This window comes from Methylophilus sp. (genome assembly GCF_008015755.1).
Classification (GTDB): Bacteria; Pseudomonadota; Gammaproteobacteria; order Burkholderiales; family Methylophilaceae; genus Methylophilus.
Map to the genome: position 1 here is coordinate 1 of NZ_SSGF01000030.1, position 114,454 is coordinate 114,454.

109 protein-coding genes, 2 tRNA genes and 1 riboswitch (1 of these 112 cut by a window edge) are annotated in these 114,454 nt (G+C 51.4%); of the genes, 67 read left to right on the plus strand and 44 right to left on the minus strand.

All coding sequences use genetic code 11. The features are described 5' to 3' along the window. The first annotated feature begins 34 nt into the window (after nucleotides 1-34). On the plus strand, nucleotides 35-2,578 hold the full coding sequence (gene glnE / locus E6Q52_RS10990) for a bifunctional [glutamate--ammonia ligase]-adenylyl-L-tyrosine phosphorylase/[glutamate--ammonia-ligase] adenylyltransferase (protein ID WP_292822239.1): 2,544 nt from the start codon (nucleotides 35-37) through the stop codon (nucleotides 2,576-2,578). A 7-nt stretch (nucleotides 2,579-2,585) separates the two neighbouring features. On the opposite strand, the gene E6Q52_RS10995 is transcribed toward glnE, so the two are convergent. The 3 genes from E6Q52_RS10995 to dhaL form a co-directional block, all read right to left on the minus strand. Beyond that, complete coding sequence (locus tag E6Q52_RS10995; protein ID WP_292821969.1) at nucleotides 2,586-4,538, minus strand: diguanylate cyclase; 1,953 nt, start codon at nucleotides 4,536-4,538, stop codon at nucleotides 2,586-2,588. Between the two features lie 374 nt (nucleotides 4,539-4,912). Further along, on the minus strand, nucleotides 4,913-5,911 hold the full coding sequence (gene dhaK, locus E6Q52_RS11000; RefSeq protein WP_292821971.1) for a dihydroxyacetone kinase subunit DhaK: 999 nt from the start codon (nucleotides 5,909-5,911) through the stop codon (nucleotides 4,913-4,915). A gap of 87 nt (nucleotides 5,912-5,998) precedes the next feature. Beyond that, on the minus strand, nucleotides 5,999-6,643 hold the full coding sequence (gene dhaL / locus E6Q52_RS11005) for a dihydroxyacetone kinase subunit DhaL (protein ID WP_292821973.1): 645 nt from the start codon (nucleotides 6,641-6,643) through the stop codon (nucleotides 5,999-6,001). A gap of 122 nt (nucleotides 6,644-6,765) precedes the next feature. Here dhaL and E6Q52_RS11010 point away from each other — a divergent pair. From E6Q52_RS11010 to rnhB, 16 genes are all read left to right on the plus strand, one after another. Further along, a tRNA-Arg gene (locus E6Q52_RS11010) sits at nucleotides 6,766-6,841 on the plus strand. Nucleotides 6,842-7,009: 168 nt separating this feature from the next. Further along, nucleotides 7,010-7,753 carry a 30S ribosomal protein S2 gene (gene rpsB / locus E6Q52_RS11015; protein ID WP_292821975.1) on the plus strand — a complete coding sequence of 248 codons (744 nt, stop codon included), beginning with the start codon at nucleotides 7,010-7,012 and terminating at the stop codon, nucleotides 7,751-7,753. Nucleotides 7,754-7,910: 157 nt separating this feature from the next. Beyond that, nucleotides 7,911-8,786, plus strand: a complete 876-nt coding sequence (gene tsf, locus E6Q52_RS11020) for a translation elongation factor Ts (RefSeq protein WP_292821977.1) — start codon at nucleotides 7,911-7,913, stop codon at nucleotides 8,784-8,786. A gap of 134 nt (nucleotides 8,787-8,920) precedes the next feature. Further along, nucleotides 8,921-9,637: a UMP kinase gene (pyrH, locus tag E6Q52_RS11025; RefSeq protein WP_292821978.1), complete on the plus strand. Its 717-nt coding sequence runs from the start codon at nucleotides 8,921-8,923 to the stop codon at nucleotides 9,635-9,637. Between the two features lie 29 nt (nucleotides 9,638-9,666). Next, nucleotides 9,667-10,224, plus strand: coding sequence for a ribosome recycling factor (gene frr / locus E6Q52_RS11030; RefSeq protein ID WP_292821980.1), 558 nt, complete (start codon nucleotides 9,667-9,669; stop codon nucleotides 10,222-10,224). 25 nt (nucleotides 10,225-10,249) lie between these two features. Continuing rightward, nucleotides 10,250-11,014: a polyprenyl diphosphate synthase gene (gene uppS, locus E6Q52_RS11035; protein WP_292821982.1), complete on the plus strand. Its 765-nt coding sequence runs from the start codon at nucleotides 10,250-10,252 to the stop codon at nucleotides 11,012-11,014. A gap of 3 nt (nucleotides 11,015-11,017) precedes the next feature. Next, nucleotides 11,018-11,845, plus strand: a complete 828-nt coding sequence (locus E6Q52_RS11040; protein ID WP_292821984.1) for a phosphatidate cytidylyltransferase — start codon at nucleotides 11,018-11,020, stop codon at nucleotides 11,843-11,845. A gap of 9 nt (nucleotides 11,846-11,854) precedes the next feature. Next, nucleotides 11,855-13,063: a 1-deoxy-D-xylulose-5-phosphate reductoisomerase gene (gene ispC / locus E6Q52_RS11045; protein WP_292821986.1), complete on the plus strand. Its 1,209-nt coding sequence runs from the start codon at nucleotides 11,855-11,857 to the stop codon at nucleotides 13,061-13,063. After that, nucleotides 13,060-14,421: an RIP metalloprotease RseP gene (gene rseP, locus E6Q52_RS11050; protein ID WP_292821988.1), complete on the plus strand. Its 1,362-nt coding sequence runs from the start codon at nucleotides 13,060-13,062 to the stop codon at nucleotides 14,419-14,421. Before ispC ends, rseP begins: the two co-directional genes overlap by 4 nt. Before the next feature lie 62 nt (nucleotides 14,422-14,483). Beyond that, nucleotides 14,484-16,754, plus strand: a complete 2,271-nt coding sequence (gene bamA, locus E6Q52_RS11055) for an outer membrane protein assembly factor BamA (RefSeq protein WP_292821990.1) — start codon at nucleotides 14,484-14,486, stop codon at nucleotides 16,752-16,754. Nucleotides 16,755-16,806: 52 nt separating this feature from the next. Further along, a complete protein-coding gene (locus E6Q52_RS11060) occupies nucleotides 16,807-17,304 on the plus strand; it encodes an OmpH family outer membrane protein (RefSeq protein WP_292821992.1) in 498 nt (165 codons plus the stop codon). Nucleotides 17,305-17,348: 44 nt separating this feature from the next. Next, nucleotides 17,349-18,407: a UDP-3-O-(3-hydroxymyristoyl)glucosamine N-acyltransferase gene (lpxD, locus tag E6Q52_RS11065; RefSeq protein WP_292821994.1), complete on the plus strand. Its 1,059-nt coding sequence runs from the start codon at nucleotides 17,349-17,351 to the stop codon at nucleotides 18,405-18,407. 8 nt (nucleotides 18,408-18,415) lie between these two features. Then, entirely contained in the window at nucleotides 18,416-18,880 is a 465-nt protein-coding gene (fabZ, locus tag E6Q52_RS11070; RefSeq protein ID WP_029148602.1) for a 3-hydroxyacyl-ACP dehydratase FabZ, read from the plus strand. A gap of 43 nt (nucleotides 18,881-18,923) precedes the next feature. Continuing rightward, nucleotides 18,924-19,703: an acyl-ACP--UDP-N-acetylglucosamine O-acyltransferase gene (gene lpxA / locus E6Q52_RS11075; RefSeq protein ID WP_292821998.1), complete on the plus strand. Its 780-nt coding sequence runs from the start codon at nucleotides 18,924-18,926 to the stop codon at nucleotides 19,701-19,703. A 12-nt stretch (nucleotides 19,704-19,715) separates the two neighbouring features. After that, complete coding sequence (lpxB, locus tag E6Q52_RS11080) at nucleotides 19,716-20,879, plus strand: lipid-A-disaccharide synthase (RefSeq protein ID WP_292822000.1); 1,164 nt, start codon at nucleotides 19,716-19,718, stop codon at nucleotides 20,877-20,879. 5 nt (nucleotides 20,880-20,884) lie between these two features. Next, complete coding sequence (gene rnhB / locus E6Q52_RS11085) at nucleotides 20,885-21,466, plus strand: ribonuclease HII (protein WP_292822002.1); 582 nt, start codon at nucleotides 20,885-20,887, stop codon at nucleotides 21,464-21,466. A 75-nt stretch (nucleotides 21,467-21,541) separates the two neighbouring features. Here the strand turns inward: rnhB and fdxA are convergent, their stop codons facing one another. The 7 genes from fdxA to E6Q52_RS11120 all read right to left on the minus strand — a co-directional run bounded on the left by fdxA (nucleotide 21,542) and on the right by E6Q52_RS11120 (nucleotide 28,129). Next, nucleotides 21,542-21,865: a ferredoxin FdxA gene (gene fdxA / locus E6Q52_RS11090; protein WP_292822004.1), complete on the minus strand. Its 324-nt coding sequence runs from the start codon at nucleotides 21,863-21,865 to the stop codon at nucleotides 21,542-21,544. An 86-nt stretch (nucleotides 21,866-21,951) separates the two neighbouring features. Beyond that, a complete protein-coding gene (gene cysN, locus E6Q52_RS11095) occupies nucleotides 21,952-23,226 on the minus strand; it encodes a sulfate adenylyltransferase subunit CysN (RefSeq protein ID WP_292822006.1) in 1,275 nt (424 codons plus the stop codon). Between the two features lies 1 nt (nucleotide 23,227). Continuing rightward, complete coding sequence (gene cysD, locus E6Q52_RS11100; protein ID WP_292822008.1) at nucleotides 23,228-24,157, minus strand: sulfate adenylyltransferase subunit CysD; 930 nt, start codon at nucleotides 24,155-24,157, stop codon at nucleotides 23,228-23,230. Between the two features lie 123 nt (nucleotides 24,158-24,280). Further along, nucleotides 24,281-25,039, minus strand: coding sequence for a phosphoadenylyl-sulfate reductase (locus E6Q52_RS11105; protein WP_292822010.1), 759 nt, complete (start codon nucleotides 25,037-25,039; stop codon nucleotides 24,281-24,283). Beyond that, nucleotides 25,036-25,653: a DUF934 domain-containing protein gene (locus E6Q52_RS11110; RefSeq protein ID WP_292822012.1), complete on the minus strand. Its 618-nt coding sequence runs from the start codon at nucleotides 25,651-25,653 to the stop codon at nucleotides 25,036-25,038. The genes E6Q52_RS11105 and E6Q52_RS11110 overlap by 4 nt, the downstream gene beginning before the upstream one ends. Continuing rightward, the gene (locus E6Q52_RS11115; protein ID WP_292822014.1) at nucleotides 25,653-27,317 is read right to left on the minus strand and encodes a nitrite/sulfite reductase; all 1,665 of its coding nucleotides are present in this window, start codon (nucleotides 27,315-27,317) and stop codon (nucleotides 25,653-25,655) included. The genes E6Q52_RS11110 and E6Q52_RS11115 overlap by 1 nt, the downstream gene beginning before the upstream one ends. 41 nt (nucleotides 27,318-27,358) lie before the next feature. Then, entirely contained in the window at nucleotides 27,359-28,129 is a 771-nt protein-coding gene (locus E6Q52_RS11120) for a sulfite exporter TauE/SafE family protein (protein WP_292822016.1), read from the minus strand. A gap of 109 nt (nucleotides 28,130-28,238) precedes the next feature. On the opposite strand from E6Q52_RS11120, the gene E6Q52_RS11125 reads away from it, so the two are divergent. The 6 genes from E6Q52_RS11125 to E6Q52_RS11150 all read left to right on the plus strand — a co-directional run bounded on the left by E6Q52_RS11125 (nucleotide 28,239) and on the right by E6Q52_RS11150 (nucleotide 34,793). Continuing rightward, entirely contained in the window at nucleotides 28,239-29,165 is a 927-nt protein-coding gene (locus E6Q52_RS11125) for a CysB family HTH-type transcriptional regulator (protein ID WP_292822018.1), read from the plus strand. A gap of 67 nt (nucleotides 29,166-29,232) precedes the next feature. Continuing rightward, nucleotides 29,233-29,763 (plus strand): DUF302 domain-containing protein, encoded by a 531-nt coding sequence (locus E6Q52_RS11130; protein ID WP_292822020.1) that lies wholly within the window; start codon nucleotides 29,233-29,235, stop codon nucleotides 29,761-29,763. A 250-nt stretch (nucleotides 29,764-30,013) separates the two neighbouring features. Further along, the gene (locus tag E6Q52_RS11135) at nucleotides 30,014-31,507 is read left to right on the plus strand and encodes a helicase HerA-like C-terminal domain-containing protein (RefSeq protein ID WP_292822022.1); all 1,494 of its coding nucleotides are present in this window, start codon (nucleotides 30,014-30,016) and stop codon (nucleotides 31,505-31,507) included. Nucleotides 31,508-31,539: 32 nt separating this feature from the next. Then, nucleotides 31,540-33,183, plus strand: coding sequence for a formate--tetrahydrofolate ligase (locus E6Q52_RS11140; RefSeq protein ID WP_292822024.1), 1,644 nt, complete (start codon nucleotides 31,540-31,542; stop codon nucleotides 33,181-33,183). Between the two features lie 10 nt (nucleotides 33,184-33,193). Next, the gene (locus E6Q52_RS11145) at nucleotides 33,194-33,751 is read left to right on the plus strand and encodes a YigZ family protein (protein ID WP_292822026.1); all 558 of its coding nucleotides are present in this window, start codon (nucleotides 33,194-33,196) and stop codon (nucleotides 33,749-33,751) included. 37 nt (nucleotides 33,752-33,788) lie between these two features. Then, nucleotides 33,789-34,793: a hypothetical protein gene (locus E6Q52_RS11150; protein WP_292822028.1), complete on the plus strand. Its 1,005-nt coding sequence runs from the start codon at nucleotides 33,789-33,791 to the stop codon at nucleotides 34,791-34,793. A gap of 57 nt (nucleotides 34,794-34,850) precedes the next feature. On the opposite strand, the gene E6Q52_RS11155 is transcribed toward E6Q52_RS11150, so the two are convergent. From E6Q52_RS11155 to E6Q52_RS11165, 3 genes are read right to left on the minus strand one after another with little or no spacing between them, the layout of a single operon-like run. Continuing rightward, the gene (locus E6Q52_RS11155) at nucleotides 34,851-35,753 is read right to left on the minus strand and encodes a M48 family metalloprotease (RefSeq protein ID WP_292822030.1); all 903 of its coding nucleotides are present in this window, start codon (nucleotides 35,751-35,753) and stop codon (nucleotides 34,851-34,853) included. Further along, entirely contained in the window at nucleotides 35,750-36,241 is a 492-nt protein-coding gene (locus E6Q52_RS11160; RefSeq protein ID WP_292822032.1) for an SH3 domain-containing protein, read from the minus strand. The genes E6Q52_RS11155 and E6Q52_RS11160 overlap by 4 nt, the downstream gene beginning before the upstream one ends. Further along, entirely contained in the window at nucleotides 36,238-37,962 is a 1,725-nt protein-coding gene (locus tag E6Q52_RS11165) for a CHASE2 domain-containing protein (RefSeq protein WP_292822034.1), read from the minus strand. The genes E6Q52_RS11160 and E6Q52_RS11165 overlap by 4 nt, the downstream gene beginning before the upstream one ends. 463 nt (nucleotides 37,963-38,425) lie before the next feature. Here E6Q52_RS11165 and E6Q52_RS11170 point away from each other — a divergent pair, with 463 nt between their 5' ends. The 8 genes from E6Q52_RS11170 to E6Q52_RS11205 all read left to right on the plus strand — a co-directional run bounded on the left by E6Q52_RS11170 (nucleotide 38,426) and on the right by E6Q52_RS11205 (nucleotide 46,382). After that, complete coding sequence (locus E6Q52_RS11170; protein WP_292822036.1) at nucleotides 38,426-39,169, plus strand: PEP-CTERM sorting domain-containing protein; 744 nt, start codon at nucleotides 38,426-38,428, stop codon at nucleotides 39,167-39,169. Between the two features lie 34 nt (nucleotides 39,170-39,203). Beyond that, nucleotides 39,204-40,742, plus strand: a complete 1,539-nt coding sequence (locus E6Q52_RS11175; RefSeq protein WP_292822038.1) for an alkaline phosphatase — start codon at nucleotides 39,204-39,206, stop codon at nucleotides 40,740-40,742. Nucleotides 40,743-40,822: 80 nt separating this feature from the next. Then, nucleotides 40,823-41,566, plus strand: a complete 744-nt coding sequence (locus E6Q52_RS11180) for a hypothetical protein (protein WP_292822040.1) — start codon at nucleotides 40,823-40,825, stop codon at nucleotides 41,564-41,566. Between the two features lie 121 nt (nucleotides 41,567-41,687). After that, complete coding sequence (locus E6Q52_RS11185) at nucleotides 41,688-43,043, plus strand: DNA recombination protein RmuC (protein ID WP_292822042.1); 1,356 nt, start codon at nucleotides 41,688-41,690, stop codon at nucleotides 43,041-43,043. Next, nucleotides 43,040-43,297: a molybdopterin converting factor subunit 1 gene (gene moaD / locus E6Q52_RS11190; RefSeq protein WP_292822044.1), complete on the plus strand. Its 258-nt coding sequence runs from the start codon at nucleotides 43,040-43,042 to the stop codon at nucleotides 43,295-43,297. Before E6Q52_RS11185 ends, moaD begins: the two co-directional genes overlap by 4 nt. Nucleotide 43,298: 1 nt before the next feature. Next, nucleotides 43,299-43,790, plus strand: a complete 492-nt coding sequence (locus tag E6Q52_RS11195; RefSeq protein WP_292822046.1) for a molybdenum cofactor biosynthesis protein MoaE — start codon at nucleotides 43,299-43,301, stop codon at nucleotides 43,788-43,790. Further along, on the plus strand, nucleotides 43,787-45,952 hold the full coding sequence (locus tag E6Q52_RS11200; RefSeq protein WP_292822048.1) for an AAA family ATPase: 2,166 nt from the start codon (nucleotides 43,787-43,789) through the stop codon (nucleotides 45,950-45,952). Before E6Q52_RS11195 ends, E6Q52_RS11200 begins: the two co-directional genes overlap by 4 nt. A 4-nt stretch (nucleotides 45,953-45,956) precedes the next feature. Next, on the plus strand, nucleotides 45,957-46,382 hold the full coding sequence (locus tag E6Q52_RS11205; RefSeq protein ID WP_292822050.1) for an RNA-binding S4 domain-containing protein: 426 nt from the start codon (nucleotides 45,957-45,959) through the stop codon (nucleotides 46,380-46,382). An 8-nt stretch (nucleotides 46,383-46,390) separates the two neighbouring features. Here the strand turns inward: E6Q52_RS11205 and epsA are convergent, their stop codons facing one another. Then, nucleotides 46,391-47,170 (minus strand): XrtB/PEP-CTERM-associated transcriptional regulator EpsA, encoded by a 780-nt coding sequence (epsA, locus tag E6Q52_RS11210; protein ID WP_292822052.1) that lies wholly within the window; start codon nucleotides 47,168-47,170, stop codon nucleotides 46,391-46,393. 245 nt (nucleotides 47,171-47,415) lie between these two features. Between epsA and E6Q52_RS11215 the strand changes: the two genes are divergently transcribed. The 8 genes from E6Q52_RS11215 to radA all read left to right on the plus strand — a co-directional run bounded on the left by E6Q52_RS11215 (nucleotide 47,416) and on the right by radA (nucleotide 53,428). Further along, complete coding sequence (locus E6Q52_RS11215) at nucleotides 47,416-47,748, plus strand: hypothetical protein (protein WP_292822054.1); 333 nt, start codon at nucleotides 47,416-47,418, stop codon at nucleotides 47,746-47,748. A gap of 141 nt (nucleotides 47,749-47,889) precedes the next feature. Continuing rightward, nucleotides 47,890-48,264, plus strand: coding sequence for a 30S ribosomal protein S6 (gene rpsF, locus E6Q52_RS11220; protein ID WP_019881918.1), 375 nt, complete (start codon nucleotides 47,890-47,892; stop codon nucleotides 48,262-48,264). A gap of 5 nt (nucleotides 48,265-48,269) precedes the next feature. Then, on the plus strand, nucleotides 48,270-48,560 hold the full coding sequence (priB, locus tag E6Q52_RS11225; RefSeq protein ID WP_292822056.1) for a primosomal replication protein N: 291 nt from the start codon (nucleotides 48,270-48,272) through the stop codon (nucleotides 48,558-48,560). A gap of 19 nt (nucleotides 48,561-48,579) precedes the next feature. Then, nucleotides 48,580-48,813 carry a 30S ribosomal protein S18 gene (rpsR, locus tag E6Q52_RS11230; protein WP_024929836.1) on the plus strand — a complete coding sequence of 78 codons (234 nt, stop codon included), beginning with the start codon at nucleotides 48,580-48,582 and terminating at the stop codon, nucleotides 48,811-48,813. A gap of 21 nt (nucleotides 48,814-48,834) precedes the next feature. Next, entirely contained in the window at nucleotides 48,835-49,284 is a 450-nt protein-coding gene (gene rplI / locus E6Q52_RS11235; RefSeq protein WP_292822058.1) for a 50S ribosomal protein L9, read from the plus strand. 332 nt (nucleotides 49,285-49,616) lie between these two features. Then, nucleotides 49,617-50,999, plus strand: coding sequence for a replicative DNA helicase (dnaB, locus tag E6Q52_RS11240; protein WP_292822060.1), 1,383 nt, complete (start codon nucleotides 49,617-49,619; stop codon nucleotides 50,997-50,999). 16 nt (nucleotides 51,000-51,015) lie between these two features. After that, nucleotides 51,016-52,080 (plus strand): alanine racemase, encoded by a 1,065-nt coding sequence (gene alr, locus E6Q52_RS11245; protein WP_292822062.1) that lies wholly within the window; start codon nucleotides 51,016-51,018, stop codon nucleotides 52,078-52,080. Beyond that, a complete protein-coding gene (gene radA / locus E6Q52_RS11250) occupies nucleotides 52,073-53,428 on the plus strand; it encodes a DNA repair protein RadA (protein ID WP_292822064.1) in 1,356 nt (451 codons plus the stop codon). The genes alr and radA overlap by 8 nt, the downstream gene beginning before the upstream one ends. Nucleotides 53,429-53,541: 113 nt before the next feature. Here the strand turns inward: radA and E6Q52_RS11255 are convergent, their stop codons facing one another. After that, a complete protein-coding gene (locus tag E6Q52_RS11255) occupies nucleotides 53,542-53,826 on the minus strand; it encodes a hypothetical protein (protein WP_292822066.1) in 285 nt (94 codons plus the stop codon). Between the two features lie 262 nt (nucleotides 53,827-54,088). On the opposite strand from E6Q52_RS11255, the gene E6Q52_RS11260 reads away from it, so the two are divergent. Then, nucleotides 54,089-54,364 carry a hypothetical protein gene (locus tag E6Q52_RS11260; RefSeq protein WP_292822068.1) on the plus strand — a complete coding sequence of 92 codons (276 nt, stop codon included), beginning with the start codon at nucleotides 54,089-54,091 and terminating at the stop codon, nucleotides 54,362-54,364. On the opposite strand, the gene hpnE is transcribed toward E6Q52_RS11260, so the two are convergent. The 3 genes from hpnE to hpnC are packed head-to-tail and all read right to left on the minus strand — an operon-like array spanning nucleotide 54,361 to nucleotide 57,424. After that, nucleotides 54,361-55,719, minus strand: a complete 1,359-nt coding sequence (gene hpnE, locus E6Q52_RS11265; RefSeq protein ID WP_292822070.1) for a hydroxysqualene dehydroxylase HpnE — start codon at nucleotides 55,717-55,719, stop codon at nucleotides 54,361-54,363. The two genes, E6Q52_RS11260 and hpnE, sit on opposite strands and share 4 nt — an antisense overlap. Beyond that, nucleotides 55,716-56,558: a presqualene diphosphate synthase HpnD gene (gene hpnD / locus E6Q52_RS11270; protein WP_292822072.1), complete on the minus strand. Its 843-nt coding sequence runs from the start codon at nucleotides 56,556-56,558 to the stop codon at nucleotides 55,716-55,718. The genes hpnE and hpnD overlap by 4 nt, the downstream gene beginning before the upstream one ends. Continuing rightward, complete coding sequence (hpnC, locus tag E6Q52_RS11275; RefSeq protein ID WP_292822074.1) at nucleotides 56,555-57,424, minus strand: squalene synthase HpnC; 870 nt, start codon at nucleotides 57,422-57,424, stop codon at nucleotides 56,555-56,557. Before hpnC ends, hpnD begins: the two co-directional genes overlap by 4 nt. 86 nt (nucleotides 57,425-57,510) lie before the next feature. Here hpnC and E6Q52_RS11280 point away from each other — a divergent pair, with 86 nt between their 5' ends. The 7 genes from E6Q52_RS11280 to pnuC all read left to right on the plus strand — a co-directional run bounded on the left by E6Q52_RS11280 (nucleotide 57,511) and on the right by pnuC (nucleotide 62,779). Continuing rightward, a complete protein-coding gene (locus E6Q52_RS11280; RefSeq protein ID WP_292822076.1) occupies nucleotides 57,511-58,266 on the plus strand; it encodes an S-methyl-5'-thioinosine phosphorylase in 756 nt (251 codons plus the stop codon). Between the two features lie 45 nt (nucleotides 58,267-58,311). After that, nucleotides 58,312-58,845: a peptide deformylase gene (def, locus tag E6Q52_RS11285; RefSeq protein WP_292822078.1), complete on the plus strand. Its 534-nt coding sequence runs from the start codon at nucleotides 58,312-58,314 to the stop codon at nucleotides 58,843-58,845. Nucleotides 58,846-58,870: 25 nt separating this feature from the next. Further along, a tRNA-Ser gene (locus tag E6Q52_RS11290) sits at nucleotides 58,871-58,960 on the plus strand. Nucleotides 58,961-59,030: 70 nt separating this feature from the next. Next, nucleotides 59,031-59,306, plus strand: coding sequence for a cupin domain-containing protein (locus E6Q52_RS11295; protein WP_019881932.1), 276 nt, complete (start codon nucleotides 59,031-59,033; stop codon nucleotides 59,304-59,306). 204 nt (nucleotides 59,307-59,510) lie between these two features. Next, a riboswitch (TPP riboswitch) is annotated at nucleotides 59,511-59,616 on the plus strand. Between the two features lie 97 nt (nucleotides 59,617-59,713). Next, nucleotides 59,714-61,816, plus strand: a complete 2,103-nt coding sequence (locus E6Q52_RS11300) for a TonB-dependent receptor (protein ID WP_292822080.1) — start codon at nucleotides 59,714-59,716, stop codon at nucleotides 61,814-61,816. 45 nt (nucleotides 61,817-61,861) lie between these two features. Next, nucleotides 61,862-62,122, plus strand: a complete 261-nt coding sequence (locus tag E6Q52_RS11305; RefSeq protein ID WP_292822082.1) for a YkoF family thiamine/hydroxymethylpyrimidine-binding protein — start codon at nucleotides 61,862-61,864, stop codon at nucleotides 62,120-62,122. Nucleotides 62,123-62,167: 45 nt separating this feature from the next. Then, nucleotides 62,168-62,779 (plus strand): nicotinamide riboside transporter PnuC, encoded by a 612-nt coding sequence (gene pnuC, locus E6Q52_RS11310; protein WP_292822084.1) that lies wholly within the window; start codon nucleotides 62,168-62,170, stop codon nucleotides 62,777-62,779. Between the two features lie 30 nt (nucleotides 62,780-62,809). On the opposite strand, the gene E6Q52_RS11315 is transcribed toward pnuC, so the two are convergent. Further along, nucleotides 62,810-63,685: a phosphotransferase gene (locus E6Q52_RS11315; protein WP_292822086.1), complete on the minus strand. Its 876-nt coding sequence runs from the start codon at nucleotides 63,683-63,685 to the stop codon at nucleotides 62,810-62,812. A gap of 73 nt (nucleotides 63,686-63,758) precedes the next feature. Continuing rightward, nucleotides 63,759-66,347: an EAL domain-containing protein gene (locus tag E6Q52_RS11320; protein ID WP_292822088.1), complete on the minus strand. Its 2,589-nt coding sequence runs from the start codon at nucleotides 66,345-66,347 to the stop codon at nucleotides 63,759-63,761. 335 nt (nucleotides 66,348-66,682) lie between these two features. Between E6Q52_RS11320 and E6Q52_RS11325 the strand changes: the two genes are divergently transcribed. Beyond that, nucleotides 66,683-66,955 carry a cupin domain-containing protein gene (locus tag E6Q52_RS11325; protein ID WP_292822090.1) on the plus strand — a complete coding sequence of 91 codons (273 nt, stop codon included), beginning with the start codon at nucleotides 66,683-66,685 and terminating at the stop codon, nucleotides 66,953-66,955. A 27-nt stretch (nucleotides 66,956-66,982) separates the two neighbouring features. Here the strand turns inward: E6Q52_RS11325 and E6Q52_RS11330 are convergent, their stop codons facing one another. Together E6Q52_RS11330 and map are read right to left on the minus strand one after the other, a co-directional pair. After that, nucleotides 66,983-69,562, minus strand: a complete 2,580-nt coding sequence (locus E6Q52_RS11330; RefSeq protein WP_292822092.1) for a [protein-PII] uridylyltransferase — start codon at nucleotides 69,560-69,562, stop codon at nucleotides 66,983-66,985. A gap of 11 nt (nucleotides 69,563-69,573) precedes the next feature. After that, nucleotides 69,574-70,368, minus strand: a complete 795-nt coding sequence (gene map, locus E6Q52_RS11335; protein ID WP_292822094.1) for a type I methionyl aminopeptidase — start codon at nucleotides 70,366-70,368, stop codon at nucleotides 69,574-69,576. A 251-nt stretch (nucleotides 70,369-70,619) separates the two neighbouring features. Here map and E6Q52_RS11340 point away from each other — a divergent pair, with 251 nt between their 5' ends. Next, nucleotides 70,620-71,450 (plus strand): HDOD domain-containing protein, encoded by an 831-nt coding sequence (locus E6Q52_RS11340; RefSeq protein ID WP_292822096.1) that lies wholly within the window; start codon nucleotides 70,620-70,622, stop codon nucleotides 71,448-71,450. A gap of 25 nt (nucleotides 71,451-71,475) precedes the next feature. On the opposite strand, the gene E6Q52_RS11345 is transcribed toward E6Q52_RS11340, so the two are convergent. After that, nucleotides 71,476-73,311 (minus strand): tetratricopeptide repeat protein, encoded by a 1,836-nt coding sequence (locus tag E6Q52_RS11345; RefSeq protein WP_292822098.1) that lies wholly within the window; start codon nucleotides 73,309-73,311, stop codon nucleotides 71,476-71,478. 149 nt (nucleotides 73,312-73,460) lie between these two features. On the opposite strand from E6Q52_RS11345, the gene E6Q52_RS11350 reads away from it, so the two are divergent. Together E6Q52_RS11350 and E6Q52_RS11355 are read left to right on the plus strand one after the other, a co-directional pair. Further along, nucleotides 73,461-74,000 (plus strand): peroxiredoxin, encoded by a 540-nt coding sequence (locus tag E6Q52_RS11350; RefSeq protein ID WP_292822100.1) that lies wholly within the window; start codon nucleotides 73,461-73,463, stop codon nucleotides 73,998-74,000. An 11-nt stretch (nucleotides 74,001-74,011) separates the two neighbouring features. Then, nucleotides 74,012-74,500 (plus strand): dihydrofolate reductase, encoded by a 489-nt coding sequence (locus E6Q52_RS11355; RefSeq protein WP_292822102.1) that lies wholly within the window; start codon nucleotides 74,012-74,014, stop codon nucleotides 74,498-74,500. 810 nt (nucleotides 74,501-75,310) lie between these two features. On the opposite strand, the gene E6Q52_RS11360 is transcribed toward E6Q52_RS11355, so the two are convergent. After that, entirely contained in the window at nucleotides 75,311-76,480 is a 1,170-nt protein-coding gene (locus tag E6Q52_RS11360; protein WP_292822104.1) for a class I SAM-dependent methyltransferase, read from the minus strand. A 42-nt stretch (nucleotides 76,481-76,522) separates the two neighbouring features. Between E6Q52_RS11360 and E6Q52_RS11365 the strand changes: the two genes are divergently transcribed. The 4 genes from E6Q52_RS11365 to topA all read left to right on the plus strand — a co-directional run bounded on the left by E6Q52_RS11365 (nucleotide 76,523) and on the right by topA (nucleotide 81,342). Beyond that, nucleotides 76,523-77,275 carry a pteridine reductase gene (locus E6Q52_RS11365; protein WP_292822105.1) on the plus strand — a complete coding sequence of 251 codons (753 nt, stop codon included), beginning with the start codon at nucleotides 76,523-76,525 and terminating at the stop codon, nucleotides 77,273-77,275. A 10-nt stretch (nucleotides 77,276-77,285) separates the two neighbouring features. Further along, nucleotides 77,286-77,612, plus strand: a complete 327-nt coding sequence (locus tag E6Q52_RS11370; RefSeq protein WP_292822107.1) for a hypothetical protein — start codon at nucleotides 77,286-77,288, stop codon at nucleotides 77,610-77,612. A gap of 64 nt (nucleotides 77,613-77,676) precedes the next feature. Beyond that, the gene (gene ttcA / locus E6Q52_RS11375; protein ID WP_292822109.1) at nucleotides 77,677-78,615 is read left to right on the plus strand and encodes a tRNA 2-thiocytidine(32) synthetase TtcA; all 939 of its coding nucleotides are present in this window, start codon (nucleotides 77,677-77,679) and stop codon (nucleotides 78,613-78,615) included. Nucleotides 78,616-78,726: 111 nt separating this feature from the next. After that, a complete protein-coding gene (topA, locus tag E6Q52_RS11380; RefSeq protein WP_292822111.1) occupies nucleotides 78,727-81,342 on the plus strand; it encodes a type I DNA topoisomerase in 2,616 nt (871 codons plus the stop codon). 66 nt (nucleotides 81,343-81,408) lie between these two features. On the opposite strand, the gene E6Q52_RS11385 is transcribed toward topA, so the two are convergent. Both E6Q52_RS11385 and metK read right to left on the minus strand, forming a co-directional pair. Continuing rightward, nucleotides 81,409-82,638, minus strand: coding sequence for an HD-GYP domain-containing protein (locus tag E6Q52_RS11385; RefSeq protein WP_292822113.1), 1,230 nt, complete (start codon nucleotides 82,636-82,638; stop codon nucleotides 81,409-81,411). 137 nt (nucleotides 82,639-82,775) lie between these two features. Beyond that, the gene (metK, locus tag E6Q52_RS11390; RefSeq protein WP_292822115.1) at nucleotides 82,776-83,939 is read right to left on the minus strand and encodes a methionine adenosyltransferase; all 1,164 of its coding nucleotides are present in this window, start codon (nucleotides 83,937-83,939) and stop codon (nucleotides 82,776-82,778) included. Between the two features lie 166 nt (nucleotides 83,940-84,105). On the opposite strand from metK, the gene dapF reads away from it, so the two are divergent. The 5 genes from dapF (at nucleotide 84,106) to E6Q52_RS11415 (ending at nucleotide 87,879) form a co-directional block, all read left to right on the plus strand. Continuing rightward, nucleotides 84,106-84,936, plus strand: a complete 831-nt coding sequence (gene dapF, locus E6Q52_RS11395) for a diaminopimelate epimerase (RefSeq protein ID WP_292822117.1) — start codon at nucleotides 84,106-84,108, stop codon at nucleotides 84,934-84,936. 18 nt (nucleotides 84,937-84,954) lie between these two features. Then, a complete protein-coding gene (locus E6Q52_RS11400) occupies nucleotides 84,955-85,611 on the plus strand; it encodes a DUF484 family protein (protein WP_292822119.1) in 657 nt (218 codons plus the stop codon). A gap of 81 nt (nucleotides 85,612-85,692) precedes the next feature. Then, a complete protein-coding gene (gene xerC / locus E6Q52_RS11405; RefSeq protein WP_292822121.1) occupies nucleotides 85,693-86,574 on the plus strand; it encodes a tyrosine recombinase XerC in 882 nt (293 codons plus the stop codon). Between the two features lie 168 nt (nucleotides 86,575-86,742). Then, a complete protein-coding gene (locus E6Q52_RS11410; RefSeq protein ID WP_194752744.1) occupies nucleotides 86,743-87,327 on the plus strand; it encodes a Fe-Mn family superoxide dismutase in 585 nt (194 codons plus the stop codon). A 99-nt stretch (nucleotides 87,328-87,426) separates the two neighbouring features. After that, nucleotides 87,427-87,879, plus strand: coding sequence for a YiiD C-terminal domain-containing protein (locus E6Q52_RS11415; protein ID WP_292822125.1), 453 nt, complete (start codon nucleotides 87,427-87,429; stop codon nucleotides 87,877-87,879). Nucleotides 87,880-87,939: 60 nt separating this feature from the next. On the opposite strand, the gene E6Q52_RS11420 is transcribed toward E6Q52_RS11415, so the two are convergent. Both E6Q52_RS11420 and E6Q52_RS11425 read right to left on the minus strand, forming a co-directional pair. Then, entirely contained in the window at nucleotides 87,940-91,653 is a 3,714-nt protein-coding gene (locus tag E6Q52_RS11420) for an EAL domain-containing protein (protein ID WP_292822127.1), read from the minus strand. Between the two features lie 193 nt (nucleotides 91,654-91,846). Then, nucleotides 91,847-93,046, minus strand: coding sequence for a CynX/NimT family MFS transporter (locus E6Q52_RS11425; RefSeq protein ID WP_292822129.1), 1,200 nt, complete (start codon nucleotides 93,044-93,046; stop codon nucleotides 91,847-91,849). Between the two features lie 194 nt (nucleotides 93,047-93,240). On the opposite strand from E6Q52_RS11425, the gene xth reads away from it, so the two are divergent. After that, complete coding sequence (gene xth, locus E6Q52_RS11430) at nucleotides 93,241-94,011, plus strand: exodeoxyribonuclease III (protein WP_292822131.1); 771 nt, start codon at nucleotides 93,241-93,243, stop codon at nucleotides 94,009-94,011. On the opposite strand, the gene E6Q52_RS11435 is transcribed toward xth, so the two are convergent. The 3 genes from E6Q52_RS11435 to E6Q52_RS11445 are packed head-to-tail and all read right to left on the minus strand — an operon-like array spanning nucleotide 94,012 to nucleotide 96,896. Next, the gene (locus tag E6Q52_RS11435; protein WP_292822133.1) at nucleotides 94,012-94,962 is read right to left on the minus strand and encodes a hypothetical protein; all 951 of its coding nucleotides are present in this window, start codon (nucleotides 94,960-94,962) and stop codon (nucleotides 94,012-94,014) included. It abuts the gene before it with no gap. 22 nt (nucleotides 94,963-94,984) lie between these two features. Further along, nucleotides 94,985-95,407 (minus strand): DNA polymerase III subunit chi, encoded by a 423-nt coding sequence (locus tag E6Q52_RS11440; protein WP_292822135.1) that lies wholly within the window; start codon nucleotides 95,405-95,407, stop codon nucleotides 94,985-94,987. 7 nt (nucleotides 95,408-95,414) lie between these two features. After that, nucleotides 95,415-96,896 (minus strand): leucyl aminopeptidase, encoded by a 1,482-nt coding sequence (locus tag E6Q52_RS11445; RefSeq protein WP_292822136.1) that lies wholly within the window; start codon nucleotides 96,894-96,896, stop codon nucleotides 95,415-95,417. An 88-nt stretch (nucleotides 96,897-96,984) separates the two neighbouring features. Between E6Q52_RS11445 and lptF the strand changes: the two genes are divergently transcribed. Both lptF and lptG read left to right on the plus strand, forming a co-directional pair. Beyond that, complete coding sequence (lptF, locus tag E6Q52_RS11450; protein ID WP_292822137.1) at nucleotides 96,985-98,094, plus strand: LPS export ABC transporter permease LptF; 1,110 nt, start codon at nucleotides 96,985-96,987, stop codon at nucleotides 98,092-98,094. Then, the gene (lptG, locus tag E6Q52_RS11455) at nucleotides 98,091-99,185 is read left to right on the plus strand and encodes an LPS export ABC transporter permease LptG (protein ID WP_292822138.1); all 1,095 of its coding nucleotides are present in this window, start codon (nucleotides 98,091-98,093) and stop codon (nucleotides 99,183-99,185) included. Before lptF ends, lptG begins: the two co-directional genes overlap by 4 nt. 9 nt (nucleotides 99,186-99,194) lie before the next feature. Here the strand turns inward: lptG and E6Q52_RS11460 are convergent, their stop codons facing one another. The 3 genes from E6Q52_RS11460 to E6Q52_RS11470 are packed head-to-tail and all read right to left on the minus strand — an operon-like array spanning nucleotide 99,195 to nucleotide 100,689. Further along, nucleotides 99,195-99,602 carry an RDD family protein gene (locus E6Q52_RS11460; RefSeq protein ID WP_292822140.1) on the minus strand — a complete coding sequence of 136 codons (408 nt, stop codon included), beginning with the start codon at nucleotides 99,600-99,602 and terminating at the stop codon, nucleotides 99,195-99,197. Between the two features lie 56 nt (nucleotides 99,603-99,658). Then, the gene (gene fae / locus E6Q52_RS11465) at nucleotides 99,659-100,201 is read right to left on the minus strand and encodes a formaldehyde-activating enzyme (protein ID WP_194740303.1); all 543 of its coding nucleotides are present in this window, start codon (nucleotides 100,199-100,201) and stop codon (nucleotides 99,659-99,661) included. Between the two features lie 47 nt (nucleotides 100,202-100,248). Beyond that, complete coding sequence (locus tag E6Q52_RS11470) at nucleotides 100,249-100,689, minus strand: GNAT family N-acetyltransferase (protein ID WP_292822142.1); 441 nt, start codon at nucleotides 100,687-100,689, stop codon at nucleotides 100,249-100,251. A gap of 102 nt (nucleotides 100,690-100,791) precedes the next feature. Here E6Q52_RS11470 and E6Q52_RS11475 point away from each other — a divergent pair, with 102 nt between their 5' ends. Further along, nucleotides 100,792-101,169 (plus strand): DoxX family protein, encoded by a 378-nt coding sequence (locus tag E6Q52_RS11475; protein WP_292822144.1) that lies wholly within the window; start codon nucleotides 100,792-100,794, stop codon nucleotides 101,167-101,169. Nucleotides 101,170-101,232: 63 nt separating this feature from the next. Here E6Q52_RS11475 and E6Q52_RS11480 read toward each other — a convergent pair whose 3' ends face one another. From E6Q52_RS11480 to def (E6Q52_RS11510), 7 genes are all read right to left on the minus strand, one after another. Continuing rightward, nucleotides 101,233-102,495, minus strand: coding sequence for a response regulator (locus E6Q52_RS11480; RefSeq protein WP_292822146.1), 1,263 nt, complete (start codon nucleotides 102,493-102,495; stop codon nucleotides 101,233-101,235). A gap of 9 nt (nucleotides 102,496-102,504) precedes the next feature. Then, nucleotides 102,505-104,667 carry an ATP-binding protein gene (locus E6Q52_RS11485; protein ID WP_292822148.1) on the minus strand — a complete coding sequence of 721 codons (2,163 nt, stop codon included), beginning with the start codon at nucleotides 104,665-104,667 and terminating at the stop codon, nucleotides 102,505-102,507. Nucleotides 104,668-104,671: 4 nt separating this feature from the next. After that, nucleotides 104,672-105,247 carry a DUF4390 domain-containing protein gene (locus E6Q52_RS11490; protein ID WP_292822150.1) on the minus strand — a complete coding sequence of 192 codons (576 nt, stop codon included), beginning with the start codon at nucleotides 105,245-105,247 and terminating at the stop codon, nucleotides 104,672-104,674. Further along, entirely contained in the window at nucleotides 105,225-106,514 is a 1,290-nt protein-coding gene (rsmB, locus tag E6Q52_RS11495) for a 16S rRNA (cytosine(967)-C(5))-methyltransferase RsmB (protein WP_292822152.1), read from the minus strand. Before rsmB ends, E6Q52_RS11490 begins: the two co-directional genes overlap by 23 nt. Nucleotides 106,515-106,630: 116 nt before the next feature. Beyond that, nucleotides 106,631-107,503: a zinc metalloprotease HtpX gene (gene htpX / locus E6Q52_RS11500; RefSeq protein ID WP_292822154.1), complete on the minus strand. Its 873-nt coding sequence runs from the start codon at nucleotides 107,501-107,503 to the stop codon at nucleotides 106,631-106,633. An 87-nt stretch (nucleotides 107,504-107,590) separates the two neighbouring features. Continuing rightward, nucleotides 107,591-108,511 carry a methionyl-tRNA formyltransferase gene (fmt, locus tag E6Q52_RS11505; RefSeq protein ID WP_292822156.1) on the minus strand — a complete coding sequence of 307 codons (921 nt, stop codon included), beginning with the start codon at nucleotides 108,509-108,511 and terminating at the stop codon, nucleotides 107,591-107,593. Between the two features lie 15 nt (nucleotides 108,512-108,526). Then, entirely contained in the window at nucleotides 108,527-109,042 is a 516-nt protein-coding gene (gene def, locus E6Q52_RS11510) for a peptide deformylase (protein ID WP_292822158.1), read from the minus strand. Nucleotides 109,043-109,211: 169 nt separating this feature from the next. Between def (E6Q52_RS11510) and E6Q52_RS11515 the strand changes: the two genes are divergently transcribed. From E6Q52_RS11515 to E6Q52_RS11525, 3 genes are all read left to right on the plus strand, one after another. After that, nucleotides 109,212-110,246 (plus strand): LysM peptidoglycan-binding domain-containing protein, encoded by a 1,035-nt coding sequence (locus E6Q52_RS11515; protein WP_292822160.1) that lies wholly within the window; start codon nucleotides 109,212-109,214, stop codon nucleotides 110,244-110,246. Nucleotides 110,247-110,261: 15 nt separating this feature from the next. Beyond that, a complete protein-coding gene (gene dprA, locus E6Q52_RS11520; RefSeq protein ID WP_292822162.1) occupies nucleotides 110,262-111,374 on the plus strand; it encodes a DNA-processing protein DprA in 1,113 nt (370 codons plus the stop codon). Between the two features lie 65 nt (nucleotides 111,375-111,439). Beyond that, nucleotides 111,440-111,907 carry a DUF494 family protein gene (locus tag E6Q52_RS11525; RefSeq protein WP_292822164.1) on the plus strand — a complete coding sequence of 156 codons (468 nt, stop codon included), beginning with the start codon at nucleotides 111,440-111,442 and terminating at the stop codon, nucleotides 111,905-111,907. 59 nt (nucleotides 111,908-111,966) lie between these two features. On the opposite strand, the gene metF is transcribed toward E6Q52_RS11525, so the two are convergent. The 3 genes from metF to ahcY form a co-directional block, all read right to left on the minus strand. Continuing rightward, nucleotides 111,967-112,794 (minus strand): methylenetetrahydrofolate reductase [NAD(P)H], encoded by an 828-nt coding sequence (gene metF / locus E6Q52_RS11530; RefSeq protein ID WP_292822166.1) that lies wholly within the window; start codon nucleotides 112,792-112,794, stop codon nucleotides 111,967-111,969. Nucleotides 112,795-112,845: 51 nt separating this feature from the next. Then, the gene (locus tag E6Q52_RS11535) at nucleotides 112,846-113,196 is read right to left on the minus strand and encodes a phage holin family protein (RefSeq protein WP_292822168.1); all 351 of its coding nucleotides are present in this window, start codon (nucleotides 113,194-113,196) and stop codon (nucleotides 112,846-112,848) included. A gap of 87 nt (nucleotides 113,197-113,283) precedes the next feature. Beyond that, a protein-coding gene (gene ahcY / locus E6Q52_RS11540) for an adenosylhomocysteinase (protein ID WP_292822170.1) crosses the window boundary here: on the minus strand, nucleotides 113,284-114,454 show its 3' portion. 239 nt of this gene lie beyond the right edge of the window; the window shows 1,171 of its 1,410 coding nt (coding positions 240-1,410); the start codon falls outside the window, past its right edge; its stop codon occupies nucleotides 113,284-113,286.

Consider the following 114,454-nt stretch of genomic DNA (forward strand, 5'->3'; position numbering starts at 1 on the left):
ATATAAGACATATAAGACTGAAAATGTTAACGCATTGTTTTTATATGAAAAAAATATTGAAGAATCTGTTTTTTTGCAACAAATCAGGTTAATCAGGCAGCGGTTAATGGCGCATATGATCGTCCGCGATTTGAATGGCCTGGCCGACTTTGCTGAGGTGGTCGAAATCACGAGCGCGCTGGCCGAGTCTGCGATTGCTGCCGCCGCTGATTTTTATCATGCACGTTTAGCCGAGGTCTATGGCATGCCACGTGATGCCAGCGGTCAGCCGCAACAACTGATTGTGGTCGGCATGGGCAAGCTTGGCGGCCGCGAACTCAATGTGTCATCTGATATCGACTTGATTTTTGCTTATGAGCAAGAGGGTGAAACTGACGGCGCAAAATCTATCAGTAACCAGGATTTTTTTACCCGGCTAGGCAAAAAGGTCATCGCAGCGCTGGATGATGTCACCGCAGATGGCTTTGTGTTCAGGGTGGATATGCGTTTGCGGCCGTTTGGCTCAGAGGGCGCGCTGGTCTGCAACCTCGATGCGCTGGAGGATTATTACCAGAATTATGGCCGCGAGTGGGAGCGCTATGCTTGGATTAAAGGCCGTGCCGTGTATGGGCCAGAGGTGGCATTGAGCAAAGTCATGAAGCCGTTCGTGTTTCGTAAATACCTCGATTTTAATGCCTATGCCTCGATGCGCGACCTCAAGGTGCAGATTCAGCGCGATGTGGTGCAACGACGCTTGTCGGACAATATCAAGCTGGGGCGCGGCGGGATTCGCGAGGTGGAGTTTATTGCGCAGCTATTTCAGCTCATTCGCGGCGGGCAAGTGCCCGACTTGCAGATTAAACCGACATTGGCCGTGCTGGATTGCCTGGCCGCACGCGACATGCTGCCTGCTGAGGATGTCGCGGCCTTAAAACAAAGTTATATTTATCTGCGCAACCTCGAACATCGGCTGATGTATATCGATGACCAGCAAACCCAGGATTTACCAGACTCAGAAACTTACCGTGGCTATCTGCTGCAAATGGTTGGGAACGCTGACTGGGCCAGTTTTATGGCTGAACTCAATATACACCGCGACCGCGTACAGCGTTTTTTTGACGCCATCTTTAAAGATGAGCAAAGCGATGACTTGCAAGAAGAGGCAGCGCTGTGGCAAGGCACACTGAGTGTCACGGAGGGCGAGCAGTGGTTGCAGCAACATGGCTATACACGCAGCAGTGATATTGTGCATTTGTTGCAGCAAACGCGTAACAGCCAGCGTATTCAGCAATTGCCAGAACAAAGTCGCCGCCGCCTGGATCAACTCATGCCTTTATTGCTGCGCGAGGCCAGCCAGCAACAAAGTACCAGCCCGGATACCGCGCTGATACGTACGCTGGATTTATTGGAAAGCATTTGCCGCCGCGCCAGTTATCTGGCTTTGCTGGCTGAGTTTCCAGATGCGCTAGCGTTGATCGTCAAATTATGTGCTGCCAGCCCATGGATTGCACAGTATGTGTCCGCACACCCGATTTTGCTCGATGAGCTGCTCAATAAGCAAACCCTGTTTAAACGGCTGGATGCCGCACAGTTAAAAATAGAGCTCACACGCCACATGCAGCAATTGGCAGGCGATGTCGAGGCGCAAATGGACGCCATGCGTCATTTTAAGCATGCCAGTGTGCTCAAAATTGCGGCGCAAGATTTGATGACGGCATTGCCGCTAGAAGCGATTTCAGATGATTTAAGCGCCTTGGCCGATGTGATTCTGCAAGTGAGTGTGCAAACGGTGTGGCAGAACCTGCCGTTTAAGCATCTCGAAGTACCCAAGTTTGCCGTGATTGGCTACGGTAAATTGGGTGGCAAAGAGCTCGGTTATTTGTCTGACCTGGACATTATTTTTCTGTTTGATGATGATGCAGAGCGGGCGCAAGAGATTTATGCGCGCTTTGCCCAGCGAATAAATACTTGGTTTAACACCTTGACCAATGCCGGCTTATTGTACGAAACCGATTTGCAATTACGCCCGGACGGTAATAGTGGTTTGCTGGTGAGCACGGTGGAGGCGTTCAACGAGTATCAGCAACACAAAGCCTGGGTGTGGGAGCACCAGGCGATTACGCGCGCCCGCTTTGTGGCAGGCGATGCCAGTATAGGCGCGGCGTTTGAGCAGATTCGTCACCAATTGCTGTGCCAGCCTCGCGATATGCAGGCGCTCAAGCAAGAGATTGCAGATATGCGCGAAAAAATGCGTGAAGCGCACAAACCCAAAGCTGATCGTTTTGAGGTCAAGCAGGGTGTGGGTGGCATTATTGATGTCGAGTTTATGGTGCAATATCTGGTGTTGACGCAGGCGGCGCAGTATCCTGAACTCACCGACAATATCGGTAACATCGCCTTGTTGCAACGCTGTGCCAAGCTCGGCCTGATTGAATCTGCCGCGCTGGCTGAGCAGGTGGCTGATGCTTACCGTGAATATCGCACCTTGATTCACCATGCCAAATTACAGGGGCAGGAGGCGATTGTTGCGGATGACCAGCTGCAAGCCGAGCGTGCGGCAGTGGTGCAGCTTTGGCAGACTTTATTTAACGGCGGCTGATGAGAGATCAGCTGTCTGGCAGGTTTTCCTGCGTCGATAGATTGCCTGTATAGCTGACCACTAGATTGCGGCCGGATTGCTTGGCTTCATACAGTGCCAGGTCAGCGTGTTTATACAGTAATTCGTAGGCATAAATGGTCTCTGCGGCGCAAGAAATACCAATGCTGATGGTGGTGTGAAAGCTTTGCGTGCGCTGTGAGGTATAAAACGACAGCTCAGCAATCATGACGCGGATACGTTCAGCAATCACGCGGGCTTCTTCCAGGCTGGTGTTTGGCAACACGACGGCAAACTCTTCACCGCCCAGCCTGCCCAGCAGGTCTTTTTCACGGATGGTATTCTCAATGGTGCGGGCGCATGCCACCAACACCTGATCGCCTTGCGGATGGCCGTAAGTGTCATTGATGACTTTGAAAAAGTCGATATCCAGCATCAAAAAACACAGCGGTTCACCAGCGTGGTCTGCCTGCTGTAACAAAGCTTTGGCGCGATTGTAAAAAGAATGCCGATTGGGGATTTGCGTCAGGCTATCAATGGTGGCTTCTTTTTCAGCCTTGTCTTTGGCCTTCTGCAATTCGCGCGTCCGCACCTTGACTTGATCTTCCAGCGAATGTGTCAGCCGCTGCATGTCGCTGCGAAAACTCTGCAAACTGCCTGACATGCTTTTAAACAGTTTGGCCAGTTTGCCGATTTCGTTATCGAGGTGGTCGGGCAAGGGCAACACATTGCCAGTGATTTTTTCGTAACGCTGGCCTTCAATGGCGCTCGAGGCATCCATAAAGGTTTCCAGTGGTTTCACCACTTTTTTCATCATCACCAGATACAGCATGATGAGTTCAACCACCAAGGCACACAGACTCACAATCAGAATAAATTTTGCGGCGTTGAGTGAAGGCGAAGACAGCAGGGATTTGGGATAGACCGTCACAAACCACCAGCCCGGGCCATTAATTTTGCTGACGGCGAGAAATTCGTCATCCGACTCGACAATAAAGTAATCCTTTTGCTTTTGATGGATGTTGGTTTGCAGGGTTTGAAAGTAGTGCTGCAGTTGCGTGTCTTTGAGCTGTGAAATCATCAACATGCCACGCGTGCGGTTCATCTCGTTGATTTTGGCCGGATGCGCAATCAGGCGGCCGTCGTCTCTGAAAATAAAGTTATAAGTGCCTGTTAAATGGTCGTTAAACACCCGGTCAAACAAGGCGTTGAGCAAAATGTCATGGCCGATGTTCAGCGTGTTAGTGGGCGAAATGTCAATCGGGGTTTCCAGTGACACCATCCACTCCAGTGCGGTGGGGTCATAGTAGAGACCGGTCCACACGCTTTGGCGCTCGGGGTTGTTTTGGCGTGTGGTGATATATACCCATTCTTCACTCAGCACGTTGAGTTTGCTGGTGGCGTTATCCGCCCAGCGCACGCCTGGCCAATACACAATATTGACGTTCTCCGGCATGGAGACATACAGATTGGCAAACTGTCGCGTCCAGGCCACGCCAAAGTGGTCGACCATGGTGTAAGCCAGCAGCAGTTTTTTTCTAAACGCACTGTTTTCTATGGGCGCATTTGCGCCAATGTAGGCGGTGACATCTTTGCTGATCAGGCCAGAATGATTGAAATAGCCATCGTAGGCTTTCTTCTGTAAATGGATGGTCTGATCTGGCCTTCTTTCAAACACTTGCCAAAAAAACGGCTCGTTATAGAAAAAGTCCTGCTGCCAGTGCGCCAGATAGGTTGCCCTGAAAATTTCATGATTTGACTCTGCGAGCTTGAAGATCGCGCTCTCACGCTGGCCGCGTTCCTGTATATAGTGTTCCAGGCCATCAATCGTAGAGCTGACTAGGGTTTTATAAATATGCCAATAGGTCAGGGCACTGACGGCAATAATGACGATGCTGACTCTGACAGCCATCTGCAACATCACATCCATGGTCAGCGATTGTTTGTAATTCGGGAAGTGCATGATCATTCCGGGAAAACTATAGTTCTGGAGACAGTAAAAAACGTGCTGAAGGTTAATTCAGGAGGAATAGCAGAGGATGGTGGCAGACATACACACTCAAATCTTATATTTATGTTGTTTTGTTTTATATCAATCCGCCTGTGGCAAGGATTGTTTTGCAGCCCTGAGAATCAACATACTCCTGCGCTTGCGGCGATGCAATGCTTAAATGGAACTAATTGCGTTGCGTATTGCAGATTGCAGCAATTATGCTGATTTTGTTGAAAACGGCTGGGGGCGCGTATGGTTGACAGCACCGATGATTGACAGCATCGGCCTGCGGATCAACATAGGGTTTCCGCCAGGCCGAGAGGAGGGAGGGTGTGTTAGATGCGTTAGCAGCCCCAGCGTAAGCCCGCTGTGTGCACCGGGCGATCCCAGTGTTGCTGGATGTCGTCATCTAACAGGCATGCCGTGAGCGAGGCGCCTGCCATGTCGATGGCGGTGATGTAGTTGCCAACCAGGCTACGCGCAATGTTGAATCCTTTGTTAGTGAGCAAGGTAGCCGCTGTGTTGTAAATTAAGTATAGCTCCATGAGCGGCGTGGCGCCCAGGCCATTGACCAGCAGTAAAATGTCGCCTTGGGTCGGTAAGTGTTTGGCTTCGAAGTCATGCACGATGGCAGCCACCATATCGGCGACAATTGCATCCGCCGTACGCATGGCTTCGCGGCGACGGCCCGGCTCACCGTGGATGCCGACCCCCATTTCAAGCTCACTGTCGCTGATATCAAACGTGGGTCGACCGGCGGCAGGCACGGTGCAACTGGTGAGCGCTGCGCCTATGCTGGAGGTACGCAGGTTGATTTTGTCTCCCAGCGCTTTGCAGCTTGCCAGGTCGGCGCCCGTTTCTGCCAGACTGCCAACACATTTTTCAATGATCACTGTCCCAGCGACGCCGCGGCGGCCAGTGGTGTAAGTGCTGTTTACCACTGCGCAATCATCAGAGGTGAGCACGGTGGCGTGGTCAAACGGCAGCATTTCTGTTGCCATTTCAAAGTTCATCACATCGCCGGCATAGTTTTTAACAATAAACAGCACGCCTTTGTCGGCATGCACGGCCTCGGCCGCCGCCAGCATCTGGTCCGGCGTCGGCGAAGTAAAGACCTGACCGGGGCAGGCCGCATCCAGCATGCCTTTGCCCACGTAGCCCGCATGCAAAGGCTCATGGCCTGAGCCGCCGCCAGAAATAATTGCCACCTTATTTTCTGCTTTTTGTTTGCGGCTGACAAAGGTGGGTTCAAATTGCACCGTCACCAGCTCGCTGTGGGCGGTGGCAAAGCCTGACAGGCTTTCTGTCAGCATATCGTCAACGTTATTCACGAACTTTTTCATAGGGCGGTCCTTAAGTGTTTTTGCAAACATTGGTGCTATTGCTAAAAATGGAGTGGCGGTGTGTGGTTGTGTAGCGCAGGTCTGTTGCTATTGCCCGGCAAGCACGAGGTCACACACGGTATGTATCATCACCTCACAGCTTTTGGCACCGGCATCCAGGTGGCCAATGGCGCGCTCGCCCAACCCCGAAGCGCGGCCTTTGGTCGCCAGCATGTTGCGGGTAGATTCCAGACCTGTGCTGGCAACAGTTTTCAGCGTTGTCGCGATATCTTTGCTGGATTGCCCTTGTTCTGCCAGCTGCTTAAATGCCGTAGCTACCGGAATCAGCACATCCAGCATGGTTTTTTCACCGGCTTGCGCCTTGCCGCGTTGCATAATCGCCTGTACACCTGTTTCAAATGCAAGGGCGATGTGCAGTCTGCTAAAGGTATCACTGGAAGCATCGTTAACTTTGAGCGACTTGCTCATGCTCATAAAGAAACTGGCAAATAGCGGCCCAGAGGCGCCACCAATCGTGCTAAGTAGCTTGATGCCGATCTTGTTCAGAGCATCCGCGCTGGATAGGGTGCTGAGCTCATCCCCCAAGCCAGCAATCGCCTCACAGCCGCGCTTCATATTGATGTAGTGATCGCCATCGCCGATCTCCCGATCCAGGCATTCAATATCGGCCTCATGGGCCAGAATGGCCTCGCGAATGGCAGCGGCATAATCATTAATCGCGGAACTGTTCATAGTGGGCTAACTTAAAGAGACTCAAAACGGCATGTTACTCACAAGCCTTGTGCGTCGGCAAGCCTGTTTTTGTTGTTTTCAGGGTAGGCGTTTTGTGCGCTTGCGTTTAAAATAGCGCCGCGGTCCTCGTGGTGAAACAGGATATCACCAGCCCCTCCTAAGGGCTAGTTTCAGGTTCGAGTCCTGACGGGGACACCAGTCATGCTGATAAAGTAGTTAAGTGCTTGAAACTAATTGATTAAAGCGCTATAATTTTGGATTGACTTTTGTGTCAATTAACTTGCATGTAATCACATTGGGTGCCTTTAAACGGGTGTTTTTGATTGCATGTTAATGAATAACCCTTTGAATAGAAAGACTTAAATCATGTCTGTGACTATGCGTCAAATGCTGGAGGCCGGTGTTCACTTTGGCCACCAAACTCGTTACTGGAACCCGAAAATGGCTGAGTTCATTTTTGGTGATCGTAACAAAATCCATATCGTCAACCTAGAAAAAACACTGCCACTGTTTGAAGAAGCACAGAAATACGTGCGTACACTGGCAGCAAACAAGGGTCGTATTCTGTTCGTGGGCACCAAGCGTCAAGCCCGTGACATCGTTAAAGAAGAAGCGCAACGTGCTGGTTGTGCTTATGTAAACCACCGTTGGTTGGGTGGTATGTTGACTAACTTCAAAACAGTGAAGCAGTCTATTAAGCGCCTGAACGACTTTGAAGCCATGATGTTAGATGGCAGTATCGAAAAGTTCGGTAAAAAAGAAGCTTTGGGCATCAAGCGCGAAATCGAAAAACTGGAGCGCTCAATCGGCGGTATCCAGGAAATGGGCGGCTTGCCAGATGCGATTTTCGTGATCGACGTTGGCCATGAAAGCGGCGCGATTACTGAAGCACGTAAACTGGGCATCCCAGTGATTGGTATCGTGGATACCAACAACTCTCCAGATGGCATCACTTATGTGATCCCTGGTAACGATGACTCCTCACGCGCTATTCGTTTGTATGCACGTGGCATGGCGGATGCGGTATTGGAAGGTCGCGCAAACGCGATTTCTGAAATCGTGAAAGCTGCACAGGAAGAAGTTGCACCAGCTGAGGCTGTTGCTGAGTAATTGCTGTTAGCTTAAAAAGGGGCGATGCGCCCCTTTTTCTATTGCATTTCATACATATGCCTGACACATGAATGGCATATCGTAAAAAAAGAATTTTTAAGATAAATCCTCAATGAGCGCGATCTCTTGCAGGAATCCTAACAAAAGGAGCAAATAAATGGCTGAAATTACCGCAAGCATGGTGAAAGACTTACGTGAGCGCACCGATGCCCCGATGATGGACTGTAAAAAAGCACTGACTGAAGCGGAAGGCGACATGACCCGTGCAGAAGAAATTCTGCGCGTCCGTTTTGGTAACAAAGCGAGCAAAGCGGCTGGCCGCGTGGCTGCTGAAGGCACCGTTGGTATCAGCATTTCTGCTGACGGCAAACTGGGTACATTGATCGAAGTGAACTCTGAAACTGACTTCTGTGCTAAAAACGAAGAGTTCCTGAAGTTTGTTAGCGACTTGGCACAAACTGTTAACGAAAATAACCCGGCTGATATTGAAGCCGTCGGTAACTTGCCATTGCGCGGCGAAACGGCTGAAGCTGTGCGTGCACAATTGGTTGGTAAAATCGGTGAAAACATCACCCCACGTCGTTTTGTACGTACGCCAGCACAAGGCCAGTTGTTTAGCTATGTGCACGGTAGCAAAATCGGCGTGTTGCTTGATTTGGTGGGTGGCGATGAGGCATTGGGTAAAGACATTGCCATGCACATTGCAGCGGCTAAACCAAAATCACTGGACGCGAGCGGTGTAGATGCTGCGCTGATCGACGCTGAGCGTCGTGTGGCGATCGAAAAAGCCAAAGAAGCAGGCAAGCCAGAAGCCATGTTGGAAAAAATCGCTGAAGGCACTGTGCAAAAGTTCTTGAAAGAAGTGACTTTGCTGAGCCAGCCTTTTGTAAAAGATGACAAGCAGAGCATTGAGCAATTGCTGAAGTCCAAAGGCGCAAGCGTGGCTTCTTTCAGCATGTACGTGGTCGGTGAAGGCATTGAAAAAGCAGTGGTTGATTACGCTGCTGAAGTGGCTGCTGCTGCTAAAGTCTAATTGACTTTTTGCCGCTGTCTCCAAAAAGTGGAATCTCAGGATTCCACTTTTTTTATGCCTGAAACGGCCGCAAGACGCCAAAGAAAGCGCGTTTTGTGATTAAATAAGCACATTTTGAGTTTGGGAAAATTATCATGGCACAACCTGCGTTCAAGCGCATCTTACTCAAGCTGTCTGGTGAGGCGCTGATGGGTGATGATGCTTATGGCATTAACCGCGAAACAGTGACCTCGATTGTGGCGCAAGTGAAAGAAGTCGTTAGTATGGGCGTGCAAGTAGGCATCGTCATTGGCGGCGGCAATATTTTTCGCGGCGTGGCCCCGGCAGCTGAAGGCATGGATAGGGCAACCGCCGATTACATGGGGATGCTGGCGACGGTGATGAATGCCATGGCCTTGCAAGATGCCATGAAACACGCTGGTGTGGCGGCGCGTGTGCAAAGTGCGTTGAATATTGAGGCGGTGGCTGAGCCTTATATCCGTGGTAAAGCGATCCGCTACCTCGAAGAGGGTAAGGTGGTGATTTTTGGTGCAGGCACCGGTAACCCGTTTTTTACCACCGATACTGCCGCTGCCTTACGTGGTGTGGAGATTGATGCTGAGATCGTGTTAAAAGCCACCAAGGTCGACGGTATTTACACGGCAGACCCGAAAAAAGACCCGACGGCCACGCGCTATGATATGGTCTCTTATGACGAGGCGATTAATAAAAACTTGAAAGTCATGGACGCCACTGCATTTACGCTGTGCCGTGACCAGAAGATGCCGATTGCTGTATTTAGTATTTTTAAAGAAGGCGCATTAAAACGCGTGATTCTTGGTGAGAATGAAGGAACGCGTGTGATGGCGTAAGCCTTACACGCCGACATTGGAGAACAACGATGGTTGAAGACATTAAAAAATCTGCTGAGCAGAAAATGCATAAATCGCTGGAGTCGTTAAAAACCGATCTGGCAAAAATCCGCACTGGCCGTGCGCATACCGGTCTGCTGGATCATGTGATGGTCGAATATTACGGCTCTATGGTGACTGTAAGCCAGGTAGCTAATATTAACTTGGGCGATGCGCGCACACTGAACGTGCAACCATACGAAAAGAACATGATTGGCAAAGTGGAAAAAGCGATTCGCGACTGTGATCTGGGCTTGAACCCGGCGACTAACGGTGACCTGATCCGTGTGCCGATGCCGATGCTGACGGAAGAGCGTCGTCGTGACCTGACCAAAATTGTGCGCGCGGAAGGCGAAGGCGCTAAAGTGGCGATTCGCAATGTGCGTCGCGACGCCAACGATGCCTTGAAAAAGTTGATCAAGGACAAAGCGATTTCTGAAGATGATGAGCGCCGCGCGCAAGAAGAAGTGCAAAAGATGACGGACAAAGCGGTCATCGAAGTTGATAAAATCTTGCAGCAAAAAGAAACAGATTTGATGGCGGTTTAACCGCGATCAGGGAACAGGGATCGATTTGGGTTTATTTTCCAGCTCTACCAAGCAAGTACCGCCTATTCAGGAAGTGCCGCAACATGTTGCGGTGATTATGGATGGAAATGGACGTTGGGCAAAAAAGCGTTTTTTACCCCGCGTGGCGGGCCATCAGCGTGGGCTGGAGTCTGTGCGTGCGCTAGTGAAAGCCTGCGTGCGACTGGACATCAAATACCTGACCCTGTTTGCATTCAGTAGCGAAAACTGGCGTCGTCCGCCAGACGAAGTGACTTTTTTGATGGGCCTGTTTCTGGAAGCACTGGACAGGGAAGTCAGAAAACTGCACGAAGCGAATGTGATTTTGAAGCTCATCGGCGACCGCAGCCCATTTAACCCGGCCTTGCAGCAAAAAATGCTGGAGGCCGAGCAACAAACGGCGGCCAATACCGGGTTGACGCTGACGATTGCAGTCAACTACGGTGGCCGTTGGGACGTGGTGCATGCCGTTAATCAGCTGCTGGCTGATAAGGGTGCAATTGCTGAGATCAGCGAAGCAGACCTGACCCCTTATTTATCGATGCCGTATGCGCCTGAGCCGGACCTGTTTATCCGCACCGGCGGCGAGACCCGTATCAGTAACTTTTTGCTCTGGCAGCTCGCTTACACTGAGCTTTATTTCACCCCCACTTTGTGGCCAGATTTTGACGATGCTGCTTTCACGGCGGCATTGACCTCCTATCATCAACGCGAAAGACGTTTTGGTCGCACCAGTGAACAACTCAGCGTTGACAGCGGTAGTGCTCAATAAATTATGTTAAAAACCAGAATCATTACCGCAATTGTATTGCTGGGTTTGTTTTTGCCAGCGTTGTTTTGGCTGCCGCTGATGGCTTGGGCAGCAGTCATGCTGGCGCTGACCCTGGTCTGCTTGCGTGAGTGGGCAGGGTTTTTACAACTCAGTGCCGCACGGACCCGTTATTACCTGTTGGCGTCGACCCTCACTGGACTGGGTTTGCTTTATTTACTGCAGCAATTGGGGTTCCACTGGTTTTTTTACGGCGCTTTGCAGGTATTTGCCGCGGCGACTGTGTTTTGGCTGTGCCTGGTGCCTGTCGCGCTGTTTTTTAATACGTTTTTTAAACACAAAGCACTCAACCTGTTGTTGGGCTGGGGCTTGATGATGTCGTTGTGGATGGCGTTGGTCGCAGCCAAGGAAGTCAATCCTTATGTGCTGCTGGTGATTATTTCCACCATCTGGCTGGCAGACAGCGCAGCGTATTTTGCTGGCAAGCAGTTTGGGCGCCACAAGCTGGCCCCCGCCATCAGCCCGGGCAAGACCTGGGAGGGGGTGGCGGGCGCATTGTTGGCGGTCGCCGCCTATGCTGCTACGTTAAAGCTCAGCGGGGCAGTCGCTACCTGGTGGGTGTTGCCTGGCTTATGGGTGGTCACCGTTGCCGGTATCTATGGCGACTTATTTGAATCCTTTTTTAAGCGCCGCGCCAACCTCAAAGACAGTGGCCAGTTCTTACCTGGTCATGGTGGTTTGCTTGACCGCGTCGATGGCGTGATTCCGGCCTTGCCGATTGGCATGTGTCTGCTGTTCTGTTTTCATTACTGGCAGCAGGCTTACTCGTTTTAAGAGGTTATTTTGCAATACGTCACCATACTCGGCAGTACCGGCACCATCGGTCAGCAGACACTGGATGTGATTTCGCAGCATCCTGGCCGTTATGGCGTGTTTGCGTTGACGGCGCACAGCAATGTGGACGCCATGTTGCTGCAATGCGCGCAATATCAGCCGCGTTATGCCGTGATGCAGGAGGCAGAAGCCGCCCGCTTATTGCAGCAGCGTGTGCAGGCTGAACAACTCAAGGTAACCGTGCTGGCCGGGGTCGATGGTTTGACTGAAGTGGCCGCCCATGCAGAAGTCGAGATTGTGATGGCGGCGATTGTCGGTGCCGCGGGTTTGTTGCCCGCGCTCGCTGCTGCCAGAGCGGGCAAAAAGATTTTGCTGGCGAATAAAGAAACCCTGGTGATGGCAGGGCAGTTGTTTATGGATGCCGTTAAGCAGGGGCAAGCGACCTTATTGCCGATTGATAGCGAGCATAATGCTATTTTTCAGGTGATGCCAAGACAAGCCTATGGCGACTTGCGCGATGTGGGCGTGAACCAGATTATTCTCACCGCCTCTGGTGGCCCGTTCCGTCGTTATACGCAGGCGCAATTGCAAGACGTCACGCCAGTATTGGCACTCAAACATCCTAATTGGGTGATGGGCGCCAAAATCACCATTGACTCTTCTACGCTCATGAATAAAGGGCTAGAGGTGATTGAGGCGCATTGGTTGTTTGCGGCGCGGCCTGAGCAGATTGAAGTCGTAGTGCACCCGCAAAGCGTGATTCACTCCATGGTGTCTTATGTCGATGGCAGTATTCTGGCGCAATTGGGCAACCCCGATATGCGGACGCCGATTGCTTATGGCTTGGCGTATCCAGAGCGCATGGCCTCTGGGGTCAAGCCGCTGAGTTTGATTGAAGTGGCCAAGTTAGAGTTTGAAGCGCCTGATATGCAGCGATTCCCATGCCTGAGATTAGCCTATGACGCATTGGCCGCAGGCGGCACAGCGTCCGCTATCCTCAACGCGGCGAATGAGGTGGCGGTGGCCGCTTTCTTGCGTGAGCAGATTCAATACCTGGATATCCCGCAATTGCTTGAGGCGACCTTACAGCAATTGCCTGCGGAGCCGGTAGCGTCAATTGAGCAATTGTTGGCCATTGATACTGAAGCGAGGGCGTTTGTAGCACAAGCGATTGCCAATCTGTCAACCGCGCCGGTGCGTAAGGCTGTCAGCGTATGACCTCAATCTGGGCATTTATTGTCGCCATTGGCGTACTGGTCACCATCCATGAGTTTGGTCATTACCTGGCTGCGCGCAGCTGTGGCGTGCGTGTGCTTAAGTTTTCGATTGGTTTTGGTCAGCCTATTTTTAAATATCAAGCACATGCACAAGCGACCGAGTGGGTATTGTCGTGGATTCCGCTGGGCGGCTACGTCAAGATGCTGGATAGTCGCGAGACCGATGTGGAACATGTGCCTGGCACGGATTGGTCACAAGCGTTTGACCGGCAGTCTATCGCTGCGAAAATGTGGATTGTATTTGCTGGTCCTTTGGCTAACCTGTTGCTGGCGTTTGTCTGTTACTGGGGTTTGATTGCCCAAGGCGAAGTTGGACTCAAGCCCTTTATCGGGCCAGTGGAGCAAGGCTCGTTGGCGGCGGCCGCCAAATTACGCCAAGGCGATCTGATTGTCTCACTAGATGGTAAACCTGTTGCCACCTGGCAAGAGGCGCAATGGCAATTGCTGGAAAGCTGGCTGGTGCACAAACCGGTTGCGGTCGTCACAAAAACACCACAAGGGGAAGTGCATCAGCAAGTGTTGCCACTCAACCAGTTGGCCGGTGAGCCAGATGGTGAGGTCATGCAAAAGGCTGGATTGGCCGTATTGATGCCGGTGGTGCCAGCCGTGATTGGTGAAGTCATGCCGAATTCAGTGGCGGAGCAAAGCGGCTTGCAAGCAGGCGACCGTATCCTCACGGTCAACCAGAAGCCGATTGCGGATTGGCAGCAGTTTGTAAAACTGGTGCGTGCCAGCCCAGCGCAGCCGTTAAAAGTCGAGTATCAACGCGGTGAAAGCCAGTTTCAGGTGAAGCTGTTGCCGGAGGCCATACAACAAGCCGGACAAAAAATCGGCCGACTGGGCGCCGCCGTCAATATGGATGCTGTCGATTTAACGCCTTATCAGGTGGTGCGTCATTACAGCGCCTCGCAAGCTGCCCTGCGTGCGTTAGATAAAATGCAGGAAACCATCACATTTACCCTCAAAATGCTGGGCAAAATGGTCACAGGCCAAGCATCGCTTAAAGCCATCAGTGGGCCAGTCAGCATCGCTGATGCCGCGGGTGAATCTGCCGACATGGGACTCAAGCCTTACATCGGTTTTATTGCTTTAATGAGTATCAGTATTGCCGTCATGAATCTGCTACCGATTCCAGTATTGGATGGCGGTCATTTGTTGTATCATATGGCGGAATTGATACGAGGAGAACCATTACCTGACAAGGTGCTGGCGATTGGGCAGCGTCTGGGTTTAGGTATGTTAGGGGCATTGATGTTGATTGCATTTTTTAATGACATCAATCGTTACCTGATAGGTTGAAAGCATAGTTAATGAGAATAAAATCCAGTTCTAAATTGTGGTTGTGTTTGTTGGCGGGGGTCATGCACCTGAACGCTTATGCCGCAGAGCCGTTTGTGATTACCGATATTCGTGTCGAAGGCTTGCAGCGCACCGAACCAGGCACCGTGTTTAACTACCTGCCGATGCAGGTAGGTGATGTGATGAGCGATGAAAAAGCGGCGCAGGCGATTAAATCCTTGTATGCCACCGGCTTTTTTAAAGATGTGCGTATTGAGAACGAAGGCGATGTACTGGTAGTGACCGTACAAGAACGTCCTTCTGTTACGCAAATTGACTTTAGCGGTAATAAATCCTTTCAAACAGACAAAATCAAAGATGGCCTGAAACAAATCGGCATTGCCGAAGGCCAGATTTTTGATAAATCCCAACTCGATAGAGCCGAGCAGGAAATCAAGCGCCAATACCTGTCACAAGGGAAATACAGCGCAGAAGTCAAAGCCACCGCCAGCCCGCTGGAACGTAACCGGGTGGCGATTCGTTTTGAAATCACTGAAGGCCCGGCTGCCAAGATCCGTGACATCAATATTGTCGGCAACCATTTGTTTAAGACGGAAGACTTGCGCGCCAACTTTTTGCTCACCACGCCTAACTGGATGAGCTGGTGGAATAAAGATGACCAGTATTCCAAGCAAAAACTGACTGCTGACCTCGAAGCATTGCGTTCGTTTTATATGAACCAGGGTTACCTTGAATTTTCGATTGATTCGACCCAGGTGTCGATCTCACCGGACAAGCGTGATGTGTATATCAACATCAACCTGACTGAAGGTGAAAAATACAATATCAGCAAGACCAAACTGGCAGGCGATATGCTGTTGCCGGAAGAGGACTTGCACAAGCTGATCAATATCCAGGATGGCGAAGTTTTTAGCCGCCAGAAGGTGACCGATGCCAGCAAAAACATGAATGACAAGCTGGGTGAAGAAGGTTACGCCTTTGCTAACGTCAATGCCGTGCCTGAAATCAACAAGCTGGAGCATACGGTTGCCTTTACGTTCTTTGTGGACCCAGGCCGCAAGGTGTATGTCAGACGGATTAATGTACAAGGCAACACCCGTACGCGTGACTCAGTGGTCAGGCGTGAAATGCGTCAGCTGGAGTCCGCCTGGTATGCGGGCGATAAAATCAAACGGTCTAAAGAACGTATCCAGCGTTTAAACTTTTTTGATAGTGTTGAGCTGGAAACACCGTCTGTGCCTGGCATTAATGACCAGGTCGATATGAACGTGACGGTGGCAGAAAAAGCGACCGGTAGCGTGCAGTTCGGTGCTGGTTTGTCCAGTAGTGATGGCGTGGTGCTGGGTTTTAACATTAACCAGCCTAACTTTCTGGGCACCGGTAATCGCGTAGCATTGCAAGTGAATACCAGTAGCTACAACACGGTGTATTCATTGTCTTACACTGACCCTTATTTCACGCCTGATGGCATCAGTCGCGGCTTTGATATTTATCGCCGTGATGTGGACACCAGCCGTAGAAACTCCAGCACATTGAACGTGGGTACGTATAACAGCCAGTCATACGGTGTGGGCATGCGTTTTGGTATGCCGATGTCCGAGATGGACTTTATCAGCGCTGGCTTAACACTGGACTTTACCGATGTTGAGCTGTCTGCCAGCAGCCCGATTCAATACCTGAACTTCTGCGGTAATAACAATGGTTGTAGCAGTAACTCTATTGTGTTTAACGCAGGTTGGACATACGACTCGCGTGACAATATCCTGTTCCCGCGCCGCGGCGTGTTGCAACGTCTGTCAGGCGATGTCTCTATTCCTGGGCTGGACTTACAATATTATAAAGTCAGCTATCAACACAGCTGGTATAAAGACCTGGGTAAAGACTTTACCTTGATGCTCAACGGTGAAGCGGGCTATGCAGACAGTTACGGCGGTAAAAACTATCCATTCTTCAAGAACTTCTATGCTGGTGGCGTCAACAGCGTGCGCGGTTTCCTGAACTCTTCTCTGGGCCCGCGTCAAATTAACCCAAGTACAGGGTCGGATTTTGCCGTTGGCGGTACCAAGCGCTTTGTGGGTAACGTTGAGTTGTTTATGCCTGTGCCATTTGTGTCGCAATCTAACCAGTTCAGGTTAAGTGCCTTTGTCGACGGCGGTGGTGTGTATGGCAAGGATGACTCAATTAACTCTGAATACTTGAGATTCTCAACGGGCGTAGGGGTGACCTGGGTATCCCCATTCGGTCCATTGAAACTGGTGCTGGCCAAGCCGTTGAACGACAAGAGTGGTGATGATACGCAACTGCTGCAGTTCCAGTTCGGGCAGCAGTTCTAATGGTAGAACAACGTCAGGTTGCCATATGGCAAGTACGGAAGGGAGTCATGGCATGAGAAGTATTCTGGTAGGGTTGCTCGGTCTCCTGCTGTGTTGTGGCCAGGTCATGGCTGCTGATTTCAAGGTTGGCTATGTGCAGGTAGACAAGCTGTTGCAGGAAGCCCCGCAAACAGCTGAAACCGGCAAAAAACTGGAAAAAGAGTTTAGTCCGCGCTCACTTGAACTCGAAAAACTGCAAAAACAGATTCGTGACCTGGAGTCACAACTGGATCATGACCGCGCGAATATTGTGGAATCGGACCGCCGTCAGAAAGAGCGGCAGTTAAACAACTTGCGGCTTGAGTTTCAAAGCAAGCAGCGCGAGTTACGTGAGGACATTAATCTGCGTAAGAATGAAGAACTGGCGTTGTTGCAGGAGCGTATCAACAAGGCCGTGCAAACGGTGTCTGAAAGCGAAGGTTACGACCTGGTGGCCTACAGTGGCGTTGCCTATGCCAGCAAACGTATTGATATTACAGACAAAGTCCTCAAATTGCTGGGCAAGAAGTAATCGGCAATCATCGTTCTCACGTTATTCTCAAAGGTAGTACTTCTATGGCGCAACACTTTACATTACAAGAGATTGTTGCGTCTCTGGGCGGTGAAGTTGATATTGGCAGCACTGCGCAGGCACAGCCACTCAAGGTTACCCGATTAGCCTCGCTGGCGCAGGCGCAGCCGGGCATGATTGCGTTTTTTAACGATACAAAATATACGCAGTCCCTGCAGGCAACTCAGGCTTCAGCGATTATTCTGAGGCCGGAACACCGGCATTTAACGACTTTACCCTGCATACTGACAGATCATCCATATGCTTATTTTGCCAAGTTGTCGGCATGGATGAATCCACCACGTCAGTACGTGAATCATATTCACGCTTCGGCAGTGATTGGCGAGCAGACGCATTTGTCAGCAGAGATCACGGTCGATGCGCTGGCATCCATAGGTGATCGTGTCGTTTTAGGCCAAGGTGTCAGGGTGGGCGCCGGCTGTATTATTGAAGATGATGTGACCATAGGCGCACATACCGTGCTGGAGCCGCGCGTAGTCGTCAAGCATGGTAGCGTCATCGGCAGCCATTGCCATTTGTTTTCTGGTTGCGTGATCGGTAATGATGGCTTTGGCTATGCAGAAGAACACGGGCAATGGGTTAAAATACCGCAAATTGGCCGTGTGGTGATTGGTGATCATGTTGATATCGGTGCCAATACCACGGTGGACCGCGGTGCGCTGGACGATACTGTGATTGCAGACGGTGTGAAGTTGGACAATTTGATACAGGTCGCCCATAATGTTCGCATTGGTGCTCATACAGTGATTGCAGGCTGTGTTGGTATTGCTGGCAGCGCTGTGATCGGCGCGCACTGCAAAATTGGTGGGGCAGCCATGATTCTGGGGCACCTGCAGATTGTCGACGGCGTCACCATCTCGCCTGGATCCATGATTATGCGCTCGATACAGCAAGCGGGGACGTATACCGCGCTGATGCCATTTCAGAAGCACGAAGACTGGCTGCGGACGGCCGCAAACATCCGCCATTTAGAACAACATAACCTCAAGCTCAAGCAGCTTGAGCAAGCAATAAGCAACATACAAAAACATTCGGAAGATTGAGAGAATTTATGGCTGAAAACACAATGAATAGCATGGATATTCATGAGATTCTGGAACACCTGCCGCACCGCTATCCATTTGTACTGGTTGACCGTGTATTGTCGATGGAGCTGGGTAAAGAAATCACTGCTGTGAAAAACGTGTCGGTCAACGAGCCTTATTTTCCTGGCCATTTTCCATACCATCCAGTGATGCCCGGTGTCTTGATTGTAGAAGCGATGGCACAAGCCGCTGCTTTACTCTCTTTTAAAACCATGGGCACCAAGCCGACCAATGATTCAGTGTATTACTTTGCTGGCATTGACAATGTGCGCTTTAAAAAGCCAGTATCGCCAGGTGACCAGATTATTCTGCACGTGAAAATTGACCGCATCCTCAAAGGTATCTGGAAATACAACGCCGTGGCCAAAGTTGGCGACGAAGTTGTGGCAGAAGCCAATATGATGTGTATCTTAAAAGCCATTGAAAAATAACCACTGACTAGCGTGTCCTGAAAGACACCTGGGACACCCCAACATGCAAAGCCTGATTCATTCTACCGCAATCATAGACCCTAAAGCCGAGCTTGATAGCTCGGTTGAAGTGGGCCCTTATACGACTATTGGCGCCGGTGTGCGCATTGATGCTGGCACAAAAATTGGCCCGCATGTTGTCATTGAAGGTCCGACGACCATCGGTAAACATAACGAAATCTTTCAGTTTTCTTCGCTCGGTGCCAAACCGCAAGACAAAAAATTTAAAGATGAGCCGACCCTGCTTGAAATTGGCGACCACAATACCATCCGTGAGTTTTGTACCTTTAACCGCGGCACGGTACAGGATAAAGGCACGACTAAAATTGGCGACCATAACTGGATCATGGCTTATGTGCACATTGCCCATGACTGTATTGTTGGTAATCACACCATCATGGCCAATAATTCATCGCTGGCCGGGCATGTGACTATTTATGATCACGCGATATTGGGTGGTTTTACGTTGATTCACCAGTTTTGCCAGATTGGCGAACACATCATTACGGCGGTCGGTTCGGTCGTGTTTAAAGACATTCCACCTTATGTGACGGCGGCAGGGTATGACGCTGAACCACATGGCATCAACGCAGAAGGCCTGAAACGCCGTGGCTTCAGTGCCGAGACCATTCAACAAATCAAACGCGCCTATAAGGTGCTCTATCGCCAGGGCTTGTCGTTTGAAGAAGCCAAGCTTGCGTTGGCCGAGATGGAAAAATCTTGCCCGGAGATTGGCTTGATGACCCGTTTTCTCGCGCAAACAACGCGCGGCATTGTACGTTAATTCAAAGAAACTATGGCTAAGATTGCAATGGTGGCGGGAGAGGCCTCCGGAGACTTGCTGGGCTATCACCTCATTCAGGAGCTGAAGTCACTACAGCCTGAGATTGAGATTTTTGGTATCGCTGGCCCTAAAATGATGGGCCTGGGTGCCAAATCCTTATTCCCGATAGAACGATTGTCCGTGCGAGGATACCTCGAGGTGCTCAAGCATTTGTGGGGCTTGTTAAAGCTGCGCAAGCAGCTCTACAAACACATTCTTAAAGAACAGCCTGATGTGTTTATTGGGATTGATGCGCCGGATTTCAATTTTTGGCTGGAGCGTAAACTCAAGGCCAAAGGTATTGCGACGATTCATTACGTCAGCCCTTCGATCTGGGCCTGGCGTCCCAACCGTATTCATAAAATCAAACGCGCAGTTTCACATATGCTGGCGCTGTTTCCGTTTGAACCACCGCTTTACCAGCAGGTGGGTGTGCCTGTGACCTATATCGGCCATCCGTTGGCAGATGCCTTGCCGATGGAGCCAGATATTGGCCAGGCCAGAGAAAAACTCAAATTGAAAAAAAATCAGGTGGTGATCGCCATGTTGCCTGGCAGCCGCCAGTCAGAAGTGGCGTTTCATGCTGAGTTATTACTAGAAACCGCCATCGTGTTTGACCGCTTAATGCGTGAAAACGGGCAGCAAGTCCAGTTTCTGGTGCCGCTGGTGACGCGTGAAACCCGCGATATTTTCACCAGTGCCTGGCACCAGCTGTTAACGCAAAAACCGGATACGAATATAGACCTGCAAATCATGTTTGGCCACGCCCATGACGCCATGACCGCTGCCGATGCGGTGTTAGTTGCCTCTGGCACCGCGACACTTGAAGCCGCATTGCTGAAAAAACCCATGGTGATCACGTATAAAATGTCCAATATGAGCTGGCAACTGCTTAAACGCATGCGCTTGCAGCCTTATGTCGGTTTGCCCAACATTTTGGCTGGTGAGTTTATTGTGCCCGAGTTGCTGCAAAAAGAAGCGACCCCTGAGCAGGTGGCACAAACGCTCTACAATTTGCTGGCAGACAAAATAGGCCTCGCCAACTTGCAGGAGAAATACCGCCACATTCATGCCCAGCTTAAACAAAACAGTGCGCAAAAAGCTGCCGCTGTGGTCAAGCAGTTTTTACGGGCCTGAGACGAATGCAACGCTTATGTGGCATTGATGAAGCGGGCAGGGGGCCATTGGCAGGCGCCGTCTATGCCGCTGCAGTCATCCTGGATCCGGCTCGCCCCATTAGTGGCCTCGCCGACTCCAAAAAACTGTCTGAAGCCAAGCGCGATGCATTGGCGGTTGAGATCAAAGCGCATGCCCTGGCCTGGGGTATTGCCAGCGTTAGCGCACAAGGAATCGACGACATGAATATCCTGCAAGCCAGCCTGCTTGCCATGCAGCGCGCCTATCAGGCCATGGTCGAGCAGTTTGGGGTGCATGCCACCCTGATTCAGGTGGATGGTAATCGCTGCCCTAAGTTTGAATTACCTTGTGAAGCGATCGTCAAAGGGGATAGTAAAGTGGCTGAGATTTCTGCAGCCTCTATCCTTGCTAAAACCGCCAGGGATGCTTCTTTGTTGGTGCTGGATGCGCAGTATCCACAATACGGTTTTGCGCAGCATAAAGGCTATCCAACTGCGTTACATCTTGAGCGTTTGACGCAATATGGCATCACGCCTGAACATCGCCGTAGTTATGGCCCAGTGAAAAAACTGATTCTTTCCAGCTGAGCCTCGGTTGTCATCCGCGAAATAAAAAGCCGCTGATTGAGCGGCTTTTTACATTGGCTTGCGGGCCAGAACTCTTTATTCAATCAGTTGTGCCGTTTTGCCTGCTTTACCATTCATGGCATCGGCATCTGGCAGCGGCTCTTTACGTGCTGTGATGGTTGGCCAAACGGTCGATAGGCGCGCGTTGAGGGCGATAAAGTGTTGCTGGTCTGCAGGTACGTCGTCTTCAGCATAAATGGCTTCTGCAGGACACTCGGCGACGCACAGCGTGCAGTCAATGCACTCGTCCGGGTTAATGGCCAGGAAGTTAGGGCCTTCAACAAAGCAATCTACCGGGCATACATCGACGCAGTCGGTATATTTGCATTGAATACAATTTTCGGTTACTACATAAGTCATGTTCTAAATCCTTAGTGGGCTTTGCGGGCCAAAACGATATTTTATTGCAATTTAGTCAAATTGACGATGTGTTGCTTTGTTTCTGATCAAACTATCATGCCAGCGCCAACCGTATTGTTGCTGCTTTCGTCAATGACAATGAAAGCCCCAGTAGCACGGTTTTTGTCGTAACTGTCGACCATCAGTGGCTGTGCCAGTTTAAAGCTCACGCGCGCGATATCATTCATTTTAAGATCGCTGGTGGCTTGTTGCTCCAGTGTATTCACATCTACTTTATAGTGAATGCTGCCAATTTTGGCTTTGGATTCGCGCGTAGTGTGGCGCACGATGTAAGTACGGGCAGGAGAGAGCGGGGTCTCGGATAGCCAGCATACATGTGCTTCGATTTGCTTGACAGCCTCTGGCGCTTGGCTGGTTTTGACGATCATATCACCCCGGGAGGTATCAATTTCATCCTCGAGTAACAGCGTAATACTTTGCTCGGTTTGCGCACTTTGCAATAGCTCGTTACCCAGTTGAATCGCTTTGACTTTGGATTGATAGCCATTTGGTAAAACTGTGACGTCATCGCCGACGGCAATGGAACCAGATTCAACGCGGCCCATAAAGCCACGGAAGTCATGCAGCTCTGGGTTGGCAGAGTCGTGTGGGCGGCAGACAAACTGTACCGGGAAGCGGAATGGTTCAGCTTGGTCACTATGTGCAGCAGGTGCGGCTTCCAGGATGTCGAGCAAGGTTTCGCCCTGATACCAGTTCATATTGTCCAGACGGTCTACCAGCATGTCGCCATTGAGGGCAGACATCGGCAGAAACTTGATATCACGCGCTTGCGCCAGGCCAATTTCAGTCGCAAACGCAATATAGTCAGCTTTGATCTTTTCATAAGTGGCTTGGTCGTAGTTCACCAGGTCCATTTTGTTCACGGCGACCACGATATGTGGAATACCCACCAGGTGTGCGAGGTAGCTGTGACGGCGTGTTTGCGTCAGTACGCCTTTGCGCGCATCAATCAAAATGATCGCCAAGTTAGCAGTAGAAGCTGCGGTGACCATGTTGCGTGTGTATTGTTCATGGCCAGGGGCATCCGCAATGATGTATTTACGTGTGCCGGTGCTAAAGTAGCGGTAGGCAACATCGATGGTAATACCTTGTTCGCGCTCGGCTTGCAGGCCGTCGGTTAGCAGTGACAAGTCGACTGCTTCCATGCCGCGTTTTTGTGAAGTGCGTGCAATATTGTTCAGCGTATCGGCCAAAATGGTTTTGGTGTCATACAGCAAACGGCCAATCAAGGTACTTTTGCCATCATCCACGCTGCCGCAGGTCATAAAGCGCAGCAAAGAGTCGTTATGTGGTGTTGTCATATTAGAAATAACCTTCTTTCTTGCGCTGCTCCATAGAAGCATCGGACGTTTGATCGTCCAGGCGAGTCGCGCCGCGCTCGGTAATGGTAGTGGTGGCGGTTTCAACCACGATTTTGCTCACGTCATCGGCGTCGGAAATCACCGGCGCAGTACACGTGACGTCACCCACAGTGCGGAAGCGTACCTGCATATTGATGACTTCTTCGCCTGCTTTAGGCTGGTTGATCACTTCGCCAGAGGGCAGTGACACATTGACCGGGAAGATGGCCCCGTGACGCATGACGATATCGCGCTGGTGGGCAAAGTAGATGCTAGGCAGTTCGAGTTTTTCACGCTCAATATATTGCCAAACGTCCATTTCAGTCCAGTTGGAGATCGGGAAAGCACGGATGTTTTCGCCTTTGTGCACACGGGCGTTAAACAGGTTCCAGAGTTCAGGGCGCTGATTTTTCGGGTCCCACTGGCCAAACTCATCACGGAAACTCATGATGCGCTCTTTCGCGCGGGCTTTTTCTTCGTCGCGACGTGCACCACCGATACAGCAATCAAAGCCAAATTCTTCAATCGCCTCGAGCAAGGTCACAGACTGGTGCTTGTTGCGCGGCTCATCCGGGGTTTTTAATACCACGGTACCGCGTTTCATGGAGTCTTCTACCGAGCGCACAATCAGGCGCTCGCCGAGCTCAGCCGCACGCTGGTCACGAAAGTTCACTACTTCCTGATAATTGTGACCGGTGTCGATGTGCATGAGCGGGAACGGGAAGCGGCCAGGGCGGAAGGCTTTTTCTGCCAAACGCAAAATGCACAGTGAATCCTTACCGCCAGAAAACAGCAAGACCGGGTTGGCGCACTGGCCTGCGACTTCGCGCAAAATATGAATGGCTTCAGCTTCTAGCCAGTCGAGATGAGATAAAGGTTGTTTTGTTGTCATAGTTTTCAAATCTAGCCGCGGATAAACGCGGATAAACGCAGATAAAATCCAAAAATTTAAAGCTTCAAATACATAGGGACTCGCCAGAAAAATCTGCGTTTATCCGCGTGCATCTGCGGCCAGTTATTTTTTTACATGCAAACCGCACTCTTTGCTGTCTGGGTTTTCCCACCACCAGCGGCCGGCGCGGATATCTTCACCCATGGCGACTGAGCGCGTACAAGGGGCGCAGCCAATGCTGGGGTAGAACTGATCGTGCAGGCCGTTGTAAGGCACCTCAAACAGCCGGATGTAGGCCCAGACTTCTTTTTCTGTCCAGTCACTCAGCGGGTTGAATTTTTCCAGTTGGTTGCCTGCGTCAAACTCGCGCACAGGTAAGCTGGCACGCGTCGCCGCTTGCTCTGCACGCATGCCGGTAATCCAGGCCTGCTTGCCAGATAGCGCACGTTGCAATGGTTCGACCTTGCGCATATGGCAGCACGCTTTGCGCAGCTCGATGCTCTCGTAGAAGGCATTGATGCCTTGTGTGCGTACATAGGTTTCCACGGCTTCGTGTTTAGGGAAAAACACCAGCGGCTTGATGACGTAAGTCTGCTCGACTTCGCCCATCAGCGTATACGTTTCCGCAGGTAGGCGACCGGTATCCAGTGAGAAAATCTCAATCGCCAATTTTTCTTTGGCGATGAGGTCAGTCAGCATCATGTCTTCTGCGCCGTAGCTGTTGGCAAACGTAATGGCAGGGAACTCAGCCGCAGCTGCTTGCAGCAAGGCCAGCACTTGCGCACGTTTGGCGTGTACGCTGGCTACTAGCGCGTCTGTCAGCTCTGGGCGCGTGGCCGGGTTGCTGGCCGCTGGTTTGAGCATGCTGACGCCGACACTCATGCGCGGTTCACTCTGCGCCACACAGGCACGTCTGCCACGCCGCCTTGGTAAGGTTGGCTGAAGTCGTTCAAGCTGGCCAGTGCATCTTCTGCGGAGCGGTCAGCACGGATTAAAAAGCTATTAAAACCGGCGCGTTTATGAAAAAACAATTGGTCTCGCAAAACGTCACCAATCGCACGCAATTCGTTTTTAAAACCAAAGCGGGTGCGCAACCAGTTGCCCAGGGTGAAGATGCGGCCATCGGCAAAACGCTCTACAAACACCGCAATCAGTGGCAGTGTGTTGAGGTCGGGAAATTCTGCCTGCAAGGCTTCGGCGGTTTCGTTGGTCGCTAGGATAATACCCAGTTCACCAGCGGCCAGGCGTGATTGCAGCTCAGCTTTACGTGCTTGCCAGATAGTCAGCGGGACCAGAATCTTGCCTGTGGCAGGAATCTCGGTATTGGCAATTTGTTCAGCTGTATAAGTTTGTTCGCCGGTCAGTTTAAACAGGACGACTTTACCAGCCTGTTTACGCACAGACTCTTCACCGGCCGCCGGTGGGACCACACGGGTCCACGCATCTGCGACAATGCTGGCTTGGCCGTCGGCGGCCAATTGAATCAGTTGGCTCATTATGCAGTTTCCTTTTCAGCGTAAACGTGGGCTTTGAACGGGGCGACGCCTAAACGACGCACGGTATCAATAAAGCGCTCTTCGTCCTGGCGCTCACGTACATAGACTTCGATCAGGCGCTGGACCACGCCCGGCATTTCTTCTGCCGAGAATGAAGGACCAATCACTGAGCCGATGCTGGCGTCGTTGCCTTGTTTGCCGCCAACGGTGACTTGATACCATTCGGAACCGTCTTTATCCACGCCCAAAATGCCGATGTGGCCAACGTGGTGATGGCCGCAAGCGTTCATGCAACCAGAAATGTTGAGTTCCAGGTCACCAATTTCATACAGGTAATCGAGGTTGTCGAATTGCATTTGAATCGCTTCGGCAATCGGGATCGACTTGGCGTTGGCCAGGCTGCAGAAATCGCCGCCTGGGCAGCAGATAATGTCCGTCAGCAAGCCAATGTTTGGTGTTGCCAAACCAGCCGCGCGCGCTTTTTCCCACACGGCAAACAGGTCGGAAACTTGTACGTCTGCCAAAATCAGGTTTTGCTCATGTGATGAACGCAGTTCGCCAAAACTATAAGCATCGGCCAGGTCTGCCACCACGTGCATTTGCTCGCTGGTGATGTCACCCGGCGCTTTGCCATGTGGCTTGAGTGACAGCGTCACGGCACGGTAGCCAGGCACGCGGTGCGGTTGTACGCAACGTTTAACCCAGGCAGCAAAGGCCGGATTGCTGGCCACGGCAGCGTCAAAAGACGCATCATGCGCAGGCAGCGTTTTGTATGGCATCGGCTCAAAGTACTTGGCCACGCGATCCAGTTCGTTTTGTGTGATGGTCAGTGGGCCATCTTTTAAATGCGCCCATTCTTCTTCCACCTGGCGTTTGAATTCTTCAATGCCCAGTGCTTTAACCAAAATCTTGATACGCGCTTTGTAAGCGTTATCACGACGGCCGTGGATGTTGTAGACACGAATCACGGCTTCGCAGTACGACAACACGTGTTGCCATTCCAGGTGCTCGCGGATCACGGTGCCCAAGATAGGCGTACGGCCCAGGCCACCACCGACCCAGACTTTAATCGCCATCTGCTCTTGTGCGTCTTTAAAGAATTCGAGGCCGATATCGTGTGCTTGCACAATGGCGCGGTCTTTTTCGGTGCCTGACACGGCAATTTTGAATTTACGTGGCAGCAGGGCGAACTCAGGGTGGAAGGTACTCCACTGGCGCATGATTTCTGCAATCGCACGTGGATCAATAATCTCGTCTGGCGCAATGCCTGCGAACTGGTCAGTTGTGATATTGCGGATGCAGTTGCCAGACGTCTGAATGGCGTGCATCTCTACTGTTGCCAATTCGGCCAGAATATCAGGGGTGTCTTCCAGTTTTGGCCAGTTCAATTGCAGGTTTTGGCGGGTGCTAAAGTGGCCATAACCACGGTCATATTTTTTAGCAATATCACCGAGCTTGCGCATTTGTTTGCTAGAAATGAGCCCGTAAGGCACGGCGATACGCAACATCGGCGCATGGCGTTGAATATACAGGCCGTTTTGCAAGCGCAGCGGGCGGTATTCTTCATCCGTCAGCTCGCCAGCCAGGTAGCGGCGCGTCTGGTCGCGATATTGGGCGACACGTTCGTTAACAATTTGTTGATCTATAGGGTCGTATTTATACATGCTTGAGTCACTTTGTTCGCAAAAAGCGAAGAGGCAATATTTTAATGGAAAACTAGCTTAAAGCCTACAAAAATCAATATCATAGCCAGCGCAATGCGCACCCAGTGCTCTGCGACGCGAGAACTCAGGTGGCTGCCGAGATAAATGCCTGGGATAGAACCAATCAGTAAGGTGCCCAGTAACTGGTAGTCTATGGTGCCCAGCGAAGCGTGGCCCAATCCAGCGACCAGTGTCAGCGGAACGGCATGCGCAATATCACTGCCAACAATAGTGGTGATTTTTTCTTTTGGGTAGAGCAAAATCAGCGCCGTGACGCCCAGCGCGCCAGCACCGACCGAGGTTAGGGTAACGAGTGCGCCCAGCACCACGCCCAGCGCGACGGTGGCCCCTGGCACCACGCGTGCTGGAATCCACTCTCCTTTGGCCACCAGAGACATCAGTTTGTTGCGCATTAACACGGCGACTGAGGTCACAATTAAAGCAACGCCCAACCAAAACTTGATGGTAGACACGACATTGCCTGATTGCAGATCCATACTGTGCAGTGACCACAAGGTCAGCATTGAAGCGGGTATGCTGCCCATGGCCAGGCGTTTGACGATGCCCCAGTCAATATTGCCGAGTTTACCATGCGCAAAAATGCCGACCGACTTGGTGATCGATGCGTAAAGTAAGTCTGTGCCAACGGCCACGGCCGGTTTGATGTTATAGATGAGCAGTAGAATGGGGGTCATTAAGGAACCGCCGCCCACGCCTGTTAATCCGACCAAAAAACCAACGACAAACCCTGCCAGTATGTATCCGAATTCCATGAGGAGTATCTTTTGAAAATGTTAGCTGCCGGATAATATCAGGCTTTTAATCATTGATTTAATAATCAAATGTTCTATGATATAGCATTTGGTTATATGGGGTCGGGTGATGAAATTCCACCAGTTGCGCTATGTGCATGAGGTTGTGCGCCAGCAATTAAATATTTCTGCGGCGTCAGAAGTTTTGCATACCTCGCAGCCGGGTGTCAGCAAGCAGATCCAGTTACTGGAAGCTGAGCTGGGGCTGCAAATTTTTCAGCGTAATGGTAAACGTTTAATCGGTGTGACCGAGCCTGGCCGTAAAATCGTTGAGTTGTCGGCGCGTGTGATGCTGGATATGCAGAATATCAAACGGGTTGGTGATGAGTATAGCCGCGAAGATACCGGTGAGTTGACCATTGCGACCACACACACGCAGGCGCGCTACCGTTTGCCCTCGGCAGTGAAGCAGTTTATTGCGCAATATCCCAATGTGAAATTGACGATCCATCAGGGCAACCCGGCACAGGTGACTGAGTTGGTCGCGTCCGGGGAGGCTGATGTCGGTATTGCGACAGAAAGTATCAGTAATGATGAGCGATTATCTTGCCTGGCTTGCTATGAGTGGAATCGCTGCCTGGTGGTGCCGCCTGAGCATGCATTGTTAAAAGCGAGCAAGTTAACCCTAAAGGATTTGGCCAGCTTTCCTTTGATTACCTATGACTTTGCCTTTACTGGCGGCACGCTGGTGTCCAAGGTGTTTCATGATGCTGGTTTGCAACCGAATGTCGTGTTTACCGCGATTGATGCCGACGTGATTAAAACCTACGTCAACCTCGGCTTGGGCATCGGCCTCATCGCCAATATGGCGTATGAAGAAGTCCGAGATGCGCCGCTCAAAAGTCTGGACTGCAGCCATTTGTTTCCCGATAGCACCACCTATCTCGGTGTGCGCCGCGATGCTTTTTTACGTGACTACATGCTCAATTTTATTACCATGCTGTCGCCGCAATACGACAAACGAACCGTGCAGCGTGCGCTGCATCAGGACTTGTGATCGCAGTCACAATCAAGCTGTCTGCACCGTGCTGTAATCAAATAATTCATTATATAAAGGGACCATCATGCGTTTATTTATTTGCATGCTGTGTTGGTTGAGCATCAGCCTGACATGGGCAGCGCCCGCACATGTGCGTGTGATTGGTCACGGTATGCCAGATGTCGACCTAGATAACGCAATTTATGAGGTGCCGGTCAAACCTGGCGTGACCTATCAGGACCTGGTGGATAGTTTAAAGTCGATTTCAGAAGGCATGAACTTCGTTAATCCTGCCAATTTTCCAATTGGTGAGCATATGAAGCTGCGCGGCCAGGATCCGCAAGGCGTTAAAGAAGTGCGCACCTTTTGTAATTTAAGCATGGGCACCGAGATTATTCTCGACCATCCCGAATTTCTGGTATTTGCGCCTTGCCGCCTGGCCATTTACGAAAAACCAGATGTCAGCGGCAAGCGACAACTGTATCTTGGCCTGGACCGGCCCACGCATGATTTAAAAAATATCAAACAGCCCACCGCCAGAGCGCAAGCCTCGGCACAACAGCTTGAAGATGCATTGATCGAGTTGATGGAAAAAGCGCGGCGCGGCGATTTTTAATATTTACAAAGACATTCTTTAAGCCACAGAGTACACAGAGCGCACAGAGCGCACAGAGAAAAGCCATCGGTGTGTATTACGGCGATGAAAGCATCAGAAATCGCATGTTGCAGAGACTTTCTCTGTGTCCTCTGTGCTCTCTGTGGCTAAAATTTTTAAATCATTTCGTCCTTCCGGCAAAACAACAATCTTCCTCTTTTATCAGCCATCGCCTATACTCAACTTAACTTTAATTGTTTGAGTACACACCATGGTTCAACCTATGCTTATCGCAAAAAATAATGATGTCGACAGCGTGATGCTGCCAAAAATGGCGAACCGTCATGGCTTGATTGCAGGCGCCACCGGCACAGGTAAAACCGTCACGCTGCAAAGCCTAGCCGAGCAGTTTTCGCGCATTGGTGTGCCAGTGTTTATGGCCGATGTGAAAGGTGACTTGTCTGGCATGAGCCAGGTCGGTGGCGGTAATGCCAAGGTTGAAGCGCGGGTGCAGCAATTGGGGCTGACTGATTATGCCAATAAAGCCTATCCGGTGATGTTTTGGGATATGTTTGGCGAAAAAGGCCATTCGGTACGCACCACGCTCAGTGAAATGGGCCCGTTATTGTTGGCGCGCATGCTTAACCTCAATGATGTGCAGGCCGGTGTGTTAAATGCGATTTTCAAGATTGCTGATGACAATGGCATGCTGTTGCTGGATATGAAAGACCTGCGCGCCATGGCGCAGCATTGTGCTGAAAATTCAGCTACTTATCAAACGCAATACGGCAATATTTCCACCGCCAGTGTCGGCGCCATCCAGCGTGCTTTGCTGCAACTGGAAACCGAGGGCGGCGATATCCTGTTTGGTGAGCCCGCGCTTAACCTCGAAGATATGATGCAAACCGATGCCAAAGGATTGGGATTTATTAATATTCTGGCGGCGGACAAATTACTCAATTCGCCACGTGTATACGCGACCTTGCTGTTGTGGATATTGTCCGAATTGTTTGAAAAGTTGCCGGAAATCGGCGATATGGAAAAACCTAAATTAGTGTTTTTCTTTGATGAGGCGCACTTACTATTTAATGATGCCCCGACTATTTTGATGCAAAAAATTGAACAAGTGGTGCGTTTGGTACGTTCCAAAGGCGTAGGCGTCTATTTCGTCTCACAAAACCCGCTCGATATTCCGGATGTGGTGCTGGGCCAATTGGGTAACCGCGTACAGCATGCTTTGCGTGCCTTTACGCCGCGTGACCAAAAAGCCGTGCAGGTGGCGGCGCAAACCTTCCGTGCGAACCCCAAACTGAATGTGGCAACGGCCATTACCGAGTTGGGCGTGGGGGAAGCACTGGTCTCATTTTTGGATGAAAAAGGCGCACCAACGCCAGTAGAGCGCGTGTTTGTCTGTCCGCCAGAGAGTCGGGTTGGCCCGGCCACCGACGCTGAGCGCAAGCAGGTGATGGCGCAGTCGCTGGTGGCTGGTGTTTACGACAAACTGGTTGACCGCGAATCGGCCTATGAGATTCTCAAACAGCGGGCAGACCAGGCGGCCTCGGCCACACAGGCGCAAACGCAAAAAGAAGAAGAGGGCTCTGGCTTTGATCTCGGCGGCATTTTAGGCGGCAAAACCAGCCGTTCAGATTCAGTGCTGGAATCAGCCGCCAAGTCTGCGGCGCGCGCGATTGGCTCGCAACTGGGGCGCGCCATTATCCGTGGTGTGCTGGGTTCTATCCTTGGTGGCAGCAAGACCAAGCGCTAATCTAACCTCGTCAGCCCAATCAGGACATCTGCATGTTAAGTGATATCGACATTGCCCAGGCCGCGACGCTACAGCCGATTGTAGAGATTGCTACCAAAGTTGGTTTGTCGTCACATGACTTGCATGCCTATGGCCAACATATGGCCAAATTGACGCAGGCAACGGTGAACCGCTTGCATACACGGCCAGCCAAAGCCAAACTGATTTTGGTCACGGCAATCAATCCGACACCCGCCGGTGAAGGAAAAACCACGACGACGGTTGGCTTGACCGACGCCTTGAATCAGGCCGGTTATCATGCCTTGGCCTGTTTGCGTGAGCCTTCACTGGGGCCGGTGTTTGGCATGAAGGGCGGCGCTACGGGCGGTGGGTATGCGCAGGTGGTGCCGATGGAGAATATCAACCTGCACTTCACCGGCGACTTTCATGCGATTAGTGCGGCGAATAATCTGCTGGCGGCGCTGATTGATAATCATATTTACCATGGCAACGCCTTGGGTTTTGAGCATGTGAGCTGGCGCCGTTGCATGGATATGAACGATCGTGCCTTGCGGCGCATCACGCTGGAAAATGATGTGTATACCGGCTTTGATATTACGGTGGCTAGCGAAGTGATGGCGATTTTCTGTCTGGCAACTGACCTGGCGGATTTAACACGCAGGTTGGGTCAGATTCAGGTGGGGTTGAATCAACAAGGAATCCCCATTCTAGCCGGTGACTTACAGGCCGAAGGTGCCATGACTGCCTTACTGAAAGATGCTTTTCAGCCTAACCTGGTACAAACGCTGGAAGGCTCGCCAGCGTTGTTGCATGGCGGCCCGTTTGCCAATATTGCGCATGGCTGTAACTCATTGGTCGCGACGCAAACCGCGTTGCGCCTCGCCGATTATGTGGTGACCGAAGCGGGGTTTGGCGCTGACCTCGGTGCCGAAAAATTCATGGATATCAAATGCCGTCAGTCTGGTTTACGGCCGGATGTGGCGGTGATTGTCGCCACCGTACGCGCTCTGAAATATCACGGCGGTGTTGAAGTGGCTGACCTGAATGGCGAAAACCTGTCAGCTTTAGCCATGGGCGTTGCCAATCTGGAAAAGCATATTAGCAACTTGCGCCAGCACTTTGGTTTGCCAGTGTTGGTGGCCCTCAATCACTTCACTGCCGATACAGAATCGGAGGTCGCCTTGGTCCAGGCTGCCGTTGAGGCATTGGGTGCCAGCTTGCATGTTTGTCGCCACTGGGCGCAGGGTGGTGCGGGCGCGCTGGATCTGGCCCATGCTGTCGCTGCCCAGGTGCAATTGCCAGCTTCGCCGCACTTGCTCTATGCAGATGATTTGTCACTGGCTGAGAAGTTGACCGCAATTGCGCAAAAAATGTATGGTGCCAGCCAGGTGACCTTTAGTGACTTGGCCCAGCAGCAATTGGCGCAGATGCAGGATGCCAGTCGGGGCCTGCCTGCCTGTGTTGCTAAAACGCAATATTCGCTCTCTTGCGATCCCAAGCTGCGTAACGTCCCACAACAGCATGTCTTGCATGTGCGTGAGTTGCGCCTGTCGCGCGGAGCTGGCTTTGTGGTGGCGATTTGTGGTGACATCATGACCATGCCGGGCTTGCCTAAGCAGCCTGCCAGCGCCCGCATCAGTGTGGATGCCGGTGGTAGAATAGTGGGACTTTCCTGAAGCACCTGTCATGCAAACCTTTAGCCAACTCGGTCAGGCCGACCACACCATTAATAAATCCCGTTTTATTGCCCGCGCCAAGCGCTGTGAAGACGAGCGCGAACTCGCCTTGTTTTTACGCCAGTTTGCCATTGATCATCAAACAGCCGGCCACCTGGCCTATGCGTTTAGAATGAAAACGGCAGAAGGGATTGTGGCGCGTTTTTCTGATGCAGGTGAGCCTGCGGGCACGGCCGGTAAACCGATTATGCAGATGCTGGATGGCCAGAATTATGTGAACTGTTGCGTGGCGGTGGTGCGCTATTATGGTGGCATTAACCTTGGCACTGGCGGTTTGGTGCGCGCCTATGGGGGCACCGCCAAGCAGGCAATGGACAAGGCAGGCAGCATGCCATTTGTCGAGATGGTGCACCTCAAGATATCAACCAATTACAAGCGTGTGGATGAATTAACGCGAGAAGTGCAAAAGTGCCATGGCGAGATTCTGGACAAGAAGTTTGATGAAGCTGTCCACTTTTTGCTTAAATTACCGCTAGATGCTGCCAAGCAGTTGCAGGCTAAGTTTTAACCGAATTTCTACCAAACCCTCATCAACCGGAGCCTGTGTGACCCAAACCCAACGATTTGATATTGCAACCTATTTGCTGATGGCGGTCCTGATGTGGCTGGTCTTGCAGGTGCAATTACTGCCAGCCCTGTTAGTTGGTTTGTTGGTGTTTGAGTTGATTCACGTGATCTCGCCGCTAATTGCGCGCAAGTTGCCAGGGAAATACGCCAAATGGCTGGCAGTTGTGTTGATCGCCACCTTGGTGATTGGCCTGCTGGTAGCCTTGGGCATGGGCATTGTCACCTTGATTCGTAGTGATGCCGGTGGCCTCGCCGTATTGTTCGATCAGTTGGCCAAGATTATTGAAGACTCGCGCAAGGTATTGCCGCCATGGCTCAATGAACGCCTGCCGGATGATGCGATCACCTTGCAACAAACTGTCATTGATTGGTTACGTGCGCACTCTGCCGATTGGCAATTGTTGGGCAAAGAGGCCGGACATCATTTGGCACATATCCTCATTGGCATGGTGATCGGCGCCATGATTGCCTTGCACGACGTGCAAACCAAGGTGAATCACAAACCGTTTGCGCAAAGCCTGTTGCAGCGCATTACTTTGTTTGCGCAGGCATTCAAGAATATTGTGTTTGCGCAGGTGAAAATTTCTGCCGTGAACGCGACGCTCACCGGGATTTATCTGGCGGTGATTTTGCCGTTATGTGGCGTGCATTTGCCGTTTACCAAAACCATGATTGCCATTACCTTTCTGGTCGGTTTGTTGCCGGTGATTGGTAACCTGATTTCCAACACCGTGATTGTGATCGTGAGCACCAGTCATTCATTTATGGTGGCCATGGGCTCGTTGGCGTTTTTAATTGTGATACACAAACTGGAGTATTTCCTCAATGCGCGCATTGTTGGTGGTCAGATTCGGGCGTATGCCTGGGAGCTATTGCTGGCGATGTTGCTGATGGAGGCCACCTTTGGGTTGCCGGGTATTGTCGCGGCACCAGTCTATTATGCCTATATCAAGAGTGAGTGCCGTGAACGCGGCTGGGTATAAGCGTCATGATTTAATTAAAAAGGCTCGCACCGGCGAGCCTTTTTAATTGGCTGAGCGCTATTTCAATTTAACCAAACGGGTTTCCAGTGTTTTGCCACCACTAATTTTATCCATCTGGTCGCCGCTGACTTGGCTCAGCTGTGCTAGCCTGTCGTCCGGGTGCGGGTGGGTCTGGAACAGCAATGCCACGCTGCCATCGTTATTATTGATGGTTTCCATGTCTTGCAGCACCTCTGCCAAGCCATAGGCGTCATAACCCGCGCGGGCCGCCAGCACGGTGCCCATGCTGTCGGCTTCAAACTCGGCACTCTTATCCAGATTGCGCGCGCTGATTTCAGCCCCTGTTGATACCGCACGTTGCGTCAGTTTGTTTTTGCTGATTTTGTCTTTGAGAAAAGAAGTCCCCACATCCAGCAATGCCTGTTTTTGCATCACTTTCAGGTGGTGTTTTTGCACAACGTGGGCGATTTCGTGGCCTAATACACCTGCCAGTTGTGCCTCACTGGTCAGGCGTAGGTACAGGCCTTTGGTGATCAATACATAACCGCCAGGCGCAGCAAAAGCGTTGACGTCATTGCTATCAATCACACCAAAGTGCCAGGGTAAGTCAGCCCGCTCTGATTGACTGGCGACCCAGCGACCGACTTTGTTCACGTACTGCTGTAAGGCTGCGTCATTGACCAGTGGCGCAGCGCCGAGAATGGTACCTGTGACATTGCGGCCAACGGCGATTTCATCTTCGCGGCTAGGATTTTTCCAGTTAATGTTGGCCAGTTTATCTTGTGCCGAGGTATTGGCCTGGCTGTCAGTCGCCTGGGTCTGCTCGGGTTTGCTGCTGGTGCCCAATTGTTCATTCACAGCATCTTTCAGCACGCCTTTCAGGTCGAGCGCAGAGGCGGTGCTCCATGCGACGCTGCTACACAGTGCAAGCATCATGGCCTGTTTTAAGGTCTTGTTCATTGTGCGCTCCCGGTAAAATAAGGATAGCTGCGGCTACTGAGGCCGCCACTGCTGGCAAACTGTTTGGCTTCTTCTGCGTTGACGGTATAGCTTTCCAGTTTTTTGGTTTCTGCTTCGTTAAATTGCGCCGTTTTCAGGTCTTCGGCACTCAGGCCGCGAATGCCTGTGGTCGACACCACTTTGCCCGTGCCGCTGCGGCCAGTCGCCACGCCCACTACACCGGCGACATTACTTCCGCCAGCACTGTTGCGTTTCACCGTGAGCAAACGCACCCAGCCGGTTTTGCCTGCCACCTTAATTTGTAGCCAGGCGCCTTTTTTAGTGAGGATGTCTACGGCATCGTTTTTATTGACGCTGCCGACCACCTTGGCATCGCTAAAGGTATCTGCACGCAGTTGGTCGGCCTTGAGGGCGACCCCGGTTTCGGCAGCCACGACCTGGCTGCAAGCCAGTGCCGTCACTAGCCAGACTAAGCTTTTTTTCATCATACGTTGCTCTCCATATTGTTGTTCTGTGTATGGTTATCGGTGCTGGATAGATGCGCCATTTCCAGTTGTATCACGGCTTGTGCAAACAAAATACGCCATTGTGCTGCCAGTTGTGACGCATGGTTGGCAATCTTGCCCTGATGGGTGCTGTAACGCACCACTGGCGTGCCCGGTAGACTCAGTTGATTAAGTAATGTTTGTAATTGGGCTGACAATTGTTGTGCATCTTGCTGCGCCGCCTCGCGGTAAGTGGTTTCGGGCGCATATTGCCAGCTGACCATCACCATATCGCCAAACAAACCCCAGATACCGCTTTGGGTGCCGGTTAAAATATCAATTTGCGTCGGTGCGCGGCAGGCTTGTTCAATTTCACGACGAATGCGTTTCATCGCCGCATCACCCAATGTTTCCGGGCTTTCAATCGTAATCGGCATCAGCAGTACTTCCAGCTCCGCGCTGTTAGAAGTGAGGCCAAACGCCAGCCAGCGTTGCAAGGCGCGGTCGGTTGCCAGTGCGTAGATTTTAGCCACGCCGAAATACGCCACCGCCCAAAAAATAGGCGCGGCCAAATCGAGGTAGGTATGAAACAGGTTGATAGCGAGGTAAGACAACACCAGCAAGCCTATCTGGCTACCAGTAAACACGCCGTTAAAGCGGTCGCGATCAACTTTAAAGTAAAACGCCAGCGTGGTGAGCCACACCAGTAAAAAGCTCAGCAGGATATACGGCAGTTTACCGCGCCAGACCTTGAGGTAATCCTGATGCAGGCTGTTATCCAGCGCGGTGGCGAGAATCTCCACGCCAGGAAACTGTTTGTCCATGGCAGTTGGTTTAATATCGAACAGGGCAGGGGCGGTAGAGCCGATGATGACAATTTTGCCTTTAAACTCATCTTTTACACGCGTGGGCTTGGCGCTGGTAAGGTCGCGATACACATCTCTAAAACTCACATAGCGGTAAGTAAACGGTTTGCCGCGCCAGTTGAGCAACATTTCGTCTGGCGTATCACGACTGATCTCGCCCTGGGCATCGGCCACTACTAATGGCAGGGCAGGTAAAGTCCAGCCACGGTCCTGGTGGCGCATGCGATATTGTCTGACCACGCCATCGTTATCCGGGTATACGTTGTGGGTGCCCAGGCGGCCCGGCTTCCAGGCGCCTTTAAAATAAGGTGGGATCGCAGCAAACGTCGCCTCTTTGTCAGCATCTGCTGCGGCAACCAGCCCGGGGATTTGCGCATAGGTCAGCTGGCTCTGGCTATCCTGGCTGGCATCCAGGCGCAGCAATGGAAAGAAGCAATGCTGGCACTCGGTGATGACATCATTAAAGTAGCTGTCGCTGTCGGGGTTGTAGACATCTGCATCCGAAAACACAATATCAAACACAATCGCCGCGGGCTGTTGCTGCTGGATGTTCTCGACCAGTTCGCCTATCACCTGACGTGGCCACGGCCAGCGGCCATATTCCTTGGCCATGGCGTCGAGGCTGGCTTCATTGATGTCGATGATGACAATATTCTGGTCCGCTGCCGGTTTCAACACGCGGTTTTTCACCATCAGGTCAAACGCTTTGTCGCGCATATTCTGGCCGACATGAAACACGGCGGCGTCGAGCAGAATCACCACACTGAATAACAGGGCAAGATACAGGTAAAAGTTATTCTTTAGTTTTCGGGTCAGGCTGGCCAGCCAAAAGCCCAGCATCAATTTGAGTTTTAACATATCACTCCCTTGTTATTGTTTACCTGATTCAGGTGATACTTGTTTCTGGTTTTTTGCGGCTGGCGCCGGATGACCCGAACGGGTCATTGTGACCACCTAGCATCGTCAGTATTCTAGCAACATCACAAGGACGCAGCGATGATCACCCGCTTAAATCTGAACATTTTGTTATTCGGATTTTTGCTTTTGTTCATCATCGGCATCTTGGATGCTTTTGTGTGATTGTGGCGTGTTTTTCAAGTTTAAAGTCTCTTTATAGCCCCGCCAGTGCGGGGTTTTTTCTTTTTTAATCCCCTCATTGCTTTATCTTTTCGTCAGCGGCGTAGTCAGGCCCGTCATATAAGCTTCATGCCAGTGAAAACTTTCTGACATACAGTTTTTCAAGAATGCTCATGGTGACACAGCGCTCACACGGTGCTGTGGCAGACAATATTTAATTAAGCATTCAGAGAGGAAGTTCAGAATGAAGCTAAAACCATGGGTGTTGGCAGGTTTGCTCGGCGCAGCAGCACTGTCTCAGGCACAGGCAGCAGAGTTGATTCAAAACGGTGGGTTTGAGGTGCAGGGTGTAGATAGCTACGACATCTCTGGCTGGCAAGTCGGCGAGCAAGGCTTTTTGGGTGGCGTGTTGTCAGAATCCGGTACGGTGTCAGAAGTGACTGGCAACACAACGGTTGGCGCTTATCAAGGCAGCTACTATGGCCTGCTGGATAACTATGGCCTCGCGGCTAGCGTGCTGTATCAGTCATTTACCACCGCGGCTGTGAGCCAGGCGACCTTGTCATTCCAGATGTTTGTGAATAACCAGTATGCGACGACCGAGATCGATGCCGCAGGCCTGGATTACAGCGTAGACGCGACTGACCATGCGAACCAGCACGTGCGTGTCGATGTGCTCAAGGCTGGCAGCGATCCATTCTCTACCAATAGCGCAGATATCCTGCAAACACTGTATGTGGGTGGCGCCAATGGTGGCCTGGCAGTCAATGACTACGTTAACTATCAGTTTGACCTCTCATCTGCACTGGCAGGCGGTGGTAGCTATGTGTTGCGCTTTGCCACGGTGGCTAACCAGGGCTCACTGCAACTGGGTCTGGATAACGTCAGCTTGCAAACGGTTTCATCGGTGCCAGAAGCAGATACCAATGCCTTGATGCTGGCTGGCTTAGGGTTGATGGCGGCAGTGATGCGTCGTCGCTATTCATAACTTACAATATTAAAACCTGATAAAGGAAATGATCATGCAATTGTTTAATGTAAAACGCACTGCCATGGTAGCCATGCTGCTGGGCTCACAACTGTTGTCTTCTGCAGCGATGGCTGAAGATGCACAGTTTTGGCTGAATGATGGTGCAGCTAGCCTGAATGACAGCAAAAAACTGGTTCCAAACGCTAAAAAAGCCAAAAACGTGATTTTGTTTGTTGGTGACGGCATGGGTATCTCTACCGTGACTGGCGCACGCATTTTTGAAGGTCAACTCAAAGGCATCGACGGTGAGCGTCATAAACTGTCTTTTGAAGAGTTTCCTTATGTTGCACTGTCTAAAACGTATTCTACCAATCAGCAAACGGCTGACTCTGCGCCAACCATGACCGCCATCATCTCCGGCGTCAAAACCAATGATGGTATTTTGTCATTGAACCAGTCTGTCGCGCGTAACGAGCCTAGCCCAGCCGTATTAAACGCTAACAAAGTAACGACTTTGCTGGAGCAGGCCGAGCAAGCCGGTAAATCTACTGGTGTGGTGTCTACTGCGCGCATCACCCACGCCACGCCAGCTGCGACTTATGCCCATATTTCTAACCGTGACTGGGAAGCTAACGCTAACCTAACCGCTGCGGCTGCCAGCAACGGTGTGAAGGATATTGCTGCACAATTGATTGATAATTTTGGTAACGGCAAAATCGGTGACGGCATTGACGTCGTGTTTGGTGGTGGCCGTAGCTACTTCCTGCCTAACAGCATGACCGATATCGAAGGCACCAAAGGCCGCCGTACCGATGGCCGTAACCTGACACAAGAATACGTGAGCAAGTTTGGTGGCGTGTATATTGAGAACCAGACGGCATTTAATGCACTGAACCCGGCCACGACGACCAAAGTATTGGGCCTGTTCAATCCATCGCACATGGAATACGAGCAAGACCGTCCTAACGATATCGCTGGCGAGCCTTCACTGGCTGAGATGACCGGCAAGGCGATTGATATCCTCAAGAAAAACCAGAACGGTTACTTTTTGATGGTAGAAGGCGGCCGTATTGACCATGCTTCACATGCAGGTAACGCCTACCGCACCTTTAAAGATGCCGTGGCATTGTCTGATGCAGTGCGTGAAGCGGCCTCCAAGGTCAATATGAACGACACATTGATCATTGTCACGGCTGACCATAGCCACACCTTGACCATTGGTGGTTATCCAAAACGTGGCAACCCGATTCTGGGCAAAGTGGTTGAACCAGGTAAAACAACGCCAACGCTGGCAGCAGATGGCAAGCCTTACACCACAGTGAGCTTTGCTAACGGCCCTGGCTACCACACCAACTCCCCAGGCGATGCGGTGTACAACGAGTCTATCGCTGCTGGTCGTGTAGTGGATATGTCTGGCGTGGATACTGAAGATCCTGATTTCCACCAGGAAGCGTTGGTCCCATTGAGCTCAGAAACCCATGCCGGTGAAGAGGTTGCGATTTACGCGGTTGGCCCTAAAGCCTACCTGGTACACGGTGTGCAAGAACAGAGCTATATCTACCAAGTGATGAAAGATGCTTTTGGCTTCTAAATGGCAGTACGCTGTTAAATAGCAAGTAATGGCAGGGCAGCTTGTGGCTGCCCTGATCCCTTTGGTTGGAATGGAAAAACATGATATTGAAAAAATCCGCTGGATGTCTGGCACTACTGTTAATGAGCGCTGCCGCCATGGCAGATGACGTAGTGAATGCGCGTTATGAAACCGTGCAATGTGCGTCACCCTGCAAGGCCGAAGAAGCCAAACATATACAGTGGTGGCTGATGCGTGACACCAATCAGGTGGAGATCCGCAATCTGTATCAAAACGGTGAGCCTGCACATCACAGCAGTCTGTGGCTGAAAAAACCAGCCGGGCAAATGAATTATGTGTATTTGATGCACGACGAACGTCGCGCGATTGATTATGCCGATGTCGATTTGAAATTACTGTCTATCAAGACCGATGAGCCGTTCTGGCAGTTAAAGTCGCAATTGGTCAGCGACAGTGAATTGGCCAGTTTGCAAAAAGTGGCCGCAGAGACCAGCACGCAGTATGGTTATCCGGTAGAAAAATACGTGGGCACATTAGGTGATGGCATCCGCAGCGAAGTCTGGTGGATTCCGGCCTTGAAACTGCCTTATAAAGTGGCATATACCTATCCGCAGCACACGGTGAATATCCAGTTGCAGGCACTGCAACCGGCCGCCAAGGCAGGCCAGCCGGTAGAGATCGCGCCTGCCACCTCGCTGACGGCATTGAGCAACTACCAGCATGTGGATTATGCTGACCTCGGCGATATGGAGCACAATCCTTCTGAAATGCAGTGGCTGGCCAAAGCGCACGGCGCGCCTGGCTTGCAGGGGCATAGTCACTAGGTTTCGCCTGTTTTGCAGGCGCACTGTCACTAAATTGCTCGCTTAATCTTTCACCCGCATCGACGTAGCGAATTTGTGCTACGTCGATGTGGCGTACACGGTCATCGGCTATAATGCCGCCATGACGCTTCAAATTATTCAGTTACTCCTGTTGTTGCTCGTGATTGCCATGCAGGTCTGGCAGTGGCGCACGCAGCAGCAAGCCGCACAGCAGGCTCTTGCACAACTACTTTCCCAACAGCTAGAAGAAAAACACCGTTTGATGATGAGCGAGATGCACCAATCGCTTAATCAACTGGCAGACCGATTGCAAAGCTTAAATACCGATCAGCAGGATCGTTTGCGCGCGCAGTTATCACAAGAGCTCACCGCCACCCGCGAAGCCATGCAAGCCTTACAAGTCGCGCAGCGTGACCATTTAAGCCAGAGTAGCGATCAACTCAGCCTGAGTTTGCGTAATGGTTTGTCCGAGCAAGGCATGTTGCAGCAAAATTTGCTTAAAACCGCCTTGCAAACCACCACGCAAAGCCTGACGCAAAGCATCGAGTCACTGACCAAGATTGTAGATAACCGTCTGGAAGAAATGAGCGGCAAAGTTTCTGTGCGCCTGGAAGAGGGCTTTAAAAAAACCAACGAGACTTTTGTCAGCGTCATGGAGCGTTTGGCCACCATTGATGAAGCGCAAAAGAAAATTGATGGTCTGAGTGTGAATGTGGTGAGTTTGCAAGAGCTGCTGGGTGACAAACGCAGCCGTGGAGCCTATGGCGAGGTGCAGTTGGAAGGCCTGGTGCGCAATGTGTTGCCCGCCAGCAGCTTTGCTATGCAGCATACCTTAAGCAATGGCGCGCGCGTGGACTGTGCCTTGTTCTTACCTGAGCCGACTGGCACCGTTGCAGTAGACAGTAAATTTCCGCTGGAAAATTATCACCGTATGATTGATAGCAGTCTGGGCGAATTGGTGCAGGCGCAGGCTTCCAAATTGTTTAAAGCTGATATTAAAAAACATATCGACGACATCAGCACTAAATACATTATCGCCAATGAGACTTCTGACGGTGCGGTGATGTTTATTCCGGCTGAAGCGGTGTTTGCCGAGATTCATGCCTACCATGGCGATGTGGTCGATTACGCCATGCAAAAACGGGTGTGGCTGGTGTCACCCACCACCTTGATGGCGGTGCTCAATACCGCACGGGCGGTGCTTAAAGATGTCGAGATGCGTAAGCAGGTGCATATCATTAAAGATGAGTTGGGCAAATTAAGTAAAGATTTTGACCGCTTTGATACTCGCATGAAAAAACTGGCCGATAATATCCGCCAGGCACATGAAAACGCACAGGATGTGCATATCAGCAGCCAGAAAATTTCCAGGCGTTTTGCCCAGATTGAAAAAGTCGAACTGGCGCAGACCGCAGGCTTGGAAGCCCTGGAAATGCTGGATGAATTAGACGAGGCTGGAAAGAATACTCCCACATGAATATCACCATTTTATATTTCGCTCGCATCAAAGAAGTCGTCAATTACTCCTCTGAAGAGGTGGCGTTGCCAGACGGCGTAGAAACTATCGTCGCACTCAAGTCCTGGCTGTCCGGCCGTGGTGACACCTGGCAAAAGCTGTTTAGTGGCGGCGGGGTTGTGCGTGCAGCCATTAACCATGAGTTGGTGGATGACATGGCTACCTTTGAGGATGGCGATGAGGTGGCGTTTTTTCCGCCAGTAACCGGAGGCTGATTTGAGCGAATCTGTTTATCTTAATATCTCGGTGCAGCCAGAGGATTTTGAGATTGGCACTGAGTTGCAGCAACTGCGCGCCGCCACGCCGCAAGCGGGAGCACTCGTCAACTTTGTCGGGCTGGTGCGAGAGATGTCTGCCGCTGGCCAAATCAGCGAGATGGTGATTGAACATTACCCAGCCATGACCGAAAAAGCCTTACAGCAGATTGCACAACAAGCCGCACAACGCTGGTCGCTGCTGGGCATACGCATGATTCATCGCGTTGGGCCACTCACGGCACAGGCGCAGATTGTGCTGGTGGCGGTCACCAGTTTGCATCGGCAAGCCGCGTTTGAAGCTTGCGCTTTTATGATGGATTATTTAAAAACAGAGGCGCCTTTCTGGAAAAAAGAAATTGGTGGTTTTGGTCAGCACTGGGTTGAGGCCCGGGTGTCCGATGAACAAGCAAAACAACAGTGGCAAAAGAATAGTGGAAAGTCTCCTACATGATGCAAGTACTGAGTCCTAATGAAATGACGGTTTCTTACAAACTGTCGCCCATGTCGTTTGAATCTACCGCAGAGCTGCTGGATGCCGCAGACCTGGGGCTCAACGATTACGGCTGGAAATTGCAGCCTGAGGCGCAAAAAACATTAATGATGGGGCTGTCGCTGGCGCAAGCGGGCTGTAATGTGCTGGTGCTGGGCACGCCAGGCTCCGGCCGCGCTGCGCTGACCATGGCGGCGATGAAGGCGTCGGCGGTCACCGGCATTGATAGCTCATTGACCGACCTGGTGGCGCTTTACGATTTTAGTCAGCAATCCTCGGTGAACTATATTAAATTACCTGCCGGGCTGGGGGCGCAATTGCGCACGGTGATGGATTCTTTTATCAAGACACTGATTGCTGAGATGCAGCAGTGGATTGATGCCAGTGGTCAGGTCAATCTGTCACAAGCGGAAACCTGGCTGGAAGAGCGCGTGGATGGCTTGCGTTCACAATTAAGCAGTGCCAAGTTATCGCCCTTTTTCAATCTCATCAAGCCGGAAGTGCTGGCTTATTTGCAAGCCTGGCAGCAAGTGGGTAACGATGGCGACAATGGCGCCGATAGCATTGTGAATGAGGGCTTTTTATCGCGCTTTCGCGTGAATTTGCTGGTAGATCAGCGCGCTAATCTCACTTCAGGCGTTAAGCAGCCCGTGGTCGAAGAAAAAGACCCCGGATTTGCCGCCTTGTTTGGCATGATAGAGACGGCCGCCGGTGAATCGGCACAATGGCCGGAGTTTTTGCGTTTGCGCGCCGGCAGCTTGCACCAGGCCGATGGTGGCATGCTGCTGTTGCATTTGCGTGACCTGATGCAGGATGAAAGCAACGGCAGTGCCTTGCTGGAAAAACTATACCGTTTGATGCGCAATCGCGAAGTGCAGATTGAAGACTGGGCCAACCACGCCCAGCAAGGCGCTGGTGGCAATCGCCATAGCGCGCTGCCTGTGCATGTGAAAATTGTCATGATTGCCAGCCGCGAAGATTATTACGATTGCCTGGAAGCACAGCCGGATTTCTTTGATTTCTTTCCGATTAAAGTGGAGTTTGAAGATCGCGTTAGCGCCACGCTGGATAATTACGCCTGGATTGCCGGTTACATCGCACGTAAATGCCAGCAGCAGGCGCTGTCGCACTTTAGTGGCGCGGCAGTCAATGTGCTGTTGCAGTTTATGCATAGGCTGGAAGAAGATCAGGGCCGCATCAGCACAGGTTTTGCACACTTGGACCAACTCATGCATGAAAGTGCCGCCGTGGCAGCAGAGGCACGCTTGATTACTGATGCGCATGTCAAACAGGCCCTGTCAGCCCGCTTGTTGCGCCAGCAGTTTTTTGAGGCGCAGATTCGTGACTCGATTATTGATAACGAATTGCTGATTCAGGTACACGGTAACGTGGTGGGCCAGGTCAATGGCTTGACTCATATCGAGTTGGGAGATGCCAGTTTTGGTTCGCCGATCCGCATTACCGCGCGGTGTTATCCTGGCCGCAGTGGCGTCATTAATATCGACCGCGAAGTGAATATGAGCGGACCGACCCATGATAAGGGCATTTATATTTTACAAAACTGGCTCAGTGCCAGTTTTTGGGCACTGGCGCCACTGAGCCTGAATGCCTCGCTGGTGTTCGAGCAGGAATATACCGGTGTTGAGGGCGATTCTGCTTCTTGTGCCGAGTTATTTGCGTTGCTTTCCGCCCTGACTGGCTTGCCAATTAAACAAGGCATGGCCGTGACCGGTGCGCTCAACCAGTTTGGTGAAGTGATGCCGATTGGCGGTATTAATGAAAAGATTGAGGGTTATTTCCGTGTCTGCGAGGCCTTGGGCTTAAATGGCGAGCAGGGCGTGATTATCCCTAAGCGTAATCAGCGCCACCTGGTGCTCGATGACAGCGTGGTGACGGCGGTGAATAATGGCATGTTTAAAATCATCGCCATTGATCATGTGCTGGAAGGGATTGCCCACCTGACCGAGTGCGAAGCCGGGACGCAAGAGACAGATGGCACCTATGCGGGTGATACGCTGATGGCGAAAGCGCAGAATGCCCTCGCCAGCTACCGCCATACCTTGGAGCGTAACCAAGCGCGTATGAGTTATTTTCAGCAGCATCAAGACCCTTTGAATCTCTAAGCGAATGCCACGCACTCATCATCGCAAGCAAGAAGCGCCGCCAGAAAAGGACGACGGTTGTCGTTTGGATAAATGGTTGTGGGCGGCGCGCTTTTTTAAAACACGCAGCTTGGCCGCCGAAGCGGTGGAGGGCGGTAAAGTGCGTATTGATGGCGACCGTGCCAAAAATGCGCGCGAAATGAAGCCGGGCATGCGCGTCAGCATCAAAAACAAGGATATGCAGATTGAGGTCGAAGTACTGGCGTTAAGCAATGTGCGGCGCGGTGCGCCCGAGGCTGCCTTGCTCTATCGCGAAACCGAAGAAAGCCAGCGCATACGCCAGCAGGCACAGGAGACGGGCGCCGACCAGTTTGCTGAACGTGACCGTGGCCTGGGGCGCCCCACCAAACGGCAGATGCGCGATATCCAGCGCTTTACCGGCCGCGGCTAGCTGTTTAGTTAACTCGGGCGGCGCACCGCGGCAGGCATGCCTGTTTTGGCTACAGCCTGTGCGCGGCAAGAGACATCCAGTTTTTGGAAGATACGCTTGAGGTGGTTTTTAACGGTATTAGCGCTGATATTGAGGATCATGCCAATTTCGAGATTGGTTTTGCCACTGCGTACCCAATGCAGAATTTCCTGCTCGCGGTCAGATAATCCGCCTTGTACCATGCTATCGAGCAAGTCTTCGTCTTTCACCACCGGCGCCAAATGGCCGACGCGGCGAATCGCAGCATCCAGATGCGGCATGATCATGCCCAGCATCTGGTCTGGCACCGTAAATTCTTTAGTGCGGTCAAAAAACACATAAATGCAGTCAGCTTTGCCGCGCGTATCGCGCACACCATAGACCATTAAAGAATGCATTTTGAGTAGTTGCTGCGTAAACGGGTTAGGCGATTGTGCGTGAATGCCGCTGGCATCAAAGCGGTTAATCACATACCACTTGTCATCATTTTCTACCCAACGCTTATATAAGTTACACATGAGGTAGTTCACAATCGCCGAATCTTCCAGCAGGCGCTGGGTGGAGGCCTCGGGCAATGAGGAGGACACATCAAAATGCAGATCGCCACTACTAAAGTCACCCCAGGCCGCCAATAGTACATCGTGCCGCATCAGCGGATGAATGTCTTGTTTTAGCCAATTAAAGAATTCAATATGCCTTTTAATGGCATACGAGTTCTGAATGGCCTGCAAGATGCCTTCCCAATGGGTTTGTTTTTTTTGTACCAGCATGCAGTTACCTCAAGTTATTCTTACGCAGGGCAGACTTTGCCCGCAGTGTCTTTATGGTCTCAAGGGTTTTACGGCGTAATTTGCAGCTTCTTTAGTATGATAGTCTGTGTTGTGTTTATAAAATATGCTTGATATTTATCAAGACTGGCCGGATAAGAGAATTTTCCTTTTAAAACAGAGTCATACTTGCGTTAAAATGCAAAGGTAAATAATCGTATGGATGCATGGAGCTGGATTGGAAACCTATGGGTAGATTAAATAAACTCCCGAACGGTGTGCGTTATCCTAGCCATCAAGAATGGCGTTTGCTGAAAAAACTGCCCAAATGGTGGCTACTGGGGACGTTGGTGTTTTCGACACCGTTAGTGCATGCCTGGTGGCAGCATGGCGACTTGCTCACGCATGATGTTGAGCGCACGGCGATGTTTTTGGGCTTGCTGTTTACGTTCTGGTTTTTTATCGGCGCCATGATCATCGGTCTGATCGTCATCATTATTATGAAAGGTCCAGGCTACGTGTCTGATCCTTATTACTTGCCAAAAGAAGACAAGGCGCTGGAAAATCCACCTCAAAGGTAATAAGTCCTTGATTGCAGCATGAAAACCAGTTTATAATCGCGTGCTTTGCAACCTTGCCACACTTTGTACGCAATCACACTATGCCACATGGCATGCGCGTGATTGGTTCTGAAGGTGGCTAAATAACCACAAGGAAATCTCATGCGACACTATGAAATCGTGTTTATTGTTCACCCTGACCAGAGTGAACAAGTGCCAGCAATGATCGAGCGTTACCGCGCTCAAATCACTGGCAATGGCGGCAACATCCACCGTTTGGAAGACTGGGGCCGTCGTCAACTTGCCTATCCAATTCAAAAAGTACACAAAGCACACTACGTATTGATGAACATCGAAGTGAGCCAAGAAGTGCTGGAAGAAATGGAACATGGCTTCAAATTTAACGATGCTGTATTACGTCACCTGACAATCGCGACGAAAACAGCAGTCACAGCACCAAGCCCAATGATGAAAGAGGAAAAATCCAAAACCATCGTTGGTGACGCACCTGCTGCTACCACTGAGGCAGCTGCTTAAGTGTTGTGAATACGCTGGTGATTGCAGCAACGATTCAAGCCATCGAAACGTTGCGTTATACACCGGCAGGCTTACCCTTGTTGCGATTGCAACTGCAGCATGATTCAGAACAGCAAGAAGCTGGCATGAATCGTAAAGTGCAATGTGTCTTACCTGCAGTGTTGATTGGCGAAAAAGCCAATCTGCCATTGCAAAGCGGCGATCAGATCAAAGTGAAGGGTTTTTTGGCGCAGCGCAGTGCAAAAAGCACACAAGTGGTACTGCATATACAAGAATTACAGCGAATACAGTATTAAAGAATTTAAGGAGTTTCACATGGCAAGAGATATGTACAAACGTCGCCGTTACTGCCGTTTTAGCGCAGAAGGCATCAAAGAAGTAGATTACAAAGACGTAGATCTGTTGAAAGATTTCGTTTCTGAAAACTTCAAAATCATCCCAGCCCGTATGACTGGTACCAAGGCTAAATACCAACGTCAACTGACAACCGCCGTAAAACGCGCACGTTTCCTGGCGCTGATGCCTTACACAGACAAACACCCAGGTTAATTGGCGGCTTAGGAGAACAACATGCAAGTAATTTTATTGGAAAAAGTAGCAAACCTGGGCTCACTGGGCGACGTGGTTAAAGTGAAAGACGGTTACGGCCGTAACTTCCTGATTCCACAAGGTAAAGCTAAACGTGCAACAGAAGCAAACAAAGCTGTTTTTGCAGCACAGCGCGCTGAGTTGGAAAAACAACAAGCTGATTTGTTGGCCGTAGCACAAGCCCGTGGCGAAAAACTGGCTGGTTTCAGCCTGACCGTGTCACAAAAAGCGGGTGTAGATGGTCGTCTGTTCGGTTCCGTGACTAACATGGACATCGCTGAAGGCTTGCAAGCACAAGGTCACGAAGTGAAAAAAGCGGATGTGCGCCTGCCTAACGGCCCACTGAAGAACATCGGTGAATTTGCTGTAAGCGTTGCACTGCACCACGACGTGGTGGTAGACATCACTGTAACAGTGACACCAGAAGCTTAATTAAGCTTTTGCGGCAGTACAAGAAAAGGCTACTTCGGTAGCCTTTTTGCTTTTGATAGTTAGGATTAAAAATCCATTTTGTCCGCCGATGAACGCAGATACACGCCGATATTAAGGCCTCTGTTTTAAAGTTGTTTACAGGCCATTATTACAAAATTTCTCTGATTGATTATCAGGAATTTGACTTTTATCGGCGTGCATCTGCGTTCATCAGCGGAATATTAAATTTTTTTTCTCTGTGTGCTCTGTGCCCTCTGTGGCTAAATTATTTTTAATCTTTCATCCCTGCCAAAACCCCAAAATGCGTGACAGCTTTTCGGTATAATCGCCAGATGGCTGATGAACAACTCGAATTCTTAAAACTCCCTCCACATTCTATCGAAGCTGAGCAGTCGGTCTTGGGCGGGCTGTTGCTCGACAACGAAGCGTTGGACAAGATCGCTGATATCCTCGCGCCGCAAGATTTTTACCAGCACGACCATAAGCTGATTTATGAGCATATCGCCCGGTTGATTGAACGCAACCAGCCGGCAGATATTGTGACCGTCGCAGAATCGCTGGAAAACAGCAATGAGTTGACGACAATAGGCGGCGTGGCGTATCTGGGTGCTCTGGCACAAAATACGCCGACGGCGGCCAATATTCGCCGCTATGCGGAAATCGTGCATGAACGTTTTGTCATGCGCCAACTGGTTGCCGTCGGCACTGATATTGCCGAAAGTGCTTACTTGCCGAATGGCCGCAATGCTCAGCAATTGCTCGACGAAGCCGAAGCCAAGATTTTCCAGATTGCCGAGGGCGGTAACCGCAAGAGTCAGGGCTTTTTGGGAATGCAAGTGTTATTGCCACAAGTGGCTGACCGCATTGACTACCTGTATTCACGTGAAAATCATTCTGATGTGACCGGTATCCCCACCGGCTTTAGCGATCTTGACTCCATGACCTCCGGCCTGCAAGGTGGCGATATGGTGATTATTGCCGGTCGTCCGTCCATGGGTAAAACAGCGTTTGCGATTAACATTGCCGAGAACGTGGCGCTGGAGACCAATAAAGCGGTGGCTATTTTCTCCATGGAGATGGGCGCCACACAATTGACCACGCGTATGATTGGTTCGATTGGCCGCCTGGACCAGCACAAAATGCGTAACGGTAACCTCGAGGACGAGGACTGGGAAAAACTGACCACGGCGCTGGGTAAACTCAATGAAGCGCCGATTTACATTGATGAAGGCGCTGGTTTAAGCAGCTTTGACGTGCGTGCGCGTGCGCGTCGTTTGCATCGACAAACGGGTGAGTTAGGCCTGATCGTCATCGACTATTTGCAGTTGATGAGTTCACCGGCTGGTCGGCAAGGCGAAAACCGGGCGACCGAGATTTCTGAGATTTCACGCTCTCTCAAAGCCTTGGCCAAAGAATTAAACGTGCCGCTGATTGCCATTTCGCAGCTTAACCGAAGCGTGGACCAGCGCCCGGACAAGCGTCCGGTGATGAGTGACTTGCGTGAGTCGGGCGCGATTGAGCAGGATGCTGACTTGATCATGTTCGTGTACCGTGACGAATACTACAACCCGGACAGCGCCGAAAAAGGCACCGCCGAGATCATTATTGCCAAACAACGTAACGGCCCGATTGGCCGTGTACGCCTGACCTTTATGGGCGCGCATACGCGCTTTATGGATTACGCCAACGCGGCGTATATGCCTGACGAGTATTAATTGGCAGGTATGACTGATGCGTCCTATTGTTGCCCACATTTCAGAAGCTGCGCTGGCGCATAATCTCGCGCAAGTCAGGCGCTATGCGCCGCAATCCAAAGTAATTGCTGTCGTCAAGGCCAATGCCTATGGGCATGGCCTACTCAATGCTGCGCGCGGATTAAAAGAGACCGAGGCGTTTGCTGTCCTTAATATCAGCGAAGCCATTGCCTTGCGCGACGCCGGATACCAGCACCCGATTCTGTTGCTGGAAGGGGTGTTTTCAGCGGATGAAATGATGCTGGTGGATCGCTATCACCTGGATACGGTGGTTTCTCATCAGGCCCAGTTATCATGGGTGCTTGATAGTGCACCTAATATTCCACTGCGGGTTTACCTCAAACTGGATAGCGGTATGCATCGCCTGGGTTTTCAGCCGCGTGAATACGCGCATGCCTTACAGCAGTTGGGCAGTTCAGCGAATGTGCGTGAATTGATTTTGATGACGCATTTCGCCAACGCCGATGTGGCCGATGGCACTGTTGCTGCCATGCAAGTGGTGGCGCAAGTGATGCCTGCGTCCTATGCACGCTCGCTGGCTAACTCTGCGGCCATTGTGCAGCAGGCGCACACGCATGCAGATTGGGTACGCCCAGGCATTATGCTGTATGGCGCCACGCCGATGGCTGAAAAATCGGCCACCAGTTTGGGGCTGAAACCGGTGATGACCTTGCAGTCGGGACTTATTGCGGTGCAGGAGATTGCCGCCGGTGAGAGCGTCGGTTATGGCAGCCTGTTTACCGCCGACAAACCTATGCGCGTGGGAATTGTGGCTTGCGGGTATGCTGATGGTTATCCGCGGCATGCACCGACGGGTACGCCGATCGCCGTCGCTGGTCACTTAACCCGCACTTTAGGGCGTGTCTCCATGGATATGCTGGCTGCCGATATTACCGATATTCCACAAGCCGCTATTGGCAGTACCGTTGAGCTGTGGGGTGAGCAAGTGCCGGTAGACGATGTGGCGCAGGCCGCTGGCACCATAGGCTACGAATTATTATGTGCAGTCACGGCCAGGGTGCCGTTTAAAATTCATGGCTAAAGCAAAAACACAATATACCTGCACCGAATGTGGTGCGTCTGAGCCTAAATGGCAGGGTCAGTGCCCGAGCTGTCAGGCCTGGAATACCTTGGTCGAAACCGTGCCCGAGGCGGCCACGCAAAGCCGGTTTGCCAGTCTGGCACCGACAGCGCAATTGCAAAAGCTGGCCGATGTTGAGGCGCAGGATGTGTCGCGACAGGCGACCGGCATTGCCGAATTTGACCGTGTATTGGGCGGCGGCCTGGTCGCGGGCGGCGTGGTGCTGATTGGTGGCGATCCCGGTATCGGTAAATCTACGCTCTTGCTGCAAACCGTGTGCAAGGTCTCGCAGAGCCTAAAGTCTTTTTATATCAGTGGCGAAGAGTCTGCACAGCAGATTGCCATGCGTGCCAATCGCTTGGGCTTAGATGCTAGCCAGGTCGATGTGCTGGCTGAAATTAACCTGGAAAAAATCAGCCAGGTGTTGCAACAGCACAAACCCGATGTGGTGGTGATCGACTCGATTCAAACCGTGTATTCTGAGGCGTTGCAATCGGCGCCGGGCTCTGTCGCGCAGGTGCGTGAATGCAGTGCGCAACTGACGCGCATCGCCAAGCAGCTCGGCATCAGCATGATACTGGTCGGCCATGTGACCAAAGAAGGCTCGCTGGCCGGGCCGCGCGTGCTGGAGCATATTGTCGATAGCGTGCTCTACTTTGAGGGCGACCAGAACTCAAGTTTTCGGCTGATCCGCGCCTTTAAAAACCGCTTTGGTGCCGTCAATGAGTTGGGCGTGTTTGCCATGACTGAAAAAGGCCTGCGCGAAGTCAGCAACCCTTCGGCCTTGTTTTTATCGCATCACGAGTCGCCTGTGCCTGGCTCCTGTATCACCGTCACGCAGGAAGGTACGCGGCCTTTGCTGGTTGAGATTCAGGCGCTGGTGGATACTGCACATGCGCCTAATCCCAAGCGCTTGTGTGTCGGCCTGGAGCAAAACCGGCTGGCGATGTTGTTGGCGGTGATGCACAGGCATGCGGGCGTCGCTTGTTATGACCAGGATGTGTTTATCAATGCGGTCGGTGGTGTCAAAATCAGCGAACCGGCGGTGGATTTGGCAGTGTTGCTGGCCATCGTGTCCTCATTTAAAAACAAACCCTTGCCTAATAAGCTGATTGTCTTTGGTGAGGTTGGTTTGGCTGGAGAAGTAAGGCCAGTACAGCGCGGCCAGGAACGCTTGAAAGAGGCGGCCAAGCTGGGCTTCACACATGCGATTATCCCCAAAGCCAATGCCCCTAAAGGCGGCGTGGCTGGCTTGCAGATTGATGCCGTGGATCGGCTGGAACAGGCGATAGACGTGCTGCGCGCATAAAAAAAGTGGCAACGACTGCTGGGAGTGCAATCGTTGCCAGAGAGTGAGGCTGCCCAGAAGAGGGAGGACAGCCACAGGGAAGCGGTTGTGCGCCTGAGTGCAGGCTAAATCATTTAAAAAAATTCGGTTTGTTTCGGGTTGTCAGTCTTCAAGTTCTGGTCATTCTTCGCCGTTTTATCTGCCGCATTAACGCCTGCACGGGTGACTAGCGGCTGACAGGCGCGTAGCGTCTGCTCGTCACTGGCTAATCTGATACATTCCACCTGTTTGTTAAGCTGCTTGATCATGCGTTGCTTGTTTGCCATCAGGTCTTCGTAGCGCTCTGTAGCAGGCATGTCCGATGCAAAAATCGAAATATTCACCAACAAGCCCGTGGTCATCACAGTTGCATATTTCACGGTGATTGCCTTTCTGCGATTAACGATTGATGCAGTATAAAAAACACACGTGCTGTTGTCAGGTACAAAGCAGTGGGGTTTTGTAGCGATTTGTAGCGACTTGGATACAGAAGCGTGCGGTGTGTATTTGTGCGCTAGCGCAGCTTCGTCATAAAAACTTCATGCAACTATTGCTCGCGGGCGCTTGCCAAAATGGGTGTCACTTATCACATGTGTATGACAATAAGATGACACTCGGTAAAATTGACCAGGAGCAAAAATAATGAAAAAAATCATTTTTCTTTTACCGCTGATCATGGCTGCTTGTGCCAGCGTGACGCCACAACAATATACGACGCAACAAGGCAAAGTGGGCTATACACTGACGTGTAGCGAATTTAATACCACATGGGAGCAATGCCAGTCTAAGGCGGCAGCCTTGTGCACGCAGGGCTACAAAGTAGACAAGCAATTGTCCTTTAAAGAGACTTTTCCTGATAGTGGTGATGGCCTTTACCGGCCAGCCAATAACCACCTGGCGGTTGAGTGCAAGGGTTAAGGCTTGGCGAGTGTTGTCTTTAGCTGATTGATCACGGCTTGTGCGGCGTCGTAGCCACTGGTGACGGCGCCTTCAATGGTGGCCGGGTAAGGGCCAGCAATATAATCCCCCGCCAGAAAAATATGTGGGTTGGAGGTGCGGGTACCAGGGCGGGGCAAGTCTGGCGTGCAACTGAATGTAGCACGTTTTTCTGTGATCACTTGCGTCCACTGTGGGGCGGCGTTTAATGCGCCATGGTATGTTGCCAAGGCCTGGTTGATTTCCGCGATGCACTGCGCCACCAGTCCGGATTTATCTGCACTCAATGGCGGATGTGCGCTGATCACCACGGCCAACAGGCCAGGTTGTCCGCAACATTGCCCGCGGTCAAATACCCATTGTGCCAAGCCGTGATACAAGCCCATCAACGGGTAGGGCAGGCGCGTTTCAGCGCTGTATTGCAGGTAAACCGTGGTGATGGGTTGATAGTCAAATGCCGGGATGTGCAATGCGCTAGCGGCTTTTTCAGCAATTGTTTTCAATTGATGCGGACCAACCGCCACAATCACATCGTCAAATATTTCTGAGCTAGTGGCCGTAGAGACCAGGCAGCCAGTCATCATGCCGCCGCTCTCTGCCGCCTGTAGCGCCGTGACTGCGCTGCGCAGCCTGACTTCACCGCCCAGGGCTTGCATATGTTGCAGTAAGGGCTGAATCAGCGCGCTGGATAAGTCTGCACTTACAATTAAAAAATCACTATCCTGACGTCGATGCTGAAAGCTATCGCGCAGTACATTGAGAAACACTTGCGCGCTGGCGAGCGAAATCGGTGTATTGAGCGCCGCCAAGCATAAGGGCTCCCACAAGGTGCTGATCGCCATCGGCGTTTGTTTGCCCTGCGCCAGCAAGGTGCTAACGGTGAGATCGGTGGGCAGGGTAAATGCCTGTTGTTTAAGCTGCTGCATCCAGCAGATAGCGCGCCATTTGCTGCGCCAATCCAGGCCGTGTGCCGTGAGTAATCCCCATAGCAAATGTAGTGGGGCGGGCAGCCAGGTGGGGCTGACCAATGACATGCGCTGCGCGCCATGATGCATATGCAACTGCAGCGGCAGGCGTTTAAATACCTGGGCTGGATGGATGTGCGCGTCTTGCAATAAGGTGAGTGTGGCGCGGTAAGCGCCTATGCACAGGTGTTGTCCATTATCTAAGAGGGTGGTGTCGTGGGCGACCCCACGGGCACGGCCACCAGCCTGAGGTGCAGCTTCAAACACGCACACCTGGTGCCCATGCTGCAATAAGCGGATGGCCGCAGAGACGCCAGCCAGCCCGGCACCAATCACCGCTACTTTTTTACCAGCAGACGCCGTTGCGTTCATGGCTTGCGGTATTTAAACCATGCCCCCAGCGCCAGTTTGAGTTTTCTAAAAGGCGGCAGCGCCACTTTATGCGTGAGCACCAGGTTGGGGTCTGGTTTAATTTCTTGCAGCAGCGCGCGGTAAATAGCGGCCATCATTAAGCCTGGCAATTGCGGTTTGGTATCTGCCTTGGGCAGCTGGCTCAGCGCTTTGTCATAAAATAGTTCAGCACGTTCGATTTGCTTCAGTAACAAGGCTTGTGTCTGCGGCGAAGCCTGGCTGTGCAGCAACTGTTCCTCAGTTACCCCGGCACGTTCCAGTTCATCGAGCGGAATATAAATACGGCCACGGCGTGCATCTTCGCCAACATCGCGAATGATATTGGTGAGTTGAAATGCCATGCCCAGATCATGTGCATATTCAAGCGTTGCCTGGTCTTTGTAGCCAAAAATTTGCGCAGACAGCAAGCCCACCACGCTGGCAACGCGGTAACAATACAAGGCCAGTTGTTCAAAGTCGGCATAACGGTTGTATTGCGTATCCATTTGCATGCCATCGATGATTTCAACAAAATGCGCTTCTTGCAAATGAAACGCGTCGACGACTGGTTTTAAGGCTTGGGTGACCGGGTGCTGTGGTGTTTCATGAAACAGTCTGAGGATTTCCTGCTTCCACCAGGCTAGCTTGGTCTGGGCGATTTGGTAGTCGCTGCATTCATCCACCACATCATCCACTTCGCGGCAAAACGCATACAGCGCGGTCATGGCCTCGCGCTTGTCTTTGGTTAAAAACATAAAACTCAGCGTGAAGCTAGAGCCACTTTCACGGGTTTTTTGTTGGCAGTATTGTTGCGGCGTCATTGTTTAAACAGGGCTTTCAGCAAAATCAGTAGCCAGTCATAGGCTTTCAAGATCGGGCGATGATGGTAGATATCGCCACGGCAGGATTTTAATTTATGTAGGATACGTTCGCCACCTGCAATCATCATGCGTAACTCGAAACCAATGCGGCCAGGCAGCGCACGACCCAATGGTTTACCCGCCAGTAACAAGTCTTCTGCACGCATCACATTGTGTAAAAAGAAGATTTCCCAGGTAGCATCCAGGCGTTGTTGATGCAAATCCTGCTCGCTGATGCCTGCGGCTTGCATCTCGTCCTGGCAGAGGTAAATGCGTCCAACCGCGCCGTGTTTTTGCAGGTCTGGCGCAATGTCCTGGTAAAAATTAATCAGTTGCAAGGCGCTACAAATCTGGTCAGACCAGACGCGGTGCTGCGGGGTATCACTGCCATAGAGTTGCAGCATGAGGCGACCCACCGGGTTGGCCGAGCGGCGGCAATAGTCCAGCACCTCGTCAAAAGTCGCATAACGGGTTTTAACCACATCCTGTTTAAAGGCGTTAATCAGGTCGAGCAACAATTGCACGTCCAGCTTGTGGGTTTTAACCACGTGCTGCAAGGCGATAAACAAGGGTTTTGATGGCTGTATATAAGCCTGCATCAGCAATAGCTCATCTTCATACGCTTGCAAGGCGTGCAGCCGCGCCGCCTCAGTGGCATCGCCTTCATCAGCGATATCATCGGCTTCGCGGGCAAACTGGTAAATCACCGTCACCGCGTGGCGCAAATGGCTGGGTAACAGGAGAGAGGCGACCGGGAAGTTTTCGTAGTGCGTGTGCGCCAGCGTCAGGCTGGGAGAAGTCTCGGCTGGCTTGGAAAAGGCTTGCATGGCTTAAGTATGCCATAAATCCGTGATACGCTTACGCCTTGCAGATGAACAAGTCGTAAAGAGAAATCAACGTTGGGGATAACAGGATGTTAGGCATTATTGGTGGCACCGGGCTGACCGCGCTGGATAATTTAAATATTTCAAAGCGCATGATTGTGCGCACCCCGTATGGCGAACCTTCACAGCCTTTGGTGTTTGGTGAAATCAATGGCAAAGAAGTGGTGTTTCTGGCGCGTCATGGCGGCGGCCATACGATTCCGCCGCATGCGGTCAATTACCGGGCGAATATCTGGGCGCTGCATTCTGTGGGGGTATGTGATTTGTTGGCCGTGGCCACCGTCGGCGGCATTGCCCGCAACCTGATTCCAGGCGACATTGTGTTGCCGAACCAGATTCTGGATTACACCTACGGTCGCAGCAATACTTACCATGATGGCATTGAGTTGCCCGTGCGTCATATCGACTTTACCTTGCCATATTCACAAGCCATGCGCGAGCGTTGCCTGCAGGCGGCGACGGATGTTGGCTACAGCGTCGTCGATGGCGGGGTGTATGCCTGTGTGCAAGGCCCGCGCCTGGAAACGGCGGCAGAAATCAACCGTTATGAACACGATGGCGCCACCATTGTCGGTATGACCGGGATGCCGGAGGCGGTATTGGCGCGCGAACTAGGATTGGCTTATGCCGCCATTTGCCCGGTGGCTAACTTTGCCGCCGGTCGCGGCGACAGCGCGCAGTCTATCCAGTTTGAGCAGGTGATGCCGTTGTTGCAGCAAACCATGGACAAAGTGCGCACAGTGATTGCACAGTATTTATCTGATAACGATTGCTCAGTTGCCTAAGGTTCAAATACCGGGGCTGAGCGTGAATTGCAAGGAGAAATAGCGATGGCAGTGAAACCTGTGCTCAGAATGGGCGAGCCATTGTTGTATCGGGTGGCCGATAAAGTCACCCAGTTTGATACGCCTGAATTGCATGCCTTGATTGCAGACATGCATGACACCATGACCGATATGAACGGTGCAGGCATTGCAGCACCGCAAATTGGCGTCAGTTTGCAGGTAGTGATGTTTGGGGTGGGGGCCAATCCGCGTTACCCCGATGCCGAAGAAGTCCCATTTACGATTTTGATTAACCCTGAATTAACCCCGATTGATCAGGCCGAAGAGGAGGGCTGGGAAGGCTGCTTGTCTGTGCCCGGCATGCGCGGACTGGTGCCACGCTATCAGCACCTGCATTATCGCGGGTTTGACCCGCAAGGGCAGGTGATTGAGCGCACCGTGAGCGGCTTTCACGCCAGGGTGGTTCAGCATGAATGCGACCACTTATTTGGCGTGCTTTACCCCATGCGCATCCGTGATCTGACAAAATTTGGCTTTAATGATGTACTTTTTCCTGGAATAACACTTCCAGATGACTGATTGTTTGCTATAATGCCGACTTTCCGGAAGAGTGGCAGAGCGGTTTAATGCTACAGTCTTGAAAACTGTCGAGGGTTCACGCCCTCCGTGAGTTCGAATCTCACCTCTTCCGCCAAACACGACATGCCGCAGTTTTTGCGGCATTTCTATTTGCAGGTTTTAATTACACATTTTAAGGAATCGTCATGACACAAATCATCATCGACCATAACCCGTCAGAAGAAAAACTGAAAGAACTGGGCGTAAAAAGCTGGAACACTTGGGATTGCGCACCTTCAAAATTCCCTTTGGATTTCACTGCGACTGAAAAAGCCTACGTATTAGAAGGCGAATTCAAAGTCACTCCACAAGGTGGCGACACTGTAACGATCAAGGCTGGTGACTACGTTGAGTTTCCAAAAGGCCTGAAATCCCAGTGGGAAGTAGTCAAACAATTGAAAAAACACTACAAACATTTCTAATTGATTTGTTGTAGCCAGTATTCAATAAAAAACCCTGCCTTGCAGGGTTTTTTGTTTTTGGCCCGCTGGATATTCTCAGCGGCCATCTGTTTAAAGCGCCAATCATTAAACTTTGCAAAATGCACACAGGCTTTAAAGCGAATTCTGCATAGTGCTCTAGCCAAGTGGTTGATATTAAAATACAATCTCACCCTGATTGAAAAATCAAACGCCTTGGGGTGGCTATAACGCCTGAGATCTCGCACACGCGGGAAACCCAATGAACCTGACCCAGATAATGCTGGCGTAGGGACAGGCAGAGCATCTACAACGCAACTGTTTTTGGTTTGCTGGGTTACCCACAAACCTACTCACGTCTTTGTCACTCTTCCCCTGTCCTTTTTATGACTCTTATAGAAAGGATTACCATGAAACCAATCGCAAAACCGCTGTCCTTAATTGGGCTGTTACTCAGCACGCCGGTGTTAGCCGCAGAAGAGGAAGAGACCCGTGAACTGTCCGAAGTCGTCGTCAGTGCCGATTTTCGCCCCAGCAGTGCACAAAAAACCGCGGTGAGCCTGACCGAGATTGATAAAGAAACCATAGAGTCACGTGGCGCGCAGCATCTGGAAGAGGTGTTGAATCTGGCACCAAACGTGAATCTTGCCAGTGGCGCTTCACGCGGACAATTTTTTCAGATACGTGGTATGGGGCAGCGTAGCCAATTTAGTGCACCGTTAAATCCATCCGTAGGTTTGGTGATTGATGGAATCGACTTTAGCAGGACAGGCGGGGCGGCAACCCTTTTTGATATCGATGCAATTGAAATCTTACGTGGCCCGCAAGGAACCAAATTTGGAACAAATGGCTTAGCAGGAACAATTAACATGCGAAGCAAAGCGCCGACCAAAGCCTTTGAAATGCACGCAGAAACTGGGGTTGCTGAATACAATACGCGCAATTTTGGTGTAGCTGTTGGTGGTACTCTTGTTGAAGATAAATTATTAGGTCGTGCTTCGATATACACACATAAATCTGATGGTTACATGAATAACGATTTTTTAAATCGTGACAATACGCAAAATCAGGATGAGCTTACTTTTCGGGGCAAATTAAAGCTACTTGCCACTGACGATTTAACAATTGATTTAAGTTATGTTCATTTGGATATTGATAATGGCTATGACGGCTTTACATTCGACAATAGCCGAAATAGCTTGTCAGATCATCCTGGTCAAGATAAACAGCTGACCAATGCTTTTGCAATCAAAACCAATTGGCAAGCTTCTGATGCAGTGATTATTCAAACTGAAGTCACTTATTTAAAAAGCGATATTGTCTATAGCTATGATGCGGATTGGGGTTTTAATGGACAGTTCGCCCCAGCTTTATCACCTTATATTGGTTTTGAGCGTTTTGACCGCAAACGTGAAAATTATTCATTTGATTTACGCGCGCTTTCCGATAAAGCTGGCCGTATTTTTAATGATTCGACTGACTGGACCATAGGCTTGTTCTTTATAGACCAGGACGAAGCTTTTAAGCAAGACTCAGACTTTGGTATTTTTGGCGCAACAAGAAGAAGAGGAGATTATGACACTCAGAATAGCGCTATCTATGGCCAGCTTGATACACATTTAACAGATAGCTTAACTCTTATCACAGGCGGACGTGTCGAGTACTTTAAAGCAAAATATGATGATACAAACGCTTTAAGGCTTAATAAAGATGAAATGCTGTTTGGTGGTAAGTTAGGGTTGAATTATCAGCTTAACAAAAATCAATTACTGTATACCTCTCTATCAAGGGGGTATAAGTCAGGCGGTGTGAATAACGATGGTAGATTAACTCTAAACCAACGAATTTTTGATGCCGAATACAATGTTACGCTTGAAGCAGGCGTTAAATCCAATTGGCTTGATAACAGACTAAATACTACGCTATCCGTGTTTTACACGGATAGACGAAACGCGCAGGTAAAAAACTCATTTGAGTTTGGCGTTGGGCAGTTTGTGGATTATGTAGACAATGCCACAAGTGCAACACACAAAGGTGCAGAGTTCGCGGCCGATTGGTTTATCACTGATCAAATGCGTTTAATTGCATCACTCGGCTTATTAGATGCAACTTTTGATAAGCGCAGATTTGTAAATAACGTAACTGGCCAGACTGTCAATTATGATGGTAGGCAAGTTGGTCATGCCCCAAGTTATACTTTTAGCCTAGGTACGGAGTTTTACCCATCCAGCGCCTGGACAATTCGAATTAACGTAGAAGGAAAAGATAGTTTTTATTTTTCAGATAGTCACAATGCAAAATCAAACGGCTATGCTTTAGTGAATGCCAGTGCGGTATATCAATATAATAAGCATTGGAAGATGAATATATGGGCAAGGAATCTGCTCGATAAAGACTATGCAACCCGTGGTTTTTTCTTTGGTAACAATCCAGCAAATGGCTATACGCAAGAAAAATATGTGCAATATGCAGAGCCACGCGTCGCAGGCGTAACGGTGAGTTACGATTATTAAACTGATTGAGGGCGTTATAGCCCTCTTTTTAATTGAGGAATTTAGATGCGTATTTCAGTCGATATTAGTTTGTACCCTTTAACCGAAGGATATGTAGAGCCCATTCTGGAGTTTATCAACAAGCTCGAAGCCAATCCAACTCTGGTGGTCAAGCGCAATAGCCTAGCGACGCAGGTGTTTGGCGAATACCGCGAGGTGATGGATTGCCTGGATGCAGAAATGGAAGCAGTGTTTAATGCGCTCCCGCACAGTGTGTTCGTGATGAAGTTTGTTGGCACAGACAGAGCCGATGTGGTCGATGTTTAACGCCGTTATCTATTTTATGCATACTCGTTAATATGATTGCTCGCCATGAACCAAGATAATTATCAGGCTATCCTGACCGCATTTCATCAAATGTCCGGTTGGGAAATCACCGCTGCTTTAATGGGGGTGGCCTATATTCTGCTGGCGGCGAGAGAGTCGCAATGGTGCTGGCTGTTTGCCTTTTTAAGCACGCTGGTTTACACGGCGCTGTTTTGGGAGGGGCAACTGCCCATGCAGGCACTGCTCAATTTTTATTATATGGCCATGGCGATCTATGGTTTCTGGCTCTGGCATCACCCTGGCAAGCAAACTGACACCTTGCTGATTAGCCGTTGGCCCTTGAAGAAGCACTTGGGTTTTATTGTGGGTGGCTTGGCGGTGAGTGCGTTGCTGAGTGCTTATTTGCAACACAGCGGACAATCACAAAGCCCGATGTTAGACGCGTATACCACTGTTTTTTCTGTGATGAATACCTGGTTGATCGCCAAGAAGGTATTAGAAAACTGGTTATATTGGGTGGTGGTGGATGGCGCGGCCACGTTGTTGTACGTGCAAACCGGCTATTACGCCACTGCCGTTTTATTTGTGTTGAACACGATATTGGCAATGGTTGGCTTTATCAGTTGGATTAAGTTATATCGGCAACAAACCGCTTAAACCACACATGATGATGCAACGCATAGTGGGTTAGATACGCTGCATCCATCTGACTAAATCAGTTTCACCCAGAATATTCATCAAAAACAACAGTAGCTGGTAGGCGGGCGTATGCGCGCTATGTTCGATCCAGGCATGCGTCTGCGTATAGTGCTGTTTAAAGAGCGCCAGCTGCGCGGGCGTGAAGATGTATTCGAGCAATACCAAATCTAGCGCACGCGGCGCGATCACAAACGCATCCAAATCAATCAGCACCAACTGATTAGTGCTTAAGCAGCGAAATTGATCCCAGCGTAAATCCAGCATCATAGGCACAAAGTCGCTTGCATGGCATTGTGCTGCCTGCGCTAAAACTTCAGGCAATAAAGCTTCAGCGATGCGTGGTTGCTGTTGTTCGGTCAAACAAACCAGCGTGTCGTGCAACCGGCTAGCCCATGCGTTTGCAGAAAATTGTGGCGCGTGCAGTGTGCCCCAGGTGCTGTAGCTTAATTGGTGCAGTTTGGCGATGTGATTGGCCAGCTGTATCACCCAGTCATCTTTGATCTGCCTTGCGTCTACATCCGTGCCCTCAACAAAGCGCGTGAGCACAAAGCGGTTAGCGCTGGCTGCAACAAACTCAGGCACGCCGAGCGCTCCGTTTTTTTGTAAAAAGTGATGCGTGAAATCTATATTGCTCAGACTATTGGGAAAGTCGGCGGCAAATAAATGGTTTGCGCCTAACCAAAAGTGAGACTGTTCTATGGTTGCTGTATTGCACACTTTGAGTACCATGGCACCATTGGCCGTTTGGCAATCAAAAAGCTGATGCGTACTATCCTCAAACTTATTCGGGATGACGCTTGGTTGAGCAATCAGTTTGGGCAAACTGGCCTGTTCGGCGTGGCTGAGTTGTGGATAAGTAAACATAGTCAGGCTGATATTTTAAGCCATGGCGCGTTAAAAACACTGCCTTTTAGCAGTGTTTTTTGTTGGTGCGTGCCTAACCTAAGTCAATCAGCAATCGTTCAAAATCCTCTGCAGGCATCGGTTTGGCAAATAAATAGCCCTGGCCAAAGTCGCAATGGATGTCTTGTAGCAAATGCAGTTGCAGGTCAGTTTCTATGCCTTCGGCAATCACTTTAATTTTGAGTCTATGCGCCATTTCAATAATCGCTTCACAAATGGCGAGCTCGCTTGAGTCTGGCGCCAGGTTGGCGGTGAATGAGCGGTCAATTTTTAAATAGTCGACGTTGAATTTTTTAAGATATGACAATGACGAATAGCCGGTGCCAAAATCATCAATGGCAATATGCATTCCCGAGTTATGAAATCCCATCAGTTTTTCTTCAATATTGCCGACCACATCCATCAGCACGCCTTCTGTAATTTCAATCACCACACAACTGGTTGGAAAGTGAATATGATCCAGCAGGCTGATCCAGTTATGCATCATCTCTTCATTAGCCTTGAATTGCACTGGCGATTTATTGACGGCAATTTCAAAGTCGCGCCCCAGCAGCTCTTTAAACCTGGCCCCTTGTTTGACCGCCTCGATAAATACCCAGTTACCAATCTCGTGGATAGTGCCGTAGTGTTCGCAAATCGGGATAAAAACTTCTGGGCTGATAAAGCCTAGCTCTGGGTGTTTCCAGCGTAGCAAGGCCTCTGCTTTATGGATGTGGCCGCTAGATAACTCAATAATCGGCTGATAGTGCACAGAAAATTGTTTGCGTAACAAGGCCTGGCGTAAGTCGGTAGACAGGCGGATGCGGAAGTCGGATTCCTGTTGCATGAGTTTGGTGAAAAAGCGGTAGCAGCCACGCCCGGCATTTTTGGCGACATACATGGCCTGATCTGCGACTTTAAGCAATTGCTGCGCATCGGTGGCGTCTTCCGGGTAAATGGCAATGCCAACACTGGCCGAGATAAAGGCTTCTTTTTTAGCGGTGATAAAGGGCTCAGATAAATGATCAATAATATGTTGTGCAATATGCGCAATCATCATATTGTCGTGAATATCGTTGAGAATCACGGTAAATTCATCGCCGCCCAGGCGGGCAACCGTATCAGACTTGCGCACACAGGCCATAATTCGGCTAGCCGCTTCTATCAGCAGGGTATCGCCGACATTATGGCCGTGCGTATCATTAATTTCTTTAAACCGGTCAAGGTCAATAAACAGCAGGGCGCATTTCTGCTGTTCACGCTGTGATAATTTCAGTGTTTGTTGCAGCCTATCTTGAAACAGTTGCCGGTTGGGCAATTTGGTCAGTTGATCAAAGTTAGCCTGTTTAAGTATCAGTGCCTCCGCCGCTTTGATGGCGGAAATATCAGAAAACAGACTGACGCGCCGATTGACCCGGCCGTCCGTTTGATAAGAGGTATTGATTGTTAGCCAGGTGGGAAACATTTCGCCATTTTTACGCTTGCTCCACACCTCTCCCTGCCATTGACCACACAGATGCATGGTCTGTTGTTGCGTGTCATAAAAACGCGCGTCATGTTGCTCGGAGCGAAGCAGGGTGATGGATTGACCTTTGATTTCTTCTAGCGCATAGCCGGTCATTTTTGTAAACGCGGGGTTAATCGCGAGCACCACGCCCTCGGCATCGGTGATGGCCATCGCCTCACTGCTATTGTTATAGACCAGCCCAGCCAGTTTCAGCTCTTCTTCTGCCTGTTTTCTTTCGCTGATGTCTTGCACTGCGCTGATGAAATACAGCGGCTGTTGCGCGTCATCGCGCAATAAATGCACAGACAGATTGACCCAGACCACTTGCCCCAGTTTATGCAGGTAGCGCTTCTCTACACTATATTGGTCTATGTCACCTTGCAATAAACGGGTGACAGTTTCTGTTTCCAGCATCAGGTCTTCAGGCAGGGTGATTTGCTGGTAAGTCATGTGTTGTGCCAGAATTTCTTCCTGGCTGTACCCAATGATGTTGCAGAATTCACGGTTGATTTGCAAAAAATGGCCAGATAAATCCACTTGTGCGATCCCAACTGCCGCATTTTCAAATACCGCGCGAAATAAGGCCTCGCTATCCCGCAGGGCTTCTCTGGCCTGGTCTCTTTGTTCGGTGGCGACGATAGAATGGTAAATGTGATAGAGGCTGAGTTGAATACTGTCGCGAAACTGGCCAATCAGGTCTTTGATCAGGTGATCATAGTGGTGCTCTTTATGGTCCAGAATACAAATGGTGCCAAATACTTCGCCATTCGGCCAGTTAAGCGGTAATCCATAGTAAGAGATCATGCCGAGTGCCACATCTGGATTATGTTCCCAGCCTGGGCTGGTCAATGCGTTTGGAATCAACAAAGGCTGCTGATTACTGATCACATTTTCACAATAGAGGCCGGTATTTAAACTGGCATGTTCACCTGAATGATAGACATTGCCCTCGCTATGGCTGGCAACAAAGACTTCAATTTCGTGCGCGTGCGCTCGCATGATGAGCGCAGCGGGGATATGGGCAATACAGGCGAGCAAATCTGTGGTGATTTGCCAGCTTCTCAGTACCTTTTCAGGCACCTCTATCTCGTCGAGAACGGCATAATGAGGCAAAGCCCCGGAACCCTGATTGATCATAACTACCCCCAATACTGTTCGTAGTCATTTCTAATGGCATGACACACGTCTTTATTCTTTTTCGGCAATAAATCACAATTTCTTTACGTATGTTAATTGCATTATGTGCTTTCAAAACGGCATAATCAATGCAGATGAAAGCGCTAAACGTGAAAATATTTGATAAGAAACAGGGACTTCGATAGCGGTGAGCCAGTGGTGAATACAGGTGTTAAAAAAATTCAACAGTGACGTATCATCCGCAAAAAATACCTTTACAGAGCTTGGCAGTGCCTATTATTTTAGTCAAACGTTGTTTTAATTTTTAAGTTTTTAGGGATAACAAAGGAGCCGCGATGAGCCTGATCAAAGTAGAAAAACCGAGTGACTTGACCTTGGCCGCCTTGGGTGTCAAACAATGGCCAATCTGGTCGAAAGAGGTGTCGACGTTTACATGGCAATACAGCAGTACTGAAATTGCCTATATTGTGGAAGGGGAGGTCACGGTCACACCCAATCATGGCACGCCGGTGAGTTTTGCCGCAGGCGACCTGGTGACCTTTGCCAGTGGTCTGGATTGTGTGTGGGAAGTCAAAAAACCGCTACGCAAGCATTACCGTTTTGAGTAGCTCGTAGGTTTAAAGCTCGCCGCTGGTTTAAAGTTCACTTAGGGCTTGTTTGAGCGCTGCCGTTTGCGTATCTGCGATGGCTAGGCCATGGCAGGCAGAAATCAAAAAGCTATCTTCTACCCGGCTGCCCAGCGTGTTGATTTTAGCGTTATGTAATTCGATGCCATGGTTGAGAAACACCAGTGCCATGCTGGCCAGCAAGCCTGGGCGGTCATTGGCGACCACATCCAGTTGTTGAAAAGTCACCAGGCCTTGCGTGGTTGGGTATTCCACCGGGCGTAGATTGACTTGGGTCGGAATCGGCATATGTTTCACTTGTCGGCTGACACGGCCGCGTATCGGCGCAGGCATGGCCTGTGCACTGAGCAGTTGGTCGTTGAGACCTTGTTCAATATGCTTGAGTAAGCCGTTATAGCTGATCTGGCGCGTGTCTGGCTCCAGCACAATAAAGTTATCCAGCGCATAACCATGGGTCGTGGTATGGATTTTGGCCTGCACAATGTTGTATTGCATGCTGTCAAAAAAATGACAAATGCGGGCAAAAATCTCTTTTTGGTCGCGGCTATAAATCATGACCTGTATGCCGTCGCCCTTGGGGCTCAGGCGTGCGCGCACAATCGGTTTGTCAGAGCGCAGGTGCGGGATCAGTAAACGACTTTGCCAGGCGATTTCGTCGCTGTCAAAACGGCTGAAATAACCACTGCCAAAGGCCTGCCACAACGGTTGTACGGAGGCTTCTTTGAGGTTGAAGCTGCTGAGTTTTTGTAACACCTCCTGTTTGCGCAAACTGAGCTGGGCTTCGGTGTTGAGAGATTGCTGCAAGACGCGGCGTGTTTGTAAAAACAGGCTTTCCAGCAGCTTGGCTTTCCAAGCGTTCCAGACGTTGGGGCTGGTGCCGCGAATGTCCGCCACTGTGAGCAAATACAACGCGGTCAGGCGGTATTCAGAGCCGACTAATTGCGCAAAAGCTTCAATCACATCGGGGTCGGACAAGTCGCTTTTTTGGGCGGTGCTTGAGAGCTTTAAGTGTGCTTCGACCAACCAGGCAACCAGTGCGGTATCGGCTTTAGGCAGGCCCAGTTTTTGGCAAAAACGCTTGGCATCAATGGTGCCCAATTGCGAGTGGTCACCGCCACGGCCTTTGGCAATATCGTGAAAAATCGCGGCCAAGTAGAGTAAATGTGGCTGGCTGAATTCGTTAAACAGCTGGCTGCAAAGCGGAAACTCATGACGCAGGTCTGGTTTGGCAAATCGACGCAGGTTACGCAATACGTTGAGGGTGTGCTCGTCTACGGTGTAGACATGAAACAAGTCGTGCTGCATTTGCGCAATCACGCGGCCAAACACCGGGATATAGCGACCAAGAATACCGTAACGGTTCATGCGCCGCAGGCTGCGGTGCACGCCTTCACGGCTTTGCAAAATCTGCAAAAACAGCGCTTTGTGCGCCGCATTTTGGCGGAAGCTGCGGTCAATTAATGGCTGCGCATCTTGTAGCGCTCTCACCAAGGGCGCACTAAAACCGGTGATGGCCGGGTGCTGTTGTAACAGTTGAAAACAGCGCAAAATGGCTTCGGGCTTACGCTGAAACAAGTCAGCTGTTTGTGCGCTTAACAAGCCTTGTGCCAGTGTGAAGTCCTGGTCAATCACGCTGGCGGCTTCTAAGGGTGGGCTCACGCGCGTATGCATGCGCTTGAGCAACACTTCATTTTCTATGATGACTGCTCTGGCACTGCGGTAAAAGCCTTGCATCAGCTGCTCGCTGGCGCGCTTTTGCGCGGTGGTTTGATAGCCCATTTGCTCGGCCAGGGTGTTTTGAAAGTCAAAGACCAGGCGGTCTTCACGCCGTTTGGCCAGCAAATGTAAGCGGATGCGCAGGTTTTGCAACAAGCGCTCGTGTCGTTTGAGTTGGTTAGCCTGGCTGCGGTTGAGCAGGCCGGCACGTACCAGATCGTTCCAGTCATTGCCCAAGCCCTGGCTTTGGGCAACCCACAAAATCATATGCAGGTCACGCAACCCGCCCGGACTTTCCTTGATATTGGGTTCGAGGTTATAGGCTGTGTCGTGAAATTTGGCATGGCGGATTTGCTGTTCACGCAGTTTTTCAGCAAAAAAGCGCGCTTGATCCAACTGTTGGTGCAAGGATTGCGTCAGCGTATGGAATGTCGGGCGATGACCGGTCAGCCAGCGGGCTTCCAGCAGGTTGGTCATAATGGTGACGTCGAGCTTGGCTTCGTCCAGGCATTCTTGCATGGTGCGTACACTGTGGCCAATATTGAGGCCAATGTCCCACAAGGTGCCGATGAGTGACTCAACGGTGGCTTGCAACTGGCTGTCACTATTATCCGGCATCAGAATCAACAGGTCGATGTCGGAGTGAGGGAACATATCCCCGCGGCCGTAGCCACCAACCGCAATCAGGCTTGCATTTGTTGGCAGGCCGTAACTACGCCAGAGGTCTTTGAGCAGTTGATCGAGAATGCGGGTGTGTTGTTGCAGCAGCGTTTTAGCATGCGGGTTGGCCAGGTAAGCGTCAGCCATCTGCTGGCGTGCCAGTTGTAACGACTCCCGCCAGTGCTTGAGTTGTTCTTTGGCAATCACCGTCATGATCAGATCGCTTACAGCACTGGGCGCGGCGGCGTGCCCGCCGAGACAGTCATGATCTCAAAGCCACCTTCGGTGACGAGCACGGTATGCTCCCACTGTGCTGAGAGACTACGGTCCTTCGTGACCACCGTCCAGCCGTCGGACATGAATTTGATCTCGCGGCGACCCGCATTGACCATTGGTTCGATGGTGAAAATCATGCCGGGCTTGAGCGCCATGCCCGCACCAGGTTTGCCATAGTGCAGCACTTGTGGCTCGCAGTGGAATTTTTTGCCGATGCCATGACCACAAAACTCGCGCACGATGCTATAGCCATTTTTTTCGGCAAATGATTGAATCGCGTAGCCGATATCGCCCAGGGTGTTGCCTGGTTTGACCTTTTCAATCCCGCGCCACATGGCCTGGTAGGTGAGCTCACACAAACGCTTGGCTTGCGGGGTGACGCTCCCGACCATAAACATACGTGAGGTGTCGCCGTGGTAACCATCTTTAATCACGGTGATATCCAGGTTAACAATGTCGCCTTGCTTCAACTCTTTTTCGCTAGGCACGCCATGGCAGATTTGTTGATTGATAGAGGTGCAGATCGATTTTGGATACGGCGTATGACCATCGGGCGCATAATTGAGTGGCGCTGGAATGGCTTGCTGCTCATTGACGATGTAGTCATGGCATAACTGATCCAGCTTATTGGTGGTGACGCCTGGCACCACGAAAGGGGTGATGTAGTCTAGCACCTCAGAGGCCAGGCGACCGGCGATGCGCATTTTTTCGATTTCTTCGGGGGTGTGCAGAGTAATTGCCATATGCTTTTGATGACCTTTAACGCCTGAATGTTCAATGCCAGGCTGGGAATCAATACCTAAAATGTCATTCTAACATAGGCGTTTAGCAGTCATCACTAAAGAAGCACGCCTTTGTTGGCGTTAAGTTGACAGAGGGGCAAAGCGGATAGGCCATAAAAACAAACAGGCGCTGATTTGTGCGATTGATTACGACATCACACAAGGTGGCGATGTTTTATACTCGGGCGCATGAATCAAGCAGGAGCGAACAGATGGTGACACTCACCGAAGCAAGGCAACACCGGACCGTGAATGACTGGGTCGCTTTTTTGCAGCAAGCGGATATTCCGGTATTGCGGCAAACGGCCAGGGAACTGGCACGGTTGCGTGAGCACGAAGACGAGATGGGTGCCCGAGATATTACCCGCATCGTGATCAATGACCCGTTGATGATGTTTAAAGTGCTGACCTTTGCCAATAATCATCGCAGCCGCCACCAATTGCAAGACCTGGTGCAGGTGGAGCAGGCCATTATCATGATGGGCACCAGCACCTTTTTTGAGCAGATTCCTGCTGTGCCGCATGTCGAAGAAGTCCTGAACCAACATGTGCCCGCCTTGATCGATTTGCTTAAGTTGATGGTACGCGCGCACCGGGCCGGTTATTTTGCAGCAGATTTCGCCTCACACCTGATGGATTTGCACGCAGAGGAGTTGCGTGTGGCCGCCTCATTGTATGATTTTGCCGAAATGCTGATGTGGTGCTTTAACCCTGAGGCGATGGCTGAAATCAGCAAGCGGCAGGCGGCTGATAAAACCTTGCGCAGCCGTGTTGTGCAGCAAGATGTGCTGGGCTTTCGCGTGGTGGAGTTACAGGCAGAGTTGGTGCGGGTATTTAACCTGCCATCGTTATTAACTGATTTAATGGACGAGCAACGCGCGCATCTGCCCAGGGTGCGCAATGTGCAGTTAGCGGTCAACCTGGCCAGACATTCTGCCGATGGCTGGGACAATGCGGCGCTGCCAGACGATTACAAGGATATTGCCCAGTTACTGCATGTGGATGTGGAGCGGGTGATGCATATTGTCGGCGTGCCGCACTAGCAGGATTATTTGCAGCACTACTTGATCAGGCGTCCAGGGCGCGTGTTGCCAGCAGGTCGGTAATCGCCTGATGCACTCGGTCAATGACACTGTCCCAGGGTTCTTCTGCACCTTGCCTGAAGAGCCGCATGCCCGGATACCATGGACTATCTTCACGCTGTTGCAACCAGCGGAAATGCGCTTGCTGAGGCAATAGCAACCAAACCTTTTTACCAAGCGCTGCTGCCAGATGGGCGACGGCAGTATCGACCGAAATCACCACATCCATTTGCATGATCAGTCCAGCCGTCTCTGTCAAGTCTGTGAGCGCCGGATGATGGCATTCCAGCATTGGAAAGCGCTTGAGCATGATGTGGTCTTCACGCCTGAACTCTTTTTGCAAGCTATGCCATTCGACCTCCATTTGCAGCAAGGGCGCCATCAGATAGAGCGGAATACTACGTAGCTTGTCATATTTATTGTCAGCATCCCCACACCAGTTAAGGCCGATGCGCAGGCGCCTGGTTGGCCCCAGTAATTGCTGCCAGGGCTGGCTATGGCGTGCGTGAACCGCGAGATAGGGCAGGTTGGCCGGGACCGTATCAGGCAAGGTTTTAAACACTGCTGGCAGGCTCAACATCGGGCAATAGACATCAAAGTGCGGCAGGGGACGGCCATCCTGACGAATCACCTGGATACTGGCATCCTGCGCCCAGCATTCATTCAGCACATTAAACAGCGCTTCGGGCACCGCAATGATGATCTGGTTAGGTTTAAATGCCTTAATGAGCGGCAGGTAGCGGCAGAACTGCAGTGTGTCGCTCAGCGTCATTTCTGCCAGTATCAGAATACTTTTGCCGACCAGCGAGCCGGTTTCGCGCCATAACAGGCTTTCAGGCGGACGCTGGGGGTCGGTCAATACCTGAAAGCGTGCCGCATACAGGGGCCAGCCGCTCTCGTAGTCGCCGCGCGCCAGTTTGAGCATGCTCAGGTAGTAGCGTGCCTGCGCGTGGTGCGGCGCATGCTGCATGGCGGTTTCCAGGCAAGTATACGCTTCGTCAGCATCCCCATTTTCATACAGGGCCAAGCCTAGGTTGCAGTAAGCTGAAGCATAGCCGGGATTAAGCGCCAGAGCTTGCCTGAAGTCAGCAATGGCAGCTGGATACTGGCCCAATTGGCACAACACCACGCCGCGGTTGTTATACGGTATCGGCAAATGTGGTTGATGGATGATCGCATCGTTAAAACTGGCGAGTGCCGCTTGTGTTTTACCTTGCAGTTGCAAGATCAGCGCATGCTGATGATATGCCTCGGCAAAGTCTGGCTGGATCTGGATGGCCTGCTGCATACATTGCAGGGCTTCATCGGGGGCCTGCAACTGCTGGCAGACGATGCCCAGCCGGTAATGAAAATGTGCGTGCTCTGGGTGCGCGGCGACCGCTTGCCTGAGCATATTGGCTGCTGGCTCAAGTTGTTGTGCCTGCAGCATTAAATCCACACATTCGCTAAATGCCTGTAACTGCTGTGGGTCGAACTTGGTGGCGGTGCGCAGACGCAAAATCGCCTCTTGCGTGCGCCCCATGTTTTTTAAGGCACGCGCATCCAGGTAATACAGCTGTGCCTGTTTGACATCGAGGGCAATGGCCTTTTTATAACATTCGTGCGCCGCTTTAAATTGCTGCGTGCGCATATGCAGATTAGCCAGTTGCACATGCAGCTCGAGTATCTTGGGCTGCAGGCTGATCGCTTGTAGCAAATACTGCTCAGCCGCATGAAACTCCTGATTTTTTAACATCAGGCCAGCCAGCTTTTGGTAGGCATCCCAGCGCGACGGATCATCGGCAATCAGTTTGAGCAGTTTTGCAATGGCTTCATTATTCATGGTAGAGACTGCAACACTTCAAACGTTTGCGTATGACCTTAAAATGACAGATGGCGGATTAAGGTACAATAAGCAGCCTGAAGCGTCAACGACCAAACGGTCTGCAGGCGCACTTTAAGTCACTTCACGTTGAGAGAGGAACTCAAGCAATGCTCGTCAAACTGATTATGTACGGACTGTTACTCTGGCTGGCCATCTGGGGTTATCGCCAGTATCAACAGCCCTCTCACCGCGTCAGTGTCGGCATGAAAGCACCGGATTTCAAGTTGCCAGATGCACAAGGCAATGTGCGTCGCCTGGCCGACTGGCAAGGCAAATGGCTGGTATTGTACTTTTACCCCAAAGATGACACACCAGGCTGCACCCGTGAAGCCTGCCATTTTCGCGATGATATCCAAAAAATCCATGCCCTAGGCGCAGAAGTGGTGGGGGTCAGTGTAGACACGGTCGCCAGCCATGCTGAGTTTGCGCAAAAACATCGGCTGTCTTTTCCATTGCTGGCAGATAGCAACGGCCAGGTCGCTGATGCCTATGGCGCACTGTTTAACCTCGGCGTATTTCAAGCGGCCAAACGCATGACCTTTATCATTGACCCGCAAGGCGCCATTGCCCAGACCTACAGCAATGTGAATCCCGATGGACATAGCCAGGCCATTATTGATGACCTGAAGCGGTTATCTGCTTTTTAAAAGGCGTTTTTATGCAACAAGCACTTTCCCTGATCGTCGCCCATGCCGACAACCGCGTCATTGGACACAACAACCAACTGCCTTGGCACTTGCCCGAAGACCTCAAACGCTTCAAGCAACTGACCATGGGCCACCATATCATCATGGGCCGTAAAACCTATGAGTCCCTAGGGCGCTTGCTGCCAGGGCGCACCACCGTCATTGTCACGCGCGATACTGAATATGCCGTTGAAGGCGCCAAAGTCGTGCATTCATTGCCAGAGGCACTGGCAGCCTGTGCGGATGATGAGGAGCCGTTTTTGATAGGTGGCGCCGAGATGTATGCGCAAGGCTTGGCTTACGTCACGCGGCTATACATCACGCGCGTGTATGCACAGGTAGGCGGCGATGCGTTTTTCCCGGAAATCGAGATGCATGACTGGGCATTGGTTAGTGAGGAAGGGCATACCTCGGTGAATGGCTTACATTATAGTGATATGGTTTATCAGCGGCATGGATAGTTCTCTTTGAGCTGAGCTTATGTGAAAGTCATTCTTTCATTATAGAGTGATAGCTTTAGGCTTTCTTTTTCGCCTCTCGGCGAGTCACTTTCTGGTGCTTGTCCCCCAGAAAGTAACCAAAGAGGACGACACCCAGCCATCACGGCCTAACGGCTCCCTTGCGTTGCTCAACAAAATAAGCCGGTCACGAAACTCGCCCTGACAAGCCACACACTTCGTGGCTTTTTGCGGAGCTCAAACAGTCGCTCCCTCTACTCTTATTTTGTCTCCGCTACTCAGCGTGATGGGATGGGATTATTCTCGCTAAACTCACATTGGCGAGATTTGGAAGGTTCAAAAAACTAATTCTTTTATTAAAGTTATAGATGGTTGCAGTCGCATGGTGTTCGGGGTCCCCATCTGACGCGCCGAGTAGCGCAGGCAAAATAAGGAGAAAGGGAGCGACTGTTCGAATCCCGCGGTGGCCTGCGTTTTGTGCAGGCCGCTAGGATGAGTTTCGTGACCGCTTATTTTGACGAGCAACGCAGGAATCAAGCGGAAGCTGGGGTGCATTTCTTTTGGTTACTTATTCTTTGGGCAAGCAAAGAAAAGTAACTCGCTGAAAAAGCGAAAAGCAACCTCACAAACAACCACAACCGCGTGGGCAAAAATGCCCACCCTACGAGTAAGACGACCAATCTCAAAGAACAACCTTTTACTGCTATCTCACCACGCCTGGATTCCAGCCTACGCCGGAATAGCGACAATAAGTTGAATATGCCCTACAGCATCAAAAGAATGCCCTTACCCTAGCATCCACAACTCAATCCATCACAACTGATGCCGCTTATCCCCATTCACAAATCCCAGCAACGGCTCACTCAGCCCCTTGCTCAGTGCCAGCACCTTAAATAACTCGCCCATTTCCGCCGGGGACAACAGCTTTTGCACCGCAGCCACCATAGGCAAATAACGCGCGCTATCCTCTGGTGACACGGCTTGCAGCAACTGCAAAATACCGCTGTTCATCAGAAATTGGGCTTGGGTGGTGTAACCAGCACAATCAAGGCCATGCGCCAGCGCCGTTTCAGCCATGGCGGTAAAGTTGACGTGGGCGGTGATGTCCTGCAGCCCGGGGTAAATCAACGGATCATCATGCGCGTAGTGCTGAAAGTGACACATGAGCGTGCCCTGGCGACGTTGCGGGTGATAGTACTCTCGTGCTGAAAAACCATAATCCAGCATCAGGATTGCGCCTTGTTGCAGCAGCTTGGTCAGACTGGCGATTAGGCCCTGGGCGGCCGGACACACTTCGGTGACATAGCCGTTAGGCAACTGGCTAACGTCAATATCGTTTACCAAGGATAAGTCTTGCAGCGGATGGCTTTGCCAGGCTAATGGCTGATCAAAAATGAGGCCACGTTCCAGCCATTGTCCAGACTGCCACTCCACGATATGCACCGGAATCGCATCCAACACTTCATTACCAAGCACAATACCGGTAAATGTCTCAGGCAAGTGATCCAGCCATTGCACGCGCTGGAACAAGTCCTCTGGCAACAAATTTTGCAAGCATGCTTGCTGCCTTTGGCGCAAGTTAGCACTCACCTCTAGAATAAAATAATGCGCTGGCAACTGCTCTAATGCTGCCAGTTGCTGCAACAAGCCTGCCGCTAGGCGACCTGTCCCCGCCCCAAGCTCTAGCACATTGCCCGCCGTCACCTGCAATACCTGGCTGACTTGATTCGCCAGCGCTTGCGCAAACAGCGGCGACATCTCTGGCGCAGTGACAAAATCGCCACCAGCGCCGAACTTATTGGCATCGCCGCTGTAATAGCCAAGGTGGGGCGTGTAAAGTGCCAGTTGCATATAATCGGCAAACGACAGCCAACCGCCCTGTTGTTGCACCTGCTGTTGAATATACGCCAGCAATGTGTCGCTGTGGTGTTGTGCCGCAGCGTCCAATGCTGGCAAGCGTGAAGAGTTCGGTTGAGCCGTCATGCAACCATTATAATGTGACCAGTCCAGAATAAAGAGACCCCTGTGAATTTCGATCCTGCTTCTAAAGTTGTGCTGATTACCGGTGGCGCCAAACGTGTTGGCGCTGCGATTACCCGTGCGCTGCATCGTGAGGGGGCCAGCATTCTGCTGCATTACCACACCAGCGCCAGTGAAGCATGTGCTTTGCAAGCTGAGTTAAACCAGGTGCGCGCGGGCAGCGTGGTGATAGCACAAGCCAATCTGCTTGACTCTGCCGCCTTACAGCCGCTGGTAGATACCGCACTGCAACAATTTGGCCGCCTTGATGCACTAGTCAATAATGCCTCCAGCTATTATCCAACCCAACTCGGCCAGATTAATACGGCGCAGTGGGAAGAACTGATGGGCAGCAACCTGAAGGCGCCGCTGTTTTTAAGCCAAGCGGCCGCCGATGCTTTGCGCGCCAGCCAGGGCTGCATTATCAACATCACTGATATGCATATCGAGCGGCCAAAAAAGCACTACATTGTCTATAGCGCGGCCAAAGCAGGGCTGGTAACCTTGACCAAATCGCTGGCACAGGAGTTGGCGCCTGAAGTCAGGGTGAATGCGGTTGCCCCAGGTCCGGTATTATGGCCGGATGGCAATGAGGAGTTTGATGAAGGGTATCGGCAGCAGGTAGTGAATCAAACCTTGCTTAAACGTACCGGCGAACCCGCCGACATCGCCAAAGCGGTCAAATTTTTGATGTACGATGCGCCCTTTATCACCGGCCATGTGCTGGCGGTCGACGGCGGGCGTAACTTAAGTTTATAAGGCAATCACGGTGACGAAAAGCAAGCCACAAATCATCACCATCCATGCCGACGCCCCGCAAAAACCGCCACTCGGTGCCCTGTGCAATGGCTGCGGCATCTGCTGTGCTGCTGAGCCGTGTCCGGTGAGCCTCGCCTTGTTATGGCCACACCAGGCGCCATGTCGCGCACTCATGTGGAGCGACACAACACAACGCTATTGGTGTGGCATGGTCAGCGAACCCGCCCGTTTTTTGCGCTGGCTACCGCAAAGCTTGAATACAACCGCCAGCCGCCTGTTCAGACGCTGGATCGCGGCGAATACAGCATGTGATGCCGACGTTGTACTATCCGAATAAAATCAATTCGAATAATCAAAGACTTAGCGTGACTTTGCCTTGCTTTCCGCTATAATGCGCGCCTATGAAGATCAAACATTATCCAGACGACGTTAGCCAAAACTTTTTGAAACTGCGCAATCAGTTGATTAGCGCGACGGGTAAAGCCATTGGCGATTACAACATGATTGAAGAAGGCGATACCGTGCTCGTGTGCATGAGCGGCGGTAAAGACAGCCACGCCATGTTAATGATTTTGCTGGCCTTGCAAGAGCGCGCACCGATCAATTTCAAATTGATCGCGATGAACTTGGACCAGAAGCAACCCGGGTTCCCGGCAGACATTTTGCCGGCTTACCTGGAAAAACTCGGCGTGGAATACCGCATTGTCGAGGCGGACACTTACTCCATCGTCAAAGAAAAAATCCCTGAAGGTAAAACCACTTGCAGCCTCTGTTCGCGCTTGCGCCGCGGGATTATTTACACCACGGCTCAGCAATTAGGTGCGACCAAAATTGCGCTCGGCCATCATCGCGATGACATCGTACAAACCTTGTTCCTCAATATGTTTTACGGTGCCAAAATGAAAGCCATGCCGCCAAAACTGGCCACCAACCGTGGCGAGTTTATGGTCATTCGTCCATTGGCCTATTGTGCCGAAAAAGACATTGCTACTTATGCACGTGGCATGCAGTTCCCGATTATTCCGTGTGATTTATGCGGCAGCCAGGAAAACTTGCAACGCCAGAAGATCAAGGACATGCTCAACAACTGGGAGCGCGAGCAACCTGGGCGCATCAATAATATCTTCCGCGCGATTGGGAATGTTGAGCCGTCACACCTGGCCGACTTTGACCTGTATGATTTTAAACATCTGAGCCAGGCCAAAGAAGAGGACGAAGACCCGATGTTTGACCACGAAAAGTTTGCCAGCAACGACATGGCGCTCACCATTGCTAGCCAGGATGAAAAACGCATTGAATTTGCACGCAAACCCTTCGCCGCGGCCATCACTGAAGAATAAAACAACGTTTTGGTGCCTGAAAGGCTTTAATTCATGACTTTCCGCACCGATATATTGTCTAGTCGTTAAAACGCTTGCTATTATCTAGCCAACTCTTACACAGACCGCTCAATGTCAAAACTGCTGATCGTTGAATCACCCTCCAAGGCCAAAACCCTCAAAAAATATTTGGGCGGTGATTTTGAGGTCTTGGCTTCTTACGGGCATGTGCGCGACCTGATCCCAAAAAATGGCGCAGTAGACCCGACGCAGCAGTTCGCCATGAAATACGACATCATCGACCGCAACAGCAAGCATGTCGATGCGATTGCCAAAGCCGTCAAAAATGCTGATAGCATTTATCTGGCAACCGACCCGGACCGCGAAGGTGAAGCCATCTCATGGCATATTGCCGAAATTCTGGCTGAAAAAAAGCTGATTAAAAACAAGCTGGTCAAACGCGTAGAGTTCAATGAAATTACACAAACCGCGGTCAAACACGCGATTGACAACCCACGTGATATTTCGATGGACCTGGTCAATGCGCAGCAAGCTCGCCGCGCGCTGGATTACCTGGTCGGCTTTAATCTGTCCCCCTTGTTGTGGAAAAAAATCCGTCGTGGCTTGTCAGCAGGACGTGTACAAAGTCCGGCACTGCGTCTGATTGTCGAGCGCGAACTGGAAATTGAAGCCTTTGTCAGCCGCGAATACTGGAGCATCCACATGGGGGCGCTCAAGCATGCCCATGCTTTTGACGCCCGATTGGTGCAACTCAATGGTCAGAAGGTTGAACAATTCACCGTGACTAACCATGACCAGCAATCTGAGATTGTTGGCAAATTGTTGCTTGCCTCCGCCGGCAAAACAACAGTAACACGTGTTGAGAAAAAGCAACGCAGCCGCAGCCCGGCTGCACCGTTTACCACCTCTACCCTGCAACAGGAAGCCGTACGCAAATTGGGCTTTACCACCAGCCGCGCCATGCGTGTGGCGCAGCAGTTATACGAAGGTATGGACGTTGGTAGCGGTACCGTCGGTTTGATTACCTATATGCGTACTGACTCGTTCAGCCTGGCGGCCGAAGCGGTGATGCAAATCCGCGATTACGTGAAAAAGCACTTTGACGCAGACTACCTGCCGAAGTCACCTATCATGTACAAAACCAAAGCTAAAAATGCGCAAGAGGCGCATGAGGCGATTCGCCCGACCGACATTACTCGCACCCCGGCCAGCGTGCGCCAATACTTGAACGACGAGCAGTTCAAACTGTATGAAATGATCTGGAAGCGTACCCTGGCTTGCCAGATGACACAGGCAAAATATGATGCCGTGAGTGTGGATTTAGCAGTCGGCTCAGAAGCCAACCTGTTCCGTGCCAGTGGCCAAACCCTGGTATTCCCAGGCTTTATTGCCGTCTACATGGAAGGCAAAGACGACGACAAGGACGACGAAGACGCGGAAGCCAAATTGCCGCATCTGGAAACCGGCGAAGTGCTGACGGTTGAAAAGATTTTTGGCGAGCAACACTTCACCGAACCGCCACCGCGGTATTCTGAAGCCAGCCTGGTGAAGGCGCTCGAAGAATATGGCATTGGCCGCCCTTCGACTTACGCTAGCATCATCTCAACCCTGCAAGACCGGGAATATGTGGTGCTGGATAAAAAGCGCTTTACGCCCACCGATGTTGGCCGCGTGGTGAATAAGTTTCTCACCGAGCACTTTACCCAGTATGTAGACTACGACTTTACCGCCAAGCTGGAAAACGAGCTGGACGAAATTGCCGAAGGCAACCTGGACTGGGTGCCGGTCATGGACAAGTTCTGGCAAGGCTTTAATCAGCAGATTCTGGTCAAAGCTGATGTCGAGCGCCCAGGCAACGAGCTGATTGATGAAATGTGCCCGAAATGTGGCCGCCAGTTGCAAAAACAACTGAGCCGCTATGGCAGCTTTATTGGCTGTACCGGTTACAATGCCACGCCAAAATGTGATTACAAACGCAATCTGGATGGCGAAGCCAATGCGGCCAGCGAACCAGTGGTGATCGGGCAGGACGCCGAGACACAAAAAGACATTTTCCTGATGAATGGCCCATACGGCCCGTATCTACAACTTGGCTTACCTGTGGAAGGTGACAAGAAAAAACCAAAACGCGTCAGCATCCCCAAAGAAATTCCGCTGAGCCAGGTGAATATCGACACGGCACACATGCTGCTGAGTTTGCCGCGTGACCTTGGCCTACATCCGGAAACCGGCAAGAAGATTGTCGCCAATATTGGCCGTTTTGGGCCATATGTGAATCACGACAGCAAGTTCAAGTCTATTCCTAAAACCGAGAGCGTCTTTAGCATAGATCTGGAAGGCGCAGTGAAATTGCTGGCGGCAGCCAACGGCCCTACCCCACTGGCGGATCTCGGCGAGCACCCGTCAGGCGAGGGCCGTATTGAGGTATTTTCAGGCCGCTTTGGGCCTTATGTGCAACACAACGGCATTCGTGCCACCTTGCCTAAGAGCGTCGCGCCAGAAGAGCTCAACGTAGAACAGGCCTTGGAATTACTGGCAGAAAAAGCCGCCAAAGACGGTGGCAAAAGCACCAGCAAGAAGCCCGCCGCTAAAAAGCCAGCAGCAAAAAAAGCTGCCGCGCCTAAAACCACTGCCACCAAAACAGCGGTGAAAAAACCTGCGGCCAAAAAAGCTACGACGACCAAAGCAGCCACCAGCAAGCGGACGAAAAAGTCAGCAGAAGAATAAACAACCCATTAAAAAAGGAGCGATCAGCTCCTTTTTTTTCGTCCTCAATCAGCAGCTAGCCCAACCTTAATGGTTAGACCACAAATGATCAATATTACCGACGCCCCAGGTAGAAGCAGATTCGTTACCGACAATCTCATCCATCCCCTTGGATAAGTCGAGCTCAATCACCGGAATATGTATTTTCGATTTAGTCGAGAAAAAGGCTTTAACGACCGGCCTGAGCAAGCTGTCCGGGGTTTGTTTGACCACCACCGCCAACCGCCCTGACTTCAGCATCACCACGGTGCCGATCGGATAAATGCCCAGGCTTTTGACAAATGCTTTAAAGACATCGGGATCAAAATGCCCGCCCCAACTCGCCATACGCTTCAATGCCATACCCGGCTCCCAGGCTGGCTTATAGGCTCTGGTAGAAGTCACGGCATCATACACGTCGCAGATAGCCCCCATTTTGGCAAAAACGGTCATCTGATCGCCGCTCAAATGTTCAGGATAACCAGAACCATCCATTTTTTCATGGTGATGTAAACACACATCTAAGGTCACAGCATCCGAGATATTAGCTTTTAACAGCATGTCGTGGCCCAGTTGCGGGTGCTGACGAATGACATCAAACTCGTGATCGGTGAGTGAGCCAGGTTTATTCAATATTTGCAACGGGATCCCCGCCTTGCCCATATCATGCATTAACCCGGCCAGCCCGGCCTGCTTGATTTCGCTGTCGGACAACTTGAGTTCTCTGCCCAGCGCGGTCATCAGTGCACAGACCGCCACCGAGTGCATATACGTGTAGTCATCCACCGTTTTCAGGCGCACCAGGCTAATCAGCGCATGTACATTGCGTGTCACCGAAGCCGAAATTTCCTCTACGATCGGCATGACGGCCTCAGCTTCAATGGCTTTGCCCATGCGCAAATCTTTAAACATGGATTCAATGGCTTTACGTGAAGAAGCGATCACTTTGGCTGCCTGCGCGCGCTCCTCTTCCAAGGTGGCAGGCATGATGATGCGAGTATCGACACTCTCGCTGATGACCGGCCCATCCAACTCGAGCATGGCCATTTCTTTATCCGTGAGCTGATGGTCGGCAACGGTTGGCTCAGGCACCACATCGAGACCCTGGCTAATATCAATCACTACTTCTTGCAGCTGGCTGGCTCTTAACTTTTGTAAATCGACAGGGTCTTTGAGCACAAATTTGGTACGCCAAAAAGGATGATCCATCCACGGGCCTTTGAGCTCATGGATATACATCCCTAGACACACCTCTTTGATCGCTATTGTTTTTAGCATATTGCTTTGACCGCCCCGCATGATGTTTACATCTTATAACCATATATCGGAAAAAAATCGAAAAAAAAGAGGGCTAAAAGCCCTCTTCAAAATTACTTTTATACGCATGCTTTAGCATGCATCATCATCAGCCAGATTTATAAACCGGCGGCTGCGCGCAACGCGGCAGCTTTATCGGTTGCCTCCCAGCTAAACTCTGGCTCATCACGGCCAAAATGGCCATAGGCCGCGGTTTTGGTGTAGATAGGACGCAGCAAGTCCAGCATTTTTACGATGCCTTTAGGACGCAGATCAAAATGCTCGCGCACCAGTTGAGTCAATTTCTCATCAGAAATTTTGCCTGTGCCATAGGTTTCTACCATGATAGACGTTGGCTGAGCTACGCCAATCGCATAGCTGACCTGCACCAAGCATTTGTCGGCCAAACCGGCAGCGACAATGTTTTTCGCCACGTAGCGGCCAGCGTAAGCGGCTGAACGGTCTACTTTAGAAGGATCCTTGCCTGAGAACGCGCCACCACCGTGAGGTGCGGCACCACCATAGGTATCCACAATAATCTTGCGACCGGTGAGGCCGCAATCGCCTTGCGGACCGCCGATCACAAAACGGCCAGTCGGGTTCACCAGGTATTTAATCTCGCCCTTGATCAACTCGGCAGGCAAGGTGGGCTTGATGATTTCTTCAATCACCGCTTCACGAATCGCCTCCAGAGACATCTCTGGCGCGTGTTGCGTAGACACCAGGACGGTATCGATTTTGAACGGTTTGCCATCGACATACTGTATGGTCACTTGTGACTTGGCATCTGGGCGCAGCCATGGCAAACGGCCATCTTTACGCAACTGTGACTGGCGCTCCATCACGCGGTGGCTGAGCCAGATTGGTAATGGCATCAGTTGCGGCGTTTCATTCACGGCATAGCCAAACATCAGGCCCTGGTCACCCGCGCCTTGGTCTAGCGGATCATCATTGGCGTTATCGACGCCTTGCGCAATGTCTGGGGATTGCTTGTCATAAGCCACGAGTACCGCGCAGCCCTTGTAATCAATACCGTAATCGGTGTTATCGTAACCAATGCGTTTAATCGCATCGCGGGCCACCTTGATATAGTCGACATTGGCGGTGGTGGTAATTTCACCTGCCAATACTACCAGGCCAGTGTTTGCCAGGGTTTCTGCCGCCACACGTGCGGTGGGGTCTTGGGCTAAAATAGCATCCAGAATACTGTCAGACACCTGATCAGCTAATTTGTCGGGATGACCTTCGGACACGGACTCCGAAGTAAAAAGATATTCACTCATGGTTGACGCCTTGAAAAGTGATTAAGTTAATAAACGGCACTGACTAAAGGCTGAAGCCAGCACCCAAAATTGAGAACAAAGATTTTACCTGAGATTATTTATACCAAGGAATAAATCTTCGCGCCAAGGATGTCTTCAACGGCACGATGGGGTATCATCTTGAGCTATGAAATTACGATTTACCAAAATGCAGGGCGCAGGCAATGATTTTGTTGTGATTGATGCCACGCAAACCCCTGTGCATCTTTCGCATAGCCAAATCCAGCACATCGCCAACCGTTTCTTCGGCGTCGGTTGTGACCAGTTACTCATGGTCGAATCCACCGACACTGACGGCGTTGATTTTCGTTACCGCATTTTTAACGCCGATGGTGGCGAAGTCGAGCAATGTGGCAATGGCGCGCGTTGTTTTGTACGCTTTGTGGTTGAAAAAGGCCTCACCGACAAACGCAACATCAAGGTGGAAACCGCCAGCGGCGTCATCACACTGATGTTGCAAGACGATGGCCAGGTGACGGTCAACATGGGTGCGCCACGCTTCACACCAGCGCAGATTCCGTTTGAGGCTAAAACGCAGTCTAGCGTTTATGAATTGCCGCTCAAAGACGAGACGGTGATGATCAGCGCCGTGTCTATGGGTAATCCGCATGCTGTGATGCTGGTCGACAACGTACACACCGCTGAAGTCGCCAGCCTGGGGCCACAAATTGAATCGCATCCGCAGTTCCCGCAGCGCGTCAATGCCGGGTTTATGCAGGTGCTCAACGCGCATGAAATCAACCTGCGCGTGTATGAGCGTGGCAGCGGTGAAACGCTGGCTTGTGGCACCGGTGCCTGCGCTGCAGCCGTCAGCGGCATTCAGCTGGGCACCTTGCAAAGCCCGGTCAAAGTACATACCCGCGGCGGCATATTAACTATTCAATGGGCGGGCGATGGCGCTCCGGTCATGATGACAGGACCGGCAGAGATTGTCTTTGACGGCGAAATAGAGATTTAGAGAGAACAGAATAGCAGCATGATGGAAGACAGTATTCACGAAAACGATATCAAGCATTACCTCAAGGCGCATCCGGACTTTTTTGAAAGTCATGCGCACTTGCTGGCTGAGCTGTTTTTGCCCAGCCCGCATGGTAAAGGCACGATTTCACTGGCCGAGCGCCAGCAAATTGCCCAGCGCGATAAAATTCGCGTGCTCGAGTCACGCTTTACCGAGCTGATTTTAACCGCAGAAGAAAATGAAGCGACGGCCAACAAAGTCCACGAGCTCACGCTGGGATTGCTGTTTGCCAAAGATGTGGCCGCATTACACACACACCTGGTGGCGTTTTTGGCCACGCACTTTCAATTGCCAAATGCGCAGCTCAAGTTATGGGTCAACGACAGTCATGCTGCGGATGACCTGTTTATAGACGCAGAAGACTCGCTGAAAAACTGGGCCAAAGATTTAAGCCAGCCTTATTGCGGCACCTTACCGACCATGGATATTGCGGGCTGGTTTACCGATACGCCTGCGTCATTGGCGGTGATCCCCATGCGCTATCATGAGGTGACCTTCGGCCTGATGGCGATCCCCAGTGAACAACGCAGCCGTTTTTATGCAGGTATGGGCACATTGTTCCTCAGCCGGATTGGAGAGCTGGTCAGCGCGTCATTGGCAAGATACATTATATGAAAGCCCCCGCTGAGGTTTCCGCCAAGAGGGATATTCTTGCGGCAATTGTCAGCGTAGGCCCCATCACTAGAGGTAGCGACCATGCATGAACTGCTGGATGACTACCTCGACTTTCTACACTTTGAGCGCGGCCTCAGCGAGCATACTCGCAACAACTACCAGCGCGATATTGAGCGTTTGTTGCAACAACATGCAGACAAGCTCCAAACACTCACCCCACAAGACATTCGTCGTCAAATTGCCAGTTTAAACAGCCAAGGCATGCATGGGCGCAGCATCGCACGCATCTTGTCCAGCTGGCGCGGATTTTACCGCTACTTGGTACTACATAAGGCGTTTCCGGCAAATCCGGTGATTGGCCTGCGTGCGCCCAAAGCGCCCAAAACATTACCGCATGCGCTGTCGATAGAACAAACTATCAAACTGGTCGAGATTGAAGGCAACGAACCAATAGCACTACGCGACCGTGCCATGCTGGAGCTATTTTACTCCTCAGGCCTGCGCCTGAGCGAACTGGTCGACCTTAACCTGGATCGCCTGGACTTGCAGGAAAGCCTGATCACCGTCACCGGCAAAGGCAATAAAACCCGTATGGTGCCCGTAGGTAGCAAAGCCGTTGCGGCGCTCAAAGACTGGCTGGCCATAAGGCCGCTGTGGCTCACTAAACGCCCGGCAGAAATGGCCGTTTTTGTTAGCCAGCAAGGCAGACGTATTCATGGTCGCACCGTGCAAACCCGTATCAACCACTGGGTCACCAAACAGGGATTGCATAACCATGTGCACCCGCATATGTTGCGCCACAGCTTTGCCAGCCACGTGTTACAGAGCAGCGGTGATTTACGTGCGGTGCAAGAAATGCTGGGGCACGCCAACATCAGCACCACGCAGGTTTACACCCATCTGGACTTTCAACACTTGAGTAAAATTTACGATGCCGCCCACCCGCGTGCACGCAAGAAATAATGCACCTTTGCGCAACGATGCTGCAGTCAAGGTTTTGCAAGAGCGCAAAATATGGCAAAATAACCTTACTAAATTAGTAAACCTTTGCCAGTCTCGTGACTCAAACGTCACATTGTTTTAGCTTACAAAAGCAGGCAACTATTTTAACAAACCAAAAAAGGAAACTCCATGGAACACGCCTTACCAGCTTTGCCATTTGCAAAAAATGCACTGGCTCCACACATGTCAGAAGAAACGTTTGACTACCACTACAGCAAACACCACCAAGCATACGTGACCAACCTCAACAACCTGATCAAAGGTACCGAGTTTGAAAACGCGGCTTTGGAAGACATCATTAAAAAGTCTTCTGCTGGCATCTACAACAACTCCGCCCAGGTTTGGAACCACACGTTCTTCTGGAACTGCCTGTCACCAAATGGCGGCGGCGAGCCAAGCGGTGCATTGGCAGCAGCCATTAACGCCAAATGGGGTTCATACGAAGAGTTCAAAAAAGCGTTTCAAGCGTCAGCCGTGGGTAACTTCGGCTCTGGCTGGACATGGTTGGTGAAAAAAGCCGACGGCTCTGTGGATATCGTTAACATGGGCGCCGCTGGCACTCCACTGACGACTGGCGACACGGCCTTGCTGACCATCGACGTATGGGAACACGCCTACTACATCGACCACCGCAACGCGCGCCCTAAGTTTGTCGAAACGTTCCTGAACCACCTGGTGAACTGGGAATTTGCAGCGAAGAATTTCGCGGCTTAATTGCATATATTGTTGAGTAATCAACAATGATTAGCGCCTAAAAACCTCAAGCCTTGCTTGGGGTTTTTACTTTTTCAACCGCCACCCACAGGACAACCGATGACCACCCTTGAAGCCGCATTTGAACAAAAGCTGTTTGAACTGATTCCACAAACCAGGAACCTTGGCATTCAAATCACGCGCATTGCAGAGAGCGAGCTACGCGTTAGTGGCGCTTATGCGCTGAATAAAAATCATCTGGATATTGTGTTTGGTGGCAGTATTGCCGCCATTTCGATCACGACGGCCTGGTCGTTGCTACAGCACAAAATACAGCAAGCCGGACTGACGGGCAACCTGGTGATCAAGCAGCAGGAAATCAAGTTTCACCTGCCCGTACATGATGATTTTGAATGTGTGGCCAGTGTGCAATCAGCGGAGGATTGGCCATTATTTTTGGACAGCTACCAGCAGCGTGGACGCGCCAAGCTGACCGTGAATGCACATATCATGTGCGAGGGCAGAATCACCTCCACATTTCAGGGGGTGTTTGTGTTGTACCAGCCGAATTGAAGGACTTACTGCACTGATTAAGCGACGCTTGAATGCGTTGTGCGACCACATGACATACTATTACACGGCCTGCATGGCCGTTTGGCTTATGGCGGATTGTTGGGGCTGGGTGACCCAGGCTTCAAACAGGTCTAGTGCCAGGGGTTTGGTGAAATAATAGCCCTGGAAGATTTCGCAGCCCAGGTCGTTGAGCACATTGAGTTGCGCTTCGGTTTCGACGCCTTCGGCCAAAATCTCCAACTTGAGGCTTTGCGCCAGCGAAATAATGGCATTGACGATACTTTCGTGATCGTGGCCGTTGAGCATATCACGCACAAAAGACTGATCAATTTTTAACTGGTCGAACGGCAGCCGCTTGAGATAAGACAAGGAAGAATAGCCAGTGCCAAAGTCGTCCAACGAGAAGCAGACGCCGCTTTGCTTGAGCGCGCTCATTTTGGCAATAATATCTTCGACATTATCTACCAGCATACTTTCTGTGAGTTCAAGCTTGAGCTTGCCCGGGTCTATGCCTGCTTCAGCGAGCATATGCTGCACTTCTGCCACAAACCCAGGCTGCAAGTATTGCTTGGGACTGACATTGACCGACAGTACCAGGTGACGTAATTGTGGATGGCCAGCCCAGCGCTGCAACCTGTTGCAGGCTTCTTGCAAAACCCAACTACCCAACGCCACAATCTGGCCGGTATTTTCTGCCAGGCTAATAAACTGACCCGGCATGATCACGCCATGCTCAGGATGCTGCCAGCGCACCAGCGCTTCCGCCCCGACAATATGGTGCTGCTGGTCGTATTGCGGCTGAAAATGCAAAGTGAATTCCTGTTTTTCAATCGCGGTATGCAAATCAGCTTCCAGCGCGGCGCGCTGACACAGTTCGGTTTCCATTTGCGTATCAAAAAACTGATAGCCATTGCGGCCCGCCTCTTTAGCCTTATACATCGCCATATCGGCGCGGCGCAGTAACTCGTCCGTTTGGCTCATGTGTTCAGGATCAAACAACACGACGCCGATACTGGGCGTGGTGTAATGCTGGTAATGCTTAAGGTTAAACGGCTTTTTAAACGCAGCCAAAATCTTTTCGCAGACACGTCTGGCCTGTTTTTCAGCCTGTATGGCATCATGATGCAAGCTATCGAGCACGACCACAAACTCATCACCGCCCAAGCGACTGACAGTATCAAAGCGGCGCACCGATTGCTTGATGCGCTTGGCTACTTCAACCAGCAAGGCATCGCCGACATCGTGTCCGTGCGTATCATTGAGCGTTTTAAAGTTATCAATATCAATAAACAGCAAGGCGCCACCGGTTTCCTTGCGCATGGCTTTACGCACATGCGTCGCCAGTTTTTCCTGCAACAACATGCGGTTAGGCAAGCCGGTCATGGTGTCGTAATAGGCCAACTGGCGGATTTGCGCATCGGCCTGTTTACGCTCAGTAACATCCCTGAACACCGCCACCCAATGCGTCACCACGCCGCCTTTATCTGGCAAAGGCACAGCATCCATATCAAGCGAGACGCCGATGCCAGCCTGATTCACGGTCACCACCTCGGCTTTAACCGCACGCATCTGCTGAAAGGCGTCTTTGATCCGCTCCAGCTCACGCCCAGGCGTGGCCTCCTGAAACAACGCAAAGGGCGAAACACCGCTCAGCAAGTCTATGGAACGGCCAGTAATCCGGGAAAAAGCATCGTTTAAAAACACGATTTTTTGCTGCATGGGCGCGTGCAGCGGCGACTCGGTAATCATGACAATATCGTTGAGCCTGGAGACGCCATTGCGCAACAAATGCAGTTGCTCGTCTGACTGTTCACGCTCAATGGCTAGGCCGAGAATGTGGGCGTAGCTGTCGATAAAATCGAGTTCTGCTACGTGTGGACTATGGCGCTGTTGGCGATACATGGCCAACAGCCCAAGCACGCGGCGGCTGCGTGAGTAAATCGGCACGGTCCAGCAGGCACGCAGGCCATGGCTCATGGCAGGCGCACAACAGGCCTGCCATAACGGGTGCGTGCTGATGTCTTCAGCAATCAACCGGCGCTCGGTCAATGCGGTCATACCGCATGCCTGCAAATCGATCTCATCTATGGCTTTGGCATAAGCAATTGGCAACCTGGCCGAGGCGATCCGGCGCAAATGCTGGCCTTCTTTATCCAGCAGCAACATCGCACAACGCACATCGGGAAACTGCTGCTCGATTAATAACACCGCAGCATGCAAAACGTCTGGCAACGCCACATCGGCCAGCATCATGGCTTGAATTCTGTCTTGCCCTTGCTTGATGGCCGCCAGTTGCTTGTGCGCGGTGATGTCTTGCAACGAACCTTGCAACTTGACAATCTTGCCTTCGTGATCGCGCACGGGCCGGCCCATGGCGCGCACCCAGAAGCGGCGACCATTGGTCGTGATCTTTTCCAGCTCCAGGTCATAAGGCATGCCTTCATCGATACATTGTCGAATCGCGCTGCTCATCAATGCCTGATACTCAGGCACAAACATGCTCAAGCCCTCCTCTACCGTTGGCGAGTAGCCTGGCGGCATATCATGCAAAATGGCGACTTCGTCAGACCAGTGAATCAGATTGGTTTTAAGGTCAATGATCCAACCGCCGATTTTTGCTACGCTACCTGCCACTTTGAGCAGATATTCAGCCTCTGTGCGCCGGTCAATTTCGCTTTGTAAGGCCTGCGTGCGATGAATCACTTGCCGCCTGATTTGCAAGTTCCACAGAAATGTCACGCCTAATATTAGCAACAGCAGGGCAACGCCTCGCGTAAACCACAGCATGTATGGTCGTTTCACCAGCACATCGCCCTGATAGACAAAGCCTTTCAGGCTATATTGCGCCGGAATCAAGCCGAGCTCGGCAAACGTGTTGGCAATGACATCCCATCGATCTTCATTCATGTGCCCCCAAGGCACTACTTCCGACAACACATAAGGCACCATTAAACTGGCTTCCTGCATCAGCGTTTGCTGGGTCAAGCCACGCTTGGTGACCCCAGGCATACGGGCAATCTGCTGGACCATTGCCTCTTTGTGGTTGAACGCGTATGCCCAGCCTTTTTTGGTGGCGCGCAAAAAAGCCTCCACACGTTCTGGATGCATAGACAATTCACGCTCTGTCGTGAATAAAATATCGCCATAAAAATCGACGCCATAGCCCTGATTGCTAATCATCGCTGGTGAATAGCCCATGTGCTGTAACTGCACGGGCTCATCCATGGCATACGCCGAAATGACATCGACCTTGCCTTCTATCAAATCCTGCAAGCGCCAACTATGCGGCACGATGGTCATCTGCTTAATATCAATATGTTGCTTGAGCAGCATGGCTTTAAACTGCAAGCCCCCCTGATCACCCGACATCATGATGCGTTTGCCGATCAGGTCTTCAGGCCGATAGATACCACTTTCATTCAAACTGAGTAAGACGTAAGGCGAGTGCTGAAAAACGGCAGCGAGCGCCACCACGGGTTTGCCAGTGATGCGGGAAACCAGAATTTCGGAATCCCCAATCGAGTAATCCGCTTGGCCTGATAGCACCTGCTGTAAAGGTGGCTTGTCCTTGCTGCCTTCGATAATCTCGACATCCAGGCCTTCATCACGGTAAAAGCCTTGCTGTTGGGCAGCATAGTAACCGGCAAACTGAAACTGATGATGCCACTTGAGCTGTAGCCTGATATGCTCGGATGCAGCGGCAACAGTCGCAATCGCCAGGCACACGCATGCCAGCAGCCATTTGCATAATGTAAGAGTCAGTCCGCGCTTCATGGGTATCCGAACAACGTGAAAAAATATGGGATTGGTTGCCAACAACCAATCTCACCCAACCATGTTTATACCGCACCGCCGACTGTTCACATCAAGCAAACAGACAACCATTTATAGTCATATCAATCGAATTGACCGCTATGCTTTTTAGCTTATCGCCCAGGCCTAGATTTAAAGCATGATCAGTCGTTACTCAGTGACTTGAATGTTGGCCGGGCTTGAGGGTAAATGACAGTAAGAACATCAGACATGACACCAGACATAACAACTGAAAACCACTCTCGAAGTGACCACTCACATCATGCATGCGCCCCACTATAAAAGGGCCACACGCTGCGATCAGATAGCCAACGGTTAACACAAACGCATTCCAGCGATTGGCTGCATCCGGGGTATGCGTATGGTCTAGCGGCAAGGTCATCGCCAAGGTAAATGCCCCGCCGAGACCAAGCGCCGTCAGCGGCACCCACAACCACGGCCAGGCGCCTGGCGTCGCCATACCTGCCAAACCTATGGTAGAGACCAAAGCGCAGCCTGCGAGCCAGCCACGTCGATCTGTGTGTCGGCTATACATGCCAACCACCGGGCTCGCTAGCATAAAGCAAAAAGTAAAACTGGCGAGGACGGCGCCAGCCTCGGCAGCAGGCATACCACTTTCCTGATACATCGCCGCTGTCCAGGTGAGGATGGCATAAAACAAAAAGTTAACGCAGGCAAAGAATAAGGCAATCATCCAGGCCACTGGTGTGCGTAAAGGCAAGCGTGAAGGCGCTGCCTGTGGCGGCGTCCCATTGACGGCACGGGTGGTGACCGATTTGCGTATCACTTGCCACCAGGCCACCATGGCAATCACACCTAGCACCGCCCACAGACCAGTCGCGACCCGCCAGCCCGCAGCTTGTAATATCCAGCCAGTGAGACCGGCTGACAAGGTGCTACCCAATGACAAAGCGGTGGCGTAAATGCCCATCATCAAGGCCGCGCGATGCGCAAAACTGGCTTTGACGATGCCGGCAAACATGGCGCCTGCAATGGCGATCCCAGCCCCGACACCGACAGTCGCCGCGATGAGTAAACCACTACCAGGAGAGTAAGCGCGCACCAACATCGACAGACTCAGCACACTCAACGCAAACATCAGCACTTTATTCACACCAAATCGGCGTACCAGCCAAGGCGTAGGCAACGCTAACGCGCCCATTAAGACATCAGGAATCGCTGTCATCATCGACGCCATGGCGTGACTCAACTGAAAGCGCTCGATGATGGCGGGCAACGCCGGGCCCATGGAAACAATCCCTGGCCGCAAGGCGATGGCCACCAACACAATCGCCAACACTAACCACCACTCCGTTTTAGAGAAACCCGCAGGAATTCCCTGACTATTTTTCATTTTTTGCTCCTGACTTCAAACGATGCAAACGTCACTGTAACGGGGAGCGAGTCATTGAAAAATACGCCATTTGTCTGATATGGCAGCGCGGGCCGACGTGTCGGTGGCAGGCAGCGATAAAAGAGTGGTGTAAAATGCGCATGCAACCCTGGCGCACGATGCGCACCCGGCATCATTTTTTGTGGAGAATATTGTTGAAACTGGCTACTTGGAACGTCAACTCCCTGACTGTGCGCTTGCCGCATATACTGGACTGGCTGGCTGCTAATCAGCCAGATGTGTTATGTCTGCAGGAAACCAAGCAGGAAGATAGCAAATTTCCTTATGCCGCCTTGCAAGAAGCCGGGTTTAATGCCGTCCATAATGGCCAAAAAACCTACAACGGGGTGGCGATTATCAGCCCACATCCGCTGCACGATGTGCACCTTGACCTGCCCAATTTCGCAGACGAACAAAAGCGCATTATTGCGGCCACCATACAAGGTGTGCGCGTGATTTGCGCCTATGTGGTGAATGGCCAGGCGCTGGATTCAGATAAATACCAATATAAACTGAATTGGCTGACAGCCCTGCAGAACTGGATGACAGACGAGTTGAAGCAACACGAAAAACTCGCCTTGTTAGGGGATTACAATATTGCGCCGGATGATAGAGATTGCCATGACCCGGCCGCCTGGTCAGGTCAAGTACTGGTGAGCCAGCCCGAACGGGAAGCCTTTGCGCGATTATTGGCGCTGGGGTTACACGATAGCTTTCGCCTGTTTAACGACGAAACCGGGCAGTTTAGCTGGTGGGATTACCGCATGGCCGCGTTTCGCCGCAACATGGGCATGCGCATAGACCATATTCTGGTCAGTGATGCGCTCAAGCCATTGTGCCAGAGTTGTGTCATCGACAAGGCACCACGAAAACTGGAGCGCCCCAGCGATCACACACCAGTCATGCTGACACTGGCAAACGCGTAATTAAACGGTAGGCATCACAAACTTGATGCCTTGCAGTACTTCCAGAATGCGTGATTTGAGGCGTTTATTCATCTCGGCCTCTATTTCCTGCAGTTGCGCGGCCACGACCGTTGCCACCACTGCCTCTATTTTCTCTTGCAAAGCAGGGGCTGTCGCAGCTAGTTCAGCCTGCATATTCTGTTTAAATTCGGCCATTTGCGCCGCGTTGAGCTCGGTAAACACCTGCTGCAAAGACGCTTTGTAATCATCCACCAGCGTCGATGCCGCTAAGGCCTGGCTGTCAGACAAGGTTTGCTTGTGAGTGTCCTGCAACTGTTGCAGATGCTCGGCCAAGCCTTGCTCAAGTTGCTCTCGCAAAGAATTTAGGCGACTTTCCATGTGGGCTTGTTGCGCATCCATCAGTGGCGAAAAAGTTTCGCCTAACCATTGCTGACTGGCTTTATCGACCGTGTCACGCAGCGCCTGTTCGGTGCTGGCCAGTAACTGCTGCTGGCTGTCACCTAATTGTGACAGCTTTGCTTCAAGCGCTTGCAGTTGCTGCTGGCTAGTGTTTTCTAACGTGCTGTGAAAGGCTTGCTCACTGGCCTGTATCTGCGTTTGCTGGGTTTCAGCCACCTGGCTGGCTTGGGCCTCAAACGCCTGCAACTGCTGTTTGCCAACATGGTCCATGGCCTCACGAAAAGCATGCTCTATTGCCTGAATGCTATCACCAACCTGCGATTGCGCCTTGGCTAACACCTCTTGTTGCAGTGTGTTGGCATAATCGGCCAGCGACTGCTGGCCAGCCGTCAGCGTCTCCGTATTTTTCTCAGCGAGCTGGGTCGCCACCAGTTGCGCAATTTCCGGCAACAAAGCCTGTTTCAGTTGCGTCACCAGTTCGTCCATGTCAAACGCAGGCGCAGCCCCTTTATGCACGACTTTGGTTAATACCGGAATTTCTGAAATATCCACACCATCCCCTTTGCAAGGCTTGTTACTGCGATTGCTTATTTATGTGTTGAATCTCGTAACCACGGTCACGATAAAATGCCCAACGCTGCCGGCCAGCCATTTTGTCAGCCTCATCAGTACCGATCAACTCGAAGACATGGCGAAAACGACTAAAAAACTTAGGCAAGGCTGCCTGACAATTAAACAGCAAGTCATCGTGCTGAATCTGCGTCGGCAGCCAGGCCAGGTGCACCGGCGTCAGACTAGCATTTGCCGCATCTGCCAGTACATTCGGCACAAAACTATCCGCTGTTTGCTGCCATAGCTGATCACCGATGGCTTGTGCCTGGTCACGATCGGGCACATAAATGGTCACACGCCGTTGCCGCGCCCATGCCTGGTTCACCAAATGCTGTATCAAGGCAACAGGCTCAGTCACATCAGTATAAAAACGGATTTTGGTCATGGCAGCTTTATTTGGCGGCTTGTTCCAGCAAATACGTCACCAGCAAAGGCACTGGACGACCCGTACCGCCTTTTTCCTTGCCAGACTTCCAGGCCGTGCCGGCGATATCCAGGTGCGCCCAGTCATATTTTTTGGCAAACCGCGACAAGAAACAAGCGGCAGTAATACTGCCCGCCGCGCGGCCACCGATGTTGGCGATATCGGCAAAGTTACTGTCCAGCTGGCTTTGATAATCGTCCCACAATGGCATTTGCCAGGCACGGTCATTGGCCTGCTCGCCCGCGGCCAGCAAGGCCTTGGCCAAGGCATCGTTATTGGCAAACAAGCCGCTGACATGATGGCCCAGCGCAATCACGCAAGCACCTGTCAAGGTCGCAATATCAATCACGGCCGCTGGTTCAAAACGCTCGGCATAGGTCAGCGCGTCGCACAAAATCAAACGGCCTTCGGCGTCGGTGTTCAGCACCTCAATGGTCTGGCCAGACATACTGGTTAACACATCCCCCGGCTTAGTGGCACGGCCACTCGGCATGTTTTCACAGGTGGGGATCAAGCCGACCACATTCAGTGGCAGCTTCAACTCACCCAAGGCTTTAAACACGCCCAGCACCGAGGCCGCACCGCACATGTCATACTTCATTTCATCCATGTCAGCGCCTGGTTTGAGGGAAATGCCGCCGGTATCAAAGGTGATGCCCTTACCGACCAGCACCACTGGTTTTTGCGACTTTTTGCCCTGCAGATGCTGCAACACAATAAACCGTGGCGGCTCGTCACTGCCTCGCGTCACACCTAGGAAAGACCCCATATTGAGTTTTTCAATCGCGGCCTGCTCCAGTACCTCGACCTTAAAGCCGTACTCTTTGGCCAGCTTTTCAGCCTGCTTGCCCAAATAGCTAGGCGTGCAGATATTAGGCGGCAAATTGCCCAGGTCTTTGGCCAATGCCACACCTTGGCCAAGACTGCTACCCTGGTTCACGCCCACCTCTGCAGCGGCTTGATCCGCTTTGTCCACCAGTACCATCACCTGTTTGAGTGGATGCGGCTCAACAGACTTCTCTTTCACCGCATTGACTTTATAGGTCGCGTCCAGCGCGACCTCAGCCAAGGCCGCAGCGATTTGCTGCAAGCTTGTTTTTTTGATACTGAGGCTGGCAATATCTGTCGCCACACTCTCAACCCCGGCGGGCAGCGCCTTCAGTGCCGCACGCACGCTGTTACGCACGCTTTTCAGGCTCGCCTCATCGGCTTTACCCAAGCCGACCAGCATCACCCTTGGCGCCGCCACTCCGGGCAGTTGGCGCAACAATAAGGTACTGCCGGTTTTACCTTCCATATCGCCGGACTTCAATGCGGTTGAAATGGCTTTTTCGCTGATCGCATCCAGCGATTTCGCTAAATCCGTCAGTTTTCGGCCCTCATAAATGCCGACCAGCAAGCAATCGGTACGCAATTTTTCCGGGGCAGCGCTTTTTATGCTAAATTCCATCTTTATCCTTTGTGATTCCATGCAATTTGCCTGAGTGATGGTTGTATTATCTAGTGTTTTATGCTGATTTCAAAGCGGTGCATCTAAATTGAAAATTTTCAAACGTGCATTGTCTGCAGAGCTGATGTCTTCGGCGTCTGCCATTTTCCTGATTATCCTGGGTATTGTCGTGGCGCAACGCGCGGGCAATATCGTGCGCCAAGTATCCAAGGGCATTTTGCCCAATGATGCCATCGGCACTATCCTGACCTTCAGCCTGGTGCAGTTCATGCCCATGATGCTGTCGCTGGCTATTTTTCTGGCTGTGCTGCTGACCCTGACCCGCTGGCATCGCGACTCGGAAATGGTGATCTGGATGAACGCAGGGCTAAGCCTGCGCCAATGGGTGCAACCCATCATGCGCTTTATTTCGCCAATTGTGCTCATCATCTGCGTCTTCAGTTTGCTCATTCTGCCGTGGGCCAACGAAAAAGCAGACAACTATCGGGCGCAACTCAAAAAACGCGATGAACTGTCATCCATCAGCCCCGGCACGTTCAAAGAGTCCAATAACGGCGATCGCATCTATTTTATCGAGAGCTTCGATAAGCTGGGTTACGAGGTGAAAAACATTTTTGTGCAATCTAAACAAAATGGTAAAACCGGTATTATCACAGCCAATCGTGGCAGCCGCTATAAAGCAGCCAATGGCGATAACTTCTTGCGCATGGAACACGGCAGGCGTTATGAAATCACGCCCAATACGCTAGAAGTCATGACCACAGAATTTGAGCGCTACGACATCCGGGTTGAAATCAAGGAAGCCGCGCCGACAACCGGCACGGCGCAAACCAGGTCTACCCAATCCCTGCTTAGCGGTGCCACCACCGCCGACCACGCCGAACTACACTGGCGGCTAGCGATGCCCATCTCTACCATCGTAATGGTGCTACTCGCCATTCCGTTGAGTTTTGTTGATCCGCGTGCCGGGCGCTCACTCAACATCATGTTTGCCATCCTGATATTCATTATTTACAACAATATGCTGAGCATCTTCCAGGCCTGGGTGACGCAAGGAAAAATATCGATTTTGGTCGGGCTATGGCCGGTGCATCTTATTTTTGTGCTGCTTGGCTGGTATCTCTATCACCGCAGGAAATATCTCAAACCATTGATTCCTGACTGGTTTAAACGCCGGGGTAAGCGTGTAAAAACATGACGCTGACTATCCTCAACCGCTATTTCTGGAAAGAAATCAGTTTTAACATCATGCTGGTGTTGCTGGGCCTGCTCGCCATGTTTTCTTTCTTTGACCTGCTGCAAGAGCTTGATAGTCTGGGGCGTGGTCACTACGGCATCAATAGCATGCTGGTTTATGTCGGCCTGAGTATCCCTGGCCACATTTATGAAGTGGCGCCGGTGGCGGTGTTGTTAGGCATTGTTTACACCCTCGGCGCCATGGCCTCCAGCTCAGAGCTGATCGTGATGCGAACCAGCGGCATTTCGTTGCAAACCATTGCAAAAATGCTGTTGAGCATTGGCCTGGTGTTTGCGCTAGTCACGTTTTTAATTGGTGAAATTATCGCGCCTATCAGCGAAAAAATGGCGCAACGCATCCGTATCCAGGCCACAGATTCTGTGGTCGCACAAGACTTCCAGTCTGGTCTATGGATCAAGGATGGCAGTAGTTTTGTGAATGTCGGCACGGTCGTGCCAGACACCAGCCTGGTGGACATTCGCATTTATGACTTTGATGCGCAGTTTCGCCTGCGCAATGTCAGCCATGCAGACAAAGGCTCGTTTGAAGATGACCACTGGGTATTATCGAATGTGACACAAACCAGTATGCACACCAGCAAGGCAGCGCAACACAACTCGGTCACCTCGCAGTTTTTCAAACAAACCAAGTGGGAGTCGTTAATCAGGCCGGAGCTGCTGAATGTATTGCTGGTGTTACCAGAGAAAATGTCGGCCTGGAACTTGTATAGTTTTATCCAGTATCTGGATCAAAACGGCCAACGCACAACCCGCTACCAGGTCGCACTCTGGTCCAAACTGGTGTATCCGCTGGCTTGCCTGGTGATGGTGATTCTGGCGCTGCCATTTGGCTTTTTACAACAACGTGCAGGCGGCATCAGTGCCAAAATTTTTGCTGGTATCTTCCTCGGCGTGGTTTACCAGATCATGAACCGCGTCTTTGTGCACCTGGGCGTGCTGAATGACTGGTCGCCGCTTATCAGCGCCATCAGCCCGACAGTGCTATTTTTAGCAGCCGGGCTTGGCATGCTCTACTACGTCGAGCGGCGCTAACATAAAAGCTTAAACCGGCGGCAACTCGCGGATGCGCGAGCCTAGCAGACGGTCATGTAAAAACTGCTGCTCGCGGTCAATCAACGCCCACCACAGCGTTAACCCGGCGGGCAGCAATAACAGCCCTGCCAGCACATACCGCAATACCGCCTGCTGAAAGCTCAGCAACTGCCCCTGCTGATCAACCACTTTCAGCTTCCAGGTCTGGCTGGCCAAGGTTTGCCCGGTCACCACCCAGCAGCGCACAAAATAAGCGCCCATAGCCAGCCATAGCAGCCCTTGCAGGCCCAGCCGCTGCCAGCCTTGACTCGCATCGCCAACCAGCATCAGATACGCTGCCGTCAGCGCCAATGCTAATGCCAGCATTAATAAGGCTTCGTAAATCACCGCCAGATAGCGTTTGATTAAATGTTTCATGTGTCTCCAGATAACAAAAACCCCGCAATCGCGGGGTCAGGCAGAAAAACGCAGGATTATTTTTGATCCCAGCTATCTTCCCACATGCAGTGTCTGATTTTGTGGCGATTCGCAATCAGTTCGTCAATGCTAGGCTCGTCGTTCAATGCGCGCTTCAAGGCCAGCTTGATCGCTTCATAGTTGTTTTTGTAAAGGTCAGCCTTGTCCAGGTTAGCCTCTTTAGCACAGCCCGGGTCAACCCACAGCAAAGCCACGATACACAAATCGTTTACCAGCTCTTTAGGGATGATGCCTTCGATCACCGCATCGGTAATGCCATCAGCCACACCGGCTTGTACCACGCCGCCGAACAATTCAATGTTCAATGAATCTTTCAAGGTCACTTTTGGCACCATCATGGTCGCTGGGCGGACCATCTGGTTAATGTCGCGCACTGCAAACATGGCAGTGTGGCCTTTGGTTTGCGCCATCATGTTGGCAAATGCAGCACCCACTGGGCCATCTACAGAACCAATCAAGATTTCCGGCATCGCGGCGGTTACATCTTTACCTTCAGAAAACACGGTGGCTTCACCGGCTTTAAATACGATTTTTGACATGAGAATTCCTTTGATGTCTGCAAGTTGGAGAAAAACTTAAGGCGTAATTATACCAGTTCAAGTTGCATATCAATATGCAATATATCGGCATCACTGTAAGGCTCGCCACAGATTTCAAAGCCAGCTTGCTGATAAAAGCCAACGGCATGCATTTGCGCTGACAAGCGCGCATGCGTGACATCCAGCTGACGGCAAATTTGGATTGCCTGCATCAACAGCGCCTCACCCACGCCCTGCCCGCGCCATGCAGGCAGCACCGCCATCCGGCCAATATGCCCATCCGGCAACACTCTGGCACAGGCAACCGACTGGCCCTCGAGGCTGGCCAGCAAATGGGTCGCAGTTTCATCTGCGGCATCCCATTCCAGGGCTTCTGGCACTTGTTGCTCGTCGATAAACACACGTTGCCTGATGCTGCGACACTCAGCCCATAACGGATGTTGCACGCCTAAAATATGAATACTGAGCTTGATACGTTGTACTGCCATGCAGGCCCCTTGATAAAGTCTGACGATTGTACCTGTGTTGCAATTGTAGTTGGCCACAGGCATCATACGACCTTTAATTAAAACAGGATTTGAGGAAAAGCTATGTGTCGTTTTCAAACTGCGGCGGCCAGAATTTTACTGGGGCTGGTGTTTTTCGGGGTGGTGATTTTAAAATTGATGGCGATTCTGAATACGCCTGACGGCTATCTGCAATACCAAATGACCTTGGGCCAGTTTGGCTTGCCAGCAGTATTTGCGCCGTTGCTGATCCTGATTCAATTTGTGTTTGGCCTGATGTTGATACTTGGCTTCAAAACCCGCCTGTCAGCCCGTGTATTGGGCTTACTGGCAGCTTTTATGGCTGTGATTCTGGCCCAGGCCTCACTGGATGCGTTCTTTGCTTACATGGGGATTGCCGGAGGCATGTGGTTGCTGAGCATTTATCCTGACACCGCTTGCAGCCTGGATAACCGCAAGTAATACGAGCTATCACCAATAAAAAAGCCGGGACAATCCCGGCTTTTTTATTACAGCAGTTGAAAGTTAGCCCTTGATTTTAATGCCCAGCTGCTTGAGTTTACGGTACAAATGTGTGCGCTCTAGGCCTGAGATTTCAGACAATCGGCTCATATTATTTTTCACCAGACGCATGTGATATTGAAAGTAAAAGCGCTCAAACTCATCACGCGCTTCACGCAATGGCTGGTCCAGGTTCAGCGGCATGTGCTGCTCGGCCGAATCAGTACTTTGACCTTGAAAATTAGCCAGCACACGCTGTACGTCCGCTTGCGTGATGGTGTCAGCCAAACTAGTCATCAGTAGGTTTTGCACCACAGACTCAAGCTCATCCAGATCGCCCGGCCAGTCCGCATTCCGCATGGCATTCAAGGCCGCCACATCAAACGACTTATAGTCAATCTTACTGGCTTCAACCATCAGCGTCGCCATAGCACTCACCAAATCCGGAATATCTTCTTTATGCTCATCCAGACAAGGCACCTTCACCGCAGCCCCAGCCAGTGTTTGCAACAAGGCCTGCTCCAACATGGCCTTTTCAATGAGCTGCGGCAACCCATACTCACTGGCACAAATCACACGCACGCCATACTTGTCAGACTTATTGATCAGCAGACTCAGGCCTTTTTGCTCGGTCTTGCCCAGCTTGGTCACTTCATCGACAAACACCACGCCTTCGCGCGCTTGCTCGAGGATTTCCATCGGAGCGGTGACCAATTTTTCATACTCGGTGAGCGCGACCCAAGGCGTATTGGGCGGGCGCAGGAATTTGGCGCATAAAGGCACGCTGCCGCCTTTTTTGCCAATCAGGAACAAGGTATTTTTATGGCGTGCCAATTGCTCCAGACGCTGTTTGAGCTCCTGAATTACCGCGCTTTTGCCAAAGCTCGACAGGTTCACTTCAGTATGCGCGAGGTGCTCGGTGTGTTTAATGGCAGCACCCACGGTTTTGAGCAGTTTTTGCAGGGCGATCGGCTTCTCGAGAAAATCGAACGCACCCAGGCGGGTGGCCTCAACGGCCGTATCAATCGTGCCATGCCCCGACATCATGATGACAGGCATGGTGAGTAAGCCGGCATTGGCCCACTCTTTGAGCAAACTGATGCCATCGCAATCTGGCATCCAGATATCCAGCAAGACCAGATCCGGGCGCAGTTTGAGACGCTCATCCCTCGCCACTTGTGCGTTCTCAGCTAGACGCACAACATGCCCTTCATCTCGCAAGATGTCGCTCAACAACTCCCTGATGCCTATCTCGTCATCGACCACCAAAATATTACGTGAAGCCATGGTACTTCCTTACACGATGCGCTCAACGCGCCGACGCTGTTGTTGTTTATCTACCGGCAAGCTGATGGTGACGCTGGCGCCCCCTTGTGGCAGATTGTCTATGCGAATCTGTCCACGCTGCTCTTCTATCATTTTTTTCACAATGGCCAACCCCAACCCTGTGCCGTGAGACTTGGTCGTCACATAGGGTTCAAACACCCTCGCCATTACATCGGTTGGGAAACCACTGCCGTTATCGGTCACGGTTAATTTTATACGCTCGCCATCATAATCGGTCAAGACCACAATGTGCGGCTCTGCCACTTGCGTCAGCGCATCCTGCGCATTTTGCAGCAGGTTGTGCAAAATCTGCCGCATCATGGTTGCATCGGCATGAATCTCAGGTAATTGCTCATGCAGAGACAATACCAATTTGACGGCCGACGCGTTATACAAGCGGCTCACATCTCGAATTAAAGCATTTAAATCCAGTTTGACCAACTGCGCGGCGGGCGTTCTGGCGTATTCGCTAAACTCGTTGACCATGTTTTTCATCGCCTGTACCTGATTCACAATGGTGTCGGTCGATTTAAACAGCATCTCAGCGTCTTTGCTATCCAGCTTATCCTGCAACTTAAGCTGCAAGCGCTCGGCTGATAATTGTATCGGTGTCAGCGGGTTTTTGATTTCATGCGCCAACCGTCTGGCCACCTCCGCCCAGGCCGCATCGCGCTGTGCCTGCGCCATGGCGGTGACATCATCAAATACGACCACCAGACCATGCCCGGCACCTTCTGGCAAACGGGTAACACGCAGCATGAGAATTTGCATGCCATGCACGCCGTCAATCTCAATCTGGCTGGTCAGATGCCGTTCATGATGGTCAAACTGTAAGGTATCCTCATAGTGCTGCATGACCAATTCGGTGAGCGGGCTGAGGTATTTATTTTCGACTGCCACTTCGGTAAAAATCTTGTTTTTAAAGCCCACCAGCGAAATCCCCAAAATGTTGGTCGCGGCCAGGTTATACACACGCAGTTCTGCGCGCTCGTTAATGGTCATCACGCCCGAGCTCAAATGCGACAGAATCGCCTCGAGATAAGCGCGCGCAGACTCTACGTGCTGGCGGCTTTGCTCAGACGCGTTTTTCGCCTCCTGTAACTGCCGCGTCATACTGTTAAACGACTTCACCAGCACGCTGAGCTCATCTTTACCAAACGAAGGCAATTGCTGTGAGTAATCGCCACTGGCAATCAGGCGCGTGCCTTCGGCCAGCACGGTGAGCGGTTGCGCCATGCGGCGGCTAAGCGCAAACGCAATGGTCAATGCGCCTAGCATCGACAACAACAGAATCATGGTCAGCGTCAGCATAAAAATGTCTTTTAATGACTGACGGCTGTAAGACAGCGTTTGGTACTCGCGATAAACATCCTGCACCGACTCAGCGGTATTCGACAGCGCTTTGGGCACCGGCTGCATCAACTGCAAAATGCGCAACTCACCCGTAATCCCCAAGGGTTCCACCGGCGTCAGCACCCGCATATACAGGCCCTTGCCAGGAATCGGCTCGATCTTTCCGTAGACGCCACTCCTGGCCTGGCGCAACTGTGGTACCGAAGGCAGCTCAGGCAAAAAACTGCTGGGGTCAGAACTACTCACGGCTAAAATAGCGCCTTGCGCACTGAGCAAGGCCGCATCCTGAATGCCTGCTTTTTCACGTAAATCGTTGATTTGGCTGTAATGAGAACGCGCAGGCTGTAGCGACAGCGACACCGCCATGCTTTGCGCCTTTTCCTTCACATCGCCCAGCATGATATCCAGTGCGCGCTGGCCCAAATTCAGGCCGCCATCCAGCGCAGACTCTACTTTGACGTTAAACCAGGACTCAATCGAACGTGACAGAAAATTGACCGATACCAGGTAGACGATCAAGCCTGGGATAAGCGCCATCAACGCAAACGTCACCAGCAACCTGAAGTTGAGTTTACTGCCAACCTGCTTGGATTTGGTGGTGCGGTAAAGATGGCGTAACTGATAGGCGATGACCCCCAGCAGCAGCAAGGCCAGACCGGCATTGATATAGAGTAAAACTAGATAGTAATCACCGCTGATGGCGGTATTGGCACTCGCCAGCGACAGCAAATAAAGCAGGGCTGCTGCCAGCGCAATAGACAAAATCAGGACATAACGCATAATGCTAGCGCAGTGTTTCCTTCACCCACCAGCTAAAGGTAGGCGTGACCAGTTCCCAGTCACTTTCACCCAACGCATCCAGTTGCAGCGCTTTGGGCAATTTGCTGGTATCCAGATGCATTTTAAGCGCCGCCTGGTAAGGCTGGTTTTTTTCTAGCGTGGCATGCGGCACCAAGCGCCAGTCATGAATCAAACCCAGCTCACGCCTGGCTTCGCTCAGGCTATCAAACACTTTTTGTTGTTGCGGATAATTAAGCAGATATTGCTTGGTCAGCGCATGGTAGTTCAGGGTGACGGCGCGACGCTCAGTCACGACTTCGTCATCAAACCAGTATTTCAGTGGTTTGACAATTTGAAATTCGTACAAAAAAGTCAGCGCAACGCCTTTACTCAATGCTTCTTCCAGCGCACGGCCAAACTGGATATCAATGTCGGCATCCAGTGTCCAAACTTCATCGCGCAACACTAACTCTGCACTGCGGATATGCGCATGATTGCCGCCAGCAAAGGCTAGCCAAGTTGTGAAACTGAGCAACAAGCCCAGCCATAACCAGCGATTAATGTTTTTGCAACAAGGCATAAAACAATCCGTCATGCGCAGCGCTAGGTAACAATTGACCACCAAGCTGATGCTGACACGGTAATGTCGACACATCAAAAGCGACTGGCAACCTTGTCGCGTCGGTGTGCGTGGCTAAAAATTGCTGAATTTGCATTTCGTTTTCTTGTTGGAATATTGAGCAAGTCACGTACAACAATTTACCGCCTTTTGCCAGCATTTGCCACAAATTCGATAAAATTTCCTGCTGTGTCCGGGCAAACGTTGCCAGATCCTGCGGCCTGCGCAACCACTTCATATCGACATGGCGGCGCACAATACCCGAGGCACTACATGGCACATCCGCCAAAATGCGTTCAAACAACTGGCCATCAAACCAGTCCGCCTGCGCAGCATCGCCAGTCACTACTTTGGCTTGCAAACCCAAGCGCTGCAGATTTTCGTGCACACGCCGCAACCGCTCAGGCTCTGCATCCAATGACAGTAATTCAACGTCACTGGTTTCCAATAAATGACAAGTCTTGCCACCAGGCGCACTGCACGCATCGAGGACGCGCATGCCAGGCTGTAAATCCAGCAAGGGCGCAGCCCACTGTGCGCCTGCATCTTGCACACTGACCCAGCCTGCCTCGAAGTGCGGTAGCTTGTGCACAGGCAATGGCTGTTCTAACAAGATCGCCGTCCCGCCCAAATGCCGCGCGGCGATACCAGCACCCTGAAGCCATTGCATATAAGCATCCACATCCGTCTTGCGCACATTCACACGCAAGGTCATGGGCGGGTGGCTATTGCCAATCTCAAGGATGGCTTGCCAATCCTGCGGATATTGCTGTTTCAGGGTATCTATCCACCATTGCGGATAGTTAAATTGCACCTCTTCGCGCGAAGCAATCTGCGGCTGCAAATCGGCACGCTGACGCAAAAAGTTGCGCAACACGGCATTGACCAGGCCTTTTGCCCAGCGCTGCCCGGTTTTACCGGCGGCCTCTACCGCCTGGTTGACCACGGTAAAATCATCATCACTGCTATGCAGCAATTGTGACAACGCCACCAGTAACAAAGCGCTGACGCGCTCATCGCTGACGGGTTTGGGCGTCAACGCCTTGAGATAAGCCGCGGATTCGGCATAAAAGCGTAAGGTGAGATAGCTGTAATCCTGCGCGGCGGCCTGTTGCTGCGGCGTGGCCGCTTTCACCTTGCGCAAGGCTTTGGGCATGGAAACAGTCAGGTTATGTCCGGCCAATACTTCGGCCACCGCATGGGCGGCAATGAGCTGAGCAACTTGCAAGGATGATCTCTAGGCAAAAAAAGCTATTCTACTTGATGCGCCCCGATTGCACAGTGAAAAACGCGCGCAATAAAAAAGGCTTTCCTCAGAAAGCCTTTTTTCAACCATCACGCTAGTTAATATTGATTGGCTAACGCCAGCAAGCGGCGAATACGTTCTTCTGTTTGCGGGTGGGTGCTAAACAAGCCCTTGAGGTCTGCGCCAGACAACGGGTTGATAATCATCATCTGCCCGGTTTCTGGGTGCTGTTCCGCCGTCATGTTAGGAATCTGGTGCGCATAGTTATGGATTTTCTCCAGCGCTGCCGCCAGAGCTTTCGGGTCGCGGCTAATATCAGCGCCCATACGGTCAGCCTCATATTCACGCGAACGCGAAATCGCCATCTGGATCAGCGACGCTGCCAGAGGCGCCAGCACCATAATCAGGATACCGAGCATGGGGTTAGGCCGGTCTTCACCGTCACGGTGACCGCCCCCAAACATCATGCCAAATTGTGCGATCGACGAAATCGCCCCCGCCACTGTGGCGGAAATCGTCGAAATCAAGGTATCGCGGTTTTTAACGTGCGCCAGCTCATGCGCCATCACGCCACGCAACTCGCGTTCGCTTAAAATCTGCATAATGCCGGTGGTCGCTGCCACGGCGGCGTGCTCGGGGTTACGTCCGGTGGCAAATGCATTGGGCTGGCTTTCGTTCATCACAAACACGCGCGGCATCGGCAACTCAGCGCGCTCAGCCAGCTCTTTGACCATGTTGTAATAGTTGCGGAACTGCCCATTACCAAAATTGTTCTCGGCATTGATTTCTACCGCGCCATACATTTTCAGCACGGCCTGATCGCTAAACCAATACGCATAAAAGTTCATGCCGCCTGCCAGCAACAAAGCGATCAACATGCCGCCCTGACCACCCAATGCCCCCCCCACCGCCACAAACAGGGCCGTAATCGCCGCCATCAGCACAAAGGTTTTGGTCCAGTTACCTAACATACATACTCCTCAAAGACATTCAACACTGCTAACCTAATATGCGGTGATGACAAGCGTTTTTCAATGGCTGCGTTTGCGCGCAACGCATTAATAAAATCGATCACCTACCTGCACATGCTGCCCCTGCACAAATTGTTGTGCCGTCTGGCGTTTGCCACCCGGCATTTGCAGTTCGATGATTTCTAACACACCCTCGCCACAAGCGACACGCAGTGGCTGTGTGTCGAGCACCAGGCCAGGCTGGCCTTGACCAGTTGCCGCCTGCGCAAACCACAGTTTGCACACCTGCTCGTTAAACTTGGTCGTCGCCACCGGGAAAGGATTAAACGCCCGCACCTGACGTGACAGCTGTTGGGCAGATTGCGTCCAGTCGATGGCAGATTCGGATTTCTCAAGCTTGTGCGCATACGTCACCAGCGATTCATCCTGCACTTCAGACGCTAATTGGCCAGAGCTTTGCAGGGTATGCATGGCCTCGACCATCAAGCGTGCACCTTCTCGGCTAATCGCATCATGCAAGGTTTGGGTGGTGTCAGCCTCGGTAATGGCAACTGCCCATTTGCTGATCATATTGCCGGCATCCAGCTTGGGCACGACTTCCATAATGGTGACGCCGGTTTCAGCATCGCCTGCCAGAATCGCCCTGTGAATCGGGGCCGCCCCGCGCCAGCGCGGCAGCAATGAGCCATGAATGTTATAACAGCCACGGCTGGGGAGATTGAGCACGGCGGTCGGGATAATCAATCCATAGGCAGCGACAATCATAACATCGGCATTCACCGCAGCGACCTCTGCCTGCACTTCTGCAGGCTTGAGGCTTTCTGGTTGAAACACACGCAAACCGTGTTGCAAAGCCAGTTGTTTGACCGGGCTGGCTTTGAGCTGCATGCCACGGCCAGCGGGGCGATCTGGTTGTGTTAACACCATAACAATCTCATGGCCGGCATCGATCAAGCCCTGCAACGCAGGCACGGCAAACTCCGGGGTTCCGGCATAAATCATTCGCATGCAAATCCCCTGTGACTAATAACTATTGCGTTCGATTTCGCGCGCGTGTTTGACCATTTTGCTGCGGATACGGTTACGTTTGAGCGTTGACAGATATTCCACAAACACCTTACCCTTGAGGTGATCCATCTCGTGCTGGATACACACACTGAGCAGGCCATCGGCATCCAGCTTAAATGTGTTGCCTTGCGCATCCTGCGCCTCTACCGTAATAAATTCGGCTCGCGTCACATTTTCATAGACGCCAGGCACAGACAAACAGCCTTCTTCATAGTCCTGGCTGCCCGCCTGGGCAATGATTTTTGGATTAATCAGCACCAGTAAATCATTTTTTTCTTTGCTCAAATCAATCACAATGAGCTGAATGTGGTGGTCGACCTGTGTCGCTGCCAGGCCGATGCCAGGCGCATCGTACATGGTCTCCGCCATGTCGCTCACCAGCTGCTGCAATGCTGCATCAAACACCTGCACCGGCTTGGCCACCGTGTGCAGACGCGGGTCAGGATATTGCAAAATTGGAAGTAGTGCCATGCTCTACAAATCTTTCCATTCAAATAGTTTGTGGGAAAACAGGGGAAAACGCCCGCTTTTTCACCTTGATAAGAACTTTAAACCCATGCTAGATTGGTCGACATTGCGCAGACGCTGCGCACCGTTGGTGCTGCCCATCCTTTTGTGCTGCATATTACAGAGACGCCACATGACCAAAATTGTTCAAATTATAACCTTGCTTGCGCTGGCTTGTAGCAGCTTGTTGGTGCGGGCGGAAGAAATTCCTTTGCGCCCGCAACATCCCGATCGCCATGTGGTGGCCAAAGGCGACACGCTGTGGGATATCTCGGCTAAATTTCTCAAGAACCCTTGGCAATGGCCGCAAATCTGGCAACTCAATCGTGATCGCATCAAAAATCCGCACTGGATTTATCCTGGTGATGTGATTGTGCTCGACACCAGCAGCGGCAAACCATTGTTAAAACTGGTGCGTGAGTCAGTGACGCTGGAGCCTGGCGTGATTGTGACCCCCATTAAAGGCGATGCGATTCCGGCCATCCAACCGAATACTATCCTGCCATTTTTAACCAAACCCATGCTGATCTCGCCAGAAGACCTGAAAGCGGCGCCAAGAATTATCGCCGCCCAGGAAGAACGCGAAATCTTGAGCCCTGGCACGCATATTTACGTGCAGGGGTTGCCTGAATCCGCCAGAGCAGTATGGGCCATCTACCGCGAAGGCGAGCCGGTCAAAGACCCTGAAAACGGCGACATCCTAGGCAACGAAGCGCATTACCTGGGCGAGGCCAAACTGTTACGCGCGGGCCAGCCTGCGACCTTGACCGTCACCCAGGCCAAAGAAGAAATCGCCGTTAAAGACAAACTGATTGCGCTTGAAGACGAATTGAGCCCGGCCTATATTCCTCATGCACCAGAGTCGAAGATTCAAGGCCAGATTGCACGCGTGAGTGAAGGCATTAACGAAACCGGCTATGGCCGCGTCGTGGTGCTTAACCGTGGCGAAGATCAAGGCGTAGAGCGCGGCCATGTGCTCTCTGTAATGCGCAAAGGCGCCAGCATGGTGGACCCGGAATCGGACCCGAAAAAACCTGTGACCATTCAGCTGCCGGATGAACCGGTCGGCCTGGTCATGGTGTTCAAGACTTTCCCTAAACTGTCTTATGCCTTGGTGATGCAGGCCTCACAACCGATTCATGCCGAAGATGTGGTCAGCACCCCATGAGTGACAAGCGCACGCGTGACGATAACCACTGAACACACTGCCCCCTGGATTGCACTCAGCCTGGTCGACGGGCTGGGTAGCGTCACTTACTGCCAGTTACTGCTCCATTTTAAAACGCCCGAGGCGATTCTGGCGGCGCCCGCGTCAGCATTGCGCGAACTGGTCAGCAAAGAAGTCACGGAGGGTATCCAGCGCGCTATGGATGACCCGCATATCGCGCGCACGCTGGCCTGGCTGGATCAACCCGACAATCACCTAATTACACTGGGCGACCCTTATTATCCGCAGCGACTGCTAGACATTGACCAGCCACCGCCGGTGTTATATGCCAAAGGCAACCTGCAAATGCTCAAGCGCCCCGGCATGGCGATTGTCGGCAGCCGTCATGCCACCCCACAAGGTGAAGCCACCGCCGAAAACTTTGCCGAAAGCCTGTGCCGTGCCGGCTTTGCAGTAGTGAGTGGGTTAGCGCTGGGCATCGATGGCGCAGCACACCGCGGTGCGCTCAAGGCAGATGGCGCCACCATTGCCGTGGTCGGCACTGGCCTGGATATTGTGTATCCGGCCAGACACAAGGCGCTGGCGCACCAGATTGCGCAACACGGGCTGATTCTGTCTGAATATCCTTTAGGCACGCCATCACTCACCCATAATTTCCCAAGGCGCAACCGTATTATCAGTGGCTTATCTGAAGGTTGCCTGGTGGTAGAGGCCAATATCGATAGCGGCTCGTTGATCACAGCCAAACAAGCCATTGAACAAGGGCGCGAAGTCTTTGCGATTCCTGGCTCAATTCATTCGCCGGTGGCCAAAGGCTGCCACGCACTGATCAAGCAAGGCGCAAAGCTGGTCGAATCCACCGAAGACATTTTGAGTGAATTACGGCATATACGCCTGCCCAACCAGGCCTTGGCGATTAGCCCGAACGGGCCATCGCCCGATTGGACTAATTTACCTGCCGAAGCAAGCCCTGTCTTGGTTTGCATGGGATTTGACCCCTTGTTTGCCGAACAGATCGCCGCCCGCTCAGGCTTGACGCCTGAGCAAGTTTCCACCATGCTTACACTACTTGAATTAGAAGGTGTCGTCAGTCATCTTGCCAGCGGTCAGTTCCAGCGACTCGCCTAAAGTCAGACTCAGACGCACCCCAGCCGCGCTGTCTATGCAACAGCGTGTTTGAGGAGACTATAGACATGTTGGAAGTATTGATATTTATTTATCAAAATTACTGGGATAAACATGATGCGTCAGAATTGAAAGAAACTGACGAAACCATCATGGCTTATGAGCTATCTCAGGCTGGATTTAACCATCAGGATATTTTACATGCAGTAGATTGGGTCAAAGATCTGCGCCGCTCGGTGCAACAACCGCAGTATCAGCATGACCAGGCAGCCATCCGTATTTTTTGCGAGATGGAGCGCAACAAGATTAACGACGAAAGCCTTAATTTTCTCACCTTGCTGCAACGCAGTGACATTATCACGGCCTACGAACGCGACCTGATCGTGGACCGCGCCATGGTCTTGCCGCAAGAGACGCTGAGCATGGAAGATATTCGCTGGATCACCATGATGGTGCTGTGGGATGAAACCCGTAAGCAGGACTACTTGTTTGTAGAAGATGCCTTGTTTAACCCGCAAGGTCTGTCGCTGCAGTAAGTATGATGGACGTAAAAAAGCGCGGCCTGATCAGACCGCGCTTTTTTTGTTTTTTGGCGTTATAACTGCCGGATAATCTGGCCGATAATCCCTGCCTGGTTCAGTGTATAAAAATGCATTTTATCCACACCCGCAGCGATCAGCTTGGCACAAATATCAGTCACCACATCGGCACCAAACGCACGCAACGACGGCAGATCGTCACCATAAGCCTCCAAGCGCAGACGCAACCAGCGAGGAATCTCGGCTCCACAGACGTTGGAGAATCGTGCCAACTGGGTGTAATTATAGATAGGCATGATGCCAGGAATAATCGGCGCGGTGACACCCAGCTTTTGCGCAGCCTCCACAAAGCGGAAATAGGCATCCACATTGTAAAAATACTGTGTGATGGCAGAATCGGCCCCCGCATCGATTTTACGTTTGAAATTGTCGAGGTCTTTTTGTGCAGACCCCGCTTCTGGGTGAAACTCAGGGTAAGCCGCCACTTCGAGATGAAACCAGTCGCCGGTTTCAGCGCGGATAAATTGCACCAATTCATTGGCGTATTTAAAGTCGCCCGCACTCACTTCACCTGAAGGAATATCGCCACGCAAGGTGACTAAGCGCTTAATGCCTTTGGCCTGATAGGCTTGCAGCAATTCACGGATTTCTTCTTTACTCGAAGAAATACAGGAAATGTGTGGCGCTGCGCCATACCCCGCGGCCTGAATCTCAAGTACGCTATCCATGGTGCGATCACGCGTAGAACCGCCCGCACCAAACGTCACCGAGAAAAACTCGGGCGAAAAAACCGCCAACTCATCACGCACATTGCGTAAATTAGCCATGCCCTCCGCCGTTTTGGGCGGAAAGAACTCAAAACTGAAAGATGTTTTATGATTCACTTGTTTAATCTTTTCTATGCACTGCTTGGGTCGTATAGACCATCTGAAGGCTTAATCTTTATCATCCAGCACAATCGCACTCAGCACGCCTGAGATCACGCTATACACCAGCGCGCCTATCACACCGATAAGTATGGAGCTGACTGAAAAGCCTTGCAGATAATTGCCCACTGCCCAAAACAGCAAGCCGTTAATCACCAGGATAAACAGGCCTAAGGTAAGTAAGGTGATTGGCAAGGTGAGAATCACCAGCAAAGGTTTAATCAACACGTTGACGAGGCCAATAACCAGGGCCGCCACTAATGCTGCTTTAAAGTTTGCCACATGAATGCCAGGCACCAGATAGGTCACCGCCATTAATGCGACAGCGTTTAACCCCCAAACCACCAGTAACTTCAACATGCTCACTCCTCAGCGTTGATGTGAGGGTGAGTGTACACCGAAACGACCGCCATAACATCTCGCGGTCGTTTCAGCGGTTACACCTGATTAGTATCTGTAATGCTCTGGTTTGTATGGGCCATTCTTGCTCACACCGATGTAAGCCGCTTGCGCGTCTGTCAGCGTGGTCAATTGCGCGTTGAGTTTTTTCAACTGCAAGACCGCCACTTTTTCATCCAGATGCTTAGGCAAGGTATACACGCCTACAGGATATTTGTCGGTTTGCGTAAACAGCTCAATTTGCGCAATAGTCTGGTTAGCAAAGCTGGAGCTCATGACATAGCTCGGGTGACCCGTGCCACAACCCAGATTCACTAAACGGCCTTTGGCCAGCAGGATGATACGTTTGCCATCGGGGAAAATCACATGATCCACTTGTGGCTTGATCTCTTCCCACTGATATTTTTCAATGCCAGCGACGTCGATTTCGTTATCAAAGTGGCCAATGTTACAAACGATGGCCTGGTCTTTCATTTTAGCCATATGGTCATGCGTAATCACATGGTAGTTACCAGTCGCCGTGACGAAAATATCCGCATGCTCAGCGGCGTAATCCATCGTCACCACGCGGTAGCCTTCCATCGCCGCTTGCAGGGCGCAAATCGGGTCAATTTCAGTCACCCACACTTGGGCAGACAAGGCACGCAATGCTTGCGCAGAGCCTTTGCCCACGTCACCGTAACCAGCCACAACAGCCACTTTACCTGCAATCATAACATCGGTTGCACGCTTGATACCGTCAACCAAAGACTCACGGCAACCATATAGGTTGTCGAATTTAGACTTGGTCACAGAGTCATTGACGTTAATGGCCGGGAAAGCCAGCTTGCCCTCTTTGTGCATTTGATACAGTCTATGCACGCCGGTCGTGGTTTCTTCGGTCACGCCTTTAATCGCGGCCAAACGCACTGAGTACCAGTTTGGATCGGTTTTCAGCTTGGCTTTAATGGCGTTAAACAGACAAATTTCTTCTTCTGAGGTCGGATTCGCCACCACGGACAAATCTTTCTCGGCACGGCTACCCAAATGCAACAACAACGTAGCATCGCCACCATCGTCCAGAATCATGTTGGAATAGCCACCATCCGTCCATTCGAAAATGCGGTGGGTGTAATCCCAGTAGTCTTCCAGTGTTTCGCCTTTGACCGCAAATACAGCGGTACCAGTGGCCGCAATCGCCGCCGCCGCATGGTCTTGGGTAGAGAAAATATTACAGGAT

What these genes read in the sequence shown, in the direction of transcription:
- rpsR (WP_024929836.1), top strand. Translation starts at nt 48,580, where the DNA reads ATGGCAAGAGATATGTACAAACGTCGCCGTTACTGCCGTTTTAGCGCA.
- lpxD (WP_292821994.1), top strand. Translation starts at nt 17,349, where the DNA reads ATGGCGCAACACTTTACATTACAAGAGATTGTTGCGTCTCTGGGCGGT.
- E6Q52_RS11110 (WP_292822012.1), bottom strand. Translation starts at nt 25,653, where the DNA reads ATGAGCCAACTGATTCAATTGGCCGCCGACGGCCAAGCCAGCATTGTC.
- E6Q52_RS11160 (WP_292822032.1), bottom strand. Translation starts at nt 36,241, where the DNA reads ATGATGAAAAAAAGCTTAGTCTGGCTAGTGACGGCACTGGCTTGCAGC.
- E6Q52_RS11535 (WP_292822168.1), bottom strand. Translation starts at nt 113,196, where the DNA reads ATGTTGAAGTTACTGGTGGTTTGGGGGTTAAACGCTGTCGCATTAATG.
- lpxB (WP_292822000.1), top strand. Translation starts at nt 19,716, where the DNA reads ATGGCTAAGATTGCAATGGTGGCGGGAGAGGCCTCCGGAGACTTGCTG.
- E6Q52_RS11060 (WP_292821992.1), top strand. Translation starts at nt 16,807, where the DNA reads ATGAGAAGTATTCTGGTAGGGTTGCTCGGTCTCCTGCTGTGTTGTGGC.
- E6Q52_RS11315 (WP_292822086.1), bottom strand. Translation starts at nt 63,685, where the DNA reads ATGTTTACTTATCCACAACTCAGCCACGCCGAACAGGCCAGTTTGCCC.
- rseP (WP_292821988.1), top strand. Translation starts at nt 13,060, where the DNA reads ATGACCTCAATCTGGGCATTTATTGTCGCCATTGGCGTACTGGTCACC.
- E6Q52_RS11320 (WP_292822088.1), bottom strand. Translation starts at nt 66,347, where the DNA reads ATGATCAATCAGGGTTCCGGGGCTTTGCCTCATTATGCCGTTCTCGAC.
- E6Q52_RS11325 (WP_292822090.1), top strand. Translation starts at nt 66,683, where the DNA reads ATGAGCCTGATCAAAGTAGAAAAACCGAGTGACTTGACCTTGGCCGCC.
- E6Q52_RS11460 (WP_292822140.1), bottom strand. Translation starts at nt 99,602, where the DNA reads ATGAAACATTTAATCAAACGCTATCTGGCGGTGATTTACGAAGCCTTA.
- def (WP_292822158.1), bottom strand. Translation starts at nt 109,042, where the DNA reads ATGGCACTACTTCCAATTTTGCAATATCCTGACCCGCGTCTGCACACG.
- E6Q52_RS10995 (WP_292821969.1), bottom strand. Translation starts at nt 4,538, where the DNA reads ATGCACTTCCCGAATTACAAACAATCGCTGACCATGGATGTGATGTTG.
- pnuC (WP_292822084.1), top strand. Translation starts at nt 62,168, where the DNA reads ATGAACCAAGATAATTATCAGGCTATCCTGACCGCATTTCATCAAATG.
- dhaK (WP_292821971.1), bottom strand. Translation starts at nt 5,911, where the DNA reads ATGAAAAAGTTCGTGAATAACGTTGACGATATGCTGACAGAAAGCCTG.
- dapF (WP_292822117.1), top strand. Translation starts at nt 84,106, where the DNA reads ATGAAATTACGATTTACCAAAATGCAGGGCGCAGGCAATGATTTTGTT.
- E6Q52_RS11470 (WP_292822142.1), bottom strand. Translation starts at nt 100,689, where the DNA reads ATGGCAGTACAACGTATCAAGCTCAGTATTCATATTTTAGGCGTGCAA.
- E6Q52_RS11355 (WP_292822102.1), top strand. Translation starts at nt 74,012, where the DNA reads ATGCAACAAGCACTTTCCCTGATCGTCGCCCATGCCGACAACCGCGTC.
- lptG (WP_292822138.1), top strand. Translation starts at nt 98,091, where the DNA reads ATGACGCTGACTATCCTCAACCGCTATTTCTGGAAAGAAATCAGTTTT.
- E6Q52_RS11305 (WP_292822082.1), top strand. Translation starts at nt 61,862, where the DNA reads ATGCGTATTTCAGTCGATATTAGTTTGTACCCTTTAACCGAAGGATAT.
- E6Q52_RS11330 (WP_292822092.1), bottom strand. Translation starts at nt 69,562, where the DNA reads ATGACGGTGATTGCCAAAGAACAACTCAAGCACTGGCGGGAGTCGTTA.
- E6Q52_RS11165 (WP_292822034.1), bottom strand. Translation starts at nt 37,962, where the DNA reads ATGTTAAAACTCAAATTGATGCTGGGCTTTTGGCTGGCCAGCCTGACC.
- E6Q52_RS11205 (WP_292822050.1), top strand. Translation starts at nt 45,957, where the DNA reads ATGCCACGCACTCATCATCGCAAGCAAGAAGCGCCGCCAGAAAAGGAC.
- radA (WP_292822064.1), top strand. Translation starts at nt 52,073, where the DNA reads ATGGCTAAAGCAAAAACACAATATACCTGCACCGAATGTGGTGCGTCT.
- E6Q52_RS11440 (WP_292822135.1), bottom strand. Translation starts at nt 95,407, where the DNA reads ATGACCAAAATCCGTTTTTATACTGATGTGACTGAGCCTGTTGCCTTG.
- E6Q52_RS11180 (WP_292822040.1), top strand. Translation starts at nt 40,823, where the DNA reads ATGATATTGAAAAAATCCGCTGGATGTCTGGCACTACTGTTAATGAGC.
- E6Q52_RS11175 (WP_292822038.1), top strand. Translation starts at nt 39,204, where the DNA reads ATGCAATTGTTTAATGTAAAACGCACTGCCATGGTAGCCATGCTGCTG.
- lpxA (WP_292821998.1), top strand. Translation starts at nt 18,924, where the DNA reads ATGCAAAGCCTGATTCATTCTACCGCAATCATAGACCCTAAAGCCGAG.
- fmt (WP_292822156.1), bottom strand. Translation starts at nt 108,511, where the DNA reads ATGCGAATGATTTATGCCGGAACCCCGGAGTTTGCCGTGCCTGCGTTG.
- E6Q52_RS11475 (WP_292822144.1), top strand. Translation starts at nt 100,792, where the DNA reads ATGTGTCGTTTTCAAACTGCGGCGGCCAGAATTTTACTGGGGCTGGTG.
- E6Q52_RS11125 (WP_292822018.1), top strand. Translation starts at nt 28,239, where the DNA reads ATGAAATTCCACCAGTTGCGCTATGTGCATGAGGTTGTGCGCCAGCAA.
- E6Q52_RS11445 (WP_292822136.1), bottom strand. Translation starts at nt 96,896, where the DNA reads ATGGAATTTAGCATAAAAAGCGCTGCCCCGGAAAAATTGCGTACCGAT.
- pyrH (WP_292821978.1), top strand. Translation starts at nt 8,921, where the DNA reads ATGGCACAACCTGCGTTCAAGCGCATCTTACTCAAGCTGTCTGGTGAG.
- E6Q52_RS11105 (WP_292822010.1), bottom strand. Translation starts at nt 25,039, where the DNA reads ATGAGTGTCGGCGTCAGCATGCTCAAACCAGCGGCCAGCAACCCGGCC.
- E6Q52_RS11515 (WP_292822160.1), top strand. Translation starts at nt 109,212, where the DNA reads ATGACCAAAATTGTTCAAATTATAACCTTGCTTGCGCTGGCTTGTAGC.
- dhaL (WP_292821973.1), bottom strand. Translation starts at nt 6,643, where the DNA reads ATGAACAGTTCCGCGATTAATGATTATGCCGCTGCCATTCGCGAGGCC.
- E6Q52_RS11410 (WP_194752744.1), top strand. Translation starts at nt 86,743, where the DNA reads ATGGAACACGCCTTACCAGCTTTGCCATTTGCAAAAAATGCACTGGCT.
- ttcA (WP_292822109.1), top strand. Translation starts at nt 77,677, where the DNA reads ATGAAGATCAAACATTATCCAGACGACGTTAGCCAAAACTTTTTGAAA.
- hpnD (WP_292822072.1), bottom strand. Translation starts at nt 56,558, where the DNA reads ATGACGCCGCAACAATACTGCCAACAAAAAACCCGTGAAAGTGGCTCT.
- E6Q52_RS11120 (WP_292822016.1), bottom strand. Translation starts at nt 28,129, where the DNA reads ATGGAATTCGGATACATACTGGCAGGGTTTGTCGTTGGTTTTTTGGTC.
- cysD (WP_292822008.1), bottom strand. Translation starts at nt 24,157, where the DNA reads ATGACAACAAAACAACCTTTATCTCATCTCGACTGGCTAGAAGCTGAA.
- fabZ (WP_029148602.1), top strand. Translation starts at nt 18,416, where the DNA reads ATGGCTGAAAACACAATGAATAGCATGGATATTCATGAGATTCTGGAA.
- metK (WP_292822115.1), bottom strand. Translation starts at nt 83,939, where the DNA reads ATGAGTGAATATCTTTTTACTTCGGAGTCCGTGTCCGAAGGTCATCCC.
- xerC (WP_292822121.1), top strand. Translation starts at nt 85,693, where the DNA reads ATGCATGAACTGCTGGATGACTACCTCGACTTTCTACACTTTGAGCGC.
- E6Q52_RS11485 (WP_292822148.1), bottom strand. Translation starts at nt 104,667, where the DNA reads ATGCGTTATGTCCTGATTTTGTCTATTGCGCTGGCAGCAGCCCTGCTT.
- dnaB (WP_292822060.1), top strand. Translation starts at nt 49,617, where the DNA reads ATGGCTGATGAACAACTCGAATTCTTAAAACTCCCTCCACATTCTATC.
- E6Q52_RS11215 (WP_292822054.1), top strand. Translation starts at nt 47,416, where the DNA reads ATGGGTAGATTAAATAAACTCCCGAACGGTGTGCGTTATCCTAGCCAT.
- E6Q52_RS11415 (WP_292822125.1), top strand. Translation starts at nt 87,427, where the DNA reads ATGACCACCCTTGAAGCCGCATTTGAACAAAAGCTGTTTGAACTGATT.
- hpnC (WP_292822074.1), bottom strand. Translation starts at nt 57,424, where the DNA reads ATGCAAGCCTTTTCCAAGCCAGCCGAGACTTCTCCCAGCCTGACGCTG.
- epsA (WP_292822052.1), bottom strand. Translation starts at nt 47,170, where the DNA reads ATGCTGGTACAAAAAAAACAAACCCATTGGGAAGGCATCTTGCAGGCC.
- E6Q52_RS11400 (WP_292822119.1), top strand. Translation starts at nt 84,955, where the DNA reads ATGATGGAAGACAGTATTCACGAAAACGATATCAAGCATTACCTCAAG.
- E6Q52_RS11280 (WP_292822076.1), top strand. Translation starts at nt 57,511, where the DNA reads ATGTTAGGCATTATTGGTGGCACCGGGCTGACCGCGCTGGATAATTTA.
- E6Q52_RS11115 (WP_292822014.1), bottom strand. Translation starts at nt 27,317, where the DNA reads ATGTATAAATACGACCCTATAGATCAACAAATTGTTAACGAACGTGTC.
- bamA (WP_292821990.1), top strand. Translation starts at nt 14,484, where the DNA reads ATGCACCTGAACGCTTATGCCGCAGAGCCGTTTGTGATTACCGATATT.
- E6Q52_RS11140 (WP_292822024.1), top strand. Translation starts at nt 31,540, where the DNA reads ATGTTAAGTGATATCGACATTGCCCAGGCCGCGACGCTACAGCCGATT.
- E6Q52_RS11480 (WP_292822146.1), bottom strand. Translation starts at nt 102,495, where the DNA reads ATGGCTTCACGTAATATTTTGGTGGTCGATGACGAGATAGGCATCAGG.
- rpsF (WP_019881918.1), top strand. Translation starts at nt 47,890, where the DNA reads ATGCGACACTATGAAATCGTGTTTATTGTTCACCCTGACCAGAGTGAA.
- frr (WP_292821980.1), top strand. Translation starts at nt 9,667, where the DNA reads ATGGTTGAAGACATTAAAAAATCTGCTGAGCAGAAAATGCATAAATCG.
- hpnE (WP_292822070.1), bottom strand. Translation starts at nt 55,719, where the DNA reads ATGAACGCAACGGCGTCTGCTGGTAAAAAAGTAGCGGTGATTGGTGCC.
- E6Q52_RS11350 (WP_292822100.1), top strand. Translation starts at nt 73,461, where the DNA reads ATGCTCGTCAAACTGATTATGTACGGACTGTTACTCTGGCTGGCCATC.
- E6Q52_RS11345 (WP_292822098.1), bottom strand. Translation starts at nt 73,311, where the DNA reads ATGAATAATGAAGCCATTGCAAAACTGCTCAAACTGATTGCCGATGAT.
- E6Q52_RS11185 (WP_292822042.1), top strand. Translation starts at nt 41,688, where the DNA reads ATGACGCTTCAAATTATTCAGTTACTCCTGTTGTTGCTCGTGATTGCC.
- cysN (WP_292822006.1), bottom strand. Translation starts at nt 23,226, where the DNA reads ATGACAACACCACATAACGACTCTTTGCTGCGCTTTATGACCTGCGGC.
- E6Q52_RS11420 (WP_292822127.1), bottom strand. Translation starts at nt 91,653, where the DNA reads ATGAAGCGCGGACTGACTCTTACATTATGCAAATGGCTGCTGGCATGC.
- E6Q52_RS11040 (WP_292821984.1), top strand. Translation starts at nt 11,018, where the DNA reads ATGTTAAAAACCAGAATCATTACCGCAATTGTATTGCTGGGTTTGTTT.
- E6Q52_RS11425 (WP_292822129.1), bottom strand. Translation starts at nt 93,046, where the DNA reads ATGAAAAATAGTCAGGGAATTCCTGCGGGTTTCTCTAAAACGGAGTGG.
- E6Q52_RS11155 (WP_292822030.1), bottom strand. Translation starts at nt 35,753, where the DNA reads ATGAACAAGACCTTAAAACAGGCCATGATGCTTGCACTGTGTAGCAGC.
- E6Q52_RS11300 (WP_292822080.1), top strand. Translation starts at nt 59,714, where the DNA reads ATGAAACCAATCGCAAAACCGCTGTCCTTAATTGGGCTGTTACTCAGC.
- alr (WP_292822062.1), top strand. Translation starts at nt 51,016, where the DNA reads ATGCGTCCTATTGTTGCCCACATTTCAGAAGCTGCGCTGGCGCATAAT.
- E6Q52_RS11525 (WP_292822164.1), top strand. Translation starts at nt 111,440, where the DNA reads ATGTTGGAAGTATTGATATTTATTTATCAAAATTACTGGGATAAACAT.
- E6Q52_RS11170 (WP_292822036.1), top strand. Translation starts at nt 38,426, where the DNA reads ATGAAGCTAAAACCATGGGTGTTGGCAGGTTTGCTCGGCGCAGCAGCA.
- E6Q52_RS11135 (WP_292822022.1), top strand. Translation starts at nt 30,014, where the DNA reads ATGGTTCAACCTATGCTTATCGCAAAAAATAATGATGTCGACAGCGTG.
- E6Q52_RS11145 (WP_292822026.1), top strand. Translation starts at nt 33,194, where the DNA reads ATGCAAACCTTTAGCCAACTCGGTCAGGCCGACCACACCATTAATAAA.
- fae (WP_194740303.1), bottom strand. Translation starts at nt 100,201, where the DNA reads ATGTCAAAAATCGTATTTAAAGCCGGTGAAGCCACCGTGTTTTCTGAA.
- E6Q52_RS11130 (WP_292822020.1), top strand. Translation starts at nt 29,233, where the DNA reads ATGCGTTTATTTATTTGCATGCTGTGTTGGTTGAGCATCAGCCTGACA.
- E6Q52_RS11385 (WP_292822113.1), bottom strand. Translation starts at nt 82,638, where the DNA reads ATGCTAAAAACAATAGCGATCAAAGAGGTGTGTCTAGGGATGTATATC.
- E6Q52_RS11490 (WP_292822150.1), bottom strand. Translation starts at nt 105,247, where the DNA reads ATGCCTTGTTGCAAAAACATTAATCGCTGGTTATGGCTGGGCTTGTTG.
- E6Q52_RS11200 (WP_292822048.1), top strand. Translation starts at nt 43,787, where the DNA reads ATGATGCAAGTACTGAGTCCTAATGAAATGACGGTTTCTTACAAACTG.
- E6Q52_RS11340 (WP_292822096.1), top strand. Translation starts at nt 70,620, where the DNA reads ATGGTGACACTCACCGAAGCAAGGCAACACCGGACCGTGAATGACTGG.
- E6Q52_RS11295 (WP_019881932.1), top strand. Translation starts at nt 59,031, where the DNA reads ATGACACAAATCATCATCGACCATAACCCGTCAGAAGAAAAACTGAAA.
- htpX (WP_292822154.1), bottom strand. Translation starts at nt 107,503, where the DNA reads ATGTTAGGTAACTGGACCAAAACCTTTGTGCTGATGGCGGCGATTACG.
- rplI (WP_292822058.1), top strand. Translation starts at nt 48,835, where the DNA reads ATGCAAGTAATTTTATTGGAAAAAGTAGCAAACCTGGGCTCACTGGGC.
- E6Q52_RS11260 (WP_292822068.1), top strand. Translation starts at nt 54,089, where the DNA reads ATGAAAAAAATCATTTTTCTTTTACCGCTGATCATGGCTGCTTGTGCC.
- E6Q52_RS11360 (WP_292822104.1), bottom strand. Translation starts at nt 76,480, where the DNA reads ATGACGGCTCAACCGAACTCTTCACGCTTGCCAGCATTGGACGCTGCG.
- rpsB (WP_292821975.1), top strand. Translation starts at nt 7,010, where the DNA reads ATGTCTGTGACTATGCGTCAAATGCTGGAGGCCGGTGTTCACTTTGGC.
- rnhB (WP_292822002.1), top strand. Translation starts at nt 20,885, where the DNA reads ATGCAACGCTTATGTGGCATTGATGAAGCGGGCAGGGGGCCATTGGCA.
- fdxA (WP_292822004.1), bottom strand. Translation starts at nt 21,865, where the DNA reads ATGACTTATGTAGTAACCGAAAATTGTATTCAATGCAAATATACCGAC.
- moaD (WP_292822044.1), top strand. Translation starts at nt 43,040, where the DNA reads ATGAATATCACCATTTTATATTTCGCTCGCATCAAAGAAGTCGTCAAT.
- tsf (WP_292821977.1), top strand. Translation starts at nt 7,911, where the DNA reads ATGGCTGAAATTACCGCAAGCATGGTGAAAGACTTACGTGAGCGCACC.
- topA (WP_292822111.1), top strand. Translation starts at nt 78,727, where the DNA reads ATGTCAAAACTGCTGATCGTTGAATCACCCTCCAAGGCCAAAACCCTC.
- map (WP_292822094.1), bottom strand. Translation starts at nt 70,368, where the DNA reads ATGGCAATTACTCTGCACACCCCCGAAGAAATCGAAAAAATGCGCATC.
- def (WP_292822078.1), top strand. Translation starts at nt 58,312, where the DNA reads ATGGCAGTGAAACCTGTGCTCAGAATGGGCGAGCCATTGTTGTATCGG.